The 115,343-nt window shown below is 36.3% G+C and carries 106 protein-coding genes, 2 tRNA genes and 2 pseudogenes (1 of these 110 running past the window's edge); 66 read left to right on the top strand and 44 right to left on the bottom strand.

Annotated features, from left to right (window positions below; all coding sequences use genetic code 11):
- From nuoG to GQO39_RS02860, 16 genes are all read left to right on the top strand, one after another.
- Positions 1-1,636, top strand: partial view of an NADH-quinone oxidoreductase subunit NuoG gene (gene nuoG / locus GQO39_RS02935; RefSeq protein WP_156850881.1) — the 3' portion only. It extends 422 nt beyond the left edge of the window; 1,636 of the gene's 2,058 nt are visible here — the last part of the coding sequence; the start codon falls outside the window, past its left edge; the stop codon is at positions 1,634-1,636.
- A gap of 34 nt (positions 1,637-1,670) precedes the next feature.
- Positions 1,671-2,717 (top strand): NADH-quinone oxidoreductase subunit NuoH, encoded by a 1,047-nt coding sequence (gene nuoH, locus GQO39_RS02930; protein WP_156850880.1) that lies wholly within the window; start codon positions 1,671-1,673, stop codon positions 2,715-2,717.
- A gap of 14 nt (positions 2,718-2,731) precedes the next feature.
- Positions 2,732-3,223 carry an NADH-quinone oxidoreductase subunit NuoI gene (nuoI, locus tag GQO39_RS02925; RefSeq protein ID WP_156850879.1) on the top strand — a complete coding sequence of 164 codons (492 nt, stop codon included), beginning with the start codon at positions 2,732-2,734 and terminating at the stop codon, positions 3,221-3,223.
- Between the two features lie 96 nt (positions 3,224-3,319).
- A complete protein-coding gene (locus GQO39_RS02920) occupies positions 3,320-3,940 on the top strand; it encodes an NADH-quinone oxidoreductase subunit J (RefSeq protein ID WP_156850878.1) in 621 nt (206 codons plus the stop codon).
- A 10-nt stretch (positions 3,941-3,950) separates the two neighbouring features.
- Entirely contained in the window at positions 3,951-4,259 is a 309-nt protein-coding gene (gene nuoK / locus GQO39_RS02915; RefSeq protein ID WP_156850877.1) for an NADH-quinone oxidoreductase subunit NuoK, read from the top strand.
- Between the two features lie 6 nt (positions 4,260-4,265).
- Positions 4,266-6,230, top strand: coding sequence for an NADH-quinone oxidoreductase subunit L (gene nuoL / locus GQO39_RS02910; RefSeq protein ID WP_156850892.1), 1,965 nt, complete (start codon positions 4,266-4,268; stop codon positions 6,228-6,230).
- Positions 6,230-7,699 carry an NADH-quinone oxidoreductase subunit M gene (locus tag GQO39_RS02905; RefSeq protein WP_156850891.1) on the top strand — a complete coding sequence of 490 codons (1,470 nt, stop codon included), beginning with the start codon at positions 6,230-6,232 and terminating at the stop codon, positions 7,697-7,699. The genes nuoL and GQO39_RS02905 overlap by 1 nt, the downstream gene beginning before the upstream one ends.
- A gap of 17 nt (positions 7,700-7,716) precedes the next feature.
- A complete protein-coding gene (gene nuoN, locus GQO39_RS02900) occupies positions 7,717-9,171 on the top strand; it encodes an NADH-quinone oxidoreductase subunit NuoN (protein ID WP_156850876.1) in 1,455 nt (484 codons plus the stop codon).
- Positions 9,171-9,980, top strand: a complete 810-nt coding sequence (locus GQO39_RS02895) for a biotin--[acetyl-CoA-carboxylase] ligase (protein ID WP_156850875.1) — start codon at positions 9,171-9,173, stop codon at positions 9,978-9,980. The genes nuoN and GQO39_RS02895 overlap by 1 nt, the downstream gene beginning before the upstream one ends.
- 53 nt (positions 9,981-10,033) lie before the next feature.
- Positions 10,034-11,710 carry a ribonuclease J gene (locus GQO39_RS02890; protein ID WP_156850874.1) on the top strand — a complete coding sequence of 559 codons (1,677 nt, stop codon included), beginning with the start codon at positions 10,034-10,036 and terminating at the stop codon, positions 11,708-11,710.
- 224 nt (positions 11,711-11,934) lie between these two features.
- A complete protein-coding gene (proS, locus tag GQO39_RS02885; protein ID WP_156850873.1) occupies positions 11,935-13,260 on the top strand; it encodes a proline--tRNA ligase in 1,326 nt (441 codons plus the stop codon).
- An 11-nt stretch (positions 13,261-13,271) separates the two neighbouring features.
- Entirely contained in the window at positions 13,272-14,540 is a 1,269-nt protein-coding gene (locus GQO39_RS02880; protein ID WP_156850872.1) for a lipoprotein-releasing ABC transporter permease subunit, read from the top strand.
- Positions 14,540-15,220 (top strand): ABC transporter ATP-binding protein, encoded by a 681-nt coding sequence (locus GQO39_RS02875; protein WP_156850871.1) that lies wholly within the window; start codon positions 14,540-14,542, stop codon positions 15,218-15,220. Before GQO39_RS02880 ends, GQO39_RS02875 begins: the two co-directional genes overlap by 1 nt.
- A gap of 75 nt (positions 15,221-15,295) precedes the next feature.
- Positions 15,296-15,586: an FAD assembly factor SdhE gene (locus tag GQO39_RS02870; protein WP_156850870.1), complete on the top strand. Its 291-nt coding sequence runs from the start codon at positions 15,296-15,298 to the stop codon at positions 15,584-15,586.
- 5 nt (positions 15,587-15,591) lie between these two features.
- Complete coding sequence (gene mfd / locus GQO39_RS02865) at positions 15,592-19,092, top strand: transcription-repair coupling factor (RefSeq protein ID WP_156850869.1); 3,501 nt, start codon at positions 15,592-15,594, stop codon at positions 19,090-19,092.
- A gap of 1,377 nt (positions 19,093-20,469) precedes the next feature.
- On the top strand, positions 20,470-21,081 hold the full coding sequence (locus GQO39_RS02860) for an invasion associated locus B family protein (RefSeq protein WP_156850868.1): 612 nt from the start codon (positions 20,470-20,472) through the stop codon (positions 21,079-21,081).
- A gap of 78 nt (positions 21,082-21,159) precedes the next feature.
- Here GQO39_RS02860 and GQO39_RS02855 read toward each other — a convergent pair whose 3' ends face one another.
- Entirely contained in the window at positions 21,160-23,778 is a 2,619-nt protein-coding gene (locus tag GQO39_RS02855; RefSeq protein ID WP_156850867.1) for an Rne/Rng family ribonuclease, read from the bottom strand.
- A 607-nt stretch (positions 23,779-24,385) separates the two neighbouring features.
- Here GQO39_RS02855 and GQO39_RS02850 point away from each other — a divergent pair.
- The 3 genes from GQO39_RS02850 (at position 24,386) to prfB (ending at position 29,552) form a co-directional block, all read left to right on the top strand.
- On the top strand, positions 24,386-25,615 hold the full coding sequence (locus GQO39_RS02850; RefSeq protein ID WP_156850866.1) for an N-acetylmuramoyl-L-alanine amidase family protein: 1,230 nt from the start codon (positions 24,386-24,388) through the stop codon (positions 25,613-25,615).
- Between the two features lie 155 nt (positions 25,616-25,770).
- A complete protein-coding gene (locus tag GQO39_RS02845; RefSeq protein WP_156850865.1) occupies positions 25,771-28,236 on the top strand; it encodes a penicillin-binding protein 1A in 2,466 nt (821 codons plus the stop codon).
- A gap of 187 nt (positions 28,237-28,423) precedes the next feature.
- A protein-coding gene (gene prfB, locus GQO39_RS02840) for a peptide chain release factor 2 (protein ID WP_156850864.1) occupies positions 28,424-29,552 on the top strand; the annotation gives its coding sequence in 2 pieces (ribosomal slippage) (positions 28,424-28,492 and positions 28,494-29,552; 1,128 coding nt in all).
- Positions 29,553-29,680: 128 nt separating this feature from the next.
- On the opposite strand, the gene GQO39_RS02835 is transcribed toward prfB, so the two are convergent.
- The 3 genes from GQO39_RS02835 to GQO39_RS02825 all read right to left on the bottom strand — a co-directional run bounded on the left by GQO39_RS02835 (position 29,681) and on the right by GQO39_RS02825 (position 32,619).
- Positions 29,681-30,163 (bottom strand): peroxiredoxin, encoded by a 483-nt coding sequence (locus GQO39_RS02835; RefSeq protein ID WP_156850863.1) that lies wholly within the window; start codon positions 30,161-30,163, stop codon positions 29,681-29,683.
- A 228-nt stretch (positions 30,164-30,391) separates the two neighbouring features.
- On the bottom strand, positions 30,392-31,645 hold the full coding sequence (gene tyrS / locus GQO39_RS02830; RefSeq protein WP_156850862.1) for a tyrosine--tRNA ligase: 1,254 nt from the start codon (positions 31,643-31,645) through the stop codon (positions 30,392-30,394).
- Between the two features lie 293 nt (positions 31,646-31,938).
- A complete protein-coding gene (locus tag GQO39_RS02825; protein ID WP_156850861.1) occupies positions 31,939-32,619 on the bottom strand; it encodes an alpha/beta hydrolase in 681 nt (226 codons plus the stop codon).
- Positions 32,620-32,779: 160 nt separating this feature from the next.
- Here GQO39_RS02825 and GQO39_RS02820 point away from each other — a divergent pair, with 160 nt between their 5' ends.
- From GQO39_RS02820 to GQO39_RS02780, 10 genes are all read left to right on the top strand, one after another.
- Positions 32,780-33,919, top strand: coding sequence for a cysteine desulfurase family protein (locus GQO39_RS02820; RefSeq protein ID WP_156850860.1), 1,140 nt, complete (start codon positions 32,780-32,782; stop codon positions 33,917-33,919).
- A gap of 168 nt (positions 33,920-34,087) precedes the next feature.
- Positions 34,088-35,599, top strand: coding sequence for a Fe-S cluster assembly protein SufB (gene sufB, locus GQO39_RS02815; protein ID WP_156850859.1), 1,512 nt, complete (start codon positions 34,088-34,090; stop codon positions 35,597-35,599).
- Positions 35,600-35,651: 52 nt separating this feature from the next.
- Positions 35,652-36,407: a Fe-S cluster assembly ATPase SufC gene (gene sufC, locus GQO39_RS02810; RefSeq protein WP_156850858.1), complete on the top strand. Its 756-nt coding sequence runs from the start codon at positions 35,652-35,654 to the stop codon at positions 36,405-36,407.
- Between the two features lie 11 nt (positions 36,408-36,418).
- Positions 36,419-37,678, top strand: a complete 1,260-nt coding sequence (gene sufD / locus GQO39_RS02805; RefSeq protein WP_156850857.1) for a Fe-S cluster assembly protein SufD — start codon at positions 36,419-36,421, stop codon at positions 37,676-37,678.
- 8 nt (positions 37,679-37,686) lie between these two features.
- Entirely contained in the window at positions 37,687-38,931 is a 1,245-nt protein-coding gene (locus tag GQO39_RS02800) for an aminotransferase class V-fold PLP-dependent enzyme (RefSeq protein WP_156850856.1), read from the top strand.
- The gene (locus GQO39_RS02795; RefSeq protein WP_156850855.1) at positions 38,924-39,325 is read left to right on the top strand and encodes an SUF system Fe-S cluster assembly protein; all 402 of its coding nucleotides are present in this window, start codon (positions 38,924-38,926) and stop codon (positions 39,323-39,325) included. The genes GQO39_RS02800 and GQO39_RS02795 overlap by 8 nt, the downstream gene beginning before the upstream one ends.
- Before the next feature lie 61 nt (positions 39,326-39,386).
- Positions 39,387-41,027, top strand: a complete 1,641-nt coding sequence (locus GQO39_RS02790) for a site-specific DNA-methyltransferase (protein WP_156850854.1) — start codon at positions 39,387-39,389, stop codon at positions 41,025-41,027.
- Between the two features lie 22 nt (positions 41,028-41,049).
- Positions 41,050-43,836, top strand: coding sequence for a DEAD/DEAH box helicase (locus GQO39_RS02785; RefSeq protein ID WP_156850853.1), 2,787 nt, complete (start codon positions 41,050-41,052; stop codon positions 43,834-43,836).
- A gap of 212 nt (positions 43,837-44,048) precedes the next feature.
- Positions 44,049-44,360, top strand: a complete 312-nt coding sequence (locus tag GQO39_RS09110) for a hypothetical protein (RefSeq protein ID WP_246668511.1) — start codon at positions 44,049-44,051, stop codon at positions 44,358-44,360.
- Complete coding sequence (locus GQO39_RS02780; protein WP_246668510.1) at positions 44,341-44,961, top strand: hypothetical protein; 621 nt, start codon at positions 44,341-44,343, stop codon at positions 44,959-44,961. Before GQO39_RS09110 ends, GQO39_RS02780 begins: the two co-directional genes overlap by 20 nt.
- A gap of 317 nt (positions 44,962-45,278) precedes the next feature.
- On the opposite strand, the gene sodC is transcribed toward GQO39_RS02780, so the two are convergent.
- From sodC to GQO39_RS02760, 4 genes are all read right to left on the bottom strand, one after another.
- On the bottom strand, positions 45,279-45,815 hold the full coding sequence (sodC, locus tag GQO39_RS02775; RefSeq protein ID WP_156850852.1) for a superoxide dismutase family protein: 537 nt from the start codon (positions 45,813-45,815) through the stop codon (positions 45,279-45,281).
- A gap of 437 nt (positions 45,816-46,252) precedes the next feature.
- A complete protein-coding gene (locus GQO39_RS02770) occupies positions 46,253-46,579 on the bottom strand; it encodes a hypothetical protein (RefSeq protein ID WP_156850851.1) in 327 nt (108 codons plus the stop codon).
- Positions 46,557-46,901, bottom strand: a complete 345-nt coding sequence (locus GQO39_RS09105) for a hypothetical protein (protein WP_156850850.1) — start codon at positions 46,899-46,901, stop codon at positions 46,557-46,559. The genes GQO39_RS02770 and GQO39_RS09105 overlap by 23 nt, the downstream gene beginning before the upstream one ends.
- A gap of 537 nt (positions 46,902-47,438) precedes the next feature.
- On the bottom strand, positions 47,439-48,680 hold the full coding sequence (locus GQO39_RS02760; protein WP_156850849.1) for a UbiH/UbiF family hydroxylase: 1,242 nt from the start codon (positions 48,678-48,680) through the stop codon (positions 47,439-47,441).
- 168 nt (positions 48,681-48,848) lie between these two features.
- Here GQO39_RS02760 and pcsA point away from each other — a divergent pair, with 168 nt between their 5' ends.
- Genes pcsA through GQO39_RS02745 form a run of 3 tightly spaced genes read left to right on the top strand, consistent with a single transcriptional unit; the run spans position 48,849 to position 51,144 of the window.
- Positions 48,849-49,661: a phosphatidylcholine synthase gene (gene pcsA / locus GQO39_RS02755; RefSeq protein WP_156850848.1), complete on the top strand. Its 813-nt coding sequence runs from the start codon at positions 48,849-48,851 to the stop codon at positions 49,659-49,661.
- A gap of 29 nt (positions 49,662-49,690) precedes the next feature.
- Entirely contained in the window at positions 49,691-50,737 is a 1,047-nt protein-coding gene (locus GQO39_RS02750) for an enoyl-CoA hydratase/isomerase family protein (protein WP_156850847.1), read from the top strand.
- A complete protein-coding gene (locus GQO39_RS02745; protein WP_156850846.1) occupies positions 50,734-51,144 on the top strand; it encodes a DUF6163 family protein in 411 nt (136 codons plus the stop codon). Before GQO39_RS02750 ends, GQO39_RS02745 begins: the two co-directional genes overlap by 4 nt.
- A gap of 555 nt (positions 51,145-51,699) precedes the next feature.
- Here the strand turns inward: GQO39_RS02745 and GQO39_RS02740 are convergent.
- From GQO39_RS02740 to GQO39_RS02700, 9 genes are all read right to left on the bottom strand, one after another.
- Positions 51,700-52,026 carry a hypothetical protein gene (locus GQO39_RS02740; RefSeq protein WP_156850845.1) on the bottom strand — a complete coding sequence of 109 codons (327 nt, stop codon included), beginning with the start codon at positions 52,024-52,026 and terminating at the stop codon, positions 51,700-51,702.
- Between the two features lie 30 nt (positions 52,027-52,056).
- Positions 52,057-52,872, bottom strand: a complete 816-nt coding sequence (locus tag GQO39_RS02735) for an MBL fold metallo-hydrolase (protein WP_007553323.1) — start codon at positions 52,870-52,872, stop codon at positions 52,057-52,059.
- A gap of 10 nt (positions 52,873-52,882) precedes the next feature.
- The gene (locus GQO39_RS02730) at positions 52,883-53,656 is read right to left on the bottom strand and encodes a TatD family hydrolase (RefSeq protein ID WP_156850844.1); all 774 of its coding nucleotides are present in this window, start codon (positions 53,654-53,656) and stop codon (positions 52,883-52,885) included.
- The gene (gene metG, locus GQO39_RS02725; protein ID WP_156850843.1) at positions 53,646-55,205 is read right to left on the bottom strand and encodes a methionine--tRNA ligase; all 1,560 of its coding nucleotides are present in this window, start codon (positions 55,203-55,205) and stop codon (positions 53,646-53,648) included. Before metG ends, GQO39_RS02730 begins: the two co-directional genes overlap by 11 nt.
- 63 nt (positions 55,206-55,268) lie before the next feature.
- Entirely contained in the window at positions 55,269-56,324 is a 1,056-nt protein-coding gene (locus GQO39_RS02720; RefSeq protein ID WP_156850842.1) for a DNA polymerase III subunit delta', read from the bottom strand.
- Positions 56,321-56,989, bottom strand: coding sequence for a dTMP kinase (gene tmk / locus GQO39_RS02715; protein ID WP_156850841.1), 669 nt, complete (start codon positions 56,987-56,989; stop codon positions 56,321-56,323). The genes GQO39_RS02720 and tmk overlap by 4 nt, the downstream gene beginning before the upstream one ends.
- Before the next feature lie 30 nt (positions 56,990-57,019).
- The gene (locus tag GQO39_RS02710) at positions 57,020-58,183 is read right to left on the bottom strand and encodes a D-alanyl-D-alanine carboxypeptidase family protein (RefSeq protein WP_156850840.1); all 1,164 of its coding nucleotides are present in this window, start codon (positions 58,181-58,183) and stop codon (positions 57,020-57,022) included.
- 382 nt (positions 58,184-58,565) lie between these two features.
- Positions 58,566-59,444, bottom strand: coding sequence for a septal ring lytic transglycosylase RlpA family protein (locus GQO39_RS02705; RefSeq protein ID WP_156850839.1), 879 nt, complete (start codon positions 59,442-59,444; stop codon positions 58,566-58,568).
- A gap of 404 nt (positions 59,445-59,848) precedes the next feature.
- Positions 59,849-59,924 (bottom strand) — tRNA-Lys (locus GQO39_RS02700).
- Between the two features lie 867 nt (positions 59,925-60,791).
- Between GQO39_RS02700 and lexA the strand changes: the two genes are divergently transcribed.
- Together lexA and rimO are read left to right on the top strand one after the other, a co-directional pair.
- Positions 60,792-61,496 carry a transcriptional repressor LexA gene (gene lexA, locus GQO39_RS02695; protein WP_156850838.1) on the top strand — a complete coding sequence of 235 codons (705 nt, stop codon included), beginning with the start codon at positions 60,792-60,794 and terminating at the stop codon, positions 61,494-61,496.
- A gap of 176 nt (positions 61,497-61,672) precedes the next feature.
- Positions 61,673-62,986 carry a 30S ribosomal protein S12 methylthiotransferase RimO gene (gene rimO, locus GQO39_RS02690; RefSeq protein WP_156850837.1) on the top strand — a complete coding sequence of 438 codons (1,314 nt, stop codon included), beginning with the start codon at positions 61,673-61,675 and terminating at the stop codon, positions 62,984-62,986.
- Positions 62,987-63,030: 44 nt separating this feature from the next.
- On the opposite strand, the gene ttcA is transcribed toward rimO, so the two are convergent.
- The 4 genes from ttcA to GQO39_RS02670 form a co-directional block, all read right to left on the bottom strand.
- Positions 63,031-63,909 (bottom strand): tRNA 2-thiocytidine(32) synthetase TtcA, encoded by an 879-nt coding sequence (gene ttcA, locus GQO39_RS02685; protein WP_156850890.1) that lies wholly within the window; start codon positions 63,907-63,909, stop codon positions 63,031-63,033.
- Between the two features lie 279 nt (positions 63,910-64,188).
- The gene (gene rpsD / locus GQO39_RS02680) at positions 64,189-64,806 is read right to left on the bottom strand and encodes a 30S ribosomal protein S4 (protein WP_007553313.1); all 618 of its coding nucleotides are present in this window, start codon (positions 64,804-64,806) and stop codon (positions 64,189-64,191) included.
- 176 nt (positions 64,807-64,982) lie between these two features.
- Complete coding sequence (gene murI, locus GQO39_RS02675; protein WP_156850836.1) at positions 64,983-65,804, bottom strand: glutamate racemase; 822 nt, start codon at positions 65,802-65,804, stop codon at positions 64,983-64,985.
- The gene (locus GQO39_RS02670; RefSeq protein ID WP_156850835.1) at positions 65,797-66,633 is read right to left on the bottom strand and encodes an RNA methyltransferase; all 837 of its coding nucleotides are present in this window, start codon (positions 66,631-66,633) and stop codon (positions 65,797-65,799) included. Before GQO39_RS02670 ends, murI begins: the two co-directional genes overlap by 8 nt.
- A 321-nt stretch (positions 66,634-66,954) precedes the next feature.
- Here GQO39_RS02670 and sfsA point away from each other — a divergent pair.
- From sfsA to radC, 3 genes and pseudogenes are all read left to right on the top strand, one after another.
- Positions 66,955-67,669, top strand: a pseudogene (gene sfsA / locus GQO39_RS02665) (DNA/RNA nuclease SfsA).
- Positions 67,662-68,492, top strand: coding sequence for a type I methionyl aminopeptidase (map, locus tag GQO39_RS02660; RefSeq protein ID WP_007553308.1), 831 nt, complete (start codon positions 67,662-67,664; stop codon positions 68,490-68,492). The pseudogene sfsA and the gene map overlap by 8 nt, the downstream one beginning before the upstream one ends.
- 16 nt (positions 68,493-68,508) lie before the next feature.
- A complete protein-coding gene (gene radC, locus GQO39_RS02655; protein WP_156850834.1) occupies positions 68,509-69,291 on the top strand; it encodes a RadC family protein in 783 nt (260 codons plus the stop codon).
- Between the two features lie 46 nt (positions 69,292-69,337).
- Here the strand turns inward: radC and GQO39_RS02650 are convergent, their stop codons facing one another.
- From GQO39_RS02650 to GQO39_RS02635, 4 genes are all read right to left on the bottom strand, one after another.
- Positions 69,338-69,550, bottom strand: coding sequence for a DUF3126 family protein (locus tag GQO39_RS02650; protein WP_007553306.1), 213 nt, complete (start codon positions 69,548-69,550; stop codon positions 69,338-69,340).
- A gap of 638 nt (positions 69,551-70,188) precedes the next feature.
- A complete protein-coding gene (locus GQO39_RS02645; protein ID WP_156850833.1) occupies positions 70,189-70,962 on the bottom strand; it encodes an alpha/beta fold hydrolase in 774 nt (257 codons plus the stop codon).
- Complete coding sequence (locus tag GQO39_RS02640; RefSeq protein WP_156850832.1) at positions 70,952-71,476, bottom strand: DUF192 domain-containing protein; 525 nt, start codon at positions 71,474-71,476, stop codon at positions 70,952-70,954. Before GQO39_RS02640 ends, GQO39_RS02645 begins: the two co-directional genes overlap by 11 nt.
- A 264-nt stretch (positions 71,477-71,740) precedes the next feature.
- Positions 71,741-72,316: a cold-shock protein gene (locus tag GQO39_RS02635; RefSeq protein WP_156850831.1), complete on the bottom strand. Its 576-nt coding sequence runs from the start codon at positions 72,314-72,316 to the stop codon at positions 71,741-71,743.
- Between the two features lie 332 nt (positions 72,317-72,648).
- Between GQO39_RS02635 and GQO39_RS02630 the strand changes: the two genes are divergently transcribed.
- The 5 genes from GQO39_RS02630 to GQO39_RS02610 all read left to right on the top strand — a co-directional run bounded on the left by GQO39_RS02630 (position 72,649) and on the right by GQO39_RS02610 (position 77,514).
- Positions 72,649-73,782: an ABC transporter substrate-binding protein gene (locus GQO39_RS02630; RefSeq protein ID WP_156850830.1), complete on the top strand. Its 1,134-nt coding sequence runs from the start codon at positions 72,649-72,651 to the stop codon at positions 73,780-73,782.
- Positions 73,783-73,903: 121 nt separating this feature from the next.
- Entirely contained in the window at positions 73,904-74,980 is a 1,077-nt protein-coding gene (locus GQO39_RS02625; RefSeq protein ID WP_156850829.1) for a branched-chain amino acid ABC transporter permease, read from the top strand.
- Positions 74,980-76,038 (top strand): branched-chain amino acid ABC transporter permease, encoded by a 1,059-nt coding sequence (locus GQO39_RS02620; protein WP_156850828.1) that lies wholly within the window; start codon positions 74,980-74,982, stop codon positions 76,036-76,038. The genes GQO39_RS02625 and GQO39_RS02620 overlap by 1 nt, the downstream gene beginning before the upstream one ends.
- Positions 76,035-76,817 (top strand): ABC transporter ATP-binding protein, encoded by a 783-nt coding sequence (locus GQO39_RS02615; protein WP_156850827.1) that lies wholly within the window; start codon positions 76,035-76,037, stop codon positions 76,815-76,817. The genes GQO39_RS02620 and GQO39_RS02615 overlap by 4 nt, the downstream gene beginning before the upstream one ends.
- A complete protein-coding gene (locus GQO39_RS02610; RefSeq protein WP_156850826.1) occupies positions 76,804-77,514 on the top strand; it encodes an ABC transporter ATP-binding protein in 711 nt (236 codons plus the stop codon). The genes GQO39_RS02615 and GQO39_RS02610 overlap by 14 nt, the downstream gene beginning before the upstream one ends.
- Positions 77,515-77,602: 88 nt before the next feature.
- Here GQO39_RS02610 and gatA read toward each other — a convergent pair whose 3' ends face one another.
- Together gatA and gatC are read right to left on the bottom strand one after the other, a co-directional pair.
- A complete protein-coding gene (gatA, locus tag GQO39_RS02605) occupies positions 77,603-79,087 on the bottom strand; it encodes an Asp-tRNA(Asn)/Glu-tRNA(Gln) amidotransferase subunit GatA (RefSeq protein ID WP_156850825.1) in 1,485 nt (494 codons plus the stop codon).
- A 31-nt stretch (positions 79,088-79,118) separates the two neighbouring features.
- Positions 79,119-79,406 (bottom strand): Asp-tRNA(Asn)/Glu-tRNA(Gln) amidotransferase subunit GatC, encoded by a 288-nt coding sequence (gene gatC / locus GQO39_RS02600; protein WP_156850824.1) that lies wholly within the window; start codon positions 79,404-79,406, stop codon positions 79,119-79,121.
- 141 nt (positions 79,407-79,547) lie between these two features.
- On the opposite strand from gatC, the gene ruvX reads away from it, so the two are divergent.
- Positions 79,548-80,027 (top strand): Holliday junction resolvase RuvX, encoded by a 480-nt coding sequence (gene ruvX / locus GQO39_RS02595; protein WP_156850823.1) that lies wholly within the window; start codon positions 79,548-79,550, stop codon positions 80,025-80,027.
- On the opposite strand, the gene GQO39_RS02590 is transcribed toward ruvX, so the two are convergent.
- Positions 80,012-81,640: an acyl-CoA dehydrogenase family protein gene (locus tag GQO39_RS02590; RefSeq protein WP_156850822.1), complete on the bottom strand. Its 1,629-nt coding sequence runs from the start codon at positions 81,638-81,640 to the stop codon at positions 80,012-80,014. The two genes, ruvX and GQO39_RS02590, sit on opposite strands and share 16 nt — an antisense overlap.
- Before the next feature lie 127 nt (positions 81,641-81,767).
- On the opposite strand from GQO39_RS02590, the gene GQO39_RS02585 reads away from it, so the two are divergent.
- The 4 genes from GQO39_RS02585 to dprA are packed head-to-tail and all read left to right on the top strand — an operon-like array spanning position 81,768 to position 85,867.
- Positions 81,768-82,733, top strand: coding sequence for an aspartate carbamoyltransferase catalytic subunit (locus GQO39_RS02585; RefSeq protein WP_156850821.1), 966 nt, complete (start codon positions 81,768-81,770; stop codon positions 82,731-82,733).
- The gene (locus GQO39_RS02580; protein WP_156850820.1) at positions 82,730-84,025 is read left to right on the top strand and encodes a dihydroorotase; all 1,296 of its coding nucleotides are present in this window, start codon (positions 82,730-82,732) and stop codon (positions 84,023-84,025) included. The genes GQO39_RS02585 and GQO39_RS02580 overlap by 4 nt, the downstream gene beginning before the upstream one ends.
- Before the next feature lie 17 nt (positions 84,026-84,042).
- The gene (gene plsY / locus GQO39_RS02575; protein ID WP_156850819.1) at positions 84,043-84,660 is read left to right on the top strand and encodes a glycerol-3-phosphate 1-O-acyltransferase PlsY; all 618 of its coding nucleotides are present in this window, start codon (positions 84,043-84,045) and stop codon (positions 84,658-84,660) included.
- Positions 84,650-85,867 (top strand): DNA-processing protein DprA, encoded by a 1,218-nt coding sequence (gene dprA, locus GQO39_RS02570; RefSeq protein WP_500789579.1) that lies wholly within the window; start codon positions 84,650-84,652, stop codon positions 85,865-85,867. Before plsY ends, dprA begins: the two co-directional genes overlap by 11 nt.
- On the opposite strand, the gene GQO39_RS02565 is transcribed toward dprA, so the two are convergent.
- Positions 85,797-86,003 (bottom strand): hypothetical protein, encoded by a 207-nt coding sequence (locus GQO39_RS02565; RefSeq protein ID WP_007553289.1) that lies wholly within the window; start codon positions 86,001-86,003, stop codon positions 85,797-85,799. The two genes, dprA and GQO39_RS02565, sit on opposite strands and share 71 nt — an antisense overlap.
- Before the next feature lie 263 nt (positions 86,004-86,266).
- Between GQO39_RS02565 and topA the strand changes: the two genes are divergently transcribed.
- The 6 genes from topA (at position 86,267) to GQO39_RS02535 (ending at position 94,704) form a co-directional block, all read left to right on the top strand.
- Positions 86,267-88,855, top strand: a complete 2,589-nt coding sequence (gene topA, locus GQO39_RS02560) for a type I DNA topoisomerase (protein ID WP_156850817.1) — start codon at positions 86,267-86,269, stop codon at positions 88,853-88,855.
- A 3-nt stretch (positions 88,856-88,858) separates the two neighbouring features.
- A complete protein-coding gene (gene rnr, locus GQO39_RS02555; RefSeq protein WP_156850816.1) occupies positions 88,859-91,162 on the top strand; it encodes a ribonuclease R in 2,304 nt (767 codons plus the stop codon).
- A gap of 1,290 nt (positions 91,163-92,452) precedes the next feature.
- Positions 92,453-92,620 (top strand): 50S ribosomal protein L33, encoded by a 168-nt coding sequence (rpmG, locus tag GQO39_RS02550; protein ID WP_007553285.1) that lies wholly within the window; start codon positions 92,453-92,455, stop codon positions 92,618-92,620.
- 352 nt (positions 92,621-92,972) lie between these two features.
- The gene (locus GQO39_RS02545) at positions 92,973-93,536 is read left to right on the top strand and encodes a thermonuclease family protein (RefSeq protein WP_156850815.1); all 564 of its coding nucleotides are present in this window, start codon (positions 92,973-92,975) and stop codon (positions 93,534-93,536) included.
- A 30-nt stretch (positions 93,537-93,566) separates the two neighbouring features.
- Positions 93,567-94,202, top strand: a complete 636-nt coding sequence (locus tag GQO39_RS02540) for a uracil-DNA glycosylase family protein (RefSeq protein ID WP_156850889.1) — start codon at positions 93,567-93,569, stop codon at positions 94,200-94,202.
- A gap of 19 nt (positions 94,203-94,221) precedes the next feature.
- The gene (locus GQO39_RS02535; RefSeq protein WP_007553282.1) at positions 94,222-94,704 is read left to right on the top strand and encodes an Lrp/AsnC family transcriptional regulator; all 483 of its coding nucleotides are present in this window, start codon (positions 94,222-94,224) and stop codon (positions 94,702-94,704) included.
- 42 nt (positions 94,705-94,746) lie between these two features.
- Here GQO39_RS02535 and cobT read toward each other — a convergent pair whose 3' ends face one another.
- The 3 genes from cobT to glpD all read right to left on the bottom strand — a co-directional run bounded on the left by cobT (position 94,747) and on the right by glpD (position 99,121).
- Positions 94,747-95,754: a nicotinate-nucleotide--dimethylbenzimidazole phosphoribosyltransferase gene (cobT, locus tag GQO39_RS02530; RefSeq protein ID WP_156850814.1), complete on the bottom strand. Its 1,008-nt coding sequence runs from the start codon at positions 95,752-95,754 to the stop codon at positions 94,747-94,749.
- Between the two features lie 376 nt (positions 95,755-96,130).
- Positions 96,131-97,111 carry a tRNA dihydrouridine(20/20a) synthase DusA gene (dusA, locus tag GQO39_RS02525; protein ID WP_156850813.1) on the bottom strand — a complete coding sequence of 327 codons (981 nt, stop codon included), beginning with the start codon at positions 97,109-97,111 and terminating at the stop codon, positions 96,131-96,133.
- A gap of 474 nt (positions 97,112-97,585) precedes the next feature.
- A complete protein-coding gene (gene glpD, locus GQO39_RS02520; protein ID WP_156850812.1) occupies positions 97,586-99,121 on the bottom strand; it encodes a glycerol-3-phosphate dehydrogenase in 1,536 nt (511 codons plus the stop codon).
- A 292-nt stretch (positions 99,122-99,413) separates the two neighbouring features.
- On the opposite strand from glpD, the gene GQO39_RS02515 reads away from it, so the two are divergent.
- The 4 genes from GQO39_RS02515 to GQO39_RS02500 all read left to right on the top strand — a co-directional run bounded on the left by GQO39_RS02515 (position 99,414) and on the right by GQO39_RS02500 (position 102,946).
- Positions 99,414-100,286, top strand: a complete 873-nt coding sequence (locus GQO39_RS02515; RefSeq protein ID WP_156850811.1) for a DsbA family protein — start codon at positions 99,414-99,416, stop codon at positions 100,284-100,286.
- Between the two features lie 255 nt (positions 100,287-100,541).
- The gene (gene accB / locus GQO39_RS02510) at positions 100,542-101,033 is read left to right on the top strand and encodes an acetyl-CoA carboxylase biotin carboxyl carrier protein (RefSeq protein WP_156850810.1); all 492 of its coding nucleotides are present in this window, start codon (positions 100,542-100,544) and stop codon (positions 101,031-101,033) included.
- Between the two features lie 15 nt (positions 101,034-101,048).
- Positions 101,049-102,407: an acetyl-CoA carboxylase biotin carboxylase subunit gene (gene accC / locus GQO39_RS02505; protein ID WP_156850809.1), complete on the top strand. Its 1,359-nt coding sequence runs from the start codon at positions 101,049-101,051 to the stop codon at positions 102,405-102,407.
- A 463-nt stretch (positions 102,408-102,870) separates the two neighbouring features.
- A tRNA-Thr gene (locus GQO39_RS02500) sits at positions 102,871-102,946 on the top strand.
- Between the two features lie 99 nt (positions 102,947-103,045).
- Here the strand turns inward: GQO39_RS02500 and GQO39_RS02495 are convergent.
- From GQO39_RS02495 to GQO39_RS02450, 10 genes are all read right to left on the bottom strand, one after another.
- Positions 103,046-103,249: a helix-turn-helix transcriptional regulator gene (locus GQO39_RS02495; RefSeq protein WP_005865986.1), complete on the bottom strand. Its 204-nt coding sequence runs from the start codon at positions 103,247-103,249 to the stop codon at positions 103,046-103,048.
- A gap of 94 nt (positions 103,250-103,343) precedes the next feature.
- Entirely contained in the window at positions 103,344-103,832 is a 489-nt protein-coding gene (locus tag GQO39_RS02490) for a DUF488 domain-containing protein (protein ID WP_156850808.1), read from the bottom strand.
- 69 nt (positions 103,833-103,901) lie between these two features.
- Complete coding sequence (locus GQO39_RS02485) at positions 103,902-104,525, bottom strand: lambda exonuclease family protein (protein WP_156850807.1); 624 nt, start codon at positions 104,523-104,525, stop codon at positions 103,902-103,904.
- A gap of 1 nt (position 104,526) precedes the next feature.
- On the bottom strand, positions 104,527-105,336 hold the full coding sequence (locus GQO39_RS02480) for an ERF family protein (protein ID WP_156850806.1): 810 nt from the start codon (positions 105,334-105,336) through the stop codon (positions 104,527-104,529).
- A 127-nt stretch (positions 105,337-105,463) separates the two neighbouring features.
- On the bottom strand, positions 105,464-106,060 hold the full coding sequence (locus GQO39_RS02475; protein WP_156850805.1) for a hypothetical protein: 597 nt from the start codon (positions 106,058-106,060) through the stop codon (positions 105,464-105,466).
- An 11-nt stretch (positions 106,061-106,071) separates the two neighbouring features.
- Positions 106,072-106,389 (bottom strand): hypothetical protein, encoded by a 318-nt coding sequence (locus tag GQO39_RS02470; RefSeq protein ID WP_156850804.1) that lies wholly within the window; start codon positions 106,387-106,389, stop codon positions 106,072-106,074.
- Between the two features lie 12 nt (positions 106,390-106,401).
- On the bottom strand, positions 106,402-107,133 hold the full coding sequence (locus GQO39_RS02465; protein ID WP_156850803.1) for a Rha family transcriptional regulator: 732 nt from the start codon (positions 107,131-107,133) through the stop codon (positions 106,402-106,404).
- 60 nt (positions 107,134-107,193) lie between these two features.
- Positions 107,194-107,568, bottom strand: a complete 375-nt coding sequence (locus tag GQO39_RS02460) for an antA/AntB antirepressor family protein (RefSeq protein ID WP_156850802.1) — start codon at positions 107,566-107,568, stop codon at positions 107,194-107,196.
- Positions 107,569-107,633: 65 nt separating this feature from the next.
- Positions 107,634-108,008 (bottom strand): hypothetical protein, encoded by a 375-nt coding sequence (locus GQO39_RS02455; RefSeq protein ID WP_156850801.1) that lies wholly within the window; start codon positions 108,006-108,008, stop codon positions 107,634-107,636.
- 157 nt (positions 108,009-108,165) lie between these two features.
- Positions 108,166-108,783: an XRE family transcriptional regulator gene (locus GQO39_RS02450; protein ID WP_007552479.1), complete on the bottom strand. Its 618-nt coding sequence runs from the start codon at positions 108,781-108,783 to the stop codon at positions 108,166-108,168.
- A 109-nt stretch (positions 108,784-108,892) separates the two neighbouring features.
- Here GQO39_RS02450 and GQO39_RS02445 point away from each other — a divergent pair, with 109 nt between their 5' ends.
- The 7 genes from GQO39_RS02445 (at position 108,893) to GQO39_RS02415 (ending at position 113,083) form a co-directional block, all read left to right on the top strand.
- A complete protein-coding gene (locus GQO39_RS02445) occupies positions 108,893-109,144 on the top strand; it encodes a helix-turn-helix transcriptional regulator (RefSeq protein WP_156850800.1) in 252 nt (83 codons plus the stop codon).
- A 91-nt stretch (positions 109,145-109,235) separates the two neighbouring features.
- Positions 109,236-109,568, top strand: coding sequence for a dATP/dGTP diphosphohydrolase domain-containing protein (locus tag GQO39_RS02440; RefSeq protein WP_156850799.1), 333 nt, complete (start codon positions 109,236-109,238; stop codon positions 109,566-109,568).
- Positions 109,558-110,037, top strand: coding sequence for a crossover junction endodeoxyribonuclease RuvC (locus GQO39_RS02435; RefSeq protein ID WP_156850798.1), 480 nt, complete (start codon positions 109,558-109,560; stop codon positions 110,035-110,037). The genes GQO39_RS02440 and GQO39_RS02435 overlap by 11 nt, the downstream gene beginning before the upstream one ends.
- A complete protein-coding gene (locus tag GQO39_RS02430; protein ID WP_156850797.1) occupies positions 110,027-111,121 on the top strand; it encodes a DUF1376 domain-containing protein in 1,095 nt (364 codons plus the stop codon). Before GQO39_RS02435 ends, GQO39_RS02430 begins: the two co-directional genes overlap by 11 nt.
- The gene (locus GQO39_RS02425; protein ID WP_246668509.1) at positions 111,081-111,560 is read left to right on the top strand and encodes a hypothetical protein; all 480 of its coding nucleotides are present in this window, start codon (positions 111,081-111,083) and stop codon (positions 111,558-111,560) included. The genes GQO39_RS02430 and GQO39_RS02425 overlap by 41 nt, the downstream gene beginning before the upstream one ends.
- Before the next feature lie 177 nt (positions 111,561-111,737).
- Positions 111,738-112,064, top strand: a complete 327-nt coding sequence (locus tag GQO39_RS02420) for a hypothetical protein (RefSeq protein ID WP_156850796.1) — start codon at positions 111,738-111,740, stop codon at positions 112,062-112,064.
- Between the two features lie 488 nt (positions 112,065-112,552).
- Complete coding sequence (locus GQO39_RS02415) at positions 112,553-113,083, top strand: antA/AntB antirepressor family protein (protein WP_156850795.1); 531 nt, start codon at positions 112,553-112,555, stop codon at positions 113,081-113,083.
- Between the two features lie 55 nt (positions 113,084-113,138).
- On the opposite strand, the gene GQO39_RS02410 is transcribed toward GQO39_RS02415, so the two are convergent.
- Together GQO39_RS02410 and GQO39_RS02405 are read right to left on the bottom strand one after the other, a co-directional pair.
- Positions 113,139-113,444, bottom strand: a complete 306-nt coding sequence (locus GQO39_RS02410; protein ID WP_156850794.1) for a BrnA antitoxin family protein — start codon at positions 113,442-113,444, stop codon at positions 113,139-113,141.
- Positions 113,422-113,721 carry a BrnT family toxin gene (locus GQO39_RS02405; protein WP_156850793.1) on the bottom strand — a complete coding sequence of 100 codons (300 nt, stop codon included), beginning with the start codon at positions 113,719-113,721 and terminating at the stop codon, positions 113,422-113,424. Before GQO39_RS02405 ends, GQO39_RS02410 begins: the two co-directional genes overlap by 23 nt.
- A gap of 194 nt (positions 113,722-113,915) precedes the next feature.
- Between GQO39_RS02405 and ssb the strand changes: the two genes are divergently transcribed.
- The gene (gene ssb / locus GQO39_RS02400; protein ID WP_156850792.1) at positions 113,916-114,362 is read left to right on the top strand and encodes a single-stranded DNA-binding protein; all 447 of its coding nucleotides are present in this window, start codon (positions 113,916-113,918) and stop codon (positions 114,360-114,362) included.
- Between the two features lie 10 nt (positions 114,363-114,372).
- A pseudogene (locus tag GQO39_RS02395) lies at positions 114,373-114,900 on the top strand (hypothetical protein); the annotation flags it as partial.
- Between the last annotated feature and the right edge of the window lie 443 nt (positions 114,901-115,343).

Raw genomic sequence — 115,343 nt, 5'->3', positions numbered from 1 at the left:
TAAGTATATTGGACCACTTGTGAAAACTGTTATGACACGGTGTATTCATTGTACACGTTGTGTGCGTTTTACGACGGAAGTGGCGGGGATTTCTGAGCTTGGTTTGATAGGTCGTGGTGAAGATGCTGAAATTACGACATATCTTGAAAAAGCAATGACATCTGAGTTACAAGGAAATGTTATTGATCTTTGTCCAGTGGGAGCTTTAACTTCAAAACCCTATGCATTTCATGCACGTCCATGGGAATTAGTAAAGACAGAATCAATTGATGTGATGGATGCGATTGGTAGTGCTATCCGCATTGATAGCCGCGGTCGTGAAGTGATGCGGATTATGCCGCGTACGAATGAGGATATAAATGAGGAATGGATTTCTGATAAGACGCGTTTTATTTGGGATGGATTACGCACTCAGCGCCTTGATAAGCCATATGTGCGCAAAGATGGAAAGTTTCAACCTGTAAGTTGGACAGAGGCTTTTGCAACGATTAAAATGGTGATTTCTAAAACCTTGCCAGAAAAAATTGGGGCAATTGCAGGAGATCTTGCATCTGTAGAAGAAATGTATGCACTTAAAAGATTGCTGCTTTCATTAGGGTCAAAGGTTTTTGATTGTCGTCAAAGAGGAATGGCTTTATCCTCTGAATTAGGGCGCTCGAGTTATATTTTTAATCCAACAATTGTAGGTATTGAGCAAGCTGATGCATTGCTTATCGTGGGATCTAATCCGCGTCATGAAGCCGCTGTTTTAAATGCACGTATTTTCAAGCGCCAAAGAATGGGACAATTTCCCATTGCATTAATTGGAGAAAGAGTCGATTTACGTTATCCATATTTTTATCTTGGAGATGGTACTGATGCATTGAGTGCTCTTATTCGTGGTGAAGATGCATTTTTAAATGTATTAAAAGAAGCAAAAAAGCCACTTATTCTTATTGGAGAGGGAGCTCTTTTAGGTAAAGAAGGTTTGTCTGTTTTAAAAAACCTTGCAAAATTAGCTGATAGCGTTGGAGCTCTTAACGAAGAATGGAATGGGTTTGGTGTTCTTCACAATGCAGCATCGGCTGTTGGGGGGTTGGACATTGGTTTTATTTCTGAATTTGGGGTTGCAAATATTATTAAAACCTGTGAAGTTTTATTTTTGCTTGGTGCGGATGAAATAGAATTAGCCAATACAAAAGCTTTTACAATCTATATTGGGAGTCATGGTGATAATGGTGCGCATGCTGCTGATGTTATTTTGCCAGCATCAGCTTACACTGAAAAATCAGGACTTTTTGTAAATACAGAAGGACGTGTCCAAATGACAAATCGGGCGGGTTTTGCTCCAGGTGAAGCAAAGGAAGATTGGGCTATTTTACGTGCTTTATCAGATGTTTTAGGACGAAAACTTCCTTTTGATTCGCTTTCTCAATTAAGACAGAGTTTGTTTAATGATTATCCACATCTTTGTTCCATTGATGATATAGAGCCTTCTGGTATAAGTAATCTTAAAGCGCTTGGTTCACAAATGATTGCACTGGAGAGACAAGCATTTACTTCTATGGTTAAAGACTTTTATTTGACAAATCCGATAGCACGTGCTTCTGCAGTTATGGCTGAATGTTCATCTTTTGCAAAGAATCGTACTGTGTAAGCCGTAGAGTAAGGGCAAGGGAAAAGGAATAGTGATGTATGGTTTCTTTATGACTTGGTTATTGCCATTGCTCATTATAGTTGGAAAAACACTCCTCCTTTTGGTTGTTCTTTTGGTCTTAGTTGCGTATCTTCTTTATGCAGACAGGAAAATTTGGGCGGCTGTACAATTGCGGCGTGGTCCTAATGTTGTTGGCCCATGGGGGTTATTACAGTCTTTTGCGGATTTAATTAAATTTGTTGTTAAGGAGCCTATTATACCTGCTGGTGCTAATAAGGGTGTTTTTCTTTTGGCACCTTTTATTTCTGCTACGCTTGCTTTATCAACTTGGGCTGTTATTCCAGTCAATGAAGGCTGGGCAGTTGCAAAAATTAATGTTGGTTTGCTTTATATTTTAGCTATTTCGTCTCTTGAAGTTTATGGTGTTATTATGGGAGGATGGGCATCAAATTCAAAATATCCTTTCTTAGGAGCTCTTCGTTCAGCTGCACAGATGGTTTCTTATGAGGTTTCCATAGGATTTGTACTTGTGACTGTCATTTTGATAAGTGGTTCATTGGATCTCACAACTATTGTTCATAAACAAAGTCATGGGTTTGGTACATCTCTTGGTCTTCCTTTTAGCAGTTTTCTTGATTGGAATTGGCTCGTTCTTTTTCCAATGTTTATTATATTTTTTATTTCTGCACTTGCAGAAACAAACCGTCCTCCTTTTGATTTAGTGGAAGCAGAGTCTGAACTTGTTGCTGGTCATATGGTGGAGTATTCTTCAACGCCTTATATGCTCTTTTTTCTTGGAGAATATGTTGCTATTGTTTTAATGTGTGCATTAACAACTATATTATTTTTAGGGGGGTGGTTGCCTCTTTTAGATGTTTGGTGGCTTAATTGGGTTCCTGGTGTCATTTGGTTTGTTCTAAAAGTTTGCTTTGTATTTTTTTGGTTTGCTATGGTTAAAGCATTTGTTCCACGTTATCGCTATGATCAGCTCATGCGCCTCGGTTGGAAGGTATTTCTTCCCCTTTCATTGGCGATGGTTGTGATAACCGCTAGTTTTTTAAAATATATTGGTTTCGCTTAAGAGGAGGTTTTCCTGTGTCAGGTCTTATTCAAGCAGCAAAATCACTCCTTCTTTTGGAATTTGTGAGTGCTTTTTTATTAGCAATGCGTCAGTTTTTCTCACCAAAGCCTACGATCAATTATCCTTATGAGAAGGGCTTTGTTTCTCAGCGTTTCCGAGGAGAACATGCGCTACGTCGTTACCCAAATGGTGAAGAGCGTTGTATTGCTTGTAAATTATGTGAAGCGATTTGCCCTGCGCAAGCTATTACAATTGAAGCAGGACCGAGGCGCAATGATGGTACACGTAGAACTGTTCGTTATGATATAGATATGGTTAAGTGTATTTATTGTGGTTTTTGTCAAGAAGCTTGTCCAGTTGAAGCTATTGTGGAAGGTCCTAATTTTGAGTTTGCAACAGAAACGCGTGAAGAACTTTATTATGATAAAGAAAAGCTTTTAATGAATGGAGATCGCTGGGAGCGAGAAATTGCTCGAAATATATTGGTGGATGCACCTTATCGTTAAGTGTATCATTGAGTGAGGTGTCGGATAATTTTTCCGATAAATTGTAATCTGGTATGAAATTTTATACCTATTGTTTAATTAATTGAGGAGAAGCCTATGCTAACGGATCTAGCGGCGGCATTTTTCTGTTCATTTGCTTTTATTATGCTTGCAAGTGCAGTTATTGTTATTACAGCACGCAATCCTGTGCATTCAGTTTTGTTTTTAATATTAGCATTTTTTAATGCTGCAGCTTTGTTTTTGCTTGCAGGAGCAGAGTTTTTGGGGCTTATTCTGCTTGTTGTTTATGTTGGTGCTGTAGCAGTTTTGTTTTTATTTGTGGTTATGATGCTTGATGTTGATTTTGTTGAATTAAAAACTGGTGCACTTCGGTATGCTCCTATTGGAGCTCTTGTTGGTGGTATTGTTGCTGTAGAATTGATTGTTGTTTTTGTGAGCAACCGTTTTTCTCCAGCCCTTAGAACACACATTACGCAACCCATGCCGGATTTACTGCAACGAACGAATACACAGGCGTTAGGGGACGTCCTTTATACGGATTATGTTTTCTATTTTCAGATTGCTGGGATAATTTTGTTGACTGCAATGATTGGTGCGATTGTTTTAACACTCCGTCATAAATCAGGTGTTAAGCGACAATCTATTGCGCTGCAGGTTTCTCGGACAGTAGAAAATGCAATTGAAATCAAGCAAGTTGAATCAGGCAAGGGTGTTTAAGGGGGAGGCTATGCACATTGATATTACACATTATCTCATTGTTTCTGTTTTGATGTTTACAATCGGTATTGCTGGAATTTTTCTCAACAGAAAGAATGTGATTATTATCTTGATGTCCATTGAGCTTATATTGCTTTCAGTTAATCTCAATTTTGTTGCGTTTTCAGCATTTCTTCATGATCTTGTTGGTCAAGTATTCGCTTTATTTGTTTTAACGGTAGCTGCTGCCGAAGCCGCAATTGGTTTAGCAATTCTTGTCGTTTTTTTCCGCAATCGTGGTTCTATCGCAGTTGAAGATGTTAATGTGATGAAAGGCTAACCAGTGATGTATTATACGATTGTCTTTCTTCCACTTTTGGGCTTTTTAATTGCTTCTATAGGTGGGAATGCTATAGGGGATCGTGCTAATGAATTGATAACATGTAGTTTTATGGTGGTAGTTGCCATATTTTCGTGGGTAGCATTTATTGATATTGCCCTTGGTCATGCTCCAGTTGTTGATATATTAGTGTTACATTGGCTCACTGTTGGTGGTTTAACTTTTGATTGGTCTTTACATATTGATACATTAACAGCTGTTATGCTTATTGTTGTAAATAGTGTTTCGGCATTAGTGCATATTTATTCAATTGGTTATATGCATCATGATTCTTCAAGGTCTCGTTTTTTTTCTTATCTTTCTTTATTTACATTTATGATGCTTATGCTGGTGACAGCCAATAATTTGATTCAGATGTTTTTTGGATGGGAAGGTGTCGGGCTCGCTTCTTATTTGCTCATTGGCTTTTGGTTTCAGCGAGATTCTGCTAATAAGGCTGCAATGAAAGCTTTTGTGGTTAATCGTGTTGGAGATTTTGGTTTTCTCTTAGGAATTTTTAGTATTTTTGTTTTATTCCAATCGGTTGATTTTGCTTCTATTTTTGCAAAAGCAGCAGATAATAGCTTCGTACAAAATATGACATTTTTAGGTTGGAAGTTTAATGGACAGACGGCAATTACTGTTACATGTCTTTTATTGTTTATTGGTGCAATGGGAAAATCGGCACAATTTCTTTTACATACATGGCTCCCTGATGCAATGGAGGGACCAACACCTGTATCGGCACTGATTCATGCCGCAACAATGGTGACAGCTGGTGTTTTTATGGTTGCACGTATGTCCCCAATTTTTGAACTTTCTTCAACTGCTTTGACAGTAATTGTTATTGTTGGAGCAACGACTGCGTTTTTTGCAGCCACTGTGGGGTTAGTGCAGAATGATATTAAGCGTGTTATCGCTTATTCTACATGTTCACAGCTTGGTTATATGTTTGTTGCATTAGGTGTTGGAGCTTATGGAGCAGCTGTTTTTCACCTTTTTACGCATGCTTTTTTTAAAGCTTTATTATTTCTTGGTGCTGGCTCTGTAATTCATGCAGTCTCTGATGAACAAGATATGCGAAAAATGGGCGGGTTACGCAAGCATATAAGGGTAACTTATTGGATGATGATGATAGGAACCATTGCATTGACAGGTGTTGGGATTCCAGGAACACTTTTCGGAACTGCTGGTTTTTTCTCTAAGGATGCGATTATAGAATCCGCTTTTGCATCACATAATATTGCTTCAGGATATGCTTTTTATCTTCTTGTTTTTGCTGCTCTATTAACAAGTTTTTACTCATGGCGGCTTATATTTATGACATTTCATGGTAAACCACGAGCCACTGTTGACGTTATGCATCATGTTCATGAATCGCCTTCAGTTATGTTGATTCCACTCTTTATTTTATCTGTTGGCGCAATATTTGCTGGTGCTGTTTTTCAACCTTACTTTTTTGGTGATTTTTATGATGCTTTTTGGAAGGGAGCGTTATTTACAAGCAGCCACAATCACATTCTTCATGATGCCCACCATGTATTTAATTGGGTAAAATGGTCGCCATTTATAGCAATGGTTCTTGGATTTATGTTAGCGTATTTATTCTATATTTCTTTTCCTTCTTTTCCTAAAAAGTTGGCTGAAATTATGCCAAGAGTGTATCATTTTCTTTACCAAAAATGGTATTTTGATCAATTATATCACTTTTTGTTTGTTCGTTCTACTTTCAGAATTAGTTTCTTTTTTTGGAAGGTGGGAGATGGTAAAATTATTGATGGTCTGGGTCCGAATGGTATTGCAGCGCGTGTTGTTGATATTACAAATAGAGTTGTTCGAATGCAGACAGGCTATCTTTATCACTATGCATTTGCAATGCTTATAGGCGTTGCATTGCTGATCACATGGATGATGATCGGGGGCGTAAACTGATGATCGATTGGCCTATTCTTTCTACGGTTACATTTTTACCACTTGTTGGCGTGCTTCTGATTTTATTTATTAAAGACGACAGCGAAGCAGCACGGCATAATATACGCAATGTAGCATTTTTTACGACTGTGTTTGTTTTTATTATTTCCTTAATTATTTGGGCAGGGTTTGATAATACAAATCCTAATTTCCAAATGATTGAGAAATTCAATTGGTTAGGCAGTGGTATTCACTATCATATGGGCATTGATGGTATTTCGGTTCTTTTTGTAGTTCTTTCAGCTTTTCTTTTGCCTTTCTGTGTTCTAGCAAGTTGGGAAAATATTAAAGATAGATTAAAAGCTTATATGATTGCGTTTCTTCTTCTTGAAGTCGCTATTATTGGAGTCTTTTGTGCTCTTGATGCAATGCTGTTTTATGTTTTTTTTGAAGGCAGCCTTATTCCAATGTTTATTATTATAGGTGTTTGGGGTGGGGAACGTCGTGTTTATGCAAGTATAAAGTTTTTCCTATACACTTTACTTGGTTCAGTTCTTATGCTGGTTGCTCTTATGACTATGTACTGGGAAGTTGGAACACTTGATATACCGACTCTACTAAATTATCAATTTCCCGCGCATATGCAAATGTGGTTATGGCTTGCTTTTTTTGCTTCTTTTGCGGTTAAAATGCCGATGTGGCCGGTTCATACATGGCTTCCTGATGCTCACGTGGAAGCACCGACAGCTGGTTCAGTTATTTTAGCCGGTGTCTTACTCAAATTAGGCGGTTATGGTTTTCTTCGTTTTTCTTTACCAATGTTTCCTATTGCCTCAGCTGATTTTGCACCTTTGGTTTTCACATTATCGCTTATCGCTATTATCTATACGTCACTGATTGCACTTGTACAAAATGATATAAAAAAACTTATTGCGTATTCTTCAATAGCGCATATGGGATACGTGACAATGGGTATTTTTGCTGCAAATGAACAAGGTATCCAAGGTGCTATTTACCAGATGTTATCTCATGGAATTGTTTCCGCAGCTTTATTTCTTTGTGTTGGAGTTATTTACGATCGTCTACATACACGTGAAATTTCGGCTTTTGGCGGTTTAGTAAATAACATGCCCAAATATGCTGTTGTTTTCTTGATCTTTACTATGGCCAATGTAGGTTTACCTGGAAGTTCAGGATTTTTGGGTGAGTTTTTAACCTTAATAGGCGTTTTTCAAGTGAATAAATTGGTTGCTGTCTTTGCTACAACTGGCGTTATTTTATCGGCTGCTTATGCGCTTTATCTTTACCGGCGTGTAGTTTTTGGTTCCTTGGATAAAGAAAATTTAAAAGTACTTGTTGATCTTTCTTCAAGAGAAAAATTCATCCTGTATCCGATGGTTATTCTTACAATATTTTTTGGTATCTATCCAATGCCTATTCTCAAAGCGACGGCGTTTTCTGTAGAAGCCCTCATCAATAAACTGCATTAGATAAGGGAAGAATGCTCATGCAAACTGAAATAATAGCCCAATTAGTATTAATTCTTCCAGAGATTTTAATAGCATTGGGAGGGGTAGTATTGCTTTTGATTGGTGTTTATTCCAATACACGTTCTTCTTTAACGGTGATTGGTTTGGCCATTGCTCTTCTTGTTGCCGCTATTGTTATTATCGTTGTTTTTCCGAAAAGTGGTTTATTTCAAACCAATGCGCTCATTATAGACTCTTTCGGCCGTTATATGAAAATTTTAACGCTTATTGGTGCACTCTTTGCTCTTATTATGTCTGTTGGTTTTACTTGTGCGCAAAAGCTTGATATATTTGAATTTCCAGTGCTCGTTCTTTTAGCAACACTTGGCATGATGCTGATGATTTCAGCTGGTAATATGTTATCGCTTTATATGGGATTAGAACTACAATCTTTAGCTTTGTACGTTTTAGCCGCAATCAACCGTGATAATATCAAATCTTCTGAAGCAGGTATAAAGTATTTTGTTTTAGGGGCGTTGTCTTCAGGATTACTGCTTTATGGCATTTCTTTGCTTTATGGTTTCACCGGTCAAATTGGTTTTCGCGAAATTTCTCTCGCTTTAAAAGGTGAAAATTTACAATTGGGGGTTATTTTTGGAATTGTTTTTATTTTAGCAGGTTTGGCTTTCAAAATTTCTGCAGTTCCGTTTCATATGTGGACTCCGGATGTTTACGAAGGGGCGCCTACACCTATTACAGCATTTTTTGCTGGTGCGCCTAAAGTTGCTGCGATGGCCTTAATCATTCGTGTTATTGTTACGGCTTTTATTCCACTAAGTAGTACTGATGGTTCTATGCCGGCATGGCAGCAGATTTTGGTGTTCATGGCTATTGCGTCGATGATACTTGGCGCATTCGCGGCAATTGGCCAGAGCAATATTAAGCGTTTAATGGCTTATTCATCAATCAGTCATATGGGATATGCACTTGTTGGTTTAGCTGCTGGAGATGTTCTTGGGATAAAAAGTGTTATTATTTATATGACTATTTATCTTGGTATGACGCTTGGTTCATTTGCTTTTATTCTTGGAATGCGGTCTAATGGTGGGAATGTTGAAAATATTTATGATCTTTCAGGGTTGATAAAGACTAATCCGTTTATGGCTGTTGTGATGACAATACAACTTTTTTCTTTAGCAAGTATTCCGCCCATGGCTGGTTTTTTGGGGAAATGGTATACATTTTCGGCTGCCGTTCATGCTGGACTCACTCCACTTGCTATCGTTGGGATGATAGCGTCTGTTGTCGGGGCTTTTTACTATTTGCGAATCATTAAAATTATGTGGTTTGATGACGCAAAAGCGCATTTTGCTGTTTTATCGAAAGAGCTTCAATTTTGTCTCGGCCTTTCTGCATTTTTCATTTTATTTTATACGCTTTTTGGCATTTTATTCACTGAATTAGCAGAAAAAGCAGCAGCCGCATTGTTTTAATGAATATGGTTTATATCTTATCAGATTTTGCACAAAAGCAAGGATACACAGTTGAATCTTACGAAAGTGTTGCTTCAACAAATCTCATTGCACAACAAAAGGCACAAGCTGGTCATCAAGGCTATTTATGGGTTGTTGCGCAGGAGCAAATACAGGGAAGAGCAAGAAGAGGTAGGATATGGTATAGTCCGAAAGGAAATCTATATTCTAGTCTTTTATTAGTTGATGGTATTGTTCATCAAACTTCTGCTCAACTTGGTTTTGTTGCTGGAGTAAGTATGGTGGAGGCAGTAAAACAATTTATAAGAGATGAAAAACAAACAGACAATATTGTTCGTTTAAAATGGCCAAATGATATTTTGCTAGAAGGAGCTAAAAGCTCTGGAGTTTTGCTTGAAATTTTTAAATTGACACCACAACAGTACGCATTGGTTATTGGTATTGGAATGAATGTAAAGTATCATTATAAAGACGCACCGTATCCTACTTCAAGTTTGAAGAATATTGGTTTACATGTTGAAACAGAACAGTTGTTTATGGTTTTGACGGAATATTTTTCTAAAAATTACCTTCTTTGGAAACAACCAAAAGGATGTGATATAATCCGCGAAAAATGGCTTTTATACTCTGCGCATCTTGGACAGCATGTCAAAATAGTTAATGGTGAAAAAATCATCGAAGGTTTTTTTGATGGTATTGATAGTGATTTCAACTGCATTGTAAAACAAAAAAATGGTCAGCAAGCCATCATAACTGCTGGAGATGTTCATTTTGGTTTGGCTGCTTCTGCTAATGCAGGTCGTGATTAATTTATAAAATCTTATTTTATCATCAGAGTATCTTAATGCTTTAGGAGGTGTTTATGGTTGCCGCCAACGAAAATGAATTTGTTTTTTTACCTTTAGGAGGAGTAGGTGAAATAGGGATGAATCTGGCTGCTTATGGATTTGGTCCTAAAAATCTTCGTGAATGGTTACTTGTTGATATGGGGGTTAGCTTTGCTGGTCCTGAATTGCCCGGAGTAGATCTTATTTTGCCTGATATTCGTTTTCTAGAAAGCGAAAAACATAATATATCTGGTCTTGTTTTGACTCATGCTCATGAAGATCATTATGGTGCTGTCCTTGATTTATTACCAAAGCTTAAAGTCCCGCTTTACTGCACTTCTTTTACAGCAGGACTATTGGAGAGTAAAAGACAATCAGATTTTGAATCTCATAAAATTTCACTCAATATTTTTCAAGCTGGTGATTGCTTTCAGGTTGGTTCCTTTGCAATTGAGGCTATAGCCGTTAATCATTCGATTCCGGAATCTGTATCTTTGGCACTTACAACATCTTTAGGCACTGTGATTCATACTGGTGATTGGAAAATAGACCATACACCTTCGCTTGGTCCTGTAACAGATGAAAAACGGTTTCGCGCTTTAGGCAATAAAGGTATTTTAGCCTTACTTTGTGATTCCACAAATGCATGTCGGGATGGTGTATCACCATCAGAACAGCAAGTTCAGAAAAGCCTTTCTGAAATTATTTCGAAAGCTGAAGGGCGCGTTGCGTTTGCAACTTTTGCCTCTAATATTGGTCGGATACGTTCAATTGCTCTTGCTGCTGAAGCTGTTGGTCGCCAAGTTCTTGTCATTGGGCGCTCTCTTAAGAGAAGTATTATGGTTGCAGAAGAGCTTGATTATATGAAAGGCTTAGCACCATTTATTACGGAAGATGATTATGCACATATTCCACGAAAAAATATTGTTTTAGTTGTGACGGGGAGTCAAGGTGAACCGTGTGCTGCCCTAGCTAAATTATCACGAAATGGAATGGGAAAGATTATGCTTTCTGCTGGTGATACCGTTATTTATTCATCACGAAGTATACCAGGAAACGAAAGAGCTATTCTTGAAATACAAAACCGTTTTATAGATTTAGGAATTAAAACGATCACAAATGAAGATGCACTTGTTCACGTTTCTGGTCATCCTCGTCGTTCAGAGCTTTTACAAATGTATGATTGGATAAAACCACAAATACTTGTTCCTGTCCATGGTGAAGCAATGCATCTTACTGCTCATGCGGTTTTAGCGCGTCAAGCAGGTATTAAAATTGTTAGGAATATTAGAAATGGTAGTATATTACGTCTTGCTCCAGAACCTGTAGCAGTCATTGATCAAGTTCCTGTTGGTCGCATATATAAAGATGGTTGTCTTATTGGTAATGAAGATGAATTAGGAATTCGCGAACGTCGTAAACTAAGTTATGCTGGTTATGTTGCTGTTTCCCTCCATATGAACAGCAAGGATGAATTGTTAGGTGATATTGGTTTAATCACATTCGGATTACCTGAAAAGAATGGGAAAGAGGAAAGTTTGAAAAATATTCTTTTAGATATTGTAGGAAATACACTTTATAATATTCCTCGCATTAAACGGAAAAATAGTGAACTTGTTCGAGAAGCAACACGGCGTGCAGTGAGAGCGGCTGTTAATGAAATTTGGCGAAAAAAACCTGTCTGTACAGTCTTTTTACATCGGTCGAAATAACGCATTTTAATATCACGTTATTTTCTTTTTAATGAAAGGAAGAAAAAAGAAAATTGTCAGATCATTTTATCGTTAAAAATAAGCTCAATAAGGAACAAAGCACATAAATTTTTCAACAATATGATCGTTATATTTGCAAGCATTCAGAATGTAGCTATAGATGAGCATATACTATATTTAAATTGTTCTAATATGATAGGCCTGATTAGGAGTTAATTATTTCAATGCGTCTTTCTCAATATTTTCTTCCACTTTTAAAAGAGAATCCTAAGGAAGCAGAGATTGTTTCTCATCGATTGATGTTGCGTGCAGGTATGATTCGCCAACAAACATCAGGGATTTATTCTTGGCTTCCTTTAGGTAAAAAAGTGCTTGATAAAGTTTGTAAGATTATTCGTGAGGAACAAGAACGAGCTGGTGCTATAGAAATATTAATGCCTACAATTCAATCTGCGGAACTTTGGCGTGAAAGTGGTCGTTATGATGATTATGGTTTGGAAATGCTCCGTATTAAAGATCGTCAAAAGCGTGATTTGCTTTATGGTCCGACAAATGAAGAGATGGTAACAGATATTTTTCGTTCTTATATCCATTCTTACAAAGATCTTCCGCTCAATTTGTACCATATTCAATGGAAGTTTCGTGACGAAATCCGTCCACGTTTTGGTGTGATGCGTTCACGAGAGTTTTTAATGAAAGATGCTTATTCTTTTGATCTTGATTATGAAGGTTCTCAAACATCTTATAATCGTATGTTTATTGCTTATTTACGTACTTTTTCTCGTCTTGGCTTAAAAGCAATTCCTATGTGTGCTGATACAGGCCCAATTGGTGGTGAACTTAGTCATGAATTTATTATTTTGGCTGAAACAGGAGAAAGCGCTATATTCTGTGATAAACAATTTCTTGAATTTACTGCTCCGCACAGTTCGATTGATTTTAATGATAAAGCTGTTTTAGCTAATATCGTTAAACAGTGGACATCTTTTTATGCAGCGACAGAGGAAATGCATAATGAAGAAGAGTGGGCTAAAGTTCCTGATAAAAATCGTCTTTCAGCTCGTGGTATTGAAGTAGGGCATATTTTTCACTTTGGCACGAAATATTCTGCTCCGATGGGAGCAAAAGTTATGGGACAAGATGGAAAAGAACATGTGGTTTCTATGGGGTCTTATGGTATTGGGCCTTCTCGTCTCGTTGCGGCAGTTATTGAAGCTTCTCATGATGAAAATGGTATTATTTGGCCAAAGTCGGTCGCACCGTTTGATTTTGGTATCATCAATATGAAACCAGATGATGAGGAATGTACGCGTGTGTGTGAAACTCTTTATCAAGAATTAATACATGCTGGTTTTGATCCATTATTAGATGATAGAAATGAACGTCCTGGCTCAAAATTTGCAACAATGGATTTAATTGGTTTACCAACACAAATAATTGTTGGGCCTAAAAGCATTGCGCAAAATGAAGTTGAAATGAAAGATCGCAGAACGGGTATTAAAAAAGCTCTAACGGTTGAAGATGTACTCAAACAATTTTCTGTGATTTGATAGGAAATATTATGAAGAGGCTGAGAAGTAAATGGTTTTCATCTTATGAGTGGATGATTGCTTTTCGTTATATGATCCCCAATAAAAAACATGCCGTTGCATCTGTTATTTCAATCATTTCTCTCATTGGAATTATGTTAGGGGTGTTTGCTCTTGTTGTTGTTATGGCGGTGATGAATGGTTTTCGTACAGAACTTCTCAATCGTATTCTTGGTATGAATGGACACCTTATTGTTCAGGCAGTTAATTCTGGATTTTCCGATTATAAGACACTTATTTCCTCTTTAGAATCTGTGAATGGTGTAAAATTTGCTTTACCTGTTATTGAAGGTCAGGCGCTTGTTCAGGGTGAACTTGAAGGAGGATCTGGTGCATTAGTTCGTGGTATGCGTAAACAAGATTTAGAAAAACTTAAAACAGTATCCCAAAATATTGGGTTAGGTTCACTTGCTCAATTTGATAAAGAGGAAGGTGTTGCAATTGGAAGTGCTTTAGCATCAAAATTGGGGCTTACCGTTGGGAGTAATCTTCGTATTATTACACCAGATGGTGATGCGACTCCTTTTGGAGTCACGCCACGTGTTAAGGCTTATAAAGTTGCTGCTATTTTTGAAGTGGGCATGTCTGAATATGATTCAATATTCGTTTTTATGCCTCTTCACGAAGCGCAAATGTTTTTTAATTTAGGAGATCAGGTGAAGTCTTTAGAATTATTTCTGAATAATCCTGATTCTGTTGAAAAAATAAAACCAGTTGTAGAGAAAGTTGTTAATCAACAGATTTATTTAATTGATTGGCGTGAACGCAATCAGGCTTTTTTTTCAGCCTTACAGATTGAACGGAATGTTATGTTTTTTATTCTTTCTCTTATTGTTCTTGTTGCTGCTTTAAATATTATTTCAGGGTTAATTATGCTTGTAAAAGATAAAAGCCATGATATTGCAATTTTACGTACGATGGGCGCACAACAAAGTGCAATTCTGCGTATATTTATCGTCACTGGTATGATGATTGGATTTATTGGAACAATATTGGGGTTAATTTTTGGTGTTATAGCAACTGCAAATATTAATCATATTCAGGATTTTGTATCTTGGTTATTTAATGTTGATGTTTTTAATCCTCAACTTTATTTTTTAACAAAATTGCCTGCGCAAATCGAGTGGGGACAGACAGCTATGGTTGCTGTAATGGCTCTATTTTTGTCATTTCTTGCAGCACTTGTTCCGGCATGGCGAGCTGCTAAACTGGATCCTGTACAAGCTTTAAGGTATGAATAATGACAGCTATTTTAGAGCTTGTAGAGATTGAGAGACATTTTTTTGAAAGTAATACACCTCTCATTATTTTAGATAAAGCGAATTTTATTCTTAATCGTGGGGAACTTGTAGCACTTGTAGCACCATCTGGAGCTGGAAAATCTACACTTCTTCATATTGCTGGATTATTGGAAAAACCGACGGCTGGTGATGTGATGTTACGGGGAATTTCTTGTGCAAAGCGTTCTGATAATGAGCGAACAGCTATCAGACGACATGACATCGGTTTTGTCTACCAATTTCATCACTTGCTTCCGGAATTTACGGCTTTAGAAAATGTTATGATCCCGCAAATGATAGCAGGATTTAAAAAGTCTATAGCAGAAGATCGTGCACTTAAATTGCTGACATATCTGCGTGTTTCTCATCGTGCTAATCATCGCCCATCAGAATTATCCGGCGGCGAACAACAACGTGTTGCTATTGCACGTGCAGTAGCAAATGGTCCTTCAGTTCTTTTGGCTGATGAGCCTACGGGGAATCTTGATCCTGTAACTTCAGCTTATGTATTTCAAGCCTTATCTGCGCTTGTTCGTCAATCTGGTCTTTCTGCTCTTATTGCAACGCATAATTACGCTTTGGCTAAACAAATGCATCGTCGAATTACGCTTAAAGAAAAAAAGATTATTGAACTTCCCTAGGTTAAGATACAAAGTTTATTTTACCAATTGAAAACGGAATTTATACCACTTTTCACTTAATTCAAGGAGATTTTTATGACAAATTTTGTCGTTGATGAAAATTCGCTAGACGTGCGCCGTCGCCGATTGGTTTTTCGTGCATGGCACCGTGGTATTCGTGAAATGGATTTAATTTTGGGACACTATGTAGATTTCCATATTGCTGGGATGAATGCTAAAGCGATTTCTGAACTTGAGTATATTATGTCTTTTGATGATCGCGATTTGTTGGCATGGGTTACGGGAGAAGTTTCACCACCTTCTAGAGTTGATAGTCCACTTTTTCGCGACGTTATAAACTATCATGTTTGCATAAATTTAAATTGATCTCTATGCCTATATTTAAAAAAATTATCTTCCCCCAAAACATTTCTGCCCATATCAGCTTTGATGGAATTACTGATGGATTTGAAGCCTTTGCACTTGCCAAACTGAGTTCAGAAATTGCACAAAATAAACCACTTATTTATGTTGTCCGTGATGGAACAAAAATTGCTCATTTACAGCAAGTTTTAAACTTTATTGAGCCCAATTTGCCTGTGCTTCAATTTCCTGCTTGGGATTGTTTGCCCTATGACCGAGTATCACCTGGGATTGCTGTTATGGCACGCCGGTTCTCAGCTTTGGCACATATAGCAAATTTACGTAAGAATCCATCTTCTGCAATTATATTAACAACAGCAAATGCGATTATTCAAAAACTACCCCCTCATGAAATAATTGAGAATCAGATGCTTCATGTACGTGTTGGTCAGCGCGCGAATATGGGGCATTTAATTCAATTTTTAGAATTCAATGGTTTTGAACGCGTTACAGTTGTTCGAGATGTTGGTGAATTTGCTGTGAGAGGAGGAATTCTTGATATTTTTTCTCCCATTGACATTGAACCTTTACGGCTTGATTTTTTTGGTGACACTTTGGAAACCATTCGCGTATTTGAAACAGCAACACAAAGAACAACAAATAAAAGAACTGAATTTTCATTACACTCGATGAGTGAAGTTGTTCTTACACCTGAACGTGTAAGCCAATTTAAAAGCAATTATATTCGTACATTTGGTGCGTCACAAAAAAATAACATGCTTTATGAAGCTCTTTCTCAAGGGCGACGTTTTTCTGGTATGGAACATTGGTTACCTTTTTTTTATGAGAAACTTGACACTTTTTTTGACTATTGCGGTAACTTACCTATTGTCTTTGAATATTGCATAGAAGAAGTGCTTATTGAGCGCTATCGCCTTATTGAAGATTATTATGATGCACGCAAAGAGCTTGAAACTGATAAAAAGAATCCTGCTTCTTACCATCCAATAGAGCCTGAACTCCTTTATTTAACACCAGAGCGTGTTTTAGAGTGCGTGCAACAATCCGGACAGCGTATTGATTTTACGCCTTTTAATATTCCACAAACTTTTGAACAAACTGTTGTTCACGCGAATATTAAACTAGGATATGACTTTGTGAAGGAGCGTAATGCACAAGAAAAAAATGTTTTTTCAAGTGTCGTTCATCATATTACTTCATTGCGTGCTGCGGGCAAGAAGGTTCTCTTAGCTTGTTGGAGCGAAGGTTCAATGAATCGTTTGTTGCAGGTTCTTGATGAGCATGGATTAAAAAAAATAGAAATTGTCAAATCATTACAAACTGTAAAAGCAACGCCCAGAGATCATATAACTGCTGCGGTTATAATGATTGAGCATGGTTTTGAGACTGAAGATTTTGTTATTGTAGCAGAACAGGATATCCTAGGTGATCGATTAATAAGATCTCCACGACGGCGTAAACACAACACAAATTTTATCTCTGAAATTTCTGCTTTAAACTCTGGTGATATTGTTGTGCATATTGACCATGGTATTGGACAATTTGTTGGTCTTAAAGCCATTACAACCACTGGAATTTTACGAGATTGTCTTGAAATTAAGTATGCCGAAGGTGATCGACTTTTTTTACCCGTTGAAAATATCGAGCTTCTTTCACGTTACGGATCGGAAGGAACAGATGTAACGTTAGATAAATTAGGTGGAGTTGCTTGGCAAGCGCGTAAAACACGACTAAAAAAACATTTATTGGAAATGGCAGATCAGTTAATCCGTATAGCTGCAGAGCGAGCTACGCGATCTGCACCTGCTTTGATTCCACCAATTGGACCATTTGATGAATTCGTTGCATGTTTTCCTTATGAAGAGACGGAAGATCAAATGGATGCAATTGATGCGGTTTTAGATGATTTGGCATCAGGAAAACCAATGGACCGCTTAATATGTGGCGATGTTGGTTTTGGAAAAACAGAAGTTGCTATTCGAAGTGCTTTTGTTGCAGCATTAAATGGATATCAAGTTGCTGTTGTTGTGCCGACAACTTTGCTTTCACGACAACATTACAAAACTTTTATTTCACGCTTTCAAGGATTACCTATTAAAATTGGTCATGCTTCAAGGCTTGTAAAAACTAAAGAACTTTCACAAGTGAAAAAAGGCATTGCAGATGGTACGATTGATATTGTCATTGGAACGCATGCATTATTAAGCGATGCAGTTAATTTTTTACGATTAGGACTTCTTATCATTGATGAGGAGCAGCATTTTGGTGTAAAACACAAAGAGCGGTTAAAAAAGCTTAAAAGTGATATTCATGTTCTTACCCTTTCAGCGACTCCTATACCTCGAACTTTAGGGTTAGCATTATCAGGGGTACGCGAACTTTCATTGATAACGACTCCACCCATTGATAGAATGGCGGTGCGTACTTTTATTTCACCGTTTGATTCACTTGTTATACGTGAAACATTGCTTCGAGAATATTATCGTGGTGGTCAAAGTTTTTATGTTTGTCCTCGTATTTCTGATCTTATTTCTGTCGAAGAATACCTCAAAATACATGTCCCCGAACTTAAATTTGTTGTAGCTCATGGACAAATGCCAGCTGGGCAACTTGATGATATTATGAATGCATTTTATGATGGGCAATATGATGTTCTTCTGTCAACCACCATTATTGAATCAGGTCTTGATATTCCAACAGCCAATACTTTAATCGTACATCGTGCTGAGATGTTTGGTCTTTCTGCTCTTTATCAATTGCGTGGTAGAGTAGGGCGTTCAAAACAACGTGCTTACGCACTTTTTACCTTTCCTTCTGGTAAAATTTTAACACCTGCTGCTGATCGTCGTCTTAAAGTTTTACAATCTCTTGATACGTTGGGAGCTGGTTTTCAATTAGCAAGTCATGATATGGATATTCGCGGTTCAGGTAATTTCTTAGGTGAAGAGCAATCGGGGCATATTAAAGAGGTTGGATTTGAGCTCTATCAAAAAATGCTTGAAGAAGCTATTGCTGAGTTAAAAGATGGCGAGCAAAACGAAGATAAGCAATGGTCACCTCAAATTTCACTTGGTACGACTGTGATGATACCAGAAAGTTTTGTACCTGACTTACCATTACGTATGGGGTTGTATCGTCGTTTAACAGAACTTGATAATTTAGAACAAATTGATGAATTTGCAGCAGAGTTAATTGATCGCTTTGGTCCTTTACCCCTTGAAGTTCAATATCTTCTTAAAGTCTTTTATATCAAAACATTGTGTCGGAAAGCACATGTAGAAAAATTGGATACTGGACCAAAGGGTATTGTTATACAGTTTCGCGATAATTATTTTGCAAACAGTGTTGCTCTTGTTCAGTGGATTGAAAAACAAGGATCTATGGCAAAAATTCGACCAGATCAAAGTATCGTTCTTATTCGTGATTGGACAACAGTCGATGAAAGACTCGCTGGATCAGTGACTGTTATGACACAGCTTGTAGAAATGGCAAAACAACATTCTGCTTAAATTTTTTTATTGATTCAAAACTATATAGCTTATTTTCTCTAAAGTAATTGAATCATAATTTCAAAATGAAAAAGCAAAACCATGTAGGCAACAATTCCATTTGTTGATAGAGTCTTTTTCTCAAAGAAGTTCCTACGCTTTTGAGCGGTTAATCGAGCCATCCCAATAACCTTTTGTTCTGGTATAGATATTATTGGATAAGGTGATGCCTAATCCATTTAAACTCAAAAAGTATTGATAAAATTTGTCTTACTTTTTTATCTTTAAAAAGAACCCGATGCATAAAAAACAACCTCCATGCGTTCAAGTTTGGCGAAGATTCTCTTTAAATTTTTTTTTAGTAATATGCTCTTCACGAACAGCTTAGAAATTATAGAAATATTGCTAACGATTTGGATTTGTTTTAATAAAAATATCAATTATGCCCTTTTAAAAAGCTTTAAAGCATGCTATACTATTAAGGAAATATTTCATTCGAATAATGGTAGAGTTATTTATTTTTTTTATAACGAAGAGATTTTATCATTCAGTAATGGGTATTGGGCTTGTATATCATTTGATCACCCAATTTATAATGCGCTTAATGATATAAAAATGGGTCTTTCTTTTTAAGAAATTTGATTATGTATCAGCGTTTTTAACTATTCTCGGCTTTCCATTTTAAAGAAATACCTTTGAATTTTTTAAAAGTTTATTTTAGTGTGCTTATTTTTTAATTAAAATCTTTGCCGAGAAACTATAAAGTATAAAAGCTTCATCATGGAAGCATACTATTGTTAGTTCGTAATAAGACCAGAATGTTGTCCGTCAAAGAGCAGTCACTTTATAGTTATTCTAAAATTGCACATGACAAATCGATTTAATCTACCAAATATTATGACAACACCGCAGACACTTTCACCTTTTCGATTTGCATCAGAAGATGCATGAAGAAATATTTAAATTTATCCGATAAGTTAGAAGTTCTATGCGTTGCACTACCTGATACTAGAGATTCATGGTTGAAAATAAAAATTATAATAGAAAAATTTAAATTAAAGAAAATCGTAGAATAATATAGAAGTTTACTTTAATTATATTGCAATATTAATTTATTTATGCAATCTTGACTTATTCTATTGCACTAAGATACTTATTAGTAAATTTCATAAAAGACAGATGATATAAAAAGGGGGATGTTATATATGGGTGCATAAGAGTTTAATTGGCTGTTTCTAGCCTTTTTTCCAGATTTGACTTTTCCCTTTATATTGAAGTAAAAAGCATAAAAGAGGGTGTCATTTCATTGGTTTAATTTAATACACTTGATTGAAATTATATTTAATATTCCTAATGTTGGGGTTATTGTAAAAGCGCGTTGAAAGGATTAACTTAATCATGTCGCATAAAAATGTTTGTTCTATTGTTTCAGTATTAGCTGGAGCTGCTGCCCTTTTCCTTATAATTCATCCTTCTGCGGGTGCGCAGACTTTATCTCAAGGTTGGTATAAGGTTTGTAGCAAGCAGCGTGATGTTGATGTTTGTAATACAATGAACACTGTTGTATCAAATACTGGACAGCCTTTGACGGCTTTTAATCTCGTTGAAATAAAAGGAAAACAAAATGAAAAACGTATAGGCATTCAAGTGCCTACAGGCCGTTTTTTACCAGAAGGTGTTCGTATTCAAATAGGGGATAACTTCTCTAAAAAAATTCCTTATGTTATTTGTAATGGGCCAAGTTGTATTGCCAATGATGTCTTAGATGATAAACTCATTGCTGCTATGAAAGGTGGTTCGAAAATGGTTGTAACTACAATTAATTTCCGTGGTTCAGCGAACCCTATTGAGTTTTCTCTTAATGGATTCACAGCTGCATACACAGGTCCTGGTATGGAGGAAAAAGATTTTCAACAAGAACAAATAAAGTTACAACAAGCCATTCAATCAAAGCAAAAAGAGATTGAAGAGCGTATGCGGGCTGAGCAAGAAAAAGCTAAACAAAATTAATAAATACGTAACATAAGAAAGCATTTATTATGTTTACTTATTCAAACCGTCGCAAATAATTTGCGGCGGTTTTTTTTATTAATTTTTTAAAATAGTTTTGCGTTTCCACCAACCAATACGCTCAGTTTTTGGAGCATCGTTAGGCATTGATGATATAACAACAGAATGATTGGTTTTCTCCTCAATCTTAGAGGAAGTTGCTTCGATAGATTTCTCACTTACAGTTTTTTTCTTTGATGTTTTATCTATTGGGGATGATTCTTTAGAGAGTAATTTTTTACGTGTTGATTTTTTGCCACCTGTAGGAGTTTTCTCTACCTCCTCAGAAGCAGATTTAACTACTTTTTTTGTTTTGTCTTTATGTACCGAGTTAGCTGTAAATTTTTCTTCAAGAAGTTCTGGTGTTGCTATATCCTGATTGTTCTCAGGGGAGAATTTTTTTTGCATGGCTTTTGAAAAACGTTTTTTAGGTTTAGCATCCGTATCAACTTTTACAGCCTCATCTTGTTGTAAAACTGGATATTGTGTATCATTTTTCTTTTCTTCAAATTGAACAGATTCAGCAACTGGAATACGACGCTTACGATGCGCTATTTTCATTTCTTCCAAAGACTGCTTAGCAAAATCTCCTACTGGTTCTGCATAAGGAATACGAGGTTGATAAAAACTATTATCTTGATTACGACGACCACCACGACGTCCTCGACGACGAAATCGACGATGAGACTCATCATTTAACATGTTATCTTTATTTAACATGTTGTCTTTTTTATGAGCAGTAGAGAGAGAATTGTCATTTTCACCTTGGCGATTCTTACGCCGCCGTTTCTGGTTTGTCTCAACGGGAATTGTATCTTCAGTAGATTTGCTGTCGGTGAAGATTGCATCTTCTTCTTTACTGTCATCTTCAAAGATTAATGGCGGCTGAGAAACCGACTCTGCTATTGTACCCTTAGAAATAATGCAATGTTGTGTTCCAATGCTATCATCTGCCACAATACTAATATTAAGTTTAAAGCGTGCTTCTAGATTAACAAGAATATTGCGTTTATAATTTAACACATAAAGCGCTGTTGTTACGGGAGTGCGTACAGTAATGTTATGTTGCGGATTATGAAGAAGATACTCTTCAATTGAGCGCATGACGTGTAAAGCAATTGATGATTCAGAACGCACACTTCCTGTTCCAGCGCAATGCGGGCAGGGTTGTGTCGTACTTTCTAAAACTGAGATGCGAATACGTTGACGACTCATTTCCAAAAGGCCGAAGTGTGAAATATGGCCAACTTGAATACGTGCACGGTCGCTTTTTAAACAATCTTTCAACTTTTTTTCAACCAGTTTTACATTACGCTCTTCAAGCATGTCAATGAAGTCAATCACAATCAAGCCAGCAAGATCACGCAAGCGTAACTGACGCGCTATTTCTTCTGCGGCTTCAAGATTGGTTTGTAATGCTGTTTTTTCGACAGAGAGTTCTTTAGTTGAGCGTCCAGAGTTTACATCAATAGCAACAAGCGCTTCTGTTTGATTAATAACAAGATAACCACCAGATTTTAAAGAAACTTGCGGGTGCAACATTTTATCAAGTTGAATTTCAATATTATTGCGCGCAAAAATAGGAATATAATCACGGTAAGGTTGTACAACTTTTGCATGACTTGGCATGAGCATACGCATGAAGTCTTTTGCTTCACGATATCCTTGGTCACCAGAAACAAGAATTTCATTGATATTCTTATTATAAAGATCTCTTATTGAGCGTTTTATAAGGTTGCTTTCTTCATGAACAAGGCATGGTGCTGTGGATTTGAGTGTTAAAGCACGAACAGTATCCCATAGACGTGTGAGATATTCATAATCACGTTTAATTTCAGCTTTTGTTCTATTGGCTCCAGCGGTTCTTAAAATAACTCCCATACCCTTGGGAACTGCTAATTCTTTTACAATTTCTTTCAGACGTTTGCGATCTTGTACATTCGTGATTTTTCGTGAAATACCACCACCACGTGCTGTATTGGGCATTAAAACAGAATAACGGCCTGCTAGGGATAAATATGTTGTGAGTGCAGCACCTTTATTGCCACGCTCTTCCTTGATAACTTGCACCAATAAAATTTGACGCCGTTTAATTACTTCTTGAATTTTATACTGCCGTCCTTGCTTTCGCTGATAGGCGGGAAGTTCTTCACGGATATCCTCTGCACCAACCATTTCGATATCATCACGAGAAATATTTGTATCAAATGCTTCTTCTATATCATCAATCGTTATTGCATCGGGTGTCATATCATTTTCAATATCCGCTGCCACGACATTGCTACGTTCGTCTTTTTTTGTTTTTCTGGGGCGTTTTTTATTTCTATTCGTTTCTTCAGTAAAATCATCTACATAATTTTCTTTTACAGCAGCTTTTTCCTCTTCTTCAAGAAGAGCGAGACGATCAGCAATAGGAATTTGATAATAGTCGGGATGAATTTCAGAAAATGTCAAAAAACCATGGCGGTTGCCACCATATTCGACAAAAGCCGCTTGAAGTGATGGTTCTACACGCGTAATACGTGCTAGATAAATATTCCCTTTGAGCTGTTTTTTATGTTCTGATTCAAAATCAAGTTCCTCAATTTTGTTGCCGTGAACGACAACAACACGTGTTTCCTCTGGATGAGAGGCATCTATAAGCATTTTGTTTGACATAAGTTAAAATCCTGAAGGCGACATGCGCAACTTTATTCAGACGAACAACGTAATTATTCGTAAATATAAGAGGCTGTCTGCCATAAAAGGGAGGTACCAGCAAAACAGAACGGGACACTACGTACAGATACGTGATTTCACGTGTAGCGTTTTTTATCATCATCTCCATCTGTTTTGTATGACTCATAATTTTTGTAAGTCTCCGGTAAAATAATCTTTAAAATAGTTCAGATGTCCGAACCAGCGAGTCTTAAATAACGCAATCCCAGTTTTTGTGACACAAAAATTTTTTATCCACAAAAAGCCTAAATGTGTAACATGCAATAAACCTTCTAAAGATAACTTAATATGGACTACAGATAATTTAAATGGTTACCATAGACTAGGAAGCGTAAATATTCTTTTATGTTGATATCATGGTTTTGGCAAGTAACAATATAGATACCGAGCATTATAATTATAATGTCTTTAGTTGCCTTAATTGCATTTTTTAGATGTTAAAGTGGAAGGGCTTAATATTTATTGGAAAATATGGAATAAATTTGATGCATTGCTTTGTATATGGTTAAAATCAGTTGATGCTAAGATAGAATATAGAGTGTTTTTTATGATAAGAGGGTTTTCTACCAAAAAGCCGAAAGTAGCTTGTTGGGATGTTATGTTATGCATCTCATATTATTTATTATTTTTTTTTATATTCCTAACAAACACCCAAGCTGAAAATGCCTTAAAACTTGTTAATTTGCGGATTATTGGTGATAGTGCACACACGCGTATTATTGCGTTTTTTAATGCTGAACCAAATGTTCATTTACAGATTTTGGATAAGCCGGCGCGTTTGGTTATAAATTTACCTACGGTTGATTTTTCAGAGCAAAATACATCTTTAAAGGAACAGGCTACATTATCAAGCATGTTATTAGATGTGCGTTACGGTTTTGCTGATATACGAACTTCACGCATTATTTTAACAAGCAAAATTGCTTTTATTGTTGAAAAAAGTACGATACAAAAATTAGAGAATGGTTTATGGCAACTACTGATTGATATTAGTAAAAGTACTCAAGAAAAATTTGATAACATATTTAAAAAACAGCAAAAAGCCAATTTAGATGCAAAAACGCAACTAATGCAAACGCGTAATTTTCGTGTTATTCTCGATCCTGGACATGGTGGAATTGACGGTGGTGCGCGGGGTGTTGGTGGCATTTTAGAAAAAGATATAACTTTAGCCTTTACACGTGTTCTGCAAGATGAGTTAAAAAAAGATTCTCATATCACTGTTTCTTTAACGCGCGACTCTGATGTCTTTTTGAGATTAAGTGAAAGAGTTAAAAAAGCACAAGAATTTGGTGCTGATCTTTTTATATCCATTCATGCAGATACCATTAATGTAGATTCTCTTCGTGGAGCTACAGTATATACCATATCAGACAAAGCATCTGATGCAATTGCAAAATCTTTAGCTGAAAATGAAAATAAAGTTGATCTGCTTGATGGTTTTCCTGCAGATGAATTGCTTGAAGTTACAGATATCTTAATCGATCTCACGCGACGTGAAACACATGCATTTTCGGTGAATTTTGCTAATAGTGTTATCTCAAATTTATCAAAAGGTAATATCAATTTGATAAATAATCCTCATCGATATGCTGACTTTCAAGTTTTAAGAGCTTCAGATATACCTTCTGTATTGATAGAAATAGGGTATTTATCAAATAAAGAGGATGAAAAATTATTAAATAATCCCCAATGGAGAAAACAAATGGCTGCGTCTATTGCTCGTTCTATTCGTCAATTTGCTGAATATAGGCAGAAAATTATGCGACCTCTTTAAATTTGTGAGAAAATAGAGTATCAGTGTGAACTTCTAGGTAAAAAATAGAAAACAGTTTTTTCTTTATCTCAGTTTAATAGTGGTATCCGCCTAATGTTGATGAGATAACGTGTTTTTTTCTTTGATAAATTCTGAAGAAAGCGATAGCCGTTTCGATGATGATTTTTTTTAGATATCTTCTTAGTTTTGTTATTATTCTTGGATTTTGGAAAGCAGTAATACAGGAGGCAATAGCAAAGGAACAGGAAAATGTACTTCCTGATTATGAAGTTCTTTCGCTCTATGAACCGCCTGTAATGACACGCGTCCATGCTGCTGATGGTAGCCTTATGGCAGAGTTTGCAACAAAACATCGCCTCTATTTACCAATTCAATCAATACCCAAAATTCTTAAAGAGGCTTTTATTTCTGCTGAAGACAAAAATTTCTATCATCATTTTGGTTTAGATCCCGAAGGACTTTCTCGAGCCTTAATCAATAATATCCGGAATATTGGTTCTGGAAAACGCCCTGAAGGGGCATCAACCATTACACAACAAGTCGCTAAAAACTTCCTTTTAAATTCAGAAACAACATTAGAGCGTAAATTAAAAGAGGCTATTTTGGCGATGCGTATTGAGAGGACCTATTCAAAAGATCATATTCTTGAGCTTTATCTAAACGAAATTTATCTCGGCCGTGGCACTTATGGTATTGCGGCAGCTTCTTTGACTTATTTCAATAAATCCGTCAATGATCTTACTTTAGAACAGTGTGCTTATTTGGCTGCTCTTCCAAAAGGTCCGGCGAATTATGATCCGTTCAAAAATACAAAACGTGCTGTTAATCGGCGCAATTGGGTTATAGATCGCATGATTGCAAATGGATATGTAACGCGTGAACAAGGTGAAAAAGCTAAAACAAAGCCCTTAGGAACAACAATGCGCGGCAGTGATAGCTACGTTTTTGCTGCTGACTATTTTACTGAAGAGGTGCGTCGCCGTTTAATGTATCGTTATGGGGCCAAAACCCTTTACGAAGGTGGGCTTTCAATTCGTACAACGCTTGATCCACATTTGCAACTTTTTGCGCGGCGCGCTTTACACAATGGGTTAACTAAATTTGATCATTTACAAGGTTGGCGGGGAGCTTATGGGCATATTGAGAAAAAAGATGATTGGGGCATAGAACTTGCAAATATCGCAGGGCTAAGTGATGTTCCTGAATGGCGTTTAGCCGTTGTTCTTTCTGCTAGTGCCAATAAAGTAGAGATTGGTTTACAGCCAAAGCGTGAAGCTTCAGGCTTATTATCAAAAAAACGGGAAACTGCTATCTTATCTGAAGCTGATTCAAAATGGGCATTAAATATTGTAAAAGAAAATGGCTCTCGAAAAGTTGTTCAGAACCTATCTCGCGTTCTGCAAGTTGGAGATGTCATTTTTGTTGAAAAAGTATCCAATACAAATAATATTTATCGTTTACAACAAATCCCAAAGGTTGAAGGTGCAGTTGTTGCTATGGAACCTCATACAGGGCGAGTTCTTGCAATGGTAGGAGGATTTTCTTTTGCAGCATCTGAGTTTAATCGTGCAACGCAAGCTTATCGTCAGCCTGGTTCTGCTTTCAAGCCTTTTGTGTATGCAGCGGCACTTGACAATGGATATACACCAGCATCAGTTGTTCTAGATGGTCCCATCGAAATTCGCCAATATAATGGTGAAGTTTGGCAACCTAAAAATTATGGGGGTACATTTGCAGGACCTTCAACGCTGCGTTATGGCATTGAACATTCCCGTAATCTTATGACAATACGACTTGCCTATGATATGGGAATGCCTCTTGTAGCTGAATATGCAGAGCGTTTTGGTATTGTAGATAAATTACAGCCTTATTTACCCATGGCCCTAGGAGCTGCCGAAACAACAGTTTTACGAATGGTTACAGCTTATTCAGTTATTGCCAATGGGGGGCGCTCTATTAAGCCGTCCCTGATAGATAGAATTCAAGATCGTTATGGGAAAACGATTTATCGTCATGATGATCGTATCTGTGAAAATTGTCATGCTCAGTCATGGGATAATCAAAGTGAACCTATATTGATCGATGAACGAGATCAAGTTCTTGACCCTATGACGGCTTATCAGATTACATCAATGATGGAAGGGGTTGTTCAGCGAGGTACAGCTGCACGTTTACGTTACCTCAATCGACATATTGCTGCTAAAACAGGAACTACTAATGATTCTAAAGATGTATGGTTTATGGGGTTTACCCCTGATCTTGTCGTTGGTATTTTTGTTGGTTACGATCAACCCGCACCGTTAGGATACAACGGGACAGGAAGTTCATTGGCAGCTCCTATTTTTGGTGAATTTATGGCAGAAGCACTGAAAGGAAAGCCAGATGTACCATTTAGAATGCCAGAGGGTATGATTTTAATGCCTATTAATCGTAAGACAGGTATGCTCGCGGAAAGAAGAGATCATGATGTCATTATAGAAGCATTTAAGCCAGGAACTGGACCTGCTGATATATACCAAGTAATTGGTAGTATGGATTCTTTTCAAGAAGGTGTACCTTCAGGAACAACTTCTCCACAGGTCAACAAAGCTCTTGAAAGTGGTACGGGTGGGCTATATTAATCGGCAAAAAAATCCTTTGCTATAAGTAGCTGAAGGAGAATATTTTTATCTGTTTTTTCGTAGTGTAGCTACGGTAAATAGATTGGTGCGATCAGGTCATCCATTTTTATAATCTATAAGTCTGTAAAAATGTCTAAAAATATAAATTAAAAAGATTGTAAAAAAATAAAAACTACGGTGTTAAATTATGCGAGCAGAAATAGAAACATTAGTCGACGAAATCCAAAAAGCAATTAAGTTGCTAAGGGGGCATCTTTGACTGGGATCAGTCGCTAAAACGTCTTGAATATCTCAATCAAAAAGCGGAAGACCCAACACTTTGGGATAATGCACAACAAGCGCAAGATATGATGCGTGAACGTCAGTATCTTGGTGATTCAATCAATGGCATTCGATCATTTACAAAAACACTCGAAGAATGCATTGAATTAATTGCTATGGGAGAAGAAGAAAGTGATATCGAAATTATCTCTGATGCAGAAAATTCAATACGTAATCTTAAAAGTGAGATAGATAAAAGACAAATTGATGTTCTCCTTTCCGGAGAAGCTGATTCGAATGATACTTATCTAGAAGTTCATGCTGGTGCAGGAGGTACGGAAAGCCAAGATTGGGCTTCTATGTTGTTACGCATGTATACGCGCTGGGCTGAACAGCATAAAATGAGGGTTGAGATATTAGAAATTCACGATGGAGAAGAAGCAGGAATAAAATCAGCGACTCTTCTCGTAAAAGGGCATAACGCTTATGGTATGTTGAAAACAGAATCAGGCGTTCATCGTTTGGTACGTATTTCACCATTTGATTCAAATGCGAAGCGTCATACCTCTTTTGCAAGCATATGGGTTTATCCAGTCATTGATGATAATATTGAGGTTGATGTTTCAGAGGCAGATGTTCGTATTGATACATATCGCGCATCAGGAGCCGGAGGGCAGCATGTTAATACAACAGATTCCGCAGTTCGCATCACGCATATAAAAACAGGTATTGTTGTTCAATGTCAAACGGAGCGTTCTCAACATAAAAATCGAGCAACTGCGTGGTCTATGTTGCGAGCAAGACTTTATGAAGAAGAACTCAAAAAGAGAGAAGAAGAAACAAATGCTGTTGAAGCTTCCAAAACAGAAATCGGATGGGGACATCAAATTAGATCTTATGTTCTTCAACCCTATCAGCTTGTCAAGGATTTACGCACAGGTGTTGAAAATACTGATCCACAATCTGTACTTAATGGCAATTTAGATGTATTTATAGAAGCAACACTCGCTCAACGTCTTTATGAAAAAAGCCAAGAAGTTGAAGATACAGATTAATGAGATACAACATTTCTCAAAATCTTATGAATTCATCATTTGGCGCATTAAATTCAGTCATATACCTAGATTCATTAAAGCCTATGGGAGGTTGTTCTTGCATCTTATAGTTACTCGAATAAAAAAACTTATAAACCATTACGATGTAAAAGTGTAGCAGCAGCTAACACCTCTTCAGCATGTTTAGGTACGCTAACTTTACGCCATTCTTCTGCTATCTTTCCAGTTGCGTCAATCAGAAAAGTGCTTCGTTCAACACCCATATATTTGCGCCCATACATGCTTTTTTCAACCCAAACACCGTAAGCTTCAAGTGTCGTTTTTTCTTCGTCAGAAACAAGGATAATATCGAGTTCGTGTTTTGTTTTAAACTTATCATGTTTTTTTACATTATCTGGAGATATTCCAATAATAACAACCCCAATTTCATCAAATTTTGTTTTTAATCTGGTAAAATCAATCGCTTCACTCGTGCATCCACTGGTGTCGTCTTTCGGATAAAAATATAAAACAACGAACTTTCCTTGAAGATCAGAAAGACACAATTTCCCTCCACCATCGCGTGGCAAATTAAAATCAGGAGCAAGGGTGCCTTTCATCAATCTTGTCATTTTTTGTCTTTCTTTTTTTCGTAAGTATCGTGCATAACAAGACAGAAAAGAAGTGACTCTTCAATTTTCTAAAATAAATTTATGCCGAAAATTTTTATTTCTCTTGTAGAACTCACTATATATCATGAAGACTAAATTGAAAAAATAAATTTAGCGTAAAAAATCATAAGCATTATGTAACAAAAGAACACAAAAGTTAAAGAAAGAAGACAAATAATTATAAAGAAATTAGACTGGTTTCAGTATCACGTGTTTTTTCTTACCGAAGGAAAGTTTAATTATTCCTGATACGTTAACATCTTCTTCAAAAATAAGACGTGTTTCATCTTCAATGATTTTGTCATTAATACGTACACTTCCACCTTGAACATGTCGGCGCGCTTCACTGTTAGATTTGGCTAGTTCTGCTTGAACTAAAAGAGTTAATAAACCAACACCCGTTTTTAATTTTGCTGCATTAATTTCAACAGTTGGAAGATTTTCCCCGTGTGCTTTTTCTTCAAAAGTTTTACGAGCAGTTTCTGCTGCCTCATTCGCAAGACTATGTCCATGCAACATTGCTGTAATTTCTGTTGCAAGAATTTTCTTTGCTTCGTTAATTTCAGTCCCTTGCAATGCAGAAAGTTTGAGAATTTCATTCATTGGCAATGTGGTATAGAACTTTAAAAATCGTGTAACATCAGCATCTTCTGTGTTTCGCCAATATTGCCAAAATTGATAAGGAGAAAGCATATCTGCATTAAGCCATACGGCGCCATTCAATGACTTACCCATCTTGGCACCAGAAGAAGTTGTCAGCAATGGTGAAGTTAATGCATATAACTGTGTTGTTCCCAACCGATGTCCTAATTCAATTCCGTTGATAATATTGCCCCATTGATCAGAGCCTCCCATTTGCATACGAAGGCCATAGCGCTTATAAAGTTCAACAAAATCATAAGCTTGTAAGATCATATAATTAAACTCTAAAAATGACAAAGAATGTTCACGCTCAAGTCTCAGCTTGACAGAATCAAATGACAACATACGATTGACGGAAAAATGTTTTCCTACATCACGCAAAAATTCTAAGTAGTTCAAATTGCATAACCATTCAGCATTATTGACAATGCATGCATCATTATTTTTATCACCAAATGTTAAATAGTTAGCAAATACCTTTTTAATACTAGCAATGTTTGAATCAATATCATCTTGTGTGAGAAGCCGTCGCGCTTCATCTTTGAAGGAAGGATCACCAATCAACCCAGTTCCTCCACCCATCAAAGCAATGGGGCGATGTCCGGTTTTTTGTAACCAATAAAGCATCATGATTTGAAGAAGACTTCCGGCGTGTAGACTTGATGCTGTAGGATCAAATCCAATATAAGCGCTTACAACTTCTTTTGAAAAAAGATCATCCAAGCCTTTTTCATCCGAAATTTGGTGAATAAAGCCACGTTCATTCATAATGTGTAAAAAATCAGATTTAAAGGCAAACACGAATTTTATTTCCTGACTAATATTGCATTCGTTTATATAATGAGGGGTTAGTGTACTCTCTCTACCATAAATAATGCGTATCTCACAAGAGAACGGAAAACATTGGTAACGAAAGATAATAAAACACTATTTTGCTTGTATATTTTAAGGAGGACTTCTTCTCATTGAGAGAAGATATTGTTTTTCTTCCTAAACGCAGGTTGATGTAAAAAACTAGAAAACAGTGTAAAAAAAATAAAAAGGCACTTTGTTATCAAAATGATTTCTTTCATTTTTATAAATTTCTAATGCTTTTAGGTAAGTGAAAGTATTTCAGGTGGAGGAGTAAGAAATTCACCTGTAATATGATTATCTAAATATTGTGCACATCGTTCAATAAGCTCTTTATTACATCCGCTAAAAAAATGGTTAGCACCTTCCAGTATTTCTTGTGTAACGGTAATGCCTTTTTGTGTTTTTAATTTATCCACAAGCGTTTGTACATCTTTTGGAGGAGAAACTTTATCGATATCACCGTGAATGATAAGTCCAGAGGAAGGACAAGGGGCAAGAAATGAAAAGTCATAAACATTAGGTTGAGGAGCAACAGATATAAAGCCCTCAATTTCTGGTCGACGCATTAAAAGCTGCATACCAATCCAAGCACCAAATGAATATCCAGCTACCCAACAATTTTTAGAATCAGGGTGCTGTGTTTGCACCCAATCGAGTGCAGCCGCAGCATCTGAAAGTTCTCCTATTCCATAATCAAATTCGCCTTGGCTACGACCAATACCCCGAAAGTTAAAACGTAATGTAGTAAAGCCACGTTGTTGAAACATGTAAAAAAGATCATAAACAATTTTATTGTTCATTGTTCCACCAAATTGGGGATGAGGATGTAAAATAATCGCAATTGGTGCATTTCTTTGTTGTGAAGGTTGATAACGTCCTTCCAGCCGACCTGCGGGACCATTAAAAATAATTTCTGGCATTAAATGCTCCTTAAATGCTATAAAGGCTCTCATTGACCTTGGTCGACTTTTACCATAGAATCTTTTAGTTAATCACTAGATATTCTTTTTTAAGTGCATTTTTCAAGAAAATTGCACTATTTTTTTAATCAATACATAAGATGAACGATTGTTATGTAAAATGGTTGTAAGACGCCGATATTTTGATCATAATGCGACAACACCGCTCAAGAAAACGGCGCGGGTGGCATTGCTGGAAGCCTTAGAGATCTTTGGTAATCCGTCATCTGTTCATGCGGAAGGACGTGCTGCTAAAGCTTTATTACAAAAAGCGCGTCGACAAATCGCTAAAAACCTCAACACGCATCCAGATCATGTTGTATTTACGTCTGGTGCGAGTGAAGCAGCAATGACTTTATTAACACCCTTTTATAACATGGGAAGCTCTAAAGTTCAATTTTCTCATCTTTACATTGGGGCTACTGAACATTCATCTGTTGCAGAAGGGGGACGCTTTTCTAAAGAATGCATCAGCACAGTTGCTGTTGATCAAGATGGGCTCATTAAACAAGATATATTAGCCTCTCTTTTAAGCGTTCACGATAAAACACAAGGACTTCCTCTTGTTGCTATTCAAGCCGCAAATGGTGAAACTGGTGTTATTCAACAAATAAAAGAAATAGCTGCTATCGTTCGGGATTCTGGAGGCACCCTTATTGTTGATTTGACACAATATGTAGACAAAAATTTTGTTGATATTAATCAGATGGGAGGAGATTTTTTTATACTATCTGCGCATAAAATTGGCGGTCCTAAAGGAACAGGTGCTTTTGTTTCATATGGCAACCTTTTGATGCCATATCCTCTTATTGTAGGAGGAGGGCAAGAAAAAGGTTTACGTGGAGGAACAGAAGCATTGCCGCTTATTGCTGCTTTTGGAGCAGCGATGGCTGATTGTTTTACCCCAAAAGAGATAAAGCAGTTAATGTATTTACGTAATAAATTAGAAGATGGAATACAGAAAGTGTGTACTGATGTTGAAATTTTTGGCAAAAGAGTTCAGCGTTTGCCAAACACAACTTATTTCACTGTGCGCAATATAAAAGCTGAAACTCTGCAAATTGGTTTTGATTTGGCTGGGTTTTCTGTATCTGCAGGTTCTGCTTGTTCTTCTGGAAAAGTAAAACAAAGTAGTGTCTTGGAAGCAATGGGGCATCATGTTCCCAATGGAGCAATTCGCATTTCAATAGGAAGGTGTACAACTTCTAAAGATATTGATGATTTTCTATTGTTTTTTTCTCAGATTATTAGTAACAGGTAAGGAATAGAATTTATCATTTGATAATTATAAATTAGAATTATTAAAAATAAGCTTGATTGAGATTTTTCCACTTTCCATATAATCTAAGTAGTGAATTGTTCACTTTGATTTTGTGAAAAACAAGATTTTTAGTCACCGGTTCTTGACGCCAAAAAATGGAGAAAGTTTATGCCGGCAGTACAAGAAACAATACGCCAAGTGCGTGAAATAGATGTTGATCAATATAAATATGGGTTTGAAACCAATATTGAAACAGATAAAGCTCCCAAAGGTTTAGATGAAAATATTATCAAATTTATTTCTGCTAAAAAACATGAACCTGAATGGATGTTGACATGGCGTTTGCAAGCTTTTCACCGTTGGTTGACAATGCAAGAGCCCAATTGGGCGCGTATTGAATATCCCAAAATTGATTTTCAAGAGCTTTATTATTACGCGGCTCCTAAAAACCATACAGGACCAAAATCTTTAGATGAAGTAGATCCTGAATTGTTGGCAACCTATGAGAAACTTGGCATTCCTCTCAAGGAGCAAGAAATTTTGGCAGGAGTAAGAAAACAATCTGATCCCTCTACTTTTGATGATAGTATTTATGCATCAGGACAAGTAGCTGTTGATGCAGTTTTTGATTCTGTTTCTGTTGTGACGACATTTAAAAAAGAGTTGGCACGTTCTGGCGTTATTTTTTGCTCTATTTCAGAAGCAATTATAGAACATCCTGATCTTATTAAGGAATATTTAGGAGCAGTTGTACCAGCGGGTGATAATTATTATGCCGCCTTAAATGCAGCCGTTTTTACAGATGGTTCATTTGTTTACATCCCAAAAGGGGTTCATTGCCCTATGGAGCTTTCAACTTACTTTAGGATTAATGAGCGTAACACAGGACAATTTGAACGTACACTCATTATTGCCGATGAAGATTCTTACGTTTCTTATCTTGAAGGCTGTACAGCACCTCAACGTGATGAAAACCAACTTCATGCTGCTGTTGTTGAACTTATTGCGCTGAAAAATGCAGAAATTAAATATTCCACAGTACAAAATTGGTATCCTGGTGACAAAGAAGGTAAGGGTGGTATTTACAATTTTGTAACGAAGCGAGGAGATTGTCGAGGGGATAATTCTAAGATTTCATGGACACAAGTTGAAACCGGTTCTGCGATTACTTGGAAGTATCCATCTTGCTTACTGCGTGGTGATAATTCACGTGGGGAATTTTATTCTATTGCCGTTGCAAATGGTCATCAACAGATTGATTCTGGTACTAAAATGATTCATTTAGGGAAAAATACATCAAGTCGTATTGTTTCGAAAGGTATTTCTGCTGGTTTTTCAAATAACACATATCGTGGGCAAGTTACAGCACATCGAAAAGCGAAGAATGCACGTAATTTTACGCAATGTGACAGTTTATTAATTGGTAATGATTGTGGTGCCCATACAGTACCTTATATTGAAGCAAAAAATGCAACAGCACAATTTGAACATGAAGCGACGACATCAAAAATTTCTGATGATCAGCTTTTTTATGTTATGCAGCGGGGAATTTCTGAGGAAGAAGCAATAGCGTTAATTGTGAATGGTTTTGTAAAAGAAGTTATTCAAAAACTTCCAATGGAATTTGCTGTTGAAGCACAAAAACTCATTGGTATTAGTCTTGAAGGTAGCGTTGGATAATTGTTTAGGTAAGAGCGTATTTAACGTAAAACAGTCAAAACAGGATTTAATTATGTTAGAGATAAAAAAATTACGTGCTCGGATTGTTGGGACCGATACAGAAATTATTCGCGGTCTAAACTTAACGGTTCAAGATGGTGAAGTTGCTGCTATTATGGGACAAAATGGAGCTGGAAAATCGACTTTGTCTTATTTGCTTGCTGGTCGCAATGATTATGAAGTGATAGAAGGTGATATTCTTTATAATGGGCAATCCATTTTAGAAATGGATCCAGCAGAACGTGCGTCATACGGTATTTTTCTTGCATTTCAATATCCAATGGAAATACCTGGAGTGGCAACGATGGAGTTTTTAAAAATTGCGATGAATTCTCAGCGCAAAGCGCGTGGTAATGAAGAACTTAAAATTCCTGAATTTATAAAATATGTTAAAGAGATTTCTTCAAAACTTGAAATAGATATGAACATGCTAAAGCGTCCATTAAATGTAGGTTTTTCAGGTGGAGAAAAAAAACGAGCTGAAATTTTACAAATGGCGCTTCTCGAACCTAAACTTTGTATTTTAGACGAAACAGATTCTGGTTTAGATATTGATGCGCTAAAAATTGTTGCAGATGGAGTTAATAAACTTCGGGATTCAAAACGTTCATTTTTGATTATTACCCATTATCAACGCCTGCTTAATTATATTGTCCCTGATACGGTACATGTTCTTTATAAAGGACGCATTATTAAAAGCGGCGATAAATCGTTAGCGCTCTATTTAGAACAAAATGGATATGCTGATATTATCCGTGAAGCGGCTTGAGGTCATTGAATATGAGCATGAGCGCACAGCAAGAATTGTTAAAGGTTGAAAAAGATATACTCAATAATTTTAACCGATGTATAAGCAATTTATCCGGCGATAAGACAGTCCGTAAGAGAGCTATGGAATTGTTTCAAAATACACGGCTCCCTTCACGTAAAATCGAAAGTTGGCACTATACGAATCTTCGTACGTTATTGAAATCTGTTAGTGATTTTTCAGAAGTAAATGATGGGAAATTTGTTGATTCCTTGTTTCCAGAAAAGATTGTTTTTTCTATTAAGAATGGCAAATCATCTACAGCGTCAAACATAGCAGATATTACAGTAGAACGTCTTGCAGATGCATTAAAAGAAAATTCTGTAAAGATAGATCAAATTATTTCTGATGAAGATTTTATTGGGCAATTAAACACAGCTTTTGTTACGGATGGTTGGCTTTTTCACATCCCTGAGAATACGAAGTTAACTGTTCCCATTGAATTACAAAATATTCAAATGGGGGGGCAATCCCATATTTTTTCAGACATAAAAATTGATAAAAACAGTCAAGCTGTGTTTGTTGAACACCAGATTGGCAATGATGAAGATACCTTTGTCAGTTCTATATTTTCTTTGGATATTGCTGCTTATAGTGATATTACATGGATAATTATTCGAAATCGTGGTTTCAGTTCTACACAGTTTGGCCGATTTCGTGCGGTTCTTGGTCAAGGAGCTAAATTATCGCTTTATGTGATTAATATAGGTAGCCAACTTAATCGTCAGGAAATTGATATTGAATTACAGGGAGAAGAGGCCGATTTTCAATTACGAGCAATAAATTTGCTCTCTGGGCAAACGCATAGCGATCTCACAATGAACGTTCGTCATGTTGAAGAAAAGTCAACCTCAACCGAAATTATACGCAATGTGGTTACGGATAAAGCAGTTGGTGTTTTTCAAGGAATAATATGCGTTGCTCAAAAAGCGCAAAAAACAGATGCGCGCATGGCTTGTAATAGTCTCATTCTTTCAGATGATGCGGAATTTAACGCAAAACCTGAATTAGAAATTTTTGCTGATGATGTTGCATGTGGTCATGGTGCGACGGTTGCCAATATTAATCATGATCATCTCTTTTATCTCATGGCGCGCGGCATCCCTTTTAAAACAGCTTGTGCACTTTTAATTAAAGGGTTTGTCTTCGAGCTTATTGAAGACATTAAGCAGGATAATATTCAAGCTATTTTGGGAAATATTATTAGTACGTGGTTAGAAAAAAATGTTTAAGGTACAAAATGGGAAATGACGTACAAACATTAAATTATGATGTAGAAGCAATTCGGCATGATTTTCCTCTTTTGCACCATGATGTTTATGGCAAGCGATTGGCTTATCTTGATAGTGGTGCATCTGCCCAAAAGCCGCAAGCTGTGCTTGATGCGATGAATAATTTCTATCAATGCCGTTATGCAAATGTGCATCGAGGAATGCATTTTTTATCGAATGCAGCAACACAATCTTATGAAGATGCTCGCGAAACAGTTCGTGCTTTTTTAAATGCTCAAACAGTGAAAGAAATTGTTTTTACGAAAAGTGCGACAGAAGCTATTAATACCGTTGCTTACGGTTGGGGGATGTCCAAATTGGATAAAGGTGATGAAATTGTTCTCACTATTATGGAACATCACTCCAATATTATTCCTTGGCATTTTATTCGTGAACAAAAAGGTGTGAAACTTGTGTTCGTACCAGTGGATGAGAATGGTACCTTACATATTGAAGATTTTAAAAATGCTTTAACTGATAAAACGAAGCTTGTTGCTATTACGCATATGTCCAATATATTGGGGACTATTACTCCTGTTAAAGAGATTGTTAAGCTAGCACACCAAAATGGTATCCCTGTTCTTGTTGATGGTTCTCAGGCTGCTGTACATTTAACAGTTGATGTGCAAAACCTTGATTGTGATTGGTACGTCTTTACGGGGCATAAGCTTTATGGTCCTACAGGTATTGGCGTTCTTTATGGTAAAGAATATAGGCTAGAAGAAATGCATCCTTTTCAAGGGGGAGGGGAAATGATTGAGGATGTAACTATTGACAAGGTTTTTTATAATGCTCCTCCCTATCGTTTTGAAGCGGGCACTCCTCCCATAGCTGAAGCCATTGGATTGGCGGCTGCTATTAATTATATACAGAAAAAAGATAGAAATGCTATTCATGCACATGAAACAGCACTTTTATCCTATGCACATGAAAGACTTGAAACAGTTAAATCATTGCATATTTATGGCCGTTCTCTTCATAAAGGTACTATTATATCTTTTGAAATAGAAGGCATTCATGCGCATGACATTGCTATGTTTATTGATAGGCAGGGTGTTGCCATACGTGCAGGAACGCATTGTGCACAACCTCTATTACAACATTTTGGTTTAATATCTGCTTGTCGTGCATCATTAGCTATGTATAGTAATCATACAGACATTGACCAGTTAGTGGAAGCATTAGAAAAAGCAAGGACATTTTTTAATGGCTAAATCAATTGCAGAGCATCATTCTAGAGAATCTGTCGAAACTGTAAGCGAAAATAAAAAATCTTACATATCAGCAATTCCAGAAGATGAAATTGATCGTATGACCAATGATATTATTGCTGCTCTCAAAACAGTTTATGATCCGGAAATTCCTGCTGATATTTATGAGCTAGGATTGATTTATCGTATTGATATTGAAGATGATCGTTCAGTCAAAATTGAAATGACACTCACAGCACCAGGATGCCCCGTTGCAGGTGAAATGCCAGGCTGGGTAGAAAATGCTGTAAGCGCAGTTGAAGGCGTTCTGCACGTTGAAGTCACCATGACTTTTGACCCACCATGGACACCTGATTGTATGTCAGAAGAAGCGCAAGTTGCTGTCGGGTGGTACTAAAGTACTATAACACGAATGCATTATTTACTTTTTGCAAGCATTTTTATTTGAGAACGATTATATGCGTTATAATAAACAAAAATTAGAACTCACTTGGGTTGGAAAAGAGAGACGTCCAAAATTAGAGCCTCGTATTTTATTGGAAGATACTGAAAAATCTTATCATGCGTCGCATCAAGTGTCTCCTCAGGATATTTTTGATAATAAACTCATTTTTGGAGATAATTTACTCGCGCTCAAAGCGCTTGAACAAGAGTATACAGGTAAGATAAAATGCATCTATATCGACCCACCTTATAATACTGGCAATGCTTTTGAGCATTATGAAGATGGTTTAGAACATTCCATATGGCTAAGCCTTATGAGAGATAGGCTAGTGCTGTTGCATCATTTACTTGCGGATGATGGAAGTATCTGGATATCTATTGATGACGATGAACAGGCTTACCTTAAAGTTATGATGGACGAAATTTTTGGTAGACAAAATTTTGTAAATAATATCATTTGGCAAAAAAAATTTGCTCCGCAAAATGATGCAAAGTGGCTTTCAGACAATCATGATTTCGTAATGGTCTATGCCAAAGATAAAACTGTTTGGCGACCTAATTTACTTCCTCGTTCAGTTAATATGGATGCGCGCTATAAAAATCCTGATAATGATCCACGCGGACCATGGCAATCTGGAGATTTATCGGTAAAAAGAGTGACTCCTAAGGATATTTATGAAATCACTACGCCTTTTGGACGCAAGGTGCTACCTCCAAATGGGAGAAGTTGGGCTATTAATGAAAGAACGTTTTCTAAGCTATTAGAAGATAATCGTATTTGGTTTGGAACAGATAACGGCGGAGTACCGCGTATTAAACGTTTTTTATCAGAAGTAAAAAATGGTATGGTTTCGATGACTATTTGGCCTTATGAGGAAGTAGGACATAATCAGGATGCTAAAAAAGAGGTTAAAGTTTTTAATTCTGATAATGTTTTTGCAACTCCCAAACCGGAGCGTCTCATAGAACGCATTATTCAACTTGCCACCAATCTTGGTGATCTTGTATTGGATTCCTTTGCGGGTTCTGGTACTACCGGTGCGGTTGCACATAAAATGGGGCGCAAGTGGATTATGATTGAACTTGGTGAACATTGCCATACCCATATTATTCCTCGTTTGAAACAAGTAATCGATGGCACTGATCAAGGTGGTATATCTAAAAATGTAAATTGGCAAGGTGGTGGTGGGTTCCGCTATTACCGTCTTGCGCCTTCTCTGTTACAAAAAGATCCTTGGGGACAATGGATTATTAGTCGCGAATATAATGCGGCCATGCTTTCAGAAGCTATGTGCAAACATATGGGATTTACCTATGCACCTGATGAAAACCATTATTGGATGCAGGGGTATTCAACTGAAACGGATTATATTTATGTGACAACCAATGCCATGACACATGAACAACTACGTGTTATCAGTGAAGAGGTAGGACCTCAGCGTACTTTGCTTATTTGTTGCTCAGCCTTTGATACGAAGCCAGAATCTTTTGAGAATCTAACACTTATTAAAATACCCCGTGCTATATTAGAAAAGTGTGAGTGGGGGAGGGATGATTACAGTTTAAATGTAGCGAATCTTGAACCAATGGCTGTAGTAAAAGAATCCCAAAAAGATAAAGATACTATGCAAGCAGAATTAGATTTGTTTGGATAAAGAGTAAAAAGCGGAGTTTTTCATGAACGCTGTTGAAAAAAGGATTTCTGCTCGCTTATCGTTGCGCTATCCTCAACATGAAGCCTTAAATATTTTGGTGCGAATTTTAGATAATATCAAACTTTCTAAAAATGCTGATTTAGTTGCGGATCTGGAAGTAATCAAAGATCTCTATCCTTCTGTACAAGATTTTGAACGCGATTTTCCTTCTTTTTGTTTTGCCTTAGCTACGGGGGTCGGAAAAACACGACTGATGGGTGCTTTTATCAGCTATCTTTATTTAACAGGTCGCAGTCGCCATTTTTTTATCTTGGCACCCAATTTGACTATTTATGAAAAATTAAAACATGATTTTAATCCTCAAAGTCCAAAATATGTATTCAGTGGAATTAGTGAATTTGTAGCAAATAGACCGATAATTATTACGGGTGAAGATTATGAAAGTGGTAAAGGAGTCTGCTCTGATGCACAGCAATTTCACGGGCAACAGCGTTTGTTTGAAAATAGTGATACAGCTTTCATCAATATTTTTAATATTTCCAAAATTAACACAAAAGATAATAAAAAAGGAGCTGCAAAATCCAGTGTCCCACGAATTAAACGCTTGCAAGAAACTATTGGAGAAAGTTATTTCGATTATCTCGCAAATCTTCCTGATTTAGTTTTGTTGATGGATGAAGCGCACCGTTACCGTGCATCTGCGGGCGTTTCGGCCATTAATGAATTAAAACCTGTTTTAGGCATAGAACTTACAGCGACACCGAAAACAATAGGTACAAAACCAGTAGATTTTAAAAACGTTGTTTACGGCTATTCACTTGCAGAGGCTATGAGAGATGGCTTCGTGAAAGAGCCAGCTGTCGCTACACGTAAAGACTTTCAACTGAAAAACTATACGCCTGAACAATTAGAGTATATTAAACTACAAGATGCAATTCATACGCACGAAAAAGTAAAAGCAGATTTAGTTATCTATGCTAATGATTATAAAAAGAAATTCGTTAAGCCTTTTGTTTTAGTCGTAGCTCAAGATACAGAACATGCGCGAAAATTACGTAATTTATTAGAATCTGATGATTTTTTTGCGGGTACTTATAAAGGAAAAGTTATAGAAATTCATTCAAAACAGTCGAATACAGAAGAAGATAAAAATATTCAAAAGCTGATTGCAATTGAAGATCCTAGTGAGCCAACGGAAATTGTTATTCATGTTAATAAATTGAAGGAAGGATGGGATGTAACCAATCTTTATACCATCGTGCCATTGCGTGCATCTGCTTCAGAAATTTTAACTGAGCAAACAATAGGTCGTGGATTACGTTTGCCTTATGGTCGTAAAACCGGAATAGAAGCTATTGATCGTTTGACAATCATTGCACATGATCGTTTTCAAGATATTATTGATCGTGCCAATGAGCCAAACTCAATTATTAAAAAGCATATTGAGATTGGAATAGGGGGTGATATATCATTTGAAAAATCAGATATACTCACAGTGCCAAGCCGAGCACAAACAGAATCTATACAAACGATGGTAATACGTCATTCCGATATAAACGGAGCATCTGATTTACAAGATGTCATGTTACATAATACAGCTCCATCTCTATCCACTCTCGAAGAGAAAAAAATTGCTGATATCACGTGGAATGTTATTAAAGGATATGAAAATTTACCGAGTTCTCTATCACTTTGCTCCACTGCCATACAAGAAAAAATCAGTAATGAAGTTATAGCAACCGTGCACGCTTCAAAGGATGCCCTTATTTCTGATACCACAAAGGTAGAGGCTGAGGCTTTGGTGCCAAAAGTGGTTGCAAACCTAACAAAAAATTTAGCAGAATTTATAATAGATATTCCCAATATTGTGCTTATTCCCTCTGGTGAGGTTACTTATGGTTTTTCTGATTTTGACTTGGAAAACCTAGAAAGTTTAAATTTGCAACCTATTAGTAAAGAGCTTTTAATTCGAGAATTACGCACACATAAAAGCATTTTTCTTACCTCTGAAAATGAGTATCTCAAAGAGCCTCATCTTGAAAATTATATCATTCGTAGTTTAATTGATAATGACTTTATAGATTATGACAACCATACACCATTATTACGAAAATTAGCGGGTCAGTTGGTGCAGCATTTCCAATCTTATTTACCAAATGATGCTGCCGTTGAGAATGTATTGATTCACTATCAGCATCAACTTACTGCTTTTATAGTTGCTCAATTAAAGTCACATCAGTGGGAAACACAACGGGATTATGAGGTTAGAGTTACAAGGGGATTTACAACCTTACTGCCTATTCACTACACACTACAACAAGGCTCATCTCCCATTGATTTTCGTTGTATTCCTTCTATTAAAAGCGACATTAGAACACTTGTATTTGGGGGCTTTACAAAATGCTGTTATCCTTTACAAAAATTTGATTCCGTAGAGGGGGAATTACGGTTTGCTCAAATATTAGAAGATGATATGCAAGTATTGAAATGGATGAAACCCGCACGAGGCTTATTCAAGATAGAATATGACAAAGAATCAACCTATGAACCAGACTTTGTTGTAGAAACAAAGGATGCGAGATATCTTTGTGAACCTAAAAGAGCATCTGAAATACAAAATTCTATTGTTTTGAAAAAAAGAAATGCAGCAGTTCAATGGTGTTGTCATGCGACCAATTATGCTGTTATCCATGGTGGAAAGCCATGGCATTATATCCTTATCCCACATGATGCTATTAAGGCAAACAGTAGTTTTGAAGGGTTGTGTGCAGAATTTACCATTTCAAGCGCTAGATTTAAAAGTAAATAATTTTTTCAACTTGTTGATGATAAGTTAGTATAATTCCTTAACATTATTTAATTTTGTTTTATATTTTATCTTTTTTGTTTAAGGTATGAAAAGTAAAAGAAAAATAAATTCAATTTAAAAAGATATAATAAACTATTTATTGTTCTTTTTCTTGTAAAATTTGCATACAATGAAATAAGTATAAGTAGGGAATAAAATGGGCAATTTTACGTATGACTCTGGACTTAACAAATACTACTTTTAGTTTTTTAAAACAAAATCCGACAAAAAAATTTACAGTTCGAGAAATTGCTCAATGGATATTCGAAAATCACCCTGAATCCTGTCGTGAAAAGCAAAAGTGTTCGACTGCAATAGTCACTCCTCTTGATAATGATATGGCCCTTATTCAGCAAATCGTTGCTGAAATAGGATCTAAACGTCCATACTTGCAAAAACGTCATCCCGAAATCAAAACCACTGAAGGACGCCCACGACAGTATTATTTTATGCAATCAACAGATAGTGCTGAATACGACTTCTAAAATAAATGATTCTGTTAAAGAACATGATCTTTATCCATTATTATCTAAATTCTTATGGTCAGAGCTTAAAGTTTACAGCAAGCGTATTGACGAAAAACGTTCTCGTAATAAAAATGGCGCAGGCGGAAACAAATGGCTGTATCCAGACCTTGTCGGGATGCAAGATTTAAGTTGCGAATGGCATCGTGAAATTAAAGACTGTGCTTTACAATATTTTGATAAAAAGACAAAACTTTGGTCTTTTGAAGTAAAAATTTTCATCAATCGCTCAAATTTACGACAAGCATTTTTCCAAACGGTTAGCAATTCTTCATGGGCTAATTTCAGTTATCTAGTTGCTAGCGAGATTTCAGGTGTTGATACGTTAAAAGAACTTCGGACTCTTTCAAGTTTACATGGCATTGGATTTATAAGACTTGATAAGGAAAACTTTTCCGAGAGTCAAATTATGCTTCCTGCAAAAGAGCGTAATGAAATTGACTGGGATACCGCTAATAGATTATTAGAGGAAAACAAAGACTTTTTTCATTATATTAAACTCATTCGTCAATTTTATCAAACTGGTGAGATTCGCCAATCTGATTGGGGCCATTCCCCATAATATACTTCAAGGTTCCTATCATTCTCAAAATTTTTGATTTATCTTTGATCGCTTTTCTCCCACTATTAGCGTGAAATTGCTAATTACATTTTGAAAATGTGCTCATTCATATCCCTTAAAAAAAGTTTTACTAACTTCTGTTTTTTTCAAAGCAATAACAAATTAACATCATAAGGGAAGAGTTTTTACTTTACTACGAAAATGTTTTGTTTGCACTATAAAGGGTTAATTAAAAATCTTAATTGCTAATATATTAGAAATAAGTTCTTTTATCTTTTACAAAAATGTCAATAGACTTTAGATAACTCCTGACAGACTTACTCTTTAATAATACCACATGCTAAACGATCCCCACCTCCGCCAAGGGGTAATGGCTTATCGGATTGATTGTCTCCTCCTAAATGAATCATTAACGAGTGCCCTTTAATCTCTGAGAGTTTTTTAATTCGTGGAGCAAGAACACTCATTGTTGAGTGCCCTTTATCATCGACATAAAGTGCCGGTAAATCACCAAAGTGGCCATTAACGTTATAAGGTCCAAGATGTTTGTTAGTATGATCCGGATCATAATGTCCACCCGCAGCACCACCAATTACATCACCTTTCGTATCACATGAAGGGTTTATATGCACATGAAAACCGTGTAACCCCTCTGGCAAAGTAGATAAATTGGGCACAAAAATCAAACCATGTATGTTTTCTTCAATTTCAATTGTGCCAATAGGCTTTTTTACGTTTCTGTTTTCTAGCTTATAAAGCTCTACTTGCACAGATTTTGCGAATACAATAGTATCACAATCTATAAATGCTAAAAAAGACAGTAAACATAAAATATTTCTATTTATATAAAACATTTTATTTATTTTAAATGACCTTTAATAATTCTATGTAATATACATAATATATTTTATAAAGAATGCTTTTTATGGAAAGTACGATTAACAGAAAAAAATTGTAAGCTAAAAATATCACTCTTTTTTACCTTTAAACACATCTAGAAATCTTCCCTATCTTACCAAGAAAGCATTTTATAGATCAGTATTTATATCGCGGATACATTTCTTCAAGAGATGCTTCTAAAAAAGCAGATTTTGTTAAAGTGTTGTGAGAAAAATTAAATCAAGAAATTTTGACAATTTATCCAGTACGTTATCCATAATATAACGCGGATTTTATAAAATATAAAACATATAACTTGTTGTTTATCTTTATTTTAGCAAAATATTTCTATTCAAAGCAAAGTTAAATGACGCAAATTTTCTACTCATTATGAAATTTATAAGAGAAATAACTATCGTGATATATATAAATCTCTTATAAAAACACAAAACGTACCAACCAAAATACCCATTATTGATCCTATTATTGCACCCATTATCGTTCCGGCGAAAAATGCTATACTTATACCTCTTGCGATAATTGGACCAAATCCTGGCAGGGCAATATAACCATAAGCTGCGAGGATTGCCGCAATTGCTCCTGATACGCTACCATTTAAACTCCCAATAAAAGCGAGTTCTTTAATAGAATGACAGATTTTTTTGAAAAAGGTTTTTTCACAGTTATTAGAACCAAAATTGCTATAAGCTTTCAAATCAATCATATTTTTTTCTTTCATTTTGCATGCTAACTGTCCCAGAATAATCAACTGATACGAGAAAGGAATACTTTTTAGATTCTATCAAAGCGCGCCAAATTCCTTTATCATCTAAACGTAATCGTTTGATATTCGTGAAACCATTTTGCATAAGACAGTTTTTTATTTGCGAAGCAGTAAATGAATTTTGCCCTGGTTTAGTGATATCTTTGATAAAGCTATACGTAGAAGTTTGACAATAGGGGACATAAAAAATTTTACTTATTGAATCTGTGACAAGAAACGAGAGATATATTATTATCATAAAAAAAATACTTGATTTTAAAATTTTACTTAATCTCATCTTATCACTATCTCTTGAAACGATATTTCATTAACCTTTATATTGCTAACGAGTTCCAAAAAATATTTTATTTTCAATATTATAATTAACAACACAAATTTTTGAAGATTTATGTTAGTCAATTAAAATTGTTTTTTTATTTTCTTATAAGAAAAAGTAACGTGAGCATCTTTTGTTAACAGTTTTAGCTATCTCGTTTTTTATTTTAAAATATAATTTTATAGTATTTATATTATAATTTATATAAAACGATACTTATAACGAGTAGCGATAAACTTTACGTATATTATTTTTGATATGTTTTATAAAGCTGTTTTTTAGTACATGGCACTTATAGGAGATGTCACCTCTTTGCAAAAATGTATGTTATTCAGAAAAAGTACATCTCTTATAAATGAGTTTCATTTTATTCATAAAACATACACTAAAATATTATGTAATATTTTTTTTAAAAGTGTGAGATAATAAAATTTCAACCGTTTTCCATGATTTGCTTTGAATTATTGTCTAAATTCAAAGAGATATATGTTTCTTGTTTCAATTTTGTTTTTTCATATTAATATTATTTAGTGATTTGGTTGGGAGTATTCGTATAATTTCTTTTAACCCGTAATTGGGATACATTCCTGTTCGCATAAATAATTTACGTAAGAGTGAGCAATTACGTAATAGTCCAAGCCCAGCGCTTCGTATGATGTGAATAGGCAACATATTAGAAAGGAGAGCAAAATTGAGCATATGAACAGCCCCGCTCCGGATCAATATATCAGATTTGCGATATTTGTTATAATGTGAAACAATTGTTTCAGAGTTAAAAGCAGATATTTGATTGGGTAAAAGATCAACCAAAGTTTGAACATCGCGAAACCCTAAATTCAATCCTTGTGCCCCAATAGGAGGAAAAACATGGGCTGCTTCACCCACTAAAATCGTTCGGTTGGCCGCAAAACGATGCGAAATAAGTCCTGAAAGCGGCCATGCTTGAATTGGCGTTTCCAAAGTCAGCTTTCCAAGCATTGATTGCATCTGTTCTTCAATTACTTTTGCAACTACTTTTGAATCTATATTCAATAATTCTTTAGCACGAGAAGGATTAACAACCCATACAAGACTCGATCTACGTCCTGGTAGTGGAACCTGTGTAAATGGACCATTTTCTGTGTGAAATTCAGTTGACGTATTTTGATGAGAAAAATCATGAGAGAAATTAAGAACGAGGGCTGTTTGCGAATAGTTCCACTGTTTGACACCTATTCCAGCTGCTGCTCGTGTTAAAGAGAGACGCCCATCAGCAGCGACAACAAGCGAGGTTTGAATAACACTGCCATTTGCAAGAGTAATACGTATATGATTCTTTTTATGATGAAAAGATTTTGCCGAAGAAACAAATCTTATAATATTGGGCCTATGCGTAACAGAATCGACTAAAGCATTGTTTAACTGTATATTAGGGATATTATAACCAAAAGCCTCCTCACCAATTTCAGCAGAAGAAAAATTCACAGCAGGAGCACGTACAATTCTAGAGGTTATATCTATGATTCTAATAAAAGATAAAGCTGCTGCATGATTTTTAAGAATATTCCAAATATTGAGTTTTTGAAGCATACGTATTGCTGGCATCATAAGGGCAGTTGTCCGTAATTCATTTGCATGAGAAGGTGGACCAATAAGACAAACAGAGCACCCCATATCTGCAAGACTAAGCGCTGCCAACATACCGACTGGGCCCGCACCAATGATAGCAATATCCTTACACTCGTTTTTTTCAAATATCACAACTACTTAAGCCTTTCCCCATTCACCAAATATTTTAATACTTCTAAATCAAAAAAAACCTTTTTATTGTATGAAGCCATTCTATTATATTATGTCATAAATAATGTAATATAAAAAGGTAACCTTTTTATGATAAATCATACTATAATATAAATGGCGTGTCGGTAGATGAATGAAAACTTTAGAAACGAGGATAAGAGAACTTTGAAACGTAAGCTAACAAAAAAAATCAAAACAAATACTGATTTATTGCGCCATAAAAAAGTAACAATGCCACAAGCAAAAGCCTTTTCTGTCCATTTACTCACAGCTTCGGGTTCATTTTTAGCATTTCTTTCTCTTATATCGGCGTCTCAAAAAGAATGGATTGCCATGTTTTGTTGGCTTGGACTTGCACTTCTCATTGATGGTATCGACGGACCGATTGCGCGCAAACTTGATGTTAAATACGTACTTCCAACATGGTCTGGAGAACTCTTAGATAATATCATTGATTATGTAACTTATGTTTTAATTCCAGCTTTTGCACTTTATCAAAGTGGTTTAATGGGTTCAGGATTGTCATTTTTATTAAGTGCTATCATTGTCATTTCATCAGCTATTTATTACGCAGATACTGGAATGAAAACCAAAGAAAACTTTTTTAAAGGGTTTCCTGTAGTTTGGAATATGATGGTTTTCACGCTTTTTGTAGTAAATCCAAGAGAGTGGATCACTTTTACCATTATTGTCTTATCGGCAATCATATCTTTTTTACCAATTTATTTCATCCATCCAGTAAGAGTCATCCGTTTGCGGTGGCTTAATTTTCCAATTTTTCTCTTGTGGTGTTCTTTTGGTGCTATCGCTTTCTTTTATCAGCTTAATGCTCCATATTGGGTTAAGATAGGGATTTCAGTAACAGGTATTTATATGTATTGTATTGGTGCTGTCATGCAGTTATTTCCTCAATTTGGAGCAAAAAGCATAATAAAACAATAAGATAGTAAATATTTTAAGATGAGAATAAAATGCAAATTGATTTTGGAGCAGGTGGTGATATCTCTTTTACAAAAGAGGGACATGCTGGTATTATAAAGCTCACACGTCCTTCAGCATTAAACGCTCTTAATCAACGAATGGTTTTTGCTTTAAGGAAAGCTCTTAGTACGTGGGAAACAGATGAGGAAGTTTCTTGCGTTTTAATTGAAGGGGAGGGGCGTGCTTTTTGTGCTGGTGGAGATGTTGTGGAAATCTACCGTATGAGAAAAAAATCCTCCTCTTACCAATATTTTAGTAATGAATATAGCTTAAATGCTTATATTAAGCGTTTTCCAAAACCTTACATTTCTTTCTTGAACGGTATTTGGATGGGAGGAGGGGTCGGTATTTCTATATACGGTTCACACAGAATTGTTACAGAAAATACACTATTTGCTATGCCAGAAGCTGCTATTGGATTTTTTCCAGATGTTGGCGCAAGTTTTTTCTTACCATCTCTTCCCGATCACTTTGGTATTTACCTTGCACTAACTGGCACATGCATAAAATGGGGAGATTGTTTAAACTTAGGGTTAGCGACACATGCTGTTCCTGAAATTGAATTAGATTACATTAAAAAAGCTATTATTGAGCAAGGAAATCCTAAATTAGCATTAAAAGAGCGAGCAATAACAAGAAACAATGAAACAAACCATGAAATACGTTGTGTTATCAGTACTTGTTTTAGCACCAATACGTTAGAGGAATGTATTGAATTGCTTCATAAAAAAAGCAGTGAAGGTATCTTATTTGCTAAAAAATGTTATGATATTTTACAATCACGTTCTCCGATAAGTTTAAAAATTATCTGGAGACAAATGAAACAAAATTCTTCCCAAACTTTGGAAAATTGTATGAAAATTGAAAATCGCATTGCACATCATATGATTACTTCACATGATTTTCATGAAGGTGTGCGCGCAATGTTAATTGATAAAGATAAAACACCTAAATGGCAACCACACAAACTTTCAGATGTAACGGATGAAATGATAGATGCTTATTTCCAACCTGTTGAAAAAGAATTATTATTTTGAAAGATAATCCTAAAAAAAAGATTTCCAAAATCGATTTGGTTTATAGTTGTTATTTGAGATTTGTAGCATTCACTTGCTTAAGTTTAAGTGCTTTTTACTGGATACGTCTTGTTGGTGTATTTCCCGGAGTTTTATGGCGTTTTGATCTTATGCCATGGCAGTGGCAGTTTTTATCAATGACATTGGCTATTGTTTATCCTATCGCATTAATTGGACTTTGGATGTATTCACCATGGGGCATTGTTCTATGGTGCATTGCAGTTTTTACTGAGACACTAGCGATTTATTATTCCAATTCCCTTTATCAACTGTTTATACCACTATTTCATGGAATATTACTCTTAGCTTTTATAATACTACAAATTACAATGATTTTTCTAAAAAGAAATCATACAAAAGATTCTTAAATAATACGATTCAAGTTTTCGGGCCAGAATGACTGGCCCGATTTTCAATTTTCAAAAGGTATAATTTCTTATTTCAAAAGGTATAATTTCTTAAGGTATAATTTCTTATTTCAAAAGGTATAATTTCTTAAACAAGAGGAACCCACCACAAGTCCCAAGGGCTAGTAGCTTTTGTAGAAAATATCCATAGTAATGTTGCGATCGCGCCCCAGTTTCAAAAGGTATAATTTCTTAAACAAGAGGAACCCACCACAAGTCCCAAGGGCTAGTAGCTTTTGTAGAAAATATCCATAGTAATGTTGCGATCGCGCCCCAGATTGCCGGTATCATATAATACATATCCTTTCCATATATAAAAGTTCCATAATATATATTATGCGACAATACGATATTTTGATCAAATCAAAACAGAAACAGGACAAACCCTAATTTGGACATATTAAATCGTATTTATGTCGCATAATTCATTTTTTAAACAAAATTATGTCAAAAATTTGACTTTAAGTAATATTACTTAAAGTCAAAAAAAGAATAACTAATATAATATAAAAAAAATTACTGTAGTAATTTACAACGTTTCATATATGCGAGATCATTCAAAACGGCATTACGGTTATTTAAAGCTGAAATTTCATTGCTTTCACTTGACTTTACATTCAGAAAAAACAAGGCAGGAATAAATACAACACTTGCTGCTGTTAAAGCTACATTTTTATTTCTTGCTTTAGAACGTTCTGCTATTGTAGCGTCAATTTGGCGTTTATTCGCAAAAAACTCCCGTTGAATATCGGCGCAACTCATTGCTCCATCGTGTAATGTTGTAACTGAAATATTTTTTTCTAAACGTCCCCCACATGCTGATAAAGAAACAGCTAAAACCACAACACATTTAGTTAACAGAAAATTAGATTTCTAGATTTGTACATCTGTTTCAAAAACAAGTCCTTGATGTGCAGGCTCAACATATGGTGGGACATAATTTACAACTTTATCGTAATCAAGTGATCTATCCATATGTGTGAGTATGGCTTTTTGGGGTTTTAAATATTTTATCCATTGTAACGCTTGATCAACGGAAAGATGGCTTGGGTGAGATTCAAATTGCAAAGCTTCGATAATTAGAACATCCAAATTCATTAATTTTGGCAACGTTTCTTCAGGAAATTTACTAACATCTGTACAGTACGCAACATTACCAATACGAAAACCTAAAGAATGGATGGTTCCGTGACATTGTAAGTGCGTATTGACAGTTATTGCTCCTCCCTGCCCCTGAATTATAAATTGGCTATTTTCATTGATAGTATGCGCTTTTAAAATGGGTGAATAAAATGAACCTTTTGGCTTTTGAAAACAATATCCGAATGCATTTTTTAAATGCTCCAGTGTAAACGCATCTGCATAAATATCTATTAAACATTTTTGTGCAAGTGCATAACTGCGTAAATCATCAATACCGTGAATATGATCTGCGTGAGAATGCGTATAAAGGGCAGCATTAAGATAGTTCACGCGAGCATCGATCATTTGTGATCGAAAATCTGGACCAGTATCAATAACGACAGTTGTTTTTTTTCCTGATGTATGAATGCGTTCAACTAATAAAGAACTTCTGTAGCGTTTATTTTTAGGGTTATTGGAATCACAAGCTCCCCAATCACCATTGGGGCGTGGAACTCCTGGAGAGGAGCCACAGCCTAATATTGTAAATCGGTACCGATTAAACATGCTTTTTGCCTTATTTCATTTTACCAAATAAATGAAAAGCATTGCGCGTTGTTATCTGAGCTATTTCCTCAATACTTAAACCAATTGTTTCAGCCAAAGTAGCCGCTGTATAGCGTACAAAAGATGGTTCATTCGTCTTACCTCGATGGGGAACAGGTGCTAAGAATGGTGCATCTGTTTCCACTAATAAGTTCTCATGAGGTACAATTTTTGCTATCTCACGAATTTCAAAAGCATTTTTAAAAGTAAGAATACCTGAAAAGGAAATATAACCACCAAGTTCAATGCCAGCACGAGCAAGTTGTATCCCAGACGAATAACAGTGAAGTACAAATGGAAAAGCCCCTTCTTTTATCTGTTCTCGTAATATTTGCTCCATATCTCCATCAGCATTGCGTGAATGTATAACAAGAGGCAACTGTGTTTTTCTAGAAGCAATAATATGTTCTTGAAAAATTTTCTTTTGCTCTTTTGGTGAAGAATAATCATAATGATAATCGAGCCCTACTTCCCCAAACGCGACGATTTTGGGATGCTTGGATAAATTGATAAGGTTTTCAGCTGTAATATTTTGTTCTTCATGGGCATTATTAGGATGCGTACCAACGGAACAAAATACTTGATTATAGGCTTGTGTAATTGCTAAAAGCTTATCCAATTTACGAACATGGGTTGAAATCGTTATCATACGTTTAACATTAGCATCTAACCCCCGTTGGATAACATTATCCAAATTTTGCGCAAAGTCCTCAAAATCAAGATGACAATGTGTATCAATCAACATAATGAATATCGTCTTTCTTCAGAATATAACGGGGAAAGATTGGCTCTGGTGTCGGAAGATCAAGACCCTCTTGAATCTTTGAATGGCTTATATGATGCAATAACCGATCCTCTTTAGCAATAGCAAGACTGTCAAGAAGCTTTTCTGCTGATTGTGGTATGAAAGGCAACAGCATAATTCCTATTCGCCGCAAGATTTCTACAGTTATATAAAGAACTGTAGAAAATCTTTCTGGATTGTTTTTCCGTAAACTCCAAGGTTGTTCGTTGGCAAAATAGCGATTTGCATCTGCTACAACTGAAAAAATAGCTGAAAGTGCTAAATGCACTCCATGAGAAGACATAGCTTGACGCATAGTTTCAAGCGCTTGAAGAGATTGTTTTAAAAGCTGTTCATCTTGAAGTAAAAATGCAGCTGGTATAGGAATTTTTGCATCGCAATTTTTGGCAATCATAGACAAAGAGCGCTGTGCTAAATTACCAAGATCATTCGCAAGATCCGCATTAATGCGATTCACAAAACTATCATGGCTATAACTACCATCTTGTCCAAATGGTACTTCACGAAGAAGAAAATAGCGGAGCTGATCAAGACCATAGTGATTGACCATGTCAAAAGGATCAATGACGTTTCCAATGGATTTTGACATTTTTGTGCCGCGATTGAGTAAAAAACCATGAGCAAAAATATGTTTAGGCAATTCAATTCCAGCAGACATTAAAAATGCTGGCCAATAAACAGCATGAAAACGAATAATATCTTTACCAATGATATGAGTGTTTGCAGGCCAAAAATTACGTTTTTTTGAACTCTCATCGAAAAAGCCAATTGCTGATAGATAATTTGTCAGAGCATCAACCCAGACGTACATAACGTGTTTTGGATTATTTGGAACAGTAACTCCCCAATTAAAATTTGTCCGTGAAATAGAAATATCTTTTAAACCTGATTTGATAAAACTTATAATTTCATTGCGCCGTTCGAGTGGTGCAATAAAGTCAGGATGTTTTTCATAATATTCAAGAAGTTTTTTTTCATAACCGGAGAGTTTAAAAAAATAACTCTCTTCCTCGTTCCATTCAACCGGAGAGCCTAACTCCTTTTCACGACGAATGTTATCTTCTCCAACCTTCGTATCCTTCTCTTCATAATACGCTTCCTGACGAACTGAATACCAGCCCGCATAAAGTCCACGATAAATATCGCCATTTGCTTCCATCCTTTTCCAGATCTCTTGACAAGCTTGATCATGGCGCTCTTCTGTCGTACGAATAAAATCATCGTTAGAACAATTTAATACTGCAAGCATTTTTTGAAATATAGCACTATTACGATCTGCAAGTTGCTTAGGCGTCATACCCAATGCTTCTGCTGTCTGCTGCATCTTTAAACCGTGTTCATCCGTACCAGAGAGAAAAAATACATCTTTGCCATCTAATCGTTGAAAACGAGCTAAAGCGTCACTTGCAATCGCACTATAGGCATGTCCAATATGTGGAGTACCATTAGGATAAAAAATTGGAGTTGTTATATAATATATATCACGCATGTCATACTCGTTATAAAACGTAATCAAAGATTACAAATGGCATAACGTCTGTTAATTGTGTTGTCACGCAAAAACCTCACTCTCGCGAATGATCTTATGAACTTTTAAAAGCAGACTTATAATAAATTGCTTTTTATCAAGATTAAATGATTGTATCTCCCTTATTTCTTGATGAATCTCTTGCCACATTTGCGCGCACCTTTTTGAGAGAAACAACTCTCCTCTTTCAGTGAGCATGATAGCTCTTTCTTGAATTTTATCAAGAATTTCATCGCTAAACTGTTGAAATTGAATATCTGAAGAAAGTGGGGAAAGTGTTTGAGCAAGAGTGTGTACGATAGCGGGATTGTAAACAGATTGCTTCAAGAAAGTATCAATGGTTTGAACAATTTCAAATCCGCCATGAAAAATAAGTAAGGCAGCTTTTCTAGGACTTCCTTTAGATTTTTGAATAATCATTTCAACAGTTTTTTTATCAGTTAAATCCTGATTGGAAAAAACGTGTGTAATGACTTGTTTCATCTCATCATGATGCAATGGTCGTAAAGAGACCTGTTGGCATCGTGAGCGAATTGTTGGAAGCAGTCTTCCTAGAGAGTGTATAATAATAATGAATAAAGTTTTTTCAGGAGGTTCCTCGAGCGTTTTAAGAATTGCATTAGCCGCATTTCTATTCATATCATCCGCAGAATCAATAATAACAATGCGCCACCCATTATCTTGCGATGTCTGATTTAAAAAATGCATAACATCTCGGATATCATCAATGAGTATACCTGTTTTGAACTTTTGGGTTTTTAAATCAAAGCGACGTGAAATGTGCAAAAGACCAGGATGACTGCCCTGCATAATTTGTCGCCACGTAATAGAATTACACTCTGGTTGCAGGAAATCACTCTTTTGAGAGCTTAAAATATTCCAAGCAAGATGAAATGCCAATGTAGCCTTTCCAATCCCACGTTCTCCTTCAAATAATAATGCATGGTGTAAACGCCCTTCCTTATGCATTTGTGCCAAAAAATGACGAGCATCCTCATGACCAAAGATCATACTATTCTGTGAAGGTGATAAAACTGTATCAATATCATCATATTTGCGTAAAGAATTTACGTCATTCATATAAAATGGTCCATCATCGCTTGGTCACAAATATTTTTTATTTGGTCTGCAACAGTGCGCATTGTATTTGTAGCATCAATTACACGAAACCTATGAGGTTCCCGTTCTGCCAGCTGAAGAAAAGCTTTGCGCCTTTGTTCTTGAATCTCAAAATTATCTTTTTCAAAATAATCAATCGTTTCTGCTTTTTTTATGTAATTTACGTTTTCCAAGAACCTTCGAGTATTTGCACGTTTCATAGCATATTCTGCCGATATATCTAACAAAAATGTCAAATGAGGCATTATTCCATTGAGTGCAACATGTTCTAAAACGGAAAGAATAGTAGAACTTACTTTACCATTGAGTCCTTGATAAACACGTGTAGAATCAATAAAGCGATCACATAAAACGACTTTTCCTTCTTGCAAAGAAGGCGCGATAACCTCGGTAACATGATCGACGCGTGCGGCTGTAAACAAGGCAGCTTCAATTAAAGGTTCATACTGTTGTGTCTGACCCGATAATAAAATATGGCGTATTATTTCTGCACCTAATGTTCCTCCTGGTTCTCGCGTTATAACAACTTCATAGCCTTTGTCTTTGAGATGGTCGGCAAGAAAAGAAATTTGTGTTGTTTTCCCTACTCCGTCCCCTCCTTCAAAGGTAATAAAATAACCTGACACGTGTAAACCTTAATCCTTATTAAGCATGTACTATAAATATTTTCGTAACCATCCAATTGTTATTTCATAGAACGCATCTTTTACTTTTTTCAAGAAGTTTCCCTCCTGAACATTTCTTCCAGCAAAAACTGGTTTTTCAAGAAGAAGTTTTTTATCTTCTAAAATTTGAATAACACCAACTGGTTGCCCTAAAGCAATAGGAGCTTTCAATGGACCATGATATTTAATTTTTGCTTTAACATTCACTTTTTTTTCATTCAAAAGCATAAAATTTACTGATTTTTTAACAATAAGTGGAACAGAATTGTGAATTCCGCCATAAACAGAAGCATAACCAACCGTTTCCCCTTTTGTAAAAACCGTTTTAAGACCAAAAGCTGTCATTCCCCATTGAAGAATGCGTTCTACTTCTTTTGTATATCCTTTACCATCTTGCAAACCATTTACTGCTAAAAAAAGGCGTCGATGATTTTTATAAACTGAAGCAACCATTGAAAAACCTTCTTTTTTACTATAACCAAAACCGAAACCTTCTATACCAATTTCCTTAGAAATAAGAGGATTTTTATTGCGTTGAAAAATTTTATTCCAAGTAAAATGAGGTTCACGATAAAGGGCATAATAATGGGGATATTCATGAACGATATGACGCGCTAGTACAATCATATCACGTACTGTCACAAACTGCCCCTCTTGAGGAAGCCCTGTCGCATTAACAAAATGGCTATGTGATAATCCGAGTATTTTAGCTCTCTGATTCATCAGCTTCGCGAAATTAGCTTCACTTCCTGATATTCCCTCAGCAAGAATAATAGCGGCATCATTTCCATTGACAATAATTAAACCACGCAAAAGATCAGAAACACTAATTTCTGTATTCACTTTCGCAAACATAGTGGTTGTACCGGAAGGTGCCCCACCTTTTTGCCAAGCATTCTCACTTACCTTGAACTCTTGTGTATTGCTTAACAAGCCTTCTTTTAATTGATGAAATATAACTTCAGCCGTCATCAATTTTGCTAATGAAGCAGGAAAAAAAGTAATATCACTCTGTTTTTCAAAAAGTACTGTATCTGTGTCATTATCTAGTAACAGTAATTGCGATGCAGAATTTTGAAATTTTTGTGCTCTCCCCCACCCGCTCAGTGTAAACATCATAAATAAGGTAAATAAAATGCTTAATAGCACACGCATAGTCGATTCTCCCGTATCTAAAGAATCAACATAAAGAAACCTCTTATGCAAGAAAAGATTTGTCTATTTTTGCAAAGAGAGAATCATCCAAAAATGAGAACAGTTTTTTATTTTCGCTCTGTATTATCAAACGAAACCAACATGCTACACTTTCTTTTTCGTTTTTCGCGTAGGATTTATTTTTAATGTCTTAAACGCACGCCAAGCGTAGTGATGCTTTTAAAGCGTTACCTTTTTCATAACAATACGCAACACGCAATACACAAACTCATTTTTTTATTTAAAATGAAAATCTTACTACAATTAACTACCTCTAATCATCTATAATTTTTAAATTATAGATGATTAAAAACAAACATTATTTTTCTCAAAACACTTGTAATTAATTAACTCGCATTTTTTTGCTTGACTTATTTATAAAAGCTACTTGATCAAAAAACATCGGCTTATCAATCAAAACGAGACCAATTTCCGGCAATCTTATTGAAAGAATTTTATTGAGTTGTTTTTGTTCAATTATAGCTTCATCTAATTGTTTGTGATTATTTACACCGAATCTCTTTAGCACGATATTTTCTTTCTCTTTCGAAATCCCCGCCAATACGAACGAGGACGGAGAGTCATCCCCTGATATATAAGAAGCCATTAAATAAGCGCTATCATAATAACCAACAGGTGCTTCAGAAATATATTCCACTTTAACATTTGCTACACCTTTATTTGCATAACCTAGTATTTCCGCAGCTTGCTTTGATAAATCAATAATTCTATCTTTCATAAAAGGGCCGCGATCATTCACTCTGACAATGATAGAAGAGCCATTTTTTAAATTAGTAACACGAGCATAACTAGGTAAAGGCATTGTGGGATGAGCAGCAGTTAAAAGATTCATGTCATAGACCTCGCCATTTGCGGTTAAACGCCCATGAAAATCTGAACCATACCATGATGCTTCTCCAACACGTTTATAGGTTGGATCATTTTTGGGATAATACCACTTTCCTTTTATTTGATAAGGTTTACCGACAATGGCACGCCCACTTCTCTTTTCTTTTGATTGATTTTTCTTACTTGAATTTTTTTGAGAAAGAACAGCAATATTCACGTCAGTCGCTTTATTATTGTAAAAATTTTTTATTGCAAAATGTGCTGTTTGGCTCGCACAGCAAGATACCAATAACTGGGAAACAACCACTACAGAAAGAAATTGAAATGTTGAATTAAGAATGGGAGTAAACTTCTCTTTGCTATTTAAAAGCATTTGTCAGCCCGCTTATTTTTAATTAAGTATTTACTGCAAAAATCACATTGTACCTTATATGCGATAGGGAAATTTACATTTTCGGATGATTCCCCTCGCGCACCCATAATAGCCTGAAAATTTACTATTTATCAACAAATTAATACATTATTAATATCTTTATAATCTTCACAAGAAAAAATACCATTTCATAGACGTAATGAATGAATTAAAAAATTATATAAATCAATATATTAGTTAAAAATATGATTTCGTAATATATAATTCGTAATATATAAATTGTGAATACGTAGAATGAATCTCATAATGAGTAGTAAATTATTTTGATTATGTAGAAAAAGCCTAGTCTAAGGGGAAAATCTAATAATTATACATTATTTTCTTGGAATTTTAAAATCACCTATTGGTGAGCGCGCAGGGATTCGAACCCTGGACCTACTGATTAAAAGTCAGTTGCTCTACCTGCTGAGCTACACGCTCACACACAAGCCATTTTGCTTGTAGTAAGTGAGTGGAACATACGGTTGACTTTTCATTTGGTCAACACCTTTCGAAAAAAATATTATTATTTCTGTTCAGTTATCAATACTTTTCTGTCTTTTCTCTTTTCTAAGCTTGAACAAAAGGAATCATTTAAACATGCAAATGCCTCATAGATTCTAAAACAATAAGGGTAAATATTTCAAAATTTATGAGAATAACTAGAGAGTATACGTAAAAATGGTGAATTGAGTTTTAGAACATAAATAACAATAGCTACTCTCGTTGAAGTTAACGAACACAGAAAGAGAACGATACATTTATCAGAAGCTATGAGGGTTATATCATTTAGAAATACGACTATTCATTTTTTATCTTTAAATGTTTTGTTCCTTCACCTTCCAAATGCGAGCATAACCTCAACAATGCAAAATGGACATATAATGGACATATACTAGAAACCTATGACTATACAAAAATAAAGTAGATATGGAATTCAATACAATTGGAATAATGTTAAAAAATATCATTAATGATTGAAAAAAGCAATAAACATTTTAAATTATATATAATTTTACTGAAAATAAAAATAACCCCTGAGAGAATTCTAAATGTACATTGTATTGTCATTCCTATTAAATTGACAAAATACCTTTTTAACTGATCTCTTTATGTTATGCTAAAAATTACAGGATGCGATGTTATATTATTAAAATATATAGATAACTCTTATAAAAGATATTACATAATTTATTATTAATATAATTCATATTAATTAAAATAGTAAAATATATTTAATAAATATAATTATTATATAAATAATATTGTCGTGATTTGCCTATTTTTGTTTTTTGGCTGGAATACTGAATGTTGACATGTAAACAATATGAGCTACTCTTGTTTATCCACAATCATATAAAAGAAACTGGTGTTCCTCCCTCTTTTGATGAAATGAAAATTGCATTGCAGCGTTCCTCAAAATCTGGAATTCATAAGCTGATTATAGGCTTGGAGCAACGAGGCTTTATACGCCGTTTGCCAAAACGTGCTCGCGCAGTAGAGGTTATTCGCCTTCCCAATAAGATAACATTTAATCTGTCTTTAGCTCGTAAAATTTCCCCCAGTGTGATAGAAAAAAATAAAAGAGAAATATCAAAAAAAATTGATAATTTTGATGCGCAAGAGAAAAAAAATATTACTATTCCCATTATGGGCCGTATTGCTACGGGTGTACCTGTCTCTGCTATATTACAACAAACAGACACTCTTTTTTTACCACAAGATATGTTTAATTCAGGTGAGCACTATGCTTTAGAAGTCAAGGATAATTCTATGATTGAAGCTGGTATTCTTGATAAAGATACTGTAATTGTTAAACGTCAAAGTACAGCAACATCGGGTGATATTATTGTCGCATTCATTGATAAAAAAGAAGCGACTTTAAAACGTTATCGACGTAAAGGAACCACTATTCTATTAGAAGCTGCAAATCCTCACTATGAAACACATATATATGGTTCTGAGCGTGTACAGATACACGGTAAACTTATTGGACTTATTCGCAAATATTAAAAAATAAAAACGTTTTCCTAACCTGCTCTATACATTTAGTAAGAAATTATTTTGTACTTTTTATATTATGTCACATGTATTAATAAAATATACGCACTCATAAGATAGAGCATTTTTTATTCTTAACGAAGTAAAAATCGCATAAAATTTAATTGCGTAAAGTTGTAGGATTTATCATGGTAGCACCTCGTATTAGTTTTGTCTCCCTCGGATGTCCAAAAGCATTGGTAGATTCTGAGCGAATTATTACTAGACTCCGATCTGAAGGTTATGAAATTTCACATAAGCATCAAAGTGCTGATCTCGTTATTGTGAATACCTGTGGTTTTCTTAATTCTGCCCGAAGTGAATCATTAGCCAATATTGATGAAGCTCTCAAAAAAAATGGAAAAGTTATTGTAACTGGGTGTCTTGGTGCTGCTCCTGATGTTATTCGTCAAGCATATCCTAATGTATTAGCCATTATAGGACCGCAAGCTTATGAAAGTGTTATACAAGCTGTTCATACAGTAATTCCCCCAATTCATGATCCATTTATCGATTTAGTTCCCCCACAAGGTATTCGCTTAACACCTCGCCATTATGCTTATTTAAAAATTTCTGAAGGATGTTCTAATCGATGTAGTTTTTGTATTATCCCTACTCTGCGTGGTAATCTTACTTCACGTCCTATCAGTGAGGTTCTTCGCGAAGCTGAAAAGCTTGTACAGGCAGGCGTAAAAGAACTTTTGGTTATTTCACAAGATACAAGCGCTTACGGCTTTGATATTAAATATCGCGAAAATCCTTGGAAAGATCGCACAGTAAAAACCAAATTTTTCGATCTTTGTTATGAATTAGGCAAGATGGATATTTGGATACGCATGCATTATGTCTATCCTTATCCTCATGTTGATGAAGTTATTGAGCTTATGGCAGAAAGAAAAATTCTCCCTTATCTAGATATTCCTTTCCAACATGCATCACCAACGGTTTTACGTAACATGAAACGTCCTGCTCATATGGAAAAAACAAACCGTAGAATTGAAAAATGGAGGGAAGTTTGTCCAGATCTCACTTTAAGATCAACATTTATTGTTGGTTTCCCAGGGGAAACGGATGAAGATTTTAACACACTTCTCGAATGGTTAGAGGAAACAAAAATTGAACGTGCTGGCTGTTTTAAATATGAAGAAGTAAAAGGTGCTGCTGCAAATGATTTAGGATTAGAAAACATTTCTGAAGAAATAAAAGAAAAACGCTGGCACCGCTTTATGACGAAACAACAACAAATTTCTACCCATCTTTTAAAGAAAAAAATCGGAAAAAGACTTCAAGTTCTGATTGATGAAAGTCAAGGAAAAACCGCCAAAGGTCGCAGTCAATATGATGCTCCAGAAATAGATGGTGTTGTGCATATATCATCACGACGACCATTACGTGTAGGTGAATTTGTTACTGTAAAAATCGAAAAATCGGATGCTTACGATCTTTATGGCATCGCAGTCTGAAGATGAATTTCAGACTTATTGTACTTAACAACTAATCTTTATAATTATAATAAAGTTGTAAAATCAAAGAATTTTTTATCAAGTAAATGGCTTGGACGAACGTTTGTCAGAGCACGAATCATGGTATCTTTACGTCCCGGCATTCTTCTTTCAATATCTCTTAGCATTTCTTTCATTGCATTGCGTTGTAATCCATCTTGGCTACCACAAAGATTGCAAGGAATGATAGGAAATTGCATTGCTTGAGAAAATTTCTCCATATCTTCTTCTGCAGCATAGACAAGAGGGCGTAATACAAAAAGATCTCCTTCATCGTTGATAAGTTTTCCAGGCATAGCTGCTAATCGTCCACCATGAAACAAATTCATAAAAAACGTTTCTAAAACATCATCACGATGATGTCCGAGAACTAATGCAGAACATCCCTCTTCACGAGCGATACGATATAAATTACCACGTCGCAACCGAGAACAGAGCGAACAATATGTTTGCGTATAGGGCAATTTATCTGTAACAATGGAATAAGTATCCTGATACTCAATGCGATATGGAATTTGATAAGAGTTTAAAAAATCTGGAAGAACATGCTTTGGAAAATCGGGGTGTCCTTGATCAAGATTACAAGCTAGAACTTCAACAGGCAAAAGACCGCGCCATTTTAAATCTAAAAGAAGCGCTAGTAAACCGTAAGAATCTTTCCCACCTGATAGAGCAATAAGCCATTTTTTTCCTGAAGAAAGCATAGAAAAATCATCCAAGGCTCGCCGCATATGACGTAACAGCCGTTTACGTAATTTATTAAACTCCACAGTTGAAGGAGCAATCCGAAATATTGGATGACAATCATCAACTTCGCTTAATAAAAAATCAGCTTTCTCTACATTCTTTTTCATTACCTTATATTCAACTAGAACATTGTCCATAATATCATAATCTTGCATAATAAATAGCAGATTCTGTAAAAGTGATAGAAACAACAAGGAATGTAGTGCGGACCAAACCTATCTTTTTCAATTTATAGGATGAGATATGCAAAAAGAACAGGCTATATAAACCTTATTGCTATAAAATATAACAATAAACTCGATATAGCGCCATTATTTAACAAAAGGCACTTCGTTAGCCTCAATAGCTATAAAGCAACATAATAAGTCTTAGCATATAGCAAAGCAGAGAGAGTAGTAGCTCTTCCCATAGAGAACTTAACGAGAGTAAAATTCAACAACTAAATTAGGTTCCATTTGCACGGCATAAGGAACATCTGCAAAAGCAGGAACACGCGTAAATGTCGCTTTCATTTGATTATGATCTGCTTCAATATATTCAGGTACATCACGCTCTGCTAATTGCACAGATTCCAAAACTAAAACAAGCTGTTTTGATTTTTCACGAATTTCAATAATGTCACCTGGTTTACAACGATATGACTGAATATTTGTGCGCCGCCCATTTACATTAACATGACCATGATTGATAAATTGACGAGAAGCAAAAATTGTAGGAACAAACTTTGCACGGTAAATGACAGCATCCAAACGCGATTCCAAAAGACCGATAAGATTTTCACCAGTATCACCACGTCGACGAGCAGCTTCTTCATAAGTTTTACGAAATTGCTTCTCTGAAATATCACCGTAAAATCCTTTTAACTTCTGCTTAGCACGCAATTGCACACCATAATCAGAAAGTTTTCCTTTACGGCGCTGTCCGTGCTGTCCTGGACCATAGTCACGGCGATTCACAGGAGATTTCGGACGCCCCCAAATATTTTCTCCCATACGGCGGTCAATTTTATATTTTGTTGTTTCGCGTTTACTCATCGCATTTCCTTTAAAAATAAAACATAAAATCTCACAATGAGATCTCAAGGAAACGCGCCCTCCTCTGCCTTTAAATTAAAAGACTGACAGGACTCCTTCACATGTAATACGTAAAGTCATCCACGGGACACGTCAATTAATGCCATTTTCTCGAAAGAAAAAGCTAAAGGTAACTTCTATTGATCTCGGACTCCAAAGTCAACTCCTTTCATAATATTTAAACTAAATCCTTTTAACAAACGCCTTGTAGAAGAAGTTACATTTTGCGATGTAAACAACGCAAAATCCTTATGCTTCTTTATGGTTTTCGGTATTACTCTTTTTGGTAATAGTGATCTTGTGTGTTTAGCTACAGCTTTTGCCGGATCAATCCATGCAACTGGCCATAAAGCTTGTTCACGAAAGAAGTTAATTAAAAAAGGATAATGTGTACAAGCTAAAACAACAATATCAGTATATTTGCCATTTTTCTCAACAAAACACGGAAAGATTTCGTGACGTAATTCTTCCAAGTTTATAGGTTTTCCACGTAAATAATCTTCAGCAAATCCAGCAAGTTTTTCACTTCCAACAAGCTGAACATGACACTGAGTAGCAAAAGAATTAATTAATTCATGTGTATAAGAACGCTTAACTGTTCCAGGAGTGGCTAATACTGAAATAAAGCCAGATTTTGTTTGTTCTGCTGCTGATTTAATTGCAGGAACCGTTCCTACAAAAAGAATATGGGAAAATTTTTGTCGCAAATCTGCCATCATCAATGTAGAAACGGTATTGCAAGCGATTACACATAAAGCAGGATTATAGAGTGTTAAAAGATTTTTAAAAATCTTTAAAATGCGGTTTTTCAGAACATTTTCTTCCCAACTTCCATAAGGAAATCCCGTATCGTCAGCAACATAAATAAATTGTCTTTCAGGGACAAGCATGCGGACTTCTCTCAACACCGTCAAACCGCCAATGCCACTATCAAAAAAAAGAACAGGCCGTTCATCCATCAGTATTCACACTTGTTTTTAATTTTTTACGATCACAATCTACAGGCGCACCACTCCCTCGTGGAAACTTAGGCGAGAAATGATCCAATGAAGAAATAATCCCACGTAGCAAGTGAATCTCAGATTCACTAAAATGAGCGCGCGTAAAAACAGAGCGCAGATTTGCAACCATCACTTCTTTGCGCTCTCGGGGTCTAAAATATCCACGGATATCCAAAGCACCTTCTAACTGAGATAAAAAACCATGAAAGGTTGCTTTATTCGCTGGCTTCATCTTTGTTGCACGAAAAGCTGTATCTCTCACATCTTCCAAACCTGATTTCATCCATTCGTAAGACATAAGCAAAACCGCTTGCGCAATATTGAGCGATGCAAAAGCAGGATTAACTGGAAAAGTGATAATTTCATCAACAAGACTGATTTCATCATTTTCTAGTCCCCACCTCTCTCTTCCAAATAAAATCCCCGTCTTATGTCCAATATTTTCATGCTGACGTAACATACACGCTGCTTCAACAGCACTTTTTACAGTTTTAAAACCACATCTTTCACGTGCCGTTGTAGCAAAAACATAATGTAAATCTGCAATCGCATCACGCAACGTAGCAAAAATCCTTGTATCGTTAATAACATGATCTGCTTTACTAGCTGCAGCTTTGGCTTTTTTATTTGGAAATGCTTCTCGAGGCGTAACTAACCGAAGCTTAGAGAGCCCAAAATTTGCCATCGCCCTTGCTACCATACCAATATTTTCAGGCAATTGCGGTTCGACTAAAATAATAATTGGACCACTTGTTAAATTTTTACGTTTCCTATCGGTTCCAGCCATCAATCTTACCTAATTCTAAATATTATGCCCCTATAACTGTTTTTGAACGCAACCTTTTAATAAAATATGCCATAAAACAATCTTTTAAATAACAAATTACGGTCCATATTATCTTTTCATTAAGAGTTTATAAAATAATAACTTTAAAAGGATTAACAATGAATTATGAAAGAAAAAACGAACTTTCGTCTTAGGTCTTAGAGCGGTTATATGAGTTACTTTAATGTCTTTTTGCATCTACAGCGTATTATTTAACGTGCTATAGCATTTACAAATAGCAATCTGAATTGAACTAAAAAATATACATTCTAAAAAAGGCATATGCTCTTTATTCCAAAACTTTTTCCTGCAAAGATCATCCGTCGTTATAAACATTTCCTTGCTGATGTTACAAGAAGCGATGAAGGCATCTTCACGATGTCAGTTCCTAATACAGAATCTATGCTTGGATTGGCAACTCCAAACTCCAATATTTGGCTTTTATATAACAACAATTCCAAGCGAAAATACACATATCGATTAGAAATTGTCGAGGCAAATAATACTTTGGTTGGCATCAATACAACTTTACCCAACAAACTTGTATTAGAAGCAATTCAAAATAGATTATTACCAAAATTAAACGGGTACAAAACAATTTTGAAAAAACAATACTATGATACATAATCGCGAATTGACTTTTTTGCGCGATGGCATCACCCCTGACTGTTATTTAGAAGTAAAAAATGTTCACTTTATTCGCCAAAAAGGATTAGCAGAATTTCCTGATACCGTGACAAAATGCGGCACACGTCACCTTGAAAAACTCATAAAAATTGTGCAACAAGGGAAACAAGCCGCTATGTTCTATATAATTCAACGGGAAGATTGCTTATCTTTCACAATATGCCATGATCTTGATCCAACTTATGGACGTAAATTTGATTTAGCATTAAAATCAGGGGTAGAATTTTATGCTTTAAAATGTCACGTAAGTATAGAAGGTATTTTTTCGATTCATCGAGTAGAAATAGAAAACAGAAAAAGCAATGACTGAATATATTGAATATAATAAAATACCCTTAAAATTTAATGGGCAAATCCGCATTTTTGATGAGCAGGCTTTTGTTAAAATGCGAGAGGTTGGTCGCATTGCTGCTGAATGCCTTGATGCACTCACAGATATTATTAAACCTAGCATCACTACGCAAGAAATTGATGATTTTGTATTTACTTTTGGTGCTGAGCGAGGAGCACTTCCTGCTGACCTCAATTATCATGGATACGAACATTCATGCTGTACATCTATCAACCATGTGGTTTGCCATGGTATTCCTAATAAAAGACCCTTGCAAGAAGGAGACATTGTTAATGTTGATGTAACTTTTATTCTCGATGGTTGGCATGGAGATTCAAGCCGCATGTATCCTGTAGGGAAAATCAGGCGTGCTGCAGAACGTTTGCTAAAAATAACACATGAAAGTCTTATGAGAGGGATTGCTGCAGTTAAACCTGGAGCAACGACAGGTGATATTGGCGCTGCTATTCAACACTATGCAGAATCTGAACGGTGTTCAATTGTAAAAGATTTTTGTGGTCATGGGATTGGTCAGCTTTTTCATGATGCACCCAATATTCTCCATTATGGAACCCCTGGAGAAGGAATCGTACTAAAACAAGGTATGATGTTTACAATTGAACCCATGATCAACCTTGGAAAACCACAGGTTAAGATTTTATCTGATGGCTGGACTGCCGTTACACGTGATCGATCTCTTACTGCACAGTACGAGCATACAATTGGTGTAACAAATAAAGGATGCGAAATTTTTACGCAATCTCCTAAAGATATTTTTTATATTCCCAATTTATATGCCTAAATAATGTAGAAACAACATGGCTAAAAAAATAAATAAAAAGGAGGGCATCCAAAGCAACCATTTTGCTTTAACATCAAGTTCTCCAATTAATCCAATATCAAAAACAAAAAGTGAAAACCTACAGATACATAAGCATTACCAAGGACATCGTGAACGACTCCGTAAACGCTATTTAAAGTCAAAAGGAAATGCAATTGAAGATTATGAATACCTTGAATTATTGCTTTTTCGCACCATCCCTCGAGCAAATACAAAACCAATAGCCAAAAACTTGATAGCACGTTTTGGCTCATTAGCTGACGTATTGGGTGCTGATATTCATCGACTTCAAGAAGTTCAAGGATGTGGGCCAGCAACGGCAACTGATTTGAAAATTATTTCAGACGTTGCCGGACGCATTGTTCGTGCAGAGCTATTTAAACGTGATATCTTTTCATCATGGGATAAAGTACTTTCTTATTGTAAAGCTGTCATGGCTCATGAAACACGCGAACAATTTCGTGTTTTGTTTCTTGACAAGAAAAATGGTTTACTTGCTGATGAAGTACAACAAACTGGAACCATTGATCACACTCCTGTCTATCCACGTGAAGTAATTTCTCGAGCTTTGGAATTATCTGCATCAGGACTTATCCTAGTACACAACCACCCCTCTGGTGATGCGACACCTTCTAAAGCAGATATAACAATGACACATAGACTAAAAGATGCAGCAAATGCATTAGGCATTGCTATTCATGACCACCTTATTATTGCACGAAACGAATACACAAGCTTTAAAGCATTAAAAATCATATGAATTTTAATAAAATCAAGAAAGATTCCATTCAGTTATTCGGAACGAATTAATTTCCTAAATCGATATCTAATATGGCCATTGAGAAATTATATGATAGTTCATCTTCATCTTCATCTCGATAGATAATACCTAAAAACTCATCCCCAATATAAACTTCACAAGAATCATCCTTTTTAGGTCGTGTCTTCACTTGCAATGCTGAATTTTGGAATATGTTTTTAAAATAACTATCAAGTTTTTTTATTTCATCAGCATTCACTATGCTCTCCTGTCTTTTGAGATTCTTAAATCAATTCTTGGGCAGCAAATAAGATACTCCTATGATTTTGTAAAGATAGTAAAAAAAATCTTAGTATCAATTTTCACTTATGTTACCTATGCTCAAAACCGCACTATCTTAACACATTTAATTAAGAACCACCCTAAAAAGGTCTATCATCGTTAAATCTATTTGTAGAAATTTAAAAATAAAAAAATGGTTAGAAAATCGTAAATTTTTAATAATTCCTATCTTATTCCCAATTTTAATACCTGCACTTACAAGCATATTTTGGCGAAGCATTGGTCAATCACGTATATCCTTTTTCTTCTAACACAAGTAGAGTTCTATAAAATAAAAGCACTTCGATCTTTTTAAGCTGCTTTGTTTATTTAAAAATCCTATTTCATAATTACAAAATTCTTTTTGACTATTTCCAGAATAACTCATTTCACTTATAAAAGAAGATTGTAGTTCTGCACAAATATATCAAATAGGTTAACGAGAATTTGTTATTTTTTTAACTTTTCATAAAAATTCATACTACATAATAGCTCAGCTTCTCAATAAGCTTTCTACCTTACCGGAGATAAAACACATTAAATTATTCGCAAACTCTCAAATCTATGAATAACTCATCATATGATAGGATAACGAGAAAGAAAATTGATAACGCCTTCTTTATAGACTTTATCTCCCACAGCAAACATATGATCTCGATTAGGAATTAGTAATGCCTCACCACAGGGCAACAAGGCTGCTAATGGTTCTGCTTCACCGCCAATCTTATCTAATGAACCAACAGCAACAAGTGCAGGTTGTTTAATTTTACAAACCTCAGATGCTGTTAATTCCTGTTTTGATGTGATAATACAGGCAGCCAGAGCACGCCTATCGCTTTTAGTTTGATCTGCAAATTTACGGAACATCAAACCACGTGGATTGGTAATAGTAGAAATATCTTCTGCTAAAAGAGCCTCAGCAACTGGTTCCCAATTCCCTGCTCCCGTTAGCAAACCAAGACCTAAGCCACCCAAAATAACACTGTGTACATATGTTGGATACAACAGAGCCATAAATGCACTAATTCGAGCCCCCATAGAATATCCCATGACATGCACTTTAGATAATTCCAAATGCTGCAACAATTTTACTGCATCTCCAGCCATAGCTTGAGGCGTATAAAAAGAAGAATCGTAACTTTTAACTGAATTGCCATGTCCTCGATTATCAAGAGCAATAACACGATATCCTTTCTCAGTAAGAGTTTTAAACCAACCCGTTGAATACCAATTCACACGTGAGGAAGATCCAAAACCATGAATTAACAAAATAGGCATCCCCTGCCCTTCTTCTCGGTAAGCAAAGCGCAAACCGTCATATTCAAAAAAACGAATATCTTCAGCCGCCATTATTTTCACCTTCGCACTTTCCACAAATAGCAGGATGAATAACACGTTGCCCCTTCTCTATTTGTTTTTCAGAAACTTCACCAGCGTTAACCTCAAGTGCAAAAGTTGCGGGAACTCCCGATGAAATAATATCCGTTGAAAATGGTGAAGTTTTTTCCACAATCGATACAATAATACCCTCAGCATTTAAAAAAATCATATCTAAGGGTAAAGGCGTATTTGCCATCCACATAAAAAATTTTTGCTTATCCTTTAACTGCTTACTTTCCTGTTGTCTAAAGAGAATCGCGTGATTACGTGGAAAGTCAGTGCGATACATTAAACCAGCAGCAGCTTGTGATTTTGTAAAAGCAATCTCTACCTTGTAAGAGAACGTATCTTGCTTTGTCTGTATTTTTAAAGGAACTGGATGAATAGGAAACTCCATAGGCTCCCTTGCTAAAGCTATACTCACCTTTAACACATAAAATAGCGCCAACACAACGACGCATCCTCTTTTAAAAGGCTTTAACATTTTTATCACCATCACAGATAACTTTTTAATTTTGTTGCGTAAAATAAAAAATACCAGAATTTAATAAGTAAAAAGATAAGAAAGTCACCTTCTTATTGCTCTCAATTTTACTGTTCTCAACACCATATTTGCAATCTGCTTTATTTGATTTACAGCTTTACAGACATGTCTTTTTTCTGTAGGTACCAGTTTTATAGCTTTTTATGTTTGCGCAACAGCATACCTCTCTAAAAACAAAGAAACCATGCGAATTTAAAAGTAAAATCAATGCGTAGAAAACGGAATTCCTATATCAGGATAAATTTCTGCTGTCATCAAGCCTTTTTCACCTTTACCAAAACGCACAAGAACAACTTGTCCAGAGCGAAGCTCTGCTAAACCAAAACGGCGCAATGTTTCCATATGGATAAAAATATCTTCTGTTCCCTGTCCACGGCTCAAAAAACCAAACCCTTTATCACGATTAAACCACTTAACAATTGCGCGCTCTAAACCACTTTCTGGAGTAACAACAACATGTGTACGAGCTGGAACTTCTGACGGATGAATCGCTGAAGAACAATCTATGGATTTCACCTGAACACACTTTAATCCTCGTTCAGTTTTTTCTACAGCACAGACAACTTTTGCACCCTCCAGAGCCGTTTGAAAACCATCCCTCCGCATCACCGTGACATGCAATAATATATCAGGAAAATTAGGCAAATCAGGTATAATAAACCCATACCCTTTACTACCATCAAACCACTTAATGACACCGCTAATTTCAATAATTTCACCACAAGCACCTAAATTGTCTTCAGATAGAGAATAACCCTTTAATACATCTTTACTCGTCATAATAAAACGTGATCCTGTAGGTCTAAATTATAAGATACCGATTCTTTCATTCTAAGTAAACATTGCTCTTATATCAACACGCAAGCCCCAAGATAAGATTTCCCCATATTGTCGCATCTCTTGATATTAACATGATCCCATATACCTAAATATTTACAAAGATGTTTGATCGTCTGCTTCAGATATCTTACAATGAACACCTTATTGTAGTATAATTGATTTTTCACATAGTGATATTTTCCTAATGTGTAACTTGCATGATGAAGAAGTTCAAGATAAGAAGAACTTAAAATCACGATAAAAATCGGCAATAAGCTTAAGGGAGGTGTGCAATGCAATTAAGGAAAATACTTACTACACTCGCTACTGTAATGGCGCTTGTAACGAATGTCTGTGCAGGTGAGCCTATTAAAATTGGTGTTTACCTTCCGTTAAGTGGTCAAAATGCATTTGGAGGACAACTTGAAATGAGAGGTATACAGCTAGCGCATAAAAAAGTCCCAGAAATACTAGGACGTAAAGTGGAGCTCATTATCATTGATAATAAATCCGATAAAGTAGAAGCAGCTAATGCTGTTATGCGCTTAACTGCTAGTGAAAAAGTTAGTGGAATCATTGGTAGCTATGGCTCTTCACTTTCGTTGGCTGGCGGGGAGATATCTGAAAAAGGAAAGACTCCAGCTATTGCAACCTCCTCAACAAGTCCACTTGTTACACAAGGCAAAAAATATTATTTTCGTGCTTGTTTTATTGACTCCTATCAAGGCATAGGAATTGCGACCTATGTAGCTCAGACTCTACACGCAAAAAAAGCAGCTATCCTCAAAGATATATCAAGCGATTACGCAATTGGACTTGCAAGCTATTTTGCACGCGCTTTCAAAAAGCTGGGGGGTGAAGTTATCTCAAACTTAAACTATAATTCTGGAGATCAGGATTTTTCAGCTGTGCTCACACAGATTATAGCACAAAAACCTGATATTTTATTTATTCCCTCTTATTTTTCCGAAGGTGCTATCATCATGAAACAAGCGCGTGAGTTGGGTGCAAAATTTCAGATTATGGGTGGAGATGCTATGGATAATCCGGAAACTACCACAATCGCAGGAAAGGCTGCAGAAGGTTTCTTGCATACAACACTTCCCTATAGTGTGGATATGCCAAACATGTCAGCAGCTGCGCAAGAGTTTACGAATGAGTGGAATGCAACCTATCCTGATAAGGAACCAAATATCAATTCTGTTTTAGGATATACGAGTTATATGATGTTCATGCAAGCTATTAAAAATGCTGGTAGTGATGATCGTGAAAAGATCACTTTAGAACTTAGCAGATTAAAAGATTTTCAAACACCCTTTGGTGCTATGTCTATGGATGAGAACCATAATCCTAAAATTCCTATCGGTATAATTGAAATAAAGGGCGGGAAACGTGTCTATTTGGATGAAGTTAAACCTGCTTTTTAAAAAATCAAGAAGTTTTACACATTAAAATACAATAAAGTAATTGAAGATTTTTTCTCAACTATAAAGTCTAAAGGCTTCGTATTTTAGCCTGTATGAATTAACAAATATGGAAGGATAAGAGATGAGCACTGAAATGTTCATCCAGTATTTTTTTAATGCACTGGCATTAGGATCACTTTACGGGCTTATCGCTATTGGTTACACCATGGTTTATGGTATCCTGAGACTCATTAATTTTGCTCACGGTGATATTTTTATGCTGGGAGCGTATTTTGTTTTCTTTTCCACAATTAGCTTTATGCCGGCTTGGTCCGCTATCCTTCTTGTATTATTAGCCGTTCTCATTTATTATTCGGTATTTATAGGGTTTAAAACAAGGCCTCCAATTTATTGGATGGCTATTTTTTTAATTCTTGCTCTAGGGTTCATTTATTATCTCAAAATTGCCCCTCAAGATTTTACACCAATTTGGATTTTGGCTATTTGTTTTTCAGTCTTTATCACAAGTGCAGTAGGTATTACTGTTGACCAGTTTGCTTATAGACCTCTGCGTCATGCTCCACGTATCTCAGCACTCATTGGTGCGATAGGAGTTTCCTTTTTTATTGAAAATGCTGCTACCGTACTCTTTAGTGGTGTCCCAAAAGGGGTAAAACAGCCAGAGTTTCTTGTAAGGCCAATTCTATGGCATTTAGAATCAGGGACTGATAGAATCATTAGAATTTCTCCCATGTCTCTGATTGTTCCTACTGTTTCATTTTTTTTGATTGTGTTATTGTTATGGATTATCCATAAAACAAAACCTGGGCTTGCTATGCGTGCAATCTCATGTGATATTGAAACGACGCGTTTGATGGGTGTTTCCGTCAATAAAGTTATTGCATTCACATTTGGGATAGGCTCAGCACTTGCCGCTATTGCGGGCATCATGTGGTCTCTGCGCTACCCTCAAATTCAACCTTATATGGGTGTTCTTCCTGGACTCAAGGCATTTATTGCAGCCGTTATCGGAGGTATTGGCTCAATTCCAGGAGCAATGTTAGGTGGATTATTACTAGGATTTATCGAAATTATGATTATTGCATTCTTTCCTGCTTTATCTGGATATCGAGATGCCTTCGCTTTTATTTTATTAATTCTGATTTTATTGGTAATGCCCACTGGATTAATGGGCAAAAAAAGTCAGGAGAAAATTTAATGGTAAAATCAGCTACAACTTTTCTATCATGTATCAGTATTTTAGTTCTCATCGGTGTTTTATTTTATGCTGATAACTATTGTAATGATTACACACTTCGTATCATAAATCTTATTGCTATTAATGCGATATTGGCAATTTCTCTTAATTTAATTTACGGTTTCACAGGTATGTTTTCTCTTGGACATGCTGGTTTCATGGCCATTGGTGCTTATGTATGCGCAATTTTACTTCTTTCCCCTGAACAAAAAGAAATGATGTGGATTCTCGAACCTATAGCTGAGCCGTTGCATCATCTACAGTTACCTTTTTTCATGGCCGTTGTTGTAAGTGGTTTGTGTGCTGCAGTTGTAGGTTTATTGATTGCGCTTCCTATATTACGTCTTGGTGGAGATTATCTTGGAATTGCAACATTAGGTTTTGCAGAGATTATTCGTATTGTCATTACGAACGTGACACCCTTAACAAATGGTTCTTTGGGAATCAAAGGAATACCTCAAAATGCGACATTATGGTGGAACTATGGTTGGTTAGCATTCACAGTTATCTTTATTATTCTCTTACTACGAAGCAATACTGGTAACGTATTGCGTGCTATTCGTGATGATGAAATCGCCGCGAAAACGATGGGAATTAACGCTTTTTTTTACCGTAGCTTTTCCTTTACTGTTGGTGCATTTTTTGCCGGTATAGGAGGAGCATTGATGGCTGCTCTTATTTCAACGATTGATCCAAAAATGTTCAACTTTCTTCTAACTTTTAATATTTTGATGATTGTTGTCGCAGGTGGTCTTGGTTCAATTACAGGCAGCATTATTAGTAGCATTATTATTACAGTCATGCTTGAATGGCTTCGCATTATTGAAAGTCCATTTGATTTAGGTTTTATACATATTCCAGAAACACCAGGGCTCCGTATGGTTGTTTTTTCTCTTTTATTGCTAGTGATTATCTTATTTTGGAGAAAAGGGTTATTGGGACAACGTGAATTCTCATGGAATGGAATTTATAGCTTTTTGACACGCAAGAAGCTCTCTAATACTGAGGGAAAGCTATGAACGACACCATCCTTTCACTCAATAATATCGTGATGCGTTTTGGCGGGTTGGTTGCTGTAAATGGCATTAATATGGCAATAAAACGTGGAACGATTACTGGATTAATTGGTCCAAATGGTGCTGGGAAAACAACTGTTTTTAATATGATTTCAGGATTTTATGCCCCCACAAGTGGAACAATTCTTTTTGATGAGCAAAAAGTTTCTGGAGCTCCTCCTTACATTATCTGCAGACGTCATATTGCACGAACATTTCAAAATATTCGCCTTTTTTCAGGGTTAACGGTCTTGCAAAATGTTATGGTGGGAGCTCATGTCCGACAAAAATATCCATGGTTTTCTTCAGCTTTGTTTTTTCCAAAAGCAATGAAAGAAAAAAGAGAAGTCCATAAAAATTCAATGGAGCTTCTTGAACGGCTGCAACTTGATCATATTGCCAATCAATCCGCAATGACTCTGCCCTATGGTGTACAACGTCGTCTAGAAATTGCGCGTGCTCTAGCAACAAAGCCAAAATTACTTCTTCTTGATGAACCTGCTGCGGGGATGAATCCACAGGAAAGTGAAGATCTTAGAAAATTCATAGCAAAAGTGCAAAAAGACTTTGATCTTACTATTCTGCTTATTGAACACGATATGAAAGTTGTTATGGGGCTTTGTCAATATATTTGGGTAATGGAGTATGGCTGTTGCATAGCCAATGGCACACCAAATGAAATTCGTAACAACTCTAAAGTTATTGAAGCTTATCTTGGCGGAGATGTTTATGGATATTCTTAAAATCAAAAATCTTCACGTTCATTATGGCGCCATTAAAGCTATCCAAAACCTTTCTATGTCTATAAAAAAGGGAAGTATAGTAACTTTAATTGGTGCCAATGGAGCAGGAAAAAGTAGCATTGTACGCTCCATTACAGGACTTAATCGATCCATTTATGGAGAAATTATCTATAAAGGCGAATCAATTATTAAAAAATCACCAGAAAAAATCTTGCGATTGGGAATTGCTCTAAGTCCTGAAGGACGGCGCATTATGCCCCATTTTACTGTTTTAGAAAATTTACGTTTAGGTGCTTATATACGTCATGATAAACTAGGGATTGCCCGTGATATTGAATGGATATTTGAGCTCTTTCCACGTCTGCGTGAAAGAGCAAAACAGTTGGGGGGAACAATGTCAGGTGGTGAACAACAAATGCTTGCTGTAGGACGTGCACTTATGAGTAATCCTGACATGATAATATTAGATGAACCCTCTCTAGGTTTAGCACCACTTCTTGTAAAGGAACTTTTTTCGATTATTCGAAAAATTAATGATATGGGAAAAACTGTTCTTCTTATTGAACAAAATGCATTTGCAGCACTTTCTATTGCTGACTATGCTTATATTCTAGAAGTAGGACATATCTTATTTCACGGTGAAGGTAAAGCCATGCTTTCTGATCCACGTGTTAAAGAAGCATATCTTGGTGGATAAAAACTACACAATGTTTAAAAATCAATAGGCTCATTTTCCTTCGAAGCATCTCTCTGTTAGGGAATGCTTTTTTGATGAAGCTTTTTTATTATATCCACCATTTTTCAGAGCTAAATGTTCCGGCTGCTTGTTCTATAATGTGTGCTATCTGAAAAATAACTTCTTCAGCAAAAGGTTTACCAATCAATTGCAATCCTAGTGGTAGACCATTTGATGAAAGACCAGCAGGAATAGATATTCCTGGTAAACCTGCCATATTAACTGGCACAGTAAAAATATCATTGAGATACATTGCTACAGTATCATGTTTTATTTTTTCATCAGCGATGCCAAAAGCTGGTGTTGGTGTTGCAGGTGTGAGGATAGCATCAATGCCAGAAGAAAAACATTGATCAAAATCACGCTTCACTAATGTTCGTACTTTCTGAGCTCTAAGATAATAGGCATCATAATAGCCTGATGAAAGAACATAAGTACCAATCAAAATACGCCGTTTAACTTCATCTCCAAAACCAACTGAACGGGTTTTTTCATACATTTCAATGACATCTCTTCCTGGTATACGGAGACCAAAACGAACGCCATCATAGCGTGCCAAGTTAGAAGAAGCTTCTGCAGGAGCGACAATATAATAAGCAGGCAAGGCATATTTTGTATGAGGTAACGAGATATCTCTAACTTCAGCACCTGCTTCTTTCAGCCAATTCATTCCTTTTTGCCAAAGTTCGACAATTTCAGAAGACATTCCTTCCAAGTGGTATTCTTTCGGAATACCAATTTTCATTCCTTTGATTGATTGACCAAGATAGCTTTCATAATCAGGAACAGGAAAATTCACGGAAGTAGAATCTTTTTCGTCAAAAGAAGCCATTGATTGAAGTAAAATAGCGCAATCGCGGACATCTCGCCCGATAGGTCCAGCTTGATCAAGTGATGAAGCAAAAGCGATGGTTCCCCACCGTGAACAACGCCCATAAGTTGGTTTAATCCCTACTGTCCCAGTGAATGCCGCTGGTTGACGTATTGAACCACCTGTATCTGTTGCTGTTGCACCAGCACAAAGCCGCGCAGCAACAGCAGCTGCAGAACCACCTGAAGAACCACCAGGTACAAGCTTTTCATGGGAACCTTTTTTTCTCCATGGGCTAACAACTGGACCATAATATGACGTTTCATTGGAAGACCCCATAGCAAACTCATCCATATTAAGCTTACCTAACATAACGGCTCCATCTTGCCATAAATTAGCAGTTACCGTTGATTCGTAATGCGGCTTAAAACCATCAAGGATGTGTGAACAGGCTTGTGTATGAACACCTTGTGTCGCGAAAAGATCTTTAATTCCCAATGGGATTCCTTCTAAAATCCTCCTCTGCCCTCTAGCCAAACGGCTATCTGATTCAGCAGCCATTTTTCTTGCTTGTTCTGCTGTTATTGCCACATAAGCGTTCAAAGTTGGATTAGCTAATTCAACCGCTTTTAAATAAGCTTCTGTTAATTCAGTTGCTTTGAACTCTTTTTTTATGAGAGCATCACGGGCTTGTGCAATTGTGAAGGTTGTTAAATCAGTCATATTGGTTCTCAAGTTTTTAAAATATAAAAAATTACTCAACGATTTTTGAGACAAGAAAAAAGTTCTCTTCTATAACAGGTGCATTTGCTACGATATCTGCTGCTTTATCACCATCTGTGATGCTATCTTCACGCATTCGTAAAGTCATTGGTATCACAGAGGTTAATGGTTCAACATGACTGACATCGACTTCATTCAATTGTTCTACAAAACCTAAAATGACATTGAGTTCTTTTGTCATACGTTCTGCTTCATTGTCATAGACAGCAATACGCGCTAAATGTGCTATCCGCTTGACGGTTTCTTGATCAACAGACATATTATGCCTTTCTGCTTTTTTATTTTGATATTCATTTATTGGCTATACAAGGCTACGTTTACAAGCGCAAGAATATTGATAACGCAAATAAAGAATATCACTATGAACCTGAAACACGAAAAGATCTAAATTATAAACCCCATGACCATTATTAACATAAATGAAGTTATTACACATCTTTTACCTAGGCAAACAATAGCAGGTTTAGATTTGGGTACAAAAACTGTCGGAATTGCGGTTTCTGATATGGGTCTAATTTTTTCAAATCCGCGTCCTGTACTTCAACGAAAAAAATTTACGCTAGATGCTCACGCGCTTATACAGATTTTTGACCATGAAAACGTCGGAGCTGTTATCATTGGCTTACCTCTTAACATGAATGGCAGCAGCGGTCCTCGTGCTCAAGCAACCAGAACTTTTGTGAGTAATATGGAAGCATATACAGAAATCCCATTTGTTTTTTGGGACGAACGTTTATCGACAATTGCTGCAGAACGTTTTCTTCTAGAAATGGATGTATCACGTGCTAAAAGAGCAACCCGTATTGATTCGGCTGCAGCCGCTTTCATATTACAAGGTGCTCTTAACAGAATTCAAAGCCTTCATCATATAGAAGGATAAAGAACATTTAACAAATGTCCAGCATTATATCGTGCAATGAGCATTCCATAAGAAGATCTCCATTGTCCTCCAAGGCGGCTTTCCATATAAGCATTTGCAACATGCTCTATGTCAGTAGAACGTAACGCTGCAGCTGCAGCTGCATAGGCCACTTGTTCCACAAAAAATCTTCCTGCTCCCTCGTTTGCCGATACCATCTCTACAGCAGACTTAATAATCTCAATTGCTCTTGGCCCTGCTGGACCAATATCAAGAGCAATTTTTTCTAACAGTTTTTGAAACAATCCTGGTGCTTTTTCCGCAATGAGAATTGCATCCTTTACCAATTGATTAGCAGAACTATTTCTCACAATCCGTGCAGGGCCATTACACAACATTTGCGATAATGGATTGCCCTCTACAAAGCTTTCAATGCCAAGCTGTGCAATAATTTCACCAATAATAGGAATGACTAATTGGCTTACGTGATAAGAAATAATAGGCGTCATGATTCGTGCGAAAGCTGCCTCAGAACGACCATTTGCAGCGTTATCAAATGCTCGTGCTAGACGTAAAACCAATGCTTGTGCAGCTGCAATATCTAGTGCAATATCTGCAAAAATACGTTCTGTTAGTGGTGGTAAGGGCTGATGTGGCATTTTTTGCCGAAAAAAATCTATGCCAAATTGAAGTGCTGCCCGCAGGACACCTGCCGATACAACGGAGTAATCAAAACGCATCATTGTTTCGATATCCTTAATGACTTTAATTCCCTCTCCAACATTTCCCAAAAGCCAGCCATAACACCCTTGAAAACTGACACCCCCCTCTGGCGTTAAAGATTCTCCAGAACGCTGCATCAAATGATGAACTGATATGATACCATTTAATGCACCATTTTCTTGTATACGGGGAACAAAAAAGCAGCTTAAATGACCATCTAACTCTGCACTTACAAGATATCCATCTGCTATAGGGTTAATAACATTGGTTTTTACAACATTCAAACGATACAGATCACGTCCCATTTTTTCATCAAAAGAAATTTTCTTAACACTTGGAAAATTGAAAGAATATTTTTCACGTTGTTCAACATCATCAAAAGCAAAAGTAAGTGAAGCAGCTTTTTTACTATTAACCGGCTTTGACGATAAATCATATTGACGTGATAAAAGTACATTTTGCCATTTTTTGAAGAGCTCAACATCACTAATTAAGACTGCGATAGCAGCACTTGTTATAATAACTTCATTTAAATGTCCTGTTTCTAAACTAGCAGATAAAGCCAAGCGGATAGCACGCGCTTGATAGCGTACCCCATTTTCTGAAGGAGTATTTTCCCAAAGCGATGTGGCAAGACCAGCTTGTCTAGAATATTGTTGAAGAGCTTGATAAGAGGAATGTATCTCTAATTTTTCTGTTGGCCGCCCCCATTCATCATTATAGCGCAATACCGGACGATAACGATTCGCTAGAGAGGAATACTCCCATGCTTCACGACTCGCTACAAAATCTCCTATTTCTTCAAAACTTGTTAATAAAAACTTAGGCAAGGTAGAAGCAATACGAAACATAAGCGTATCACTGAGAAACGCATTTTTTCGGCGAACATTTTGCGCAGACACAGTACTCATAGGCACATTCCTATTATTCAAATCATTCATATCATAGACTATTTGTCGTTTTGCAGTTAAAAAAACATTTATTATATTCAAACAAATGCTTGTCTAATCTGTTTAGAGAGAGATAGAAAAGAATGCTATGACTCAAAACACTTTTTTTCCCCTTTTCCCCCACCAACATCTTTTAGGCATTAAAGGATTGAGTGTACAAGACCTTACCACATTGCTTGATCGTGCTGATGCATATGCTATCCTTTCTCAAAAAATTGATAAAACAAAATCTCTGTTATTTGGGCGTACTCAAATTAATCTCTTTTTTGAAGCTTCCACGCGAACACAATCTTCTTTCGAATTAGCCGGAAAACGGTTAGGAGCACATGTGATGAGTATAGCCATTGGCAATTCATCTATAAAAAAAGGGGAAACATTGATTGACACCGCTACAACTCTTAATGCGATGAAACCAGATGTACTCGTCATTCGCCATCGTAGCGCCGGAGCAGCCGCTTTGTTAGCACAAAAAATGGATTGTTGTGTTATTAATGCAGGTGATGGTGCCCATGAACATCCAACACAAGCATTATTAGATGCTTTGACCATAAAAAAAACAAAAGGCCGTATTGAAGGATTAACCGTTGCAATTTGTGGAGATATTTTGCACTCACGTGTTGCGCGTTCTAACATCCTTAGTCTCAATGCTTTGGGAGCTCGGGTTCGTGTTGTCGCTCCTTCAACACTCTTACCCGCAGGAATCGCCGATATGAGCGTTGAGGTTTTTAACACAATGAAAGAAGGTCTTAAAGGTGCGGATGTCATTATGATGCTACGTTTACAACATGAACGTATGACAGGATCCTTTATTCCCTCCATTCGTGAATATTTTCATTATTTTGGCTTACATAGAGAAAATTTAGCTTATGCTAAAAGTGATTGCATTATTCTGCATCCTGGTCCAATAAACCGTGGTGTAGAGATCGCATCTGACATAGCAGATGGACCACAAAGTATGATTCATAAACAAGTAGAAATGGGAATCGCTGTGCGTATGGCTGTCATGGAGGCTTTATTGGATTCACGTCTTCAGACAAGTGGAGATAAAATATGACAAAGCCAATTGTCTTTCAAAACGCCCGCATTATTGATCCTTCACGCGCAATCGACGAAATTGGCACAGTTATTGTTGAAAATGGACTAATTACAGCTGCTGGAAAAGAAGTCTTGAATCAGGGAATTCCCGATGGAGCAGAGATTATTAACGCACAAAATAAAGCAATTTTTCCTGGACTTGTTGATGCTCGTGTTTTTGTTGGAGAACTAGGAAATGAACGCTGTGAAACAATTGCATCAGCAAGTCAATCAGCAGCAGCAGGTGGTATTACCTCCTTCCTTATGATGCCGGACACGCACCCAGTTATTGATAATATAGCTCTTGTTGAATTCATTACACGTACAACACAAAAAATGTCATCGGTCAATATTTACTCCGTTGCTGCGATCACGCAAGGTTTCAACGGACAAGAATTAACCGAATTTGGTTTGCTCAAAGAAGCAGGAGTCGTTGCTTTTAGTGAAGGAAAAAAAACACTTCAAAGTTCATCTGTTATGCGGAGTGCAATGACTTACGCACGCGACTTTGACGTTCCGTTAATACATGAAACGCAAGATAAGGACCTTACAGGAAAAGGTGTTATGAATGAAGGTCTATTAGCGAGTTGGCTTGGTCTTTCTGGAATACCTAACGAAGCAGAAGTCATCCCGCTCGAAAGAGATTTGCGTTTAGCCGCATTGACACAAACGCGCTATCATGCTGCACAAATATCGACAAAACTATCTGCTGACGCACTTCGCATAGGAAAGCAACGAAGTGAGAAAATTTCAGCTGGTGTATCCATTAATCACTTGTCTCTTAATGAAAATGACATTGGTGAATATCGCACCTCTTTCCGTCTGATGCCCCCATTACGTACAGAGGAAGATCGTATAGCAATGATTGAAGCAATAAAAGATGGAACAGTAGATATTATCGTCTCTTCCCATGATCCCCAGAGTATTGACAAAAAACGTTTACCATTTGATGATGCAGCAGCAGGCGCCATTGGTATGGAAACTTTATTAAGTGCCGCTTTACGCCTTTATCATGATGAAAGCATATCCCTTCTACGATTAACGGAACTTTTATCAACGACACCTGCAAAACTCTTTGGACTTAACGCAGGAACACTCAAAAAAGGAGCATATGCAGACCTTATTTTGGTTGACCTTGAGGAGCCATGGGTCGTTTCTACGGAGAGGCTCTATTCACGTTCAAAAAATACACCTTTTAAGAAAGCACGTTTCCAAGGACGTGTTATCCAAACCTTTGTTAAAGGGCAATCAATTTTTAAACTTAACCAATAAACTTAATGAGATTTTTAATGAGTGAAAGTGAGACACTTTTACAGTTCACTACATGGTTTATCTTTCTAATATCCTATGTCATTGGTTCTATTCCGTTCGGTTTGCTTTTTACGCGATTAGCCAAACTTGGTGATGTGAGAACAATTGGTTCCAGAAATATTGGAGCTACAAATGTTTTACGAACAGGAAATAAAAAAATTGCTGCTCTCACCCTTCTTTGCGATATCCTGAAAGGAACTGTTATTATTCTTGTTATAAAATTTTTAAGTGCCCCAACAGAAAACAGTATCATTGTTTCTCTAGCTGGTTTTTTTGCCTTTTTGGGACATCTTTTTCCTATATGGTTGAAATTTAAAGGTGGCAAAGGCGTTGCTACCTATCTTGGTGTGTGTTTAGGGGTATACTGGCCAGCAGCAATTGTTTTCATTGTTGTGTGGATGGCGATTTTTCTACTCACACGCTATTCTTCATTATCCGCACTCGTTGCTGTTGTTATAACTGCGATATTTGTTTTTTACTTTTCCGATTCTTATTTCTATTTTATGCTGATTGTGATGAGCATATTTGTGTATATAAAGCATTATGCAAATATCGGTAGATTATTAGTTGGGAAAGAAAGCAAGATTGGTACTTAAAACGGGGATGAATAAGGGAATCCTGCTTACTGACCGTCAACGTCTCAGCTGGTTACGGTTGTTGCGTAGCGAAAATATTGGAGCAGTGAGTTTTCGCAATCTCATTGATCATTATAAAACGGCAGAAAATGCTTTAGAAGCGCTTCCTGAGCTTAGTAAAAAGGGTGGTCTTTCTACACCTATTCGAATCACAACGATAGAAGATGCAGAGAAAGAAATGCAAGAAGCTGAAAGGTTAGGTATTCGGTTTGTTGGTATAGGAGAACCAGATTATCCAGCTTTTCTTAAAGTAATAGAAGCATCACCACCGCTTATTGCTATAAAAGGAAATATTTTGGCTTTTCAGAAACCTTCTGTTGGAATTGTGGGATCTCGAAATGCTTCAGCAGCCGGCAAAAAGCTTACTGCTCAATTTGCGCATTTTCTTGGGGAAGCTGGATTTACAACAATTTCTGGATTAGCACGTGGCATCGATAGCATTGCACATCAAGCAAGTCTGTTAACAGGTACAATTGCAGTAATGGCTGGTGGAATTGATCACATTTATCCTCCTGAAAATAAAAAATTGCATGAAGATATTATCGCTAACGGTGGAGCAATCATCAGTGAAATGCCCATTGCGTGGAAAGCTCGTGCTATCGACTTTCCGAGAAGAAACCGTATTATTGCTGGACTATCACTTGGACTCTTGGTTGTAGAAGCTGCTCTACGATCAGGATCCTTAATTACCGCACGCCAAGCTGCTGAAATGGGACGATTGACTTTTGCCATTCCTGGCTCTCCACTTGATCCAAGATCCGTTGGCACAAACAATCTCATCAAGGAAGGCGCCCTGCTCACCACCCATCCTTCTGACATTATAGAAACGCTTACACCATTAGCCTCAACGCCCACAAACTCTCAACTCAATTTTTTTGAAGAATCAGCCTCTTTGCAACTCGAAAAAAAGGGAAATTTTAGCCCACCTGATGAAAAAAACAATAACCTCTCTTCAGTTGGAAATGACACAGAACGCGCAGCTGTACTCTCTGCTCTTTCAACAACTCCAATTGACTTAGACACACTCAGCACGCATTCAGGTGTTTCACTTCCAAACCTCTACCTCTTGTTAGTGGAACTCGAGCTTGCTGGGAAACTTATTCGACACTCTGGTGGTTATGTGTCATTGTCGCGTTTGGATCTTCTCCAAGAGCCTCAGCACTATTAATAATACTTTGCCCTTCTTTGGCAACCATATCCAAAAGTAATGCTAAAAGTGGACTACGCGCCTGACGTGCCATCTGATTCATTTGTTTTGACATATCTGTAATATATTGGATAACTTTTAAATGATTTATAAACATAATCCTCTATCCTTGAGCATTTCTCCTCCTACCTCTCAATAGACGTCATCTTAGTATTTCGCCGTATGTTTTTGTATTAACAGTGGAAAATAAATCGTGTAATTCTATATAGGGTATATTTTAACAATAACAATCATAAGTTGTACAATATTAATGTTTTTTATATGACTAATATTTTTATGTGCTCTTAACCAATTGCCATTAGCTATTCGCATGAAAGGAGTCTATAAAGGAAATTTTTATTTCAACATTCGGGTAAAATTATGAATATCGTTATCGTTGAATCTCCAGCAAAAGCAAAAACAATTAATAAATATCTTGGGTCTCAATATAAAGTAGTGGCATCATTCGGACATGTTCGTGACTTACCTGCTAAAGACGGTTCTGTTCTACCAGATCAAGATTTTTCTATGAAATGGGATATAGATTCTGCCGCCGCTAAACGTTTGAATGAAATAGCAAAAGCAGTCAAAAAAGCCGATAGCCTCATTTTGGCAACAGACCCTGATCGTGAAGGGGAAGCTATTTCTTGGCACATTCTGGATATTCTTCGCCAAAAAAAAGTTTTAAAAGATAAACCTGTAAAACGGGTTGTGTTTAATGCCATCACCAAAAAATCTGTGCTTGATGCTATGAACAATCCACGTGATATTGATACATCACTTGTAGATGCCTACCTTGCACGTCGTGCTCTTGATTATCTTGTAGGTTTTACACTCTCACCTGTTTTATGGCGTAAGCTTCCCGGTGCACGTTCGGCTGGTCGTGTTCAATCCGTTGCTTTACGTATTATTTGTGATCGTGAATCAGAAATAGAACATTTTATCAAAGAAGATTATTGGTCCATTACAACAGACTTAAAAACTATCCGAAATGATAGTTTTCAAGCAAGGTTAACAATGTTTAATCAAAAAAAGATTGGCAAACTTGACATTCAATCTCAAGAGCAAGCAGATCAAATTCGCCTTATGTTAGAGGAAGCAAAATATTGTACACTTAGTGTTGAAGCAAAACCCACAAAGAGAAATCCTTCTCCTCCGTTTACAACATCCACTTTACAGCAAGCAGCTTCTTCAAAACTAGGGCTCTCAGCCTCTCGCACCATGCAAATTGCGCAAAAACTTTATGAAGGTGTTGAAATTAATGGTGAAATGGCTGGACTTATTACCTATATGCGTACTGATGGTGTGCAAATAGCACAAGAAGCTATTGATTCAGCACGAAAAGTCATTCATGAAGCTTTTGGCAGTGACTATCTTCCTGAAAACCCACGTTTTTATTCAACAAAAGCAAAAAATGCACAGGAAGCACATGAAGCTATACGCCCTACAGATTTTCAACGCATTCCCAATAAAGTACGCAATTTTCTCGATAGTGATCAGGCAAAGCTTTATGAACTGATATGGAAGCGTGCTATTGCCAGCCAAATGCGTTCTGCTGAAATTGAGCGCACAACTGTTGAAATTGAAGCACAACAAGGAGAAAACTGTGCAAATCTACGCGCAACAGGTTCTGTTATTCGTTTTGATGGCTTTATTTCTGTCTACACTGATCAACGAGAGGAAGAAAATAGTGAAGAAAATGAAGCAACACGTTTGCCACAAATAAATACTGGTGAAACGCTTACAAAAGAAAAAGTTGAATCTGTACAACATACTACAGAACCACCTCCTCGTTATTCTGAAGCCTCCTTAATCAAAAAGCTGGAAGAGCTAGGAATTGGACGTCCTTCAACCTATGCATCTACACTGTCCACACTTTGTGATCGTGGATATATTGTAATTGATAAACGAAAGCTTATTCCTGATACTAAAGGCCGTATTGTTACAGCCTTTCTTGAAAATTTCTTTAATCGCTATGTAGAATATGGTTTCACAGCTGACCTTGAAGAAAAACTGGATCTTATATCGGATGGAAAACTTTCTTGGAAAGATGTAATGCGTGATTTTTGGGATGGATTTAACGCGTCTATTACCAATATCAAAGAACTACGTATAACTGATGTCCTTGACGTTTTAAACGTAACATTAGCGCCTCTCGCTTTTCCTGTGCGTGAAGATGGAAGTGATATTCGTTCTTGTCCTCTTTGTCCAAACGGCCAGTTGTCCTTAAAACTTGGGCGTTATGGTGCATTTGTTGGCTGTTCTAATTACCCGGAATGCAAATACACACACCAACTTGGAACAGATATAGGAGAAGAGAATGAAGCCATGCGTAATGATGAACCTGTTATACTTGGCATCGACCCTACAACAGAAAAAGAGATCTCTCTTCGCAATGGTCGTTTTGGCCCCTATATTCAACTTGGTGAAAACAAAGACGTGAAACGTGCAGGACTACCAAAAGAATGGCAAACAGAAAATATAACTCTTGATAAAGCCTTGTCCTTACTATCACTCCCCCGTGAAATTGGAACACATCCTGAAACAGGCAAAATAATTACAGCCACAATTGGACGCTATGGTCCCTACCTTAGTCATGATGGCAAATCAGCTCCCCTTCTTTATGCAGATGAAGTTTTTGATATTGGCATCAATCGCGCTGTTACAGTGCTTGCTGAAAAACAAGAAAATAAAAAAACGCGAAACGGAACAGCATCCGCAACTCTTGCAACATTAGGAGATCACCCCGATGGAGGAACTGTGACTATACGCGATGGGCGTTATGGTCCGTATGTTAATTGGGGTAAAATTAATGCAACATTGCCCAAAAATAAAGAACCGATTAGTGTAACACTTTCAGAAGCATTAGAACTTATATCGGCGAAAGTATCTAGAAAAAAAATAACTGGTAAAGCTTCTAGTAAAAAAGTAACCATCAAAAGAGCTCCTTCCAAAAGAAAAGAGACATAAATTTTGGCTAAAGGCGAAAAAAAAACAGAATATTTCCAATCGATCAATATGGGGCAGCTGCCTAACAGGTCAGAAATTCTTTCCTTTATTCATGAGAATCCTGACCGATCAAGCAAACGTGAAATTACTAAAGCATTTAAGTTAAAAGGCGCTTCTCGTATCTGGTTAAAAGATATATTGCATGAGCTAAAGAATCAAAACTTCATACCAAAACAGCGTAAAAAGGAAATAAACAAAGCAAATTTACCGCCAGTTGCTTTAGTCAAAATTAGTGGACGCGATGAAGATGGCAGTTTTATTGCACAACCTCTTGAGTGGGAAGATGACTCAAAACCCAATATTGAAATACGCCCTTTTCATCGCATAAAAGGAGTAAATGTTGGTGTTGGAGATCATATTCTTGTAAAAATTTTTCGAAATAAAGAATCCCAAAATATCTCTTATACAGGACGCATTATTCGTAAAATTGATATATCTCCAAAGAGCACATTTGGTGTGGTACGAAAATTAAACACTGACCAATGGCGGCTGGACCCCATAGATCGCAAAACAAACGAACTCATTCTTGATACCTCCGAAACATCTTCAAAAATGAAAATAGAATCTGGAGATCTTGTTGAAGTTGAAATTAAAAAAAATATTGGTTATGGACTGAAAAGCGCGCAAATAAAGAATGTTTTAGGGCATATTGAGAGTGAAAAAACACTGTCAATGATTGCTCTTCTTTCAAAAGGAATTCCTTATATTTTTCCTGAGGATGTTCTTGAGCAAGTAAAAAATATCAAACCTGCCAGCATAGAAAATCGCGAAGATTGGCGACAATTACCTCTGGTTACAATTGATCCACCGGATGCAAAAGATCATGATGATGCCGTTTATGCAGTGAAAGATAAAGATCCTGCAAATAGCGGAGGTTGGATTATTATCGTCGCAATTGCAGATGTTTCTTACTATATCAAAACGGGAACTGCGTTAGATAAAGAAGCATTAAAACGGGGAAATTCTGTTTATTTTCCTGATCTGGTTGTGCCAATGTTGCCAGAGCGCATTTCCAATAACTTATGTTCTCTACGTGAAGGAAAAGAGAGGCCGGCTTTAGCTGTTCGCATGATTTTTGATGCAAATGGTAAAAAACGAAAACATAGTTTTCATCGTATTATGGTACGTGTAGTAGCTAAACTCTCTTATCAAGAGATGCAACAAGCCATTGAAGGAAAGATAAATGAAAAAAATGCTCCTTTTATCAAGAGTATCTTGCAGCCTTTATGGCAAGCCTATGGGTGTCTCAAAATCGCACGGAATCGTCGACAACCACTGGAATTAGAAATAATAGAAAAAAAGATTATTCTTGATCAAAATGGATGCATCAAAGATGTTGTAAATGAACCACATCTAGAAGCACACCGTTTAATTGAAGAATTTATGATACAAGCGAATATTGCAGCTTCTGAAACATTAAAAGAACATCATCAACCCTTTATCTATCGTATCCATGACAAACCCTCTCTTGCAAAACAAGAAGTTCTACGAACTTTTCTTCAAAGTCTTGGGATAGCACTCTCTCGAAGTTCAGAGCTTACATCAGCACGCTTTAATAGCATTTTAGCAAAAGTTATGAATAGCCAGCAACAAGAATTGATCAATCAGGTTATTTTACGCGCACAATCTCAAGCAGAATATAATCCTAAAAATATTGGCCATTTTGGTTTAAACTTACGCAGCTACACACATTTTACGTCACCGATTCGTCGTTATGCTGATCTTATTATTCATAGAGCACTCATCAAAGCCCTAAAACTAGGACATGACCAACTAACCGAAACAGAAGAACAAAATCTTGCAGAAATCGCTACACAAATTTCTTTGTATGAGCGCCGTGCAATGACGGCTGAAAGAGAAACCATTGATCGACTTGTCGCCCACTATTTAACAAACAAAATTGGCCGGACTTTTACAGGTCGTATTTCCGGAGTGACAAAAGCAGGTCTCTTTATCTCTCTTGACAAACTCAATATAGATGGTTTCGTACATATTTCTACACTTAAAAATGATTATTATTATTTCGATGATGTCCAACATATTCTTGTAGGAAAGCATAGTCATAAAGGCTATCAATTGAGTGATATAGTAGAGGTAAAGCTTATAACAGTACAGCCTTTTGCTGGTGCTTTATGCTTTGAGCTGTTAACAGAACCTCGTCCAATGTCTTTTTCATCTACGTCCTACCATAAAAGAAAATTTATAACAAAAAAACGAAAGCATGCTTTTTATGAAAGCAAAAAAATATTAACTAAACATAAGAAATAATAATTATTAATATTTTATAATGAAATTAAAATATATCTCTATATCATTAAATAAAATATAAATAAAAACTAATAAGTTGTCTGAAATTTAATTTGTATACATTATTTATTTATACGATAACCATCATTTATTATATATTATTATGTGTTTTATTTATTATTAAATAAATAATTAAATTATTATAAATAGTTATATTTTATACAATGGTACTGTAAGTTTAATTTATACAAATATTGCAATAATTTTTACTAATAAAATCATCTTATAGCTATGTATTTACTAAACAATATTGATTGTAATGACCACAAAGTATTTTAGCTTTTAAAGTTCTATTTTTCTAACTAATATGAATTTTGTTCATTTTAAGGTTTATATTACTTTTTATCATAACAGTTATGTTTACCTATTAGAGTTTTAGAACAACAATTGTGCACCACTTTAAAAATGTGGTTTGATACTTTTTATTTGTGTTATCATATGAGGGTGAAGGTTTGCGATACATTCCACACTGCTAGTAAAAATGAAATCACAAGGGTTTATACCTTTTGCCACGAACTGTATTCTTATTGTAGTTACTGCTATACCAATCTTGGGATTTGAAAATTAAGTCCAGAATTTAAAGATAACTGATATATGCTATTTTTCCATGTTCCAAGCTCAATATTGTCCGTATTTGTTTAACGGTGCTGCGCATTAACCCATACATTGTTCTTTAGTTTATCCATTGTATATAATGAAAATGAGGTAGCATGCTTTATGATAACACGCGCATTTGGTAATATTTTTCTCTTAATTACTATCAGTGTTATAAATGATTATGCAAAAGATCTACTTTGTTCTCTTATGAACTGCGCTATCTTAGGCTTTCAGAAAACTTTTATGGCATCATAGCTAACAAAACACTATAGGTTTAGTTAGCTCTCTTTCTCCTTGGAGATATATCTGTCTGTCTTTTTACAATCGAGTTTGTTCAATCTAAGTGCATTACTCAAAGAGCATGAATTTTACTTCTACTTACTTTGCTTTTATTTTTTGTTATGAAATAGATATGCTCATTGGCTAACCATTATTGAACAGTTCATAGATATTTCTAAACAATTTGATTTTTCAGCTAAAATAACTTGTTTTAGCTTATATATTTTTAGATGTTTGTACAATTTATAAGAAAATTAATCAGCTCTTGACTTTTTTTAGAACATCCGTAGTGTTACCACAAAATCTGATTACGTCGGAAATGGATTTTTACAGTGATATGATATCATTTTCAGTATAAAATAGGATTGATAAATTATGGCCAAAGCAGCAACCATTAAGATCAAGCTTTTGTCAACTGCGGATACTGGTTTTTTCTATGTGACAAAGAAAAATAGCCGTACAATGACAGACAAAATGAGCAAACGTAAATATGACCCAGTTATAAAAAAGCACGTTGAATTTAAAGAAACAAAAATTAAATAGTGGATTACAGCGCTTAAGTAATAGATTCTACAACCAAAGGTAAATGCAGTTTTATTGCTCTTCAAAGTTATTTTTTGAGGAGCGTTTTTTGTTATTTAAGTTAACAAAATTGTGAATCTGTAATCCGTATGCCTTGTACAACCTTGTACAAAATTAAATGGGTTGATTTATTTTTTGGTTGCCTATTTGTCCCGTTTTGATATGCAACCAACATGAAAAGTGCAATAACTATAACAAAATTTTCTCATGAGAATGAGAGGGTATTTGTATCGAAGAAATAGAAATTTTTTATAAAAATTATAAGCGATTTTCACTAAATCAAACGTATATACAGTAGCAATTTCTTTATTCCATGAAAAAGAAGTTTTCTCATTTTAATTTAAGAAACCTTAACTTAAAGATTATCGGTTTTAGCAGTCTCATTGCTGCTACCATTCTTATCATTATGATAATTTATTTTAAACATACTCAAACATTCCTTCAAAAAGCAAGTTTTTCTGTTAAAACATCACTCGAAGGTCACGCATTTGTTATTGATGGCGATTCAATCATGATTTCTTCTGTCATGATCCGGCTTGTAGGAATTGATGCTCCAGAGCTCCAACAATTTTGTGGTAACAAAAACGCACGCTATCCCTGTGGGCTTAAGGCAAAAAAATATTTAGAAAAACTCATAGCAAACCATCCTGTCACATGTCATTGGCACAAAAAAGATAAATATCGTCGTATTCTTGCTATATGTAAAACAGAACAAGTCGGCAATATTAATGCAACGCTTGTACGTAATGGTTGGGCAGTAAGTTACCATGATTACCCTAAAGAAGAGCAAGAAGCCAGAGAGAGGAAAAAAGGGATATGGCAATCCAATTTTCAACAACCAAGAAAATGGCGAAGAGCACATCCTCGAATAGAATAAGGAAAATTTTCTTTGATCTCCTATTTGCCAATGAAGCAAGCACACTCTAGCCAAATTAGAGAACTTGAAAAGAGAATTTATTCTTGTCGCATTTGTGTTCAACAACCACGCTATCTTCCTCCTCTTCCTCACGAACCAAAACCTGTTGCTTATTTATCCGATACAGCTTCGGTTGCAATCGCAGGACAAGCACCAAGTTTACGTGTATATGAAAGTTCTATTCCTTTTAATGATCGTTCTGGCGATAGATTACGTAATTGGCTCAACGTAACAAAAGAGGAATTTTATAACAGATCTCTCTTTGCTATTGTTCCTACGGGATTTTGTTTTCCAGGCTATGATCAAAATAACTCTGATCTACCACCAAGACGTGAATGTCAAGAAATATGGCATAAAAAGGTCTTTCAGGCTATGCCACAAATAAAACTTGTCCTTGCTATTGGAAGTTATGCGCAAAAATGGCATATTACAGAGTTAAAACATAAAACTGTTTCAGCAACAGTCAGTGATTGGAGAAATATTCTTTCCATACGTCAACCTCGAGGCTATAATGTTATGCCTTTACCTCATCCATCATGGAGGAATACTTCTTGGTTACAAAAAAACACATGGTTTAATGATGAGCTTATCGTGTACCTGCAGCGTCTAGTGCGTGAATTTTTATAAACTGAATATTGAGAAAAGTATGGATCGTCTTGATCGAAAAATTTTACATCTTTTGCAAGAAAATGCGACACTCTCTGTTGCTGATATCGCTAAAAAAGTTGGTCTTTCCACCACTCCTTGCTGGCGCAGAATTCAAAAACTTGAAGAAGATGGTGTTATTCAACGCCGTGTTGCGGTTCTTTCTCCAGAAAAAGTAAATGCACACGTTACCGTATTTGTGTCTATTCGTACAAACACACACAGTCATGAATGGTTTAAGCGTTTTTCTAAAATTGTGCAGGAATTTCGTGAAGTGATTGAATTTTATCGGATGAGTGGAGACATTGACTATTTATTGCGTGTTGTCGTACCCAATATTGAAGCTTATGATCTTTTTTATAAGAAATTAATTGCTAAGATTGATATCCGTGACGTCTCATCATCTTTCGCAATGGAACAGATTAAATACACAACGGAACTCCCACTCAATTATATAAAATTACACGAAAAAACCAATGAATAAAACTCTCAAAAGCTTCCTTCAATCTTTAAAGACGTTCATCCTTTAAGCAATTAAGCCTTCTTGTTCAAAAAACGCCATTTGTGTATGTGCCAAAACAGCAGCCTTTACAATACCAGCCGCCAAAGCTGCACCTGTCCCTTCGCCAACACGCATACCTAGATCTAAAAGCGGTTCTTTGCCAATTTTTTTTAAGAGTTTACGATGTACCGATTCAGAAGAAACATGTCCAACAAGAACATGGTCAAGAGCTCTTGGATTCATTTTATAAAGCACTGCTGCTGCTGCTGTTGCTACAAAACCATCTAAAATAACCGGCACTTTTTCCATCCTTGCTGCTAAAATGGCACCAATCATAGCAGCAATTTCACGCCCTCCTAGGCGGCGCATTATTTCAAAAGGATTTTTAAAATAATTTTTATGTAGAGAAATAGCTGTCTTGACCGCTGCTATTTTACGTTGATAAAATTCCCCTTCAGATTCCATACCACTTCCTGTCCATTCCTCAACTTCTCCACCAAACAATGCTAAGCACAAAGCTGAAGCTATCGTTGTGTTTCCAATACCCATTTCACCTATACACAAGAGATCCGTTCCACCAGCAATAGATTCCATTCCAAACGCCATAGTAGCAGCTGCACTACGCTCGTCCATTGCTGCATCTTTGGTAATATTCATTGTTGGATATTCCAGTGCTAAATCAAATATCTTCAATCCAAGATCATAAGCTATACATATTTGATTAATAACAGCACCACCAATTGAAAAATTTTGTACCATCTTTTGTGTCATAGATTGTGGAAAAGGTGTAATATTCTCTTCTGTAATGCCATGATTCCCAGAAAAAATAGCAACCAAGGGACGCATTACAAGCGGCTTTTCTGTTCCTCTCCATCCTGCATACCAAACCGCAATATCTCCTAATTTTCCTAGCGTTCCTCGAGCGCTCGTTAATTTTTTTTGCCGTTTTTTTGCCAAAGTTGTAGAAAATGCATCAGCAGTAGGTAAATTTGTGAGTAAAGCACAAAAATCATCAAATGGACTAACGGTCATGAAGTTACCTTTTTAAATCTACAATCTTTAATGAGAATCTTGTCATATATACAGGATATGAATAATTTGTTGTTTTTTTAAGCAGCGTTTTAAAGTTAAATATTATTAGAAAAATTATCTTTAACTCTATTTCATAACAAAACAACTATTTTACTAATTTATATATTACCAATATTATCGATATATTATATTATTAATTTGTTTCCATATTGAGTAACATTGATCAGCATACTGTTTAACATATGGTACCAATACCCTCTCCATAGCAAAGCTAATGACTTTCTGAAATTTACGATCTTGTTTATTCACAAACCTCATAAAAAAGTAAAATTTTATGGAATCTAAACTTTAACATAGATTAATTTATAAACTGTTATTAAATGAGAGCAGAAAAAGCTTCTTTCAAAACGTGCACGCCCGCATTGGTTTTTGTTGCATCATTTGATAACATTTGCCGCCATCGACGTGCCCCGTTCCGACCATGAAATAAACCAATCATGTGACGTGTTACATGAGAAAGCTTCCCTCCTAATGCGATATGCCGAGCAGCATAATCACACATAGCCTCAATAAGCTCACTATCACTTAGATCACTCTGCGGTTCACCATATATTTCAAAATCAATATGCTTTAACAAAGTTGGATCATGATAAATTTGTCGACCAACCATAGTCGCATCACACAAAATTAAATGCTCTTTGATTTCATCAATAGATTTAATTCCACCATTTATCCCAATGAATTTATGAGGATATCTACGTTTTAATTTATAAACTCTTTCATAATTAAGTGGGGGAATATTACGATTTTCTTTCGGGCTTAATCCTTTTAACCATGCTTTGCGTGCATGAACCCAGAGTGCATCACACCCTGCATTCCAAACTTGATCAGCGAAAAGATCTAAAGTTAATTCTTCATCCTGCTCATCCACACCAACACGACACTTGACAGTGACAGGTATAGTAACTACTTCTTTCATCGCTTCCACAGCATTTGCTACAATGTCAAGATGTAACATCAAACAAGCACCAAATACACCCGCTTGAACACGATTTGATGGGCAACCAACATTGAGATTTATTTCATCATAACCAAATCCTTCAGCAATTCGTGCCGCCTCTGCCAATTTTTGAGGATCTGCTCCCCCTAATTGCAACGCAATTGGATGTTCTTTATAGTTCAAAGCCAACAATTGTTTACGAACACCGTGAATTACAGCATCAGCTACAATCATTTCGGTATAAAGAAGTGCCCTTTTCGTTAAAAGGCGATAAAAAAACCTGCAATGCCGGTCTGTCCAGCCTAACATTGGCGCTACTGCAAATTTTACTGATGATGGAGAACCATAAAATATCATAGGAAGATTACTCTATCATCCCCACTAAGTGCGTTTTATTCATCTATACAAAACCACAACTGTTTATACTCCATAGAAAACTTTATTCTCTTTACCATCACTTAAAGATGTAGGAATATACTCTCTATCTTATCATCTTCCTTAATTGACCAAAATTTTGCTCAAATCAAAAGAAAAACGCAATACACCATTCCTAACAGAACGACTTCCAGATATGATGGACATGTAGCTTGTCTATAAAATATGAATTGTAAACATAGAAATATTTTTATTTGAAAGTCTTTTCTCGTCACTCATATGAGTCTTTAAAAATTACACCCACGCTATCCAGCACAATATTTAAGATGTGCTGAGTTTGATAAACAATAAACAAAGCATCATATATAATTCGCACCATTGTGGCTCATTTTCCTTCAATATTTTCAACTTACTGCGCAAATAGATACTATATAAGGCGGCTAGCACAGAACCGAATTATAATAAATCTTGTTTACTCTCTTTTTGACTTCGCATATAAGCAGAAAGAACATTAACCTCTTTTTCATTAAACAAAAGCCCAAGTTTTGAACGGCGCCATAATATATCTTCACATGTTTTAGCCCATTCCTTTTCCATTAACCATTTGACTTCTACTTCGTAGAGCCCGTGTCCAAAATCTTTTCCTTTATCCACCTTACCATTTGCAAATATTAGTAGCGCCTCCGAACCATAAGACCGTGCAAGTCTACGATATGTAAAAGCATCTAAATCTGGAATCAAAAGAGCAATCTCATTTTCAATTGTATCTAGCCTATTATACGGAAAATCACCTCCAGGAAGTGTTGAGTTTGCTGTCCATGGTGCTCCCTTTGTTCCAAGCGCTTTTTCAACAAATTTCATCGCATCTTCAGCCAGCTTGCGATAGGTCGTAATTTTCCCACCATAAAGATTAAGAATCCGTGGTACACTTTCTGTCCCCATTTCTTTCAGAGTGTAATCACGTGTAATTTCTTGTGCTTTTGAAGCTCCATCATCATAGAGTGGACGGACACCAGAGTAAGTCCAGACAATATTCTCACGCAATATAGGTTGTATGAAATATTCACTTGCTGCTGTACAGATATAATCAATCTCTGTATCCGTAATATGAACATCCGCAGGATCACCCTGATAGTCACAATCTGTAGTTCCAAGCAATGTAAATTCTTCTTGATACGGAATAGAAAATATAACACGCCCATCACCGTTTTGAAAAATATAAGCACGATCATGGGCATAAAGCTTAGGAACCAGAATATGAGATCCCCTGACAAGTCGTACAGACGGATTCTCTTTACAGTTCAATACGTCTGCCAGAATGTGATTAATCCAAGGACCCGTCATATTCGCCACATAAGAAGCACTAACATAATATTCTTTACCGCTTAATCTATTTCGAAGAACTATAAGCCATTTTTTTTCTTCTTTCTTTAATGAGAGCACTTCTGTCCGAACTTTTATATCGGCCCCCTGCTTTTCTGCGTCACGCGCATTAGCAATGACTAGACGTGCATCATCTACTCTTGCATCAGAATATTCAAAACCTATACGATACTCTTCCTTAAGTGTAGAGCAAAATTTTTTTGAAAAATTAACTGTTTTACTGCGCCACAGCTTTTGATTCCAATTCCCTAAATAATCATAAATGAAAAGTCCAAAACGTAACATCCAAGCAGGACGCAACTTTTTATGATAAGGGAGAAGAAAACGTAAAGGACGCACAATATGGGGAGCCATACGCCAAATGATTTCGCGTTCTTTTAACGCTTCACGAACTAATCTGAATTCATAGTGTTCAAGATAACGAAGACCGCCATGAATAAGCTTTGTTGATGCACTTGAGGTCCCTGATGCAAGATCATTCATCTCCACCAATCCTACTTTAAACCCGCGTCCAGCTGCATCTCTCGCCAATCCACATCCGTTTATTCCTCCACCAATAATAAACAGGTCATAATGTGCTGTGGTTTTCATAATTTTGCTTTTCATCATTCAATGTAATTTGTTCCACTGTGCTCGATAAAGCAATAGTGAAAAGTCAATACAAACGCTGTTCATTGGATTATCAAGGTGCTCTTCCCCACAAAAATGCGCATAAATATTTTAGCTATTAAAAAACATAATCAACACAAAATATTCTTCATATAAAATCTTTTTTAATTGATGCTTTTCCAGTAAGCTACTAAATTTACACTATAGTCAAATGCTTTATTGCACGTAAGCAATAGATTTCATATAGTTTACTCAACATGACAATAAAAAATAGAAATGAGAAGCCGTATAAATGACCTATCAGCCTCAATCCTCAAAAACAACGTTCATCGCAAAATTGTCAGCAATAGTTATGTTGAGTATTTTAATTTGCTCATCTTTTTTATCAAATGCAACATCAAGCGACAAAAGAGCAAATTACGTAAACGCAGAAAGTCTGAAAACAGAGCTTTTGAAAGATCCTACTTTTTTATCCAATCTCAAAGAAAAGATTACACCACGTATTGATGATCATGATATTCAAAAAATTATAAGAGATTATTTACTCGCTCACCCAGAGATCATAATAGAGATGCAGCTTAGCCTCGAAGAAAAATTAGAAAAGGAAAGCGAGCAAAAAACCAAAAAACAAGCTTCAATCATCAACTTGTTGAAAAAAGAAATTTTTCAGTTTCCTCATGACGCTTTTTTAGGAAATCCAAATGGTAAAAAAGTTCTTGTTGATTTTTTTGATTACAATTGTGGGCATTGTAAGATGTCCTATCCGTACATAGAAAATTTAATAAAAGAACACCCAGACCTCCGCGTAATTATCAAAGATTTACCAATTTTAGGCACTGATTCTATAGCTGCTCATACTGTTGCCTATGTTTTCCGTAAACAATTTCCAGAGAAATATCCTAAGTTTCATAAAGCCCTCTTAACGAGCAAAAGCCGCGTAAATGAAGCTAAAGCTATAAAAATAGCAGTCTCATTAGGAGCAGATGAGAAAAAGCTGCGCAATGCAATAAAAGACCCTAATATTCAAAATTCCTTTAAAAAAAATATTCAAATCGCTTCTATGCTCAATATTACAGGAACACCTTCTTACATCATTGGTGATAAAGTATTTATCGGAGCCGTGGGCCAAGATATTTTGGAAGAAGCTATACAAAATATACAATAAATATCTTTTCTTTACCTCGTCAATTTTATGAAGAATCCCGTAAATGAAATAATTTTATGCTTTCTCTTTTTTGATAACAGGCTTATAAGTGGAATGTCGCATAGTAGATAATGGTTTAAAATTGCAAAGTATAATTCTAAAAAAGTAAAGAGCTTTTAACGGAAGCCCCCCAAAAAGATCATCCGTAGTCTAGAGATATTCAGTCATAAGAATTAAATAATGACGATCTTCATTGATCAAGGAGTTAGTGACAAAATGACAACAAAAAAAATGGATAAGGTAAAACATACTGCAATTGACACAAAAATTATCCGTGACCTTGCTGAAATTTTAAATGATACCAATTTAACAAACATTGAACTTGAACAAGGTGAACTTCGTATTTGTGTATCTCGCCAAAATACCTCAGCCACTCCTGAGCGAACAATTTATGCACCTCTTTCCACCCCTACTGTTGCTGTAACTTCTCCCTCTACCCCAATAACTGAAACTCCTATACAAGAAGACAAATCAAAAAATGCAATAACATCTCCAATGGTTGGAACAGCTTATCTTGCACCGTCACCAGGAGCACAGCCTTTTGTAGAAGTAGGGCAAAATGTTTCTGAAGGCCAAGCATTACTTATCATTGAAGCAATGAAAACGATGAATCAAATTCCATCACCACGCTCAGGTACAGTGACCTCTATCTTTGTTAAAGATGGGCAACCCGTTGAGTTTGGTGAACCACTTGTTGTTGTTGAATAAAGCGAGGGGGCAACCATGATTCGAAAAATCCTCATTGCTAATCGGGGAGAAATTGCTCTTCGCGTTCTGCGAGCCTGCAAAGAACTTGGAATAAAAACCGTAGCCGTTCATTCCACTGCTGACGCTGATGCAATGCATGTTCGCCTTGCTGACGAAAGTGTTTGTATTGGGCCTCCTCCGGCGCGCGATTCTTATTTAAGTATTCATCAAATTATTGCAGCTTGCGAAATCACAGGGGCTGATGCTGTTCATCCAGGCTATGGCTTTCTTTCTGAGAATGCAAAATTTGCAGATGTTCTCGAAGCCCATGATATTACATTCATCGGCCCAACGGCTGCGCATATTCGAACCATGGGTGATAAAATTGAAGCAAAGAAAACTGCTAAAAAGCTTGGAATTCCCGTAGTCCCTGGTTCAGATGGAGCTGTCACTGAGGAAGCAGAAGCTTTGCACACAGCTCGTGAAATTGGTTATCCAGTTATTATTAAGGCTTCTGCGGGTGGTGGTGGACGCGGTATGAAAGTCGTCCATTCAGAACAAGAATTTGCTATAGCTCTCAAAACGACCCGTTCAGAGGCGGCTGCAGCCTTTGGCGATGATGCCGTTTATATCGAAAAATATCTTGAAAAACCTCGTCATATTGAAATTCAAGTTATAGGTGATGGAGCAGGAAATGCTGTTCATTTAGGAGAACGCGATTGTTCACTTCAACGACGTCATCAAAAAATATGGGAAGAAGCTACATCACCAGCTCTTAATGAAACTGAACGGAAAAAGATTGGTGATATTGTTGCAAATGCCTGTGCACAACTTGAATATCGTGGAGCGGGTACTATTGAGTTTCTCTATGAAAATGGTGAATTCTACTTCATTGAGATGAATACGCGTTTACAAGTCGAGCATCCTGTAACAGAAGCGATTACAGGTATAGATTTAGTTCATGAGCAAATTCATATTGCTTCAGGCGAAAAACTTTCCGTTACTCAAGACGATGTCTGCTTCTCTGGTCATGCTATTGAATGTCGTATCAATGCGGAAGATCCTATTAACTTTACGCCGTCACCAGGAACTATTACACATTTTCATACACCTGGAGGTTTAGGAATTCGCGTTGATTCAGGTGCTTATTCGGGTTATCGTATTCCTCCTTATTACGATAGCATGATTGGAAAGCTAATTGTTCATGGACGTACTCGCTTAGAATGCATGATGCGTTTACGACGTGCTTTAGATGAATTTGTGGTCGATGGAATAAAAACCACATTGCCTCTCTTTCGCGATCTCATTAACAATCAAGATATTGCAGACGGTAATTATAATATTCACTGGCTAGAAAAATATCTTTCTAGCCAAGCAGCTTCTCCAGATTTGTAATCTGAAAACAAAATGGTGAACTTGCATCAATGCTTATTTATGATGACGTATTAATTTTATAATTAATCGTTTAGCAACTTGAATGGGAGCATCGAAACAGGGTGATTCGCTTATTGCAAACTTTTTTATGGTAAATAAATAAAAATCAGTCGCTTGTAGTTACAAGAGAAATCAACATGCAAATAAAAATTATTCAATAAAGGAGCAAAAATTCTTCTAAGAAAACATCTTAATGTAAGAGCAATCGGCAACATTAGAAACTAACAAATCAAGTTGTAGCGTCAGCTTATTACTTCGTAAATTTAAATATGAGACAATACCCAACATTGCTGTAAATGATGATAAGAAAATAAAAAATCTGATTATTTTATAACTTATGATACAAGTTTTTTAAAATATGTACCCAAACTGATAATTTTCTATTTTCCTTTTTATGAGTTTGTGCTACCTCCTACGTTGTTGTGCCCTTATAGCTCAGTTGGTAGAGCACCTGATTTGTAATCAGGGGGTCGGGAGTTCGAGTCTCTCTGGGGGCACCATTTTTTATTTTTAACATATTGAAATATATAGATTTTTTCTTTAAATAGCCATTTTCAGACCACCTTTTAGACCACCTTCTACAGTTTATATAATTTTACCTAATTTGTTCTTATTTGCTCCTTATTTTTCTTTGGAGTGAAGGCTAAGATCTCTTTTTTTCTCCATCTCACTGCTCTCCCTAGCTTATATGGCTCCGGAAACAACCCCTGAAGCACCCAATTGCGAATCGTTGTTGTGGATACACTAAAAAGCTGTGCACACTCACGTGTCGTTACATATCTATCTCCATCATCAAATATCATCTCATTACCTTTCTCTTTTTTATGTTAATTAAATGGGTGGGGGCTGGAAGGCATGTGAAGCACTCCAACTTTTAAAAATCTGCAAGTTTATTTTTTAGATGTGTTCAATTTCATATTTCCAATCAGGCAATTGAGTAAGAGCTAATGCGAGTTGTCCTCTATGGCACATGCATACATTGGCTTCAAAACAGGTGATTGCAACGCGCTTTTTATTTAAAAAAATTTGATATAATTTATTTATTGCACAAGAATTATTCTTGAGAGTTGTATTTTGATAATCTTCAAAAAGGCGGTCATAATCTTTTTGTGTTTTCAAATTTCTTCGTTTTTCAGAGGCAATTCCAAGTTCAGGCATATGCATATATTCAATATCAATGTTGCTTACAGCTTGCTCTAATTGTCTTTTTGAAAATCCGTGTTTTCTACTTATTGGATTTTTACGAACATCACATAAAGTTTTGATATTGTTTTCTATGAGACTCTTAAGATAATTCTCAAGGGACTTGCCTTCATAGCCAATGGTAAAAAAACAAAATTCCTCATCTTTAGCAGGCTGTATGATAATATGTTTGGTGTTACACACGTTTAATTTCCTTGGTAAATGGGTGGGGGTGCTTAAGCAAGAGGAGAAGGAGAGAGCACCCCCATAGGTTTAAGCAGCTTTTGCCAAAATCTTTTGCACCTCTTGGTCTATTTCTGCTAAAAAGATTTCGACCGCTTGATTAATCCGTTCGATTTGTTCTTCATCACGGTGAATGCGCTTAATTTTCATACGAAAATCAGATGATCTGCCTACAAAACGTGGGTCATAACTGATAAAATCACACCATTTGCGCCCCGTACAAGCCATTTGAAATTGCATTTGTGCGATATATTCTGACTTGATATTGCCATCTATAAAAAAGCGTAGATGGTTTGGTGGTTGCGGGCATTTAACCTCTACTAAACCGTTCTCACCAATAAGCCCATCAGGACTTGCACCAGCCATTTGGATTATAGGATGTTGGACAAATCCACACCTTGTGACTTCTGCGTCATAAATGAATTCATATTCTCTTAAGGCATTCTCTTCATGTTCAATGCCCCATTGCATAGCAGGTGTTGTATAAGATTGGCTTATTTCCTCTGTTAAGCGCTCTGTCATAAGCTTTATTTTGTACTCCTCATATTTGCTTGTAGGCGTTCCCTTTGCTGTTTTACTGAGTATGTTGTAAACGTTTGAAGCAGTGACTTTACCCAAGCGCGCTTGAAACCATTCTGCTGTTCTTTGTTCCATCTCACACCGCCGTTTGTTGTTGAGTTGGTGCATATTCAATATCTTGTATAGGTGCATCTAATTGCTCTTGTTGTGCTTTATTCATTTGCTTTCGTTGCTTTTTTTTCAAAGAAAACAAAGCGATTTGAGCTTGTTTATAAGACATATCTGTTAGATTTTTTGCTCCTACGAAAGAGATAAGCCTACTTTCTTCAGATTGTGTTTTTTTAATTAATTCTTTGATTTCATTCATCTGTTCAGGAGAGATACCTGCAAGAAGCGTGTCGCCATCTGTATCGTCTTCTTTTCTTGCAACATTAAGAAGCATGCCTAAGAGATATCTACGTGCGTAGGTGAGAGTAGAACCAACCGCTTGTATGTTATTTTTGCTCCCTGTAGCATCAAAAGGAAAGGTTCCTTCTGTTGATATTTCATTGCCCGATATATGCTTTAAAGTCATTTCTACAGTTATGTCATTTGAACTCTGGTCTTTGATACGAGAGAACAAGGCAAAGTGATGTGTTGCAAGAGGTTCTTTGATTGCATCAATATATTTATCAAGCGTTGTATAGAGGCTTTTAGTATGTGTATTAATGGCGTTTTGTTCGATATTTTTGTATTCCATTTGCATAGCAGAAAGATCACGGACAAAGTTTTGGCGCTCTTGTCGTTTTATCTCTTGTTCTCGCAATTCAAGAAGACGCTTGAGACGATCCAGATCAACATCATTTTCTAAAGCTCTTTCTAAAATAAGCTCCATAGCTGTAGGTTTGATTTCACAATCGTTCGTTTTTTCCACTAATTCCGTTTGTGTGGTACTTAGTTCACTCATCTTGATTTCCTCCTATTTGAGCGCAATTCTCCCGTGGCGTGAATCACGCTTGTGTTTAAAAGTTGTTTGTGTGGTTAGAAACGGCTTATAGAGATACTATAAGACTAGTCGTTCGTATTTTTTTCCATTATTGCCTCTCGCCCGTTGTGATGATTTCATCATTGATGATCTCTGCGTTACCATAGATTTTGGCATTTCCCCAAACTTTTGCTCTGATGGAAATCAATGGACTGTCATAAATTTTAGCATTTCCATAAATTTTAGCTTTTCCACTAATAAATGCACCACCGGAAACTTGTGCATTCTCGTAGATTTGTGCACTGGCAAAAACACGAGCATGTCCAAAAATCTGCGCATTGCCAAAAATATTAGTTTCTCCGGTAACAGATGCACTACCAAAAACACATGCATTTTCGTAAATATCAGCAATGTTATCAATATAAGCATCACCAAAAACCTTGGCTTTGTCATAAACTCTTGCATGACCATCCACACGAGCGTTTCCATAAACATGTGCATCACCAAAAACCTTGGCATAACCATAGACTTTTGCATCATCGCCTACCCAGCAATTGCCATCATGACTTAGATTGTCTTCTTTTTGTATAAAACCGCCTAGGTCGTCTGCTTTAATACCACCAAAGTCTCGTAAGGCACGAATGCGGTGGAGAGTTTTGCCATCAACTTCAATTGTTTCATCAGTAAGTTCATATTTCTTTTCCATGGTTTTTGCCTCTACCTTAAGATAGCATCACTTCCATAAAATGCTGTTTTGCCAGCTACTATGGCATTACCACCAACTTTTGCGTTATTATAAACTTCGGCATCATCATAAACCTTAGCATTTTCATAAACTTTGGCATTTTCATAAACCCATGCCTCACCACCAACCCAGCAATTGTCATCATGGCTAAGATTTCTTTCACTCTCTACCCAACCACCAAGATCACCTTTTTTAACATCTCCAAAGTCTTTTAATGCACGGATACGGTAAAGCGTTATTCTGTCAACTTTAATTGTCTCATCAGTCAATTCGTATTTCTTTTTTATCATAATAACCTCCTCTTAATGCATGGTTTGTCTTTTAAGCTCTTGAGACAACACACCAATTCCTTTTGCTGTGATTTTTGCGCAAGGAATGACCTTTTCTATTCCACTTGCGGTTTGAAGTGTGATGGTTGGACAATCCATAAGTTTCTTTTGAATTTTATCTTGATAAGGTAGCAAGTTTCCACCTGCTGCACGTCGATACACCCAACCTTTTTGCTGTAAGAAGAGAATGAACTGTTTTGGTTGTAACTCGAGTATTTTAGCTGCTTCTGTAAGACCGAAGAGTCCGTCATGACGCTGTAAGCTTTCAAGAGCCATTGCCTTTGGTTTTAAATTTGCAATAATGTTATCTTTTTGTTCATTTTCATTTTTGAGATACGTTAAAACACCAAGCATAACTTGAGGGCTTGAGTAGTCGATTTGTGGTATTACTGCTTGCTTTTCCAATTCTTGCCAGCGGTCAATGATTTTTGCTCGTAATGTCATGTTGTAACCAGACACAAGAATTAAACATTCACGTTTAGGGAGGTAATAACAAGAGCGATTTTCACCTTTGCTATCAAGGTAATAACCACTGAAATCAACCGGTCCAAATTTGGACCCGTTAAGTTCGTCAAGCATTTGCCGAATATCACGCATAATATGTTTATGTTGCTTACCGCATAACTCTGCAATTTCACGGCTAGACATGGTTTGAACAGTTTGGTTATTAAAATTGTTTTCTGCTGCTGTCATAACATTATGCATGATGAACTCCTTTCAAAAAGTTCGTATTTTTTTCAGATGTTATAATAAGGTTTTTCATCATCACCTCCTTAATTTAAGAAAATACAAGTTTTGGTATAATATTCTGCCCAAACTTCTATGGCGCTCTGTTTTAGCGATTTTCCTTGCTGCGTGAATTTTGAAGTAATGATTATCGATTTTATCTGTTTCTATTTCAGATTTTGGACAAATCTTTTGTCTGTTCCACTCTTGTTTTGTAAAAACAAAATCCACGCCTTCTTTTAGATCAAGCTTTTCAACACAATCATTAAACCAAGTGTCAAAATCTTGTTTCAAATGTAAGTACCTATGCATTACATGGGCATTGACCATTTGGACATAACCGATTTTGTCTTCTACCTTGTGTTCAGGTATGAGATATCCTTTGCTATCTTTATTAGCGTCATGTGTGTTCATAAGTTTACTCTAATTAATTATTGATGAATTAAAGGGGGCGCTTTTAAATGCGCCCTTCAGAATTTTTAAAGCACATCACAAGGACGCAACCGGTGTTGTTTTTCATAAGAACCATACATTGCATCCTCATATCGCTGCTGTTCGATATCGTCTAAAAAAAAACCGTATGCTGCGCTATGTTCAATAAATTCGTGAGGTATTTTGCCATTAAAACACTGCTCTTCACGTTCTCTAAGATAAAGTTCTGCAATATCTTCAGAGATATCTTCGCAACTTTTCTCAGAAGGATTCACACGAAAGATTTGTACGGTATCATCTGCCTCATCAACAATCTCTAAAACTTGGCTTTCATCAAGTGGACCAGACTCTCCAATGTGTTGATCATCACCGTAGACAACTAATAAAATTTCATTGGAATTAATAAGAATTGGCTTATCCATAATTTCTCCTCCCTAACGCCTCTTGGCAATTGTTTGTTTGTGGTTTGTATAATTACTTATATAACTATAATTATAAAATAGCAAGCAAAAAATTATAAAAAGTTATATTTTTTATAAAAATTATTATAATATCTTGCTGAATAAGAGGGGAGGATAATTAGCGATAATTCCGAATCATCTTGCTGTAAGAACTTATTGGCAAAATAGCAAATATCTCTCCAACCCACACAATTTTAACATTCTTAATGGGTAAGGCATTCCAAGAAAGCAGATCTATTTCACCATTCATGCCCCTGCTAATCTGCTTTATATATCTTTTATTATCATGTGTTAAAATAACGGCTTCTTTGCCAAAAAAGGATTCTATAGTTTTAATTTGGCGCCGTCTTACGATAACCATATCTCCATCTTTATAAGCTGGAAGCATAGAGTCTCCTTTAACTTCAAAAGCAACCATATCATCAGGTAAAGCAAAAGGAATTTCTACTTGTTCAAGACCATCTTCAGGGATTTGTTCAAAGCTTGGATCTATCTGTGTTCCTGCTCCAATATAGCCCATAAGAGGAACAAAAGTTGTTAAGTGATTATCCCCTTTTAGTTCTTTATATAATTCTAAAATGGCATCTCGATTAGAGCCGCGTGGATCAGAATCTTTTAACCACTTAGACACTGAAGCTTGTGTTACGTTTAGCCGTTTGGCTACATCTTCTTGCGTTAAGTTAAACTCGGTCAAAATCTTTTTTAATGTGCTTATGATATTAGATTTATTACTCATACTTCTGCTTACCTTATTTTTTTATCGTTGATAAAGATAAATTTCCTTGACTTTATATAACTATAATTATATGAATAAAATAAGACAAAGCTGTAATTGGAGCTTGTAAATGGATCAACGAGAAAATTTTAAGAATTTGACTAAGTCAATACGGGGCAAATTTAATTGGACACAATCAGAAATGGCAAAAATGCTTGGTGTAACTCAAGCAGCTGTTTGCAAGTGGGAAAAAAGAGGATCTATCTCCGTAATAAATTATTTAAAGCTGCAAAAATTGAAAGATAGTTCTATCTCTATGTCTTCTTTTGTTGCTGCTCCTACAGATAGTAATGAACACCAGCAACATCCTTCACACTCTTAAACAGGCAAAAGAAGAGATCAAATTAATAGATTACGCGTCATCATAGCGCGCACATACCAACTAATACGTAGAGCCTTAAGGGGGGATCATCATGGTTTTTAAAGCACATAAGAATGATATTGGGAAACCGCGTATTGATCTTATTCCACCACTCACGTTGCTTGATATTGGTCGTGTTTTGGAGTTTGGAGCAAACAAATACGGTGCGAGCAATTGGCGTCATGGCATGAATTGGAGCCGTTTGTATGGAGCTGCTTTACGTCATTTATTAGCATGGTTTGCTGGAGAGAATAAGGACCTTGAAAGCGAATTACCACACTTAGCGCATGCAACTTGCTGTCTTCTTTTCTTGATGGAATGCGAAACACAACAGATTGGTTGTGATAATCGTCCAAAAGAAAGGCGGAAGTATCATGACCACTAACACACACACCATTCTTTGTCTTGATCTAGGCACCAAAACAGGCTGGGCGATATGCGGTGCGGACGGTCACATAACAAGCGATACAGAAGATTTTCAATCACGCCGCTTTGAAGGCGGTGGTATGCGTTACTTGCGCTTTAAGAGATGGCTAACAGATATAAAGCAGACAGCAGATGGAATTGATGCGGTGTATTTTGAAGAGGTGCGCCGGCATGTGGGTACAGACGCAGCGCATGTTTATGGCGGCTTTCTAGCGACCTTAACAGCGTGGTGTGAACATTATCAGGTACCATATGAAGGCATTCCTGTTGGCACAATAAAGAAGGCAACGACAGGAAAAGGCAATGCCTCAAAAGAAGAAATGATTAAGGCGGTGTGTGCAAAAGGACATACGCCTAATAACGACAACGAAGCAGATGCTTTAGCAATTTTATATTTAATGAAAGAAGGGGGTATATATGTCCAGTAAAATACCATGGACGAGACTTAATACAGACCAGTGGCTATTTAAACTCTCTGATTTGCCGCCTATGGAAGTCAATGTTTATGTGAAGTTGCGGATAAGAATGTTACACACGCGTGAACCTCTTTTGAATGATTCACGAATATTATCTCATTTTACTTGTTGTTCAGTAAAAAGATTTCAAAAGGCATTAGATTATTTATTTAGATCTGGACACATCATTTGTTTAGAAGATGGTCGTTTGTGGAGTTCAGATGTTGAGGAAGAACTCAATAACTCAAACGAAAATTTAAATAAATTTTCAGAGAGAGCACAGAAGGCAGCGCAAGCAAAATGGGCAAAACATCATAAAGCAAAAACAATTAGTGATGATCAAGATGCTAAGCATGATGCTAACGGTATGCTTAAGGATGCTAAGCATGATGCTAGCAATGCTAATAGCAATGCACAAGCAATGCTTAATTATGCCATTAACAATAACAATAACATATATAATAAAAAAACTAATACTATCGTATTAGCAAAAAAAGAAATTGGTTCTGAAAATTTAGAAACAATCGATTTGGTTCAAGAGCCAACGGAGGTTCATGATTGCGAAAGCCAATCAGATCAAATCGAAGCCGCATCAGAAAACCAACCATCCCTTCACGAGCAAGAGAACGTTCCCCAAAAAGCTAAACGGGTTAGAAATGACCGGGGCTGTCGTATCCCTGATGATTTCGAACCCGATTACGCTTTTGCCATTGCAGAGGGTTTGCCTCCAGAGCGTGTGAAAGTCGAAATCGCAAAGTTTCGAGATTTTTGGAAAGCTAGAGCAGGCAAGGATGCACGCAAAACGGATTGGAAAGCAACATGGCGAAACTGGGTGCGAAAAGCTATCGAGAATTTAGAGAAAGGAAAAAACTATGGAAATCACTCTCAAAGGCAAAAAAGCGTTGGTGAACGCATCTCAGACAGCATCCTTGATATCGGGTCTCGAGGTTACTTTGAAACACATTCACGAGAGGATAGCCCCGGAGTTTCCTTTGGTTTTGAAGAGTGGCAGTGCATTGACACAACAGCAGGAAACGATTGCCTTAGATGCTTGTGATCAACTTCACGAGTTATTTTCAGTGAAAGCGAGCAAAGAGGATATAGCCAAGGCAATTCGGATGCTTTCGTGTGGTTTGAAAATTTCGCAACAGGCAGATCATGAAGGTATGGCACTGACCTATGGAATGGTTTTGGAAAGTGTTTCTGCGTGGTCACTGATGAAAACGGTAAAACGGATTTTGTGTGATGAGGTAGAAGGCTTATCGGATACGTTTTTTCCAAGCACTCGTGAGTTAGTAAGATTATGTCGTGATTTGGAAAATAGTCTTTTGACGAAAGCCAATCTTGTACGCAAGGCTGTTTTGAACACCCGTGAAAAAAGGTTGAAAGACAAGGCAATGAGAGAGAATTCAAGACCACTCACGTTGGTTGAAAAGCAAAAGCTTGAAGGGATTTTAAACGGGATTGGGGGAACAGTGAAAAACATGGAAGGTTAGCAAAATAGTGAAAAGTGCTGACTATTTTGAGATTAGATATGCATTTAAATCGACAAAAAGGTACCGTAGAGAGCGATTTAAAGATTTTACGATGAAATTCCATATTTGAAATATAAACAACGCTGTACGGTCAAATTTAAAGCAAATAGACCCATAGGTAAAATTAAGGTTTTAAACATGCGAATTTTACAACACCTGTTTTTAACACAACGTAAACAGCCAATGCAAAAAAAGTTTATCGCAACAGCTGTTGGTTATGTCCCTTGGGGGGATGGAGCAGCAGAGTATTTTTACAACCTCTACGAATATGAAGATGGCACAAGAGAGTGTGAAAAGTTTGATGGCGGACAGTATTACGATACACCTAAGAATGCGGATTTTAGTACCAAAGCGCAAGTAAAAGCGTGGGTTTACGGTGGTAATGTTCCGAAAAGCGTTCTGAATATTGAACCTCTCATAGATGAAATCAACAAAGAAATCAAAAAATTATCAGAAGCCACTTGACAATATGGCAACAATATGAATAATCGAATCAGGTGCCTAGAAAACACCTTAGATGCATAGCGGATAGATTGCCGACACAATTTTTCTTCCGCACATTAAAGGCTTTGACTCATTATATGCTACATGCGTATAATAGATTTGTCGGGTGTAGTTGCGCTATAAAATACCCTTTATGGGAAAAGCGTGACGACGGACTATGCACCGTGTTTTCTAGCTCCCGGCACTCTTCTTGGAGTGTCATTACTTTTAGGATTTTTCAAAAAATAATTGACAGTTTCTGTGAACAGCTATAGTCTGGTTGACAGGCTTAAAACACCTCGTAACTAATCGGTTCAACTGTATCCCGAAAGATCTGTTGCCCATCATAAGAAATTTCGTCCAGGGTCTTCGTGTGTATGTCCAAGGGTAACCTAAAGATACGAAGGGCTGTATTAGTTCGGTTGTTTTAGCCCTGGATACTTTAACTTATAAAACAAAGGACTAATAAGATGAACACTCTAATTAAAATATCAGAACAAGCTGTTGGACAAGAAATTATTCAAACCGTTAATGCGCGTGAATTACATGTGTTTTTGGAAGTAAAACGAGACTTTTCCAATTGGATTAAAGACCGTATTAACAAATACAGCTTTCTCAAAAATCAGGATTATATAGTTTTCGCCAAAATTGGCGAAAACCTCCAAGGCGGTCGTCCAAGTACAGAATACCACCTCACTTTAGATATGGCAAAAGAGCTTTCCATGGTTGAACGTAATGAGAAAGGACGTCAAGCACGCCGTTATTTTATTGAATGTGAGAAAAAACTGAGAAGCCAATCTGTTGATTATGAAGATAAACGTTTTGACTTACCAAGTTATTGGGAAGGTATGAATGCTGGTGAAAAAGTTTTGTATCTTCTAGGTCCTATACATGTCCGTCTTCTTGATGCTTTCAGAGTGGACGAAGAAAACAGAAAATATAAAGCTCTCATTAAAGAAGCAAAACAGGTCCTAGCAAAATCTGTTACGAAAGCCGCTTAGTTTAAAAACGTAACTCCCCTTTCTTCTCGTCTTTTATGGCGAGGAGAAAATGAGTTTATCGCATTGAACGAAGCATAGCGTCACGTAAAATGGCGTTAATCCGCGTTTGATATCCTTTCCCTTGACTTTTAAGCCATGCTAGAACGTCTGAATCCACACGTACTGTTGTGACAGTTTTGGTTGGTTTATAGAATGGATTGCGAACGGCGTTTTTCCAGAATGCATCATCTAGTGACGGAATATCACTATAATCAATTGCACTATCCGGCATTACAGCCAGTTTATCAATTTCAACTTTCTGTTCATCTGTCAAAGGTGATAAGTTACTTACATCAATTTCATAACAAACTTTCTTCTTCATAATGTTTTCTCTCTTTCAAATTGGCTCGTCGCGCTGAAATAATACGGATTACCTCTACGCCATCTTTATCATCATGGACAGTATGCGCTACGAGCAGCAGTAAAAAGCCATCTACAAGCCCCAAAGTTTGCCAACGATATTCTCCGTTTTCAATACGGTCTTGTTTAACCATGGCGAACGGGTCTGCGAAAACACGAGCAGCAATTTCAAAACTTACACGGTGCTTTCTAAGATTACTTTTTGCTTTAGTTTCATCCCATTCAAATCTTATTTTCATATCTTATGTTAATACATTTATGTATGTATATCAAGAGTTTTAAATGAACACTGAACTATCTATATTTTTTGCACATTAAATATAATCTAACACTTTAAAAAACTGTTATTAATTAACTGAAAAAATTGAAAAAATATGCAAATCATGCTAAGATTTTGTATGTATTAAAATACAAATTTAAGGTAACTAAAAACATGCTCAATAAAGTGACGTTAATCGGGCGCCTTGGTGCTAATCCCGAAAGCAAAACAATGACTTCTGGTGGTGAGGTGGTCAATTTTCGTATGGCAACTTCTGAGAGCTACACAGATAAAAAGACTAATCAAAAAATAGAGAAAACTGAATGGCATTCCGTGGTGATTTTTAATCCACATTTAGCAAAAATTGCACTTCAGTATCTCAACAAAGGTTCAAAGGTTTATGTAGAGGGCAAATTACAAACACGCAAATGGAAAGATAAAAACGGTGGTGAACATCTTGCAACAGAGATTGTCTTACCACAATTCAAAGGTGAATTATATTTACTTGATGCCAAGAAAGATCAATCGGCATCCCCTTCATCTATCACTGCCCAAAATTATTCTGTTGCTTCAGGGGCTGCTGATCATAGAGCACCTGTCAATGATGCTATTCCATTCTGATTGAAAAAATATGACAAAAAGAAAAAAACGTGCAAAACGTGGACGACCACGGATTAATGGATGTGTGAGAGAACCAAATGGTCGTATCTCAAGAGCAAAAACACCACGTGAACCTGTTGATCAATTGGCAATAAAAATGCGTGCTAAACGCTTTGGTTTGACCATAGAAGATGCCAAAAATCCGCTCTCCGGTAGTTATATCGGACGACTTTATTTGCAAGGCGAACTCAATCAAGACCAATATGATGCTGCACAAAAATACCTTGAAGTGAGAAATGATTATCTATGTGCAAAAGCCTTCCCTAGTGCTATTTATGACAAAATGCCCTCATCTTCTGATGAGACGGCAAGAGAAAAGTGGGTTGAATTTGCAACAGAACAGTTTGTTAATACGCAAGAGGTAATAAGAGATGCTCAATGCCTTTATAGACAGTATAATCTTTTTGCCTCACTACAATATCTTGTTGTAGAAGATCAATATCTATCACATCTTGTGCCTTCATTGCGTATTGCTCTAAATGCTCTCCAGAAGTATTTTGACCTGTTAAAGTCCAAAAAAGAAAAGGTAAGCGTTTTACGTGTAAACGATTTTTTGAGACGGGACATTGCATCATTTGTCTGTAAAAGTAGCATATTTAGATAAAAAAAATAAAAAAACACAAAATCATGATTTTTTCTGTTGACATGATGTGAAAAGTCGTATTTAATGACATCGCTGTACTAGTTGAATTGTGTCTAAAATTCAAAAATATCCCCTAAAATTTAGTAAAATATCAAGCCTTTAATATGGCTCAAAAGCCCTGTTTTCTGGGCAATTCCGGCTAATCCATTTTTCAAATAACAAAAATCATTAATTGACAGGTGATGTCATTAATTATGACTCAAAAGGAGTGACTATGAAAGCTGTCATCACTAAGCCAATGTGTGTGGTTGGCGACAATAAAAGAACTATTCGTTTTGAACCATCGACAGAAAATACTC

It is taken from the genome of Bartonella refiksaydamii (assembly GCF_902652675.1).
Lineage (GTDB): Bacteria > Pseudomonadota > Alphaproteobacteria > Rhizobiales > Rhizobiaceae > Bartonella > Bartonella refiksaydamii.
This window is presented reverse-complemented; position numbering and strand designations above follow the sequence as displayed.

Bases quoted from the DNA above. Each gene is read 5' to 3' on its own strand.
- nuoH (WP_156850880.1), top strand. From the start codon at position 1,671: ATGTATGGTTTCTTTATGACTTGGTTATTGCCATTGCTCATTATAGTT.
- GQO39_RS02920 (WP_156850878.1), top strand. From the start codon at position 3,320: ATGCTAACGGATCTAGCGGCGGCATTTTTCTGTTCATTTGCTTTTATT.
- nuoK (WP_156850877.1), top strand. From the start codon at position 3,951: ATGCACATTGATATTACACATTATCTCATTGTTTCTGTTTTGATGTTT.
- nuoL (WP_156850892.1), top strand. From the start codon at position 4,266: ATGTATTATACGATTGTCTTTCTTCCACTTTTGGGCTTTTTAATTGCT.
- GQO39_RS02905 (WP_156850891.1), top strand. From the start codon at position 6,230: ATGATCGATTGGCCTATTCTTTCTACGGTTACATTTTTACCACTTGTT.
- nuoN (WP_156850876.1), top strand. From the start codon at position 7,717: ATGCAAACTGAAATAATAGCCCAATTAGTATTAATTCTTCCAGAGATT.
- GQO39_RS02895 (WP_156850875.1), top strand. From the start codon at position 9,171: ATGAATATGGTTTATATCTTATCAGATTTTGCACAAAAGCAAGGATAC.
- GQO39_RS02890 (WP_156850874.1), top strand. From the start codon at position 10,034: ATGGTTGCCGCCAACGAAAATGAATTTGTTTTTTTACCTTTAGGAGGA.
- proS (WP_156850873.1), top strand. From the start codon at position 11,935: ATGCGTCTTTCTCAATATTTTCTTCCACTTTTAAAAGAGAATCCTAAG.
- GQO39_RS02880 (WP_156850872.1), top strand. From the start codon at position 13,272: ATGAAGAGGCTGAGAAGTAAATGGTTTTCATCTTATGAGTGGATGATT.
- GQO39_RS02875 (WP_156850871.1), top strand. From the start codon at position 14,540: ATGACAGCTATTTTAGAGCTTGTAGAGATTGAGAGACATTTTTTTGAA.
- GQO39_RS02870 (WP_156850870.1), top strand. From the start codon at position 15,296: ATGACAAATTTTGTCGTTGATGAAAATTCGCTAGACGTGCGCCGTCGC.
- mfd (WP_156850869.1), top strand. From the start codon at position 15,592: ATGCCTATATTTAAAAAAATTATCTTCCCCCAAAACATTTCTGCCCAT.
- GQO39_RS02860 (WP_156850868.1), top strand. From the start codon at position 20,470: ATGTCGCATAAAAATGTTTGTTCTATTGTTTCAGTATTAGCTGGAGCT.
- GQO39_RS02855 (WP_156850867.1), bottom strand. From the start codon at position 23,778: ATGTCAAACAAAATGCTTATAGATGCCTCTCATCCAGAGGAAACACGT.
- GQO39_RS02850 (WP_156850866.1), top strand. From the start codon at position 24,386: ATGATAAGAGGGTTTTCTACCAAAAAGCCGAAAGTAGCTTGTTGGGAT.
- GQO39_RS02845 (WP_156850865.1), top strand. From the start codon at position 25,771: ATGATGATTTTTTTTAGATATCTTCTTAGTTTTGTTATTATTCTTGGA.
- GQO39_RS02835 (WP_156850863.1), bottom strand. From the start codon at position 30,163: ATGACAAGATTGATGAAAGGCACCCTTGCTCCTGATTTTAATTTGCCA.
- GQO39_RS02825 (WP_156850861.1), bottom strand. From the start codon at position 32,619: ATGCCAGAAATTATTTTTAATGGTCCCGCAGGTCGGCTGGAAGGACGT.
- GQO39_RS02820 (WP_156850860.1), top strand. From the start codon at position 32,780: ATGGTTGTAAGACGCCGATATTTTGATCATAATGCGACAACACCGCTC.
- sufB (WP_156850859.1), top strand. From the start codon at position 34,088: ATGCCGGCAGTACAAGAAACAATACGCCAAGTGCGTGAAATAGATGTT.
- sufC (WP_156850858.1), top strand. From the start codon at position 35,652: ATGTTAGAGATAAAAAAATTACGTGCTCGGATTGTTGGGACCGATACA.
- sufD (WP_156850857.1), top strand. From the start codon at position 36,419: ATGAGCATGAGCGCACAGCAAGAATTGTTAAAGGTTGAAAAAGATATA.
- GQO39_RS02800 (WP_156850856.1), top strand. From the start codon at position 37,687: ATGGGAAATGACGTACAAACATTAAATTATGATGTAGAAGCAATTCGG.
- GQO39_RS02795 (WP_156850855.1), top strand. From the start codon at position 38,924: ATGGCTAAATCAATTGCAGAGCATCATTCTAGAGAATCTGTCGAAACT.
- GQO39_RS02790 (WP_156850854.1), top strand. From the start codon at position 39,387: ATGCGTTATAATAAACAAAAATTAGAACTCACTTGGGTTGGAAAAGAG.
- GQO39_RS02785 (WP_156850853.1), top strand. From the start codon at position 41,050: ATGAACGCTGTTGAAAAAAGGATTTCTGCTCGCTTATCGTTGCGCTAT.
- GQO39_RS09110 (WP_246668511.1), top strand. From the start codon at position 44,049: ATGACTCTGGACTTAACAAATACTACTTTTAGTTTTTTAAAACAAAAT.
- sodC (WP_156850852.1), bottom strand. From the start codon at position 45,815: ATGTTTTATATAAATAGAAATATTTTATGTTTACTGTCTTTTTTAGCA.
- GQO39_RS02770 (WP_156850851.1), bottom strand. From the start codon at position 46,579: ATGAAAGAAAAAAATATGATTGATTTGAAAGCTTATAGCAATTTTGGT.
- GQO39_RS09105 (WP_156850850.1), bottom strand. From the start codon at position 46,901: ATGAGATTAAGTAAAATTTTAAAATCAAGTATTTTTTTTATGATAATA.
- pcsA (WP_156850848.1), top strand. From the start codon at position 48,849: ATGAATGAAAACTTTAGAAACGAGGATAAGAGAACTTTGAAACGTAAG.
- GQO39_RS02750 (WP_156850847.1), top strand. From the start codon at position 49,691: ATGCAAATTGATTTTGGAGCAGGTGGTGATATCTCTTTTACAAAAGAG.
- GQO39_RS02735 (WP_007553323.1), bottom strand. From the start codon at position 52,872: ATGTTTAATCGGTACCGATTTACAATATTAGGCTGTGGCTCCTCTCCA.
- GQO39_RS02730 (WP_156850844.1), bottom strand. From the start codon at position 53,656: ATGTTGATTGATACACATTGTCATCTTGATTTTGAGGACTTTGCGCAA.
- metG (WP_156850843.1), bottom strand. From the start codon at position 55,205: ATGCGTGATATATATTATATAACAACTCCAATTTTTTATCCTAATGGT.
- GQO39_RS02720 (WP_156850842.1), bottom strand. From the start codon at position 56,324: ATGAATGACGTAAATTCTTTACGCAAATATGATGATATTGATACAGTT.
- GQO39_RS02710 (WP_156850840.1), bottom strand. From the start codon at position 58,183: ATGCGTGTGCTATTAAGCATTTTATTTACCTTATTTATGATGTTTACA.
- GQO39_RS02705 (WP_156850839.1), bottom strand. From the start codon at position 59,444: ATGCTTTTAAATAGCAAAGAGAAGTTTACTCCCATTCTTAATTCAACA.
- lexA (WP_156850838.1), top strand. From the start codon at position 60,792: ATGTTGACATGTAAACAATATGAGCTACTCTTGTTTATCCACAATCAT.
- rimO (WP_156850837.1), top strand. From the start codon at position 61,673: ATGGTAGCACCTCGTATTAGTTTTGTCTCCCTCGGATGTCCAAAAGCA.
- ttcA (WP_156850890.1), bottom strand. From the start codon at position 63,909: ATGGACAATGTTCTAGTTGAATATAAGGTAATGAAAAAGAATGTAGAG.
- rpsD (WP_007553313.1), bottom strand. From the start codon at position 64,806: ATGAGTAAACGCGAAACAACAAAATATAAAATTGACCGCCGTATGGGA.
- murI (WP_156850836.1), bottom strand. From the start codon at position 65,804: ATGGATGAACGGCCTGTTCTTTTTTTTGATAGTGGCATTGGCGGTTTG.
- GQO39_RS02670 (WP_156850835.1), bottom strand. From the start codon at position 66,633: ATGGCTGGAACCGATAGGAAACGTAAAAATTTAACAAGTGGTCCAATT.
- map (WP_007553308.1), top strand. From the start codon at position 67,662: ATGACTGAATATATTGAATATAATAAAATACCCTTAAAATTTAATGGG.
- radC (WP_156850834.1), top strand. From the start codon at position 68,509: ATGGCTAAAAAAATAAATAAAAAGGAGGGCATCCAAAGCAACCATTTT.
- GQO39_RS02645 (WP_156850833.1), bottom strand. From the start codon at position 70,962: ATGGCGGCTGAAGATATTCGTTTTTTTGAATATGACGGTTTGCGCTTT.
- GQO39_RS02640 (WP_156850832.1), bottom strand. From the start codon at position 71,476: ATGTTAAAGCCTTTTAAAAGAGGATGCGTCGTTGTGTTGGCGCTATTT.
- GQO39_RS02635 (WP_156850831.1), bottom strand. From the start codon at position 72,316: ATGACGAGTAAAGATGTATTAAAGGGTTATTCTCTATCTGAAGACAAT.
- GQO39_RS02630 (WP_156850830.1), top strand. From the start codon at position 72,649: ATGCAATTAAGGAAAATACTTACTACACTCGCTACTGTAATGGCGCTT.
- GQO39_RS02625 (WP_156850829.1), top strand. From the start codon at position 73,904: ATGAGCACTGAAATGTTCATCCAGTATTTTTTTAATGCACTGGCATTA.
- GQO39_RS02620 (WP_156850828.1), top strand. From the start codon at position 74,980: ATGGTAAAATCAGCTACAACTTTTCTATCATGTATCAGTATTTTAGTT.
- GQO39_RS02615 (WP_156850827.1), top strand. From the start codon at position 76,035: ATGAACGACACCATCCTTTCACTCAATAATATCGTGATGCGTTTTGGC.
- GQO39_RS02610 (WP_156850826.1), top strand. From the start codon at position 76,804: ATGGATATTCTTAAAATCAAAAATCTTCACGTTCATTATGGCGCCATT.
- gatA (WP_156850825.1), bottom strand. From the start codon at position 79,087: ATGACTGATTTAACAACCTTCACAATTGCACAAGCCCGTGATGCTCTC.
- gatC (WP_156850824.1), bottom strand. From the start codon at position 79,406: ATGTCTGTTGATCAAGAAACCGTCAAGCGGATAGCACATTTAGCGCGT.
- ruvX (WP_156850823.1), top strand. From the start codon at position 79,548: ATGACCATTATTAACATAAATGAAGTTATTACACATCTTTTACCTAGG.
- GQO39_RS02590 (WP_156850822.1), bottom strand. From the start codon at position 81,640: ATGAGTACTGTGTCTGCGCAAAATGTTCGCCGAAAAAATGCGTTTCTC.
- GQO39_RS02585 (WP_156850821.1), top strand. From the start codon at position 81,768: ATGACTCAAAACACTTTTTTTCCCCTTTTCCCCCACCAACATCTTTTA.
- GQO39_RS02580 (WP_156850820.1), top strand. From the start codon at position 82,730: ATGACAAAGCCAATTGTCTTTCAAAACGCCCGCATTATTGATCCTTCA.
- plsY (WP_156850819.1), top strand. From the start codon at position 84,043: ATGAGTGAAAGTGAGACACTTTTACAGTTCACTACATGGTTTATCTTT.
- GQO39_RS02565 (WP_007553289.1), bottom strand. From the start codon at position 86,003: ATGTTTATAAATCATTTAAAAGTTATCCAATATATTACAGATATGTCA.
- topA (WP_156850817.1), top strand. From the start codon at position 86,267: ATGAATATCGTTATCGTTGAATCTCCAGCAAAAGCAAAAACAATTAAT.
- rpmG (WP_007553285.1), top strand. From the start codon at position 92,453: ATGGCCAAAGCAGCAACCATTAAGATCAAGCTTTTGTCAACTGCGGAT.
- GQO39_RS02545 (WP_156850815.1), top strand. From the start codon at position 92,973: ATGAAAAAGAAGTTTTCTCATTTTAATTTAAGAAACCTTAACTTAAAG.
- GQO39_RS02540 (WP_156850889.1), top strand. From the start codon at position 93,567: ATGAAGCAAGCACACTCTAGCCAAATTAGAGAACTTGAAAAGAGAATT.
- GQO39_RS02535 (WP_007553282.1), top strand. From the start codon at position 94,222: ATGGATCGTCTTGATCGAAAAATTTTACATCTTTTGCAAGAAAATGCG.
- cobT (WP_156850814.1), bottom strand. From the start codon at position 95,754: ATGACCGTTAGTCCATTTGATGATTTTTGTGCTTTACTCACAAATTTA.
- dusA (WP_156850813.1), bottom strand. From the start codon at position 97,111: ATGATATTTTATGGTTCTCCATCATCAGTAAAATTTGCAGTAGCGCCA.
- glpD (WP_156850812.1), bottom strand. From the start codon at position 99,121: ATGATGAAAAGCAAAATTATGAAAACCACAGCACATTATGACCTGTTT.
- GQO39_RS02515 (WP_156850811.1), top strand. From the start codon at position 99,414: ATGACCTATCAGCCTCAATCCTCAAAAACAACGTTCATCGCAAAATTG.
- accB (WP_156850810.1), top strand. From the start codon at position 100,542: ATGACAACAAAAAAAATGGATAAGGTAAAACATACTGCAATTGACACA.
- accC (WP_156850809.1), top strand. From the start codon at position 101,049: ATGATTCGAAAAATCCTCATTGCTAATCGGGGAGAAATTGCTCTTCGC.
- GQO39_RS02495 (WP_005865986.1), bottom strand. From the start codon at position 103,249: ATGATATTTGATGATGGAGATAGATATGTAACGACACGTGAGTGTGCA.
- GQO39_RS02485 (WP_156850807.1), bottom strand. From the start codon at position 104,525: ATGGAACAAAGAACAGCAGAATGGTTTCAAGCGCGCTTGGGTAAAGTC.
- GQO39_RS02480 (WP_156850806.1), bottom strand. From the start codon at position 105,336: ATGAGTGAACTAAGTACCACACAAACGGAATTAGTGGAAAAAACGAAC.
- GQO39_RS02475 (WP_156850805.1), bottom strand. From the start codon at position 106,060: ATGGAAAAGAAATATGAACTTACTGATGAAACAATTGAAGTTGATGGC.
- GQO39_RS02470 (WP_156850804.1), bottom strand. From the start codon at position 106,389: ATGATAAAAAAGAAATACGAATTGACTGATGAGACAATTAAAGTTGAC.
- GQO39_RS02465 (WP_156850803.1), bottom strand. From the start codon at position 107,133: ATGCATAATGTTATGACAGCAGCAGAAAACAATTTTAATAACCAAACT.
- GQO39_RS02460 (WP_156850802.1), bottom strand. From the start codon at position 107,568: ATGAACACACATGACGCTAATAAAGATAGCAAAGGATATCTCATACCT.
- GQO39_RS02455 (WP_156850801.1), bottom strand. From the start codon at position 108,008: ATGGATAAGCCAATTCTTATTAATTCCAATGAAATTTTATTAGTTGTC.
- GQO39_RS02450 (WP_007552479.1), bottom strand. From the start codon at position 108,783: ATGAGTAATAAATCTAATATCATAAGCACATTAAAAAAGATTTTGACC.
- GQO39_RS02445 (WP_156850800.1), top strand. From the start codon at position 108,893: ATGGATCAACGAGAAAATTTTAAGAATTTGACTAAGTCAATACGGGGC.
- GQO39_RS02440 (WP_156850799.1), top strand. From the start codon at position 109,236: ATGGTTTTTAAAGCACATAAGAATGATATTGGGAAACCGCGTATTGAT.
- GQO39_RS02435 (WP_156850798.1), top strand. From the start codon at position 109,558: ATGACCACTAACACACACACCATTCTTTGTCTTGATCTAGGCACCAAA.
- GQO39_RS02430 (WP_156850797.1), top strand. From the start codon at position 110,027: ATGTCCAGTAAAATACCATGGACGAGACTTAATACAGACCAGTGGCTA.
- GQO39_RS02420 (WP_156850796.1), top strand. From the start codon at position 111,738: ATGCGAATTTTACAACACCTGTTTTTAACACAACGTAAACAGCCAATG.
- GQO39_RS02415 (WP_156850795.1), top strand. From the start codon at position 112,553: ATGAACACTCTAATTAAAATATCAGAACAAGCTGTTGGACAAGAAATT.
- GQO39_RS02410 (WP_156850794.1), bottom strand. From the start codon at position 113,444: ATGAAGAAGAAAGTTTGTTATGAAATTGATGTAAGTAACTTATCACCT.
- GQO39_RS02405 (WP_156850793.1), bottom strand. From the start codon at position 113,721: ATGAAAATAAGATTTGAATGGGATGAAACTAAAGCAAAAAGTAATCTT.
- ssb (WP_156850792.1), top strand. From the start codon at position 113,916: ATGCTCAATAAAGTGACGTTAATCGGGCGCCTTGGTGCTAATCCCGAA.